Origin of the sequence: Mycobacterium sp. SMC-15, from assembly GCF_045310925.1 — a bacterium.
Lineage (GTDB): Bacteria > Actinomycetota > Actinomycetes > Mycobacteriales > Mycobacteriaceae > Mycobacterium.
This window is the reverse complement of record NZ_JBJIAJ010000004.1, coordinates 281,249-378,696: the sequence shown is the minus strand read 5'-3', so window position 1 is coordinate 378,696 and position 97,448 is coordinate 281,249. Positions and strand designations below refer to the sequence as shown.

The window sequence follows — 97,448 nt, the reverse complement described above, 5'->3', positions numbered from 1 at the left end:
CGCCAACGAATGCGGATACCCACTCGGCATGACAACCCCCAGATCAATGGATGTTGCACTGACCGTATGAATCTGCCGCCGATTGTTCGGTCTGACTACACGCTCGCCGAATGTGCCGCCGTCAGAACCGGTGTCGCAGCGTGTGCAGATCCACTTTCCCGTCGACGGCCAGCACTCCCTCGGCACGAAGGCGTTCCAACTGCTCGGTGCGCAAGTGTGCCGCCGGCCGTCCCGACGCCGGGACCACCCGGTGCCAGGGCAGGTCGGTGCCGTCGATCCGCAGAATCCATCCCACGATGCGAGGACTGGAAAGCCCTGCCGCGGAAGCGACGTCGCCATGGGTGGTGACCCGGCCGGCAGGCACGCTGATGATCAGCGCGCGCACCAGCTCGACCTGTTCGTCGGTGACGGCGGCCACGGACTGCGCTCCTAGCGCCGGGCCAGCTGCGCGCGGATCACGGCGGCAGCCTCGGCGGGACGGGCCTGGTCGACCATGTGATTGCAGTCGAAGTCGACCAGCTGGAAGTTCGCGCCCAGCCGGTCCCGCAGACCCTCGATGAGGGCCGCTTCCACATACGGTGGCGAGGTGCGGGTGGCCCGCACCACGGTGGTCGGCGTGGCTTGCGGCAGCACGACGGCGCGAGCCAACTCGCTCCAGTACGACATCACCGCGGGCACGCTGATCCGCCACCCGAAGCGGCCCGAGGGCAGCGCGATCAGATGCTCGTCGAGTTCGACGTCGAGCAGGCCGGGATCCACGTCGGACCACGCGCCGTTCTCCTTCTCGGCCCGCGCCTCCGCGGCATCGGGGTAGTCGGGGGAAGCCAGCATCGCGGCGGCGATCGTGGCCATCCACTCACCGTCCAGGCCGATCGCCGGGTCGAGCAGGATCAGTGCATCGACCAGGTCGGGCCGCGCCGCGGCCAGGTGCAGCGCTATCGCACCGCCGAAGGAATGCGCGACCACCGGGACCGGGCCGTGCGCGGTGCCCTCCAGCAACGCCGCCAGCGCCGCGACGTTGGCGTCGATGCTCCACGGGGCCGCCCACGACGAGTGTCCATGGCCGATCAGGTCCGGCGCGGCGACGGCGATGTCGGGCAGTTGCTCGGCCACGTAGCGCCAGCGTGCCCCGTGACCGGTCAGCCCGTGGACTGCCAGCAGATCCACTGGTCCGTCCGGGCCGTAGCGGTGCACATGCAGTCGATGATCGGGATTCACCCGTCGATGGTGCCAGCCGCGCCCGCACTTGTCGGAGGGCAGTGCTCTTATAGGCGGCATGCCACAGGATTGGGGATCGTCCACCGCGCAGGTCGCCGCGGTTCTCGATCCGGGTGCGCGTGGCGTTGTGCAGGTACGTGGGGGGCCGGGCACCGGCAAGTCCCGCCTGCTGGTGGAGGTGGCCACCGCCCACGTCGCCGCGGGCGTGGACGCGAATTCGGTGCTGCTGCTGACCGGGCGGGGCCGGCTTCCCGCGGCGGACCGTGGAGCGCTGACCGCGACGTTGCTGGCGGCCGGGGGGCCCGCGGCGGGTCAGGTGATCCGGGAACCGCTGGTGCGCACCGTGCACGGCTACGCCTTCGCGGTGCTCCAGCGCGCCGCCCGGCGGGCCGAGGCCACCCCGCCGCGGCTGGTCACCGGTGCCGAGCAGGACAGCGTGATCCGTGAACTGCTCGCCGGGGACGGTGCCGGCGCCTGGCCGCCGTCGTTGCACGCGGCACTGGCCACCGACGGCTTCGCCACCGAACTGCGCGACTTGATGGCACGCTGCGCCGAACGCGGTGTGGACCCAGCCGAGCTGACCAGGTTGGGTAAGCGCTGCCGCCGCCCGGAGTGGACAGCCGCGGGCCGGTTCGCCCAGCAGTACGAGCAGGTGATGCTGCTTCGTGCCGCGGTCGGTACCGCGGCGCCCCAGGCGACCACGCCGGCGCTGGGCGCCGCGGAATTGGTCGGGGCGGCGCTGGAGGCATTCGCGACCGACCCGGATCTGCTCATTGACGAACGCAGCCGGATCCGGTTGCTCTTGGTCGACGACGCGCAGCAACTCGACCCGCAGGCGGCCCGATTGGTGCGGGTGCTGGCCGCCGGCGTGCACCGGACGGTGATCGCGGGCGACCCCGATCAGGCGGTGTTCGGATTCCGCGGCGCTGAACCCACCGTCCTGCTGGCCGACGACGCGCAGCCCGACGGGGCCACGGTCCCCGTGCTGACGCTGACGACGTCGCATCGGTGCGCACCGGCGGTGGCCCGGACCATCAGCGCCGTCGCCGCGCGGCTGCCCGGCACCAGCGCCACCCGCCGGATCGAGGGCACCGGGACCGACGCCGGGGCGGTGAGCGTGCGCACGGCGGCCACCAGCCACGCCGAGGCCGCCCTGATCGCCGACACCCTGCGGCGCGCGCACCTGATCGACGGGGTGCCGTGGTCGCAGATGGCGGTGATCGTCCGGTCCGTGCCGCGGGCGGCCGCGCGGCTACCGCGCACCCTGGCCGCCGCCGGCATCCCGGTCACGCTGCCGGCCAGCGGTGGACTGTTGGCTGAACAGCCCGCGGTGGCCGCCCTTCTCACGGTGCTGGAGTGCACCGCCGACGCGGTGGACGGCGCTCGGGCGTTGGCCTTGCTCAGTGGGCCGATCGGGCGGGTGGACCCGATCTCGCTGCGGCAGCTGCAGCGCACCCTGCGCCGCGGTACGGCCGGCCTGCAATCGCCGCATGAACCCGGCGACCGCCTCGCGGCGGTGCTCACCGGTGCGCCTGTCGAGCTGCCGGCCGCGCATACCCGCGCGCTGCGCAGGGTTCGGGCGGTGCTGCAGGCCGCGGCCCGCAGCCACGCCGACGGACGCGATCCGCACCACACGTTGTGGCAGGCCTGGAATCGCTCAGGGCTGCAACAACGTTGGCTGTCGTCCGCCGAGCGCGGTGGTCCGTCCGGCGCCCAAGCCGGTCGGGATCTGGACGCGGTGACCGCACTGTTCGACCTCGCCGAGCGGTACGTGGCGCGCACCGCCGGCGCCACCCTGACCGGGCTGGTCGAGTACGTCACCGCAATGCAGTTGGCGGCGCCACGTCCCGATTCCATGACGGGCACCGAGGCGGTGGGTGTGCTCAGTGCGCACGCCGCGCTCGGGCGCGAATGGGATCTGGTGGTCATCGCCGGCGTGCAGGAAGGACTGTGGCCCAACACCGTTCCACGCGGCGGTGTGCTGGGAACCCAGCGGCTGCTGGACACCCTGCAGGGCTTCGGGGAAGAGGTCTCGGCCCGTGCTCCGCTGCTTGCCGAGGAGCGACGGCTGCTGGTTGCGGCGCTGGGTCGGGCCCGGCGCCGGCTGCTGATCACCGCTGTCGACGGCGACGGGGACAGCGGCGCCGAGGAGCAGATCCCGTCGGAGTTCTTCGCCGAACTCACGGCCTGCGCCACCGGCGAGGTGACAACGGCACCGGCTGCACCGGTGGTTTCCCCGCCGGTGCTGTCGGCAGCCGGATTGGTGGGCCGGCTGCGCGCCGTGGTCTGCGCACCGGAGGCAGCTGTGAGCGATTCCGAACGCGCCGACGCGGCAACGCAATTGGCGCGGCTCGCCCGGGCCGGGGTGCCCGGCGCCGACCCGCAGAGCTGGTACGGCGCGGCACCGCTGAGCACCGAGGAGCCGCTGTGGCACCCCGGAGGCGGCCCGGTCACCCTGTCGCCGTCGGCGTTGCAGAGCCTGTTGGACTGCCCGCTGCGCTGGTTGGCCGAACGCCACGGCGGGGCCGATGGCCGCGACCTGCGCTCGACGATCGGATCGGTGGTACACGCGCTGGTCGCCGAATCGGCGGGCAGCCCGCAGGAACTGCTCGCCGAGTTGGACCGCGCCTGGCAGCAGCTGCCGTTCGCATCGCAGTGGTACTCGGCCAACGAACACGACCGGCATCGCGCCATCATCGAGGCTTTCCTGGCATGGCGGGCGCAAACCCGTGGCGAGCTCACCGAAGTCGGCACGGAGATCGCCTTCGATGGAGTGATCGACGCCGGTGATGACGGGGTGCGGCTACGCGGCCGGATCGACCGGGTCGAACGCGACGCCGCCGGCCGGCTGGTAGTCGTCGACGTCAAGACCGCGAAGACCCCGGCCAGCAAGGACGACGCACAACAGCACGCACAGCTGGCCGTCTACCAATTGGCGGTCGAGGCCGGGCTCATCGGGCCCGACGAGCAACCCGGTGGCGCCCGCCTGGTCTATCCCGCCAAACCCGGACCGGTCGGCGCCACCGAACGCGAACAGGATCCCCTCACGCCCGACACCGGTGGGCAATGGCGGGAGCGGATCGGGCAGGCGGCCGCGGCCACCGCCGGGCCGCAGTTCACCGCCCGCGTCAACGACGGCTGCCGGCACTGCCCGGTCCGGCCGATCTGCCCCGCCCACAACGGCGGGTGCGGGGGATGAGAAACCGCTACGACCCCGCCGAACTGGCGGCCGCGCTCGGGTTGCACCAACCCACCGAGGAGCAGGCTGCGGTCATCGCCGCGCCGCCGGGTCCCCTGGTGGTGATCGCCGGCGCGGGCGCCGGCAAGACCGAGACGATGGCTGCCCGGGTGGTGTGGCTGGTTGCCAACGGCTATGCCCACCCCGGCCAGGTCCTGGGGCTGACGTTTACCCGCAAGGCGGCCGGCCAACTGCTGCGCCGGGTGCGATCCCGGCTGGCGCGGTTGGCCGGTGCGGGACTGGTGGCGGCCGAACCGAACCAACCCGGCGGTTCGGCGAGGCTCGATGGTGCCCCGGCGACAACACCTGTGGTGAGCACCTACCACGCCTTCGCCGGCGCGCTGCTGCGCGAGCACGGGCTGCTGCTCGGAATCGAGCCCGACACCCGGCTGCTCACCGAGACCGGGTTGTGGCAGTTGGCGTTCGACGTGGTCAGCGGCTATCCGGGGGAACTGCACACCGACCGGGATCCCGCCGCCGTCACCGCGATGGTGTTGCGGCTGGCCGGGCAACTGGCCGAACACCTGGTGGACACCGACGCCCTGCGCCACACCCACCTGGAATTGGAGCGGTTGGTGCACACCCTGCCGCCGGGCCCTCGCCAGCGCGCCGAACCCACCCAGTCGCTGCTCAAGATGCTCGACACCCAGACCGAACGTGCCGAGCTGGTGCCGCTGATCGACGCCTTGCACCAACGCATGCGGACGGAACGGGCCATGGACTTCGGGGCACAGATGGCCACGGCCGCTCGGCTTGCGCAATCCAACGAGGCCGTCGGCGCGCGGTTGCGCGCCACCTACCGGGTGGTGCTGCTCGACGAGTATCAGGACACCGGTCATGCCCAGCGCATCGCCTTGTCGTCGCTGTTCGGCGGCGGCGCCGACGATGGCCTGGCGTTGACCGCGGTGGGCGACCCGATCCAGTCGATCTACGGCTGGCGCGGCGCCTCGGCAACCAACCTGCCCCGATTCGCCACCGACTTCCCCCTGTCCGACGGCAGCCCGGCACCCACCCTGGAGTTGCGGACCAGCTGGCGCAACCCGCCGGAAGTGCTGCAACTGGCCAACGAGATCTCCGCTGAGGCACGTCAGCGCTCCGTCACGGTGCAATCGCTGCGGCCGCGCCCGGCCGCGCCCCCCGGTGACGTGCGGGTCGCGCTGCTGTCCGACGTAGTCGCCGAGGACGAGTGGGTCGCCGAGGCATTGCAGCGGTGCTACCGGCAAGCCGATACCGACGGCGTGCCCCCGCCCACGGCCGCTGTGCTGGTGCGGCGCAACGCCGATGCCGCGCCACTGGCCGAGGCGATCCGCGCCCGAGGTATCCCGGTGGAGGTGGTCGGGCTGGCCGGACTGCTGTCGGTGCCGGAGGTTGCCGATCTGGTGGCGATGCTGCGACTGATCCAGGAGCCGACCGCCGGCGCCGCGGCGATGCGGGTGCTGACCGGCCCACGATGGCGGCTCGGCGCCGCCGATCTGGCCGCGCTGTGGCGGCGCGCCGCCGAGCTGGCCCGGCCCGAACAGTCGACCGCGCCGGTCTCGGCTGCCGAGATCGCTGCATCGGCCGGGCCCGATTCCGATACCGCGTGTCTGGCCGACGCGCTCGCCGATCCCGGACCGGCAGAGCGCTATTCGGCCGTCGGGTACCGGCGCATCGTCACCCTTGCCGAGGAACTGACCCTGCTGCGCGGGCACCTGTGGCATCCGCTGCCCGACTTGGTCGCCGAGGTACGTCGGGTGCTCGGCCTGGACTGCGAGGTACTCGCCGCGCAGCCGGTGGCGGCAAGTGCGGCCGGCACCGAACAGCTGGACGCCTTCGCCGACGTGGTGGCAGGCTATGCGGACGGCGCCGGGGCGCCCGCCGCTCTGCCAGGTCTGCTGGGTTACCTGGACGCCGCCGCCGTGGTGGAGAACGGGCTGGCGCCGGCCGCACCGGCGGTCGCTTCCGACCGCGTCCAGATCCTCACCGTGCATGCCGCCAAGGGACTGGAATGGCAGGTGGTCGCGGTACCGCACCTGGTGGCGCGGGTTTTCCCGTCGACCGCGTCGCGACGCAGCTGGCTCTCCGATGCCGCCGAACTGCCGCCGCTGCTGCGCGGCGACCGGGCGCAGCCCGGCGGTTCAGCGAGGCTCGACGGAGGAGAGGCGAAGCTGGGACCGTCGCATGGGCCGGGCGGTTCAGCGAGGCTCGACGGAGGAGAGGCGAAGCTGGGACCGGGCGATCATGGCGTCCCGCTGCTCGACACCGGCGCGGTCACCAACCGAAAGCAGTTGTCCGACGCCATCTCCGAACACCAGCGCCGCCTGGATCAGCGGCGGGTCGACGAAGAGCGCCGGCTGCTCTACGTCGCCGTCACCCGCGCCGAGGACACCTTGCTGGTCTCTGGCCACCACTGGGGCCAGGGCGAGACAAAGCCGCGCGGCCCGTCGGACTTCCTCACCGAGATCAAGACGGTGATGGATCGCTCGGCCGAGGCCGGGACGCCCTGCGGATCGGTCGAGCACTGGGCGGAGGCGCCGGCCGATGGAGAGAAAAATCCGTTGTGCGACACCGTAAACGAAGGAACCTGGCCAGTCGACCCGCTGACCGGCCGGCGCGGTGATGTCGAACGCGGGGCCACACTGGTCGCCGCAGAATTGCAGGCCGGCGAGCTCCAGGACGGCGACCCCCAGGACGGCGCAGCGGTCAGTTCGTGGGCCGCCGATGTCGACGCGCTGTTGGCAGAGCGAGCCACGACCGCCACGCAGCAGGCGCGCACCCTGCCCACCCAGCTCTCGGTGAGCGGCCTGGTGGAGTTGAGCCGCGACCCCGCCGGCGCAGGCCAGCGCCTGAGTCGCCGGCTTCCGGCCCGGCCGGACCCGCATGCGTTGTTGGGCACTGCCTTTCACGACTGGGTCCAGCGACTCTATGGGGCCGAGCGGCTTTTCGAGCTCGAAGATCTGCCCGGCGCGGCCGACGCCGACACCGCCCGCGCCGATGCGCAGGAGCTGGCACGTCTGCAGGCGGCTTTCCTGGAATCGCCGTGGGCGGCCCGTACTCCCACCGCCGTTGAGGTGCCGTTCGAGATGGCTATCGGCAGCCGGGTGGTGCGCGGCCGGATCGACGCGGTGTTCGCCGATCGCGACGGTGGCGTCACCGTGGTGGACTGGAAGACCGGTGCGCCGCCCGATGGGCCCGAGGCACGCCGGCACGCCGCCGTACAGCTCGGCGTCTACCGATTGGCCTGGGCCGCGTTGACCGGCTGCCCGGAATCGCAGGTGCGAGCCGCCTTCCACTACGTGCGCACCGGGGCTACCGTCGTCGCCGAAGAACTGCCCGAACTGGCTGAGCTCGCCGCGCTGCTCAACAGCTGAGGACACGTGTGGTTACAGTGGGTCCGTGCGTCAGGTGCGACCGATGACCGCCCGTCGTGGCGGGAGCTAGCTGGCGGCGGTTGCGTCGTCTCGACGAGACGCTGACCGCCCAACCCAGCCACGCGCTTGTCGGGGTGCTGCGCATCCCTCATGGGCAATACAGCCCCGGTCGCATCGTCTACCGGCGCACCGCCATTGCACTGGCGGCGCTGCTGGTGTCCACGCTGCTGGTCTACGTCGACCGCGACGGCTACCAGGATGTACAAGGCGACCGGCTGAGCTTCCTGGACTGCCTGTATTACTCGGCGGTGACGCTGTCGACCACCGGGTACGGCGACATCACGCCGGTCACCGAGTTCGCCCGCATGATCAACGTCACGATCATCACTCCGCTGCGGATCGCCTTCCTGATCTTGCTGGTCGGAACGACCGTGGAGGCGTTTACCGAGACTTCCCAGCAGGCATTCCGCATTCAGCGTTGGAGGAAAAGAGTGCGCGACCACACCATCGTCATCGGGTACGGAACCAAGGGAAAGACCGCGATCGCCGCGATGCTCGGCGACGACGAGACCACCCCCAGCGACATCGTCGTGGTGGACAACGACCGTGCCGTGCTCGAGCGCGCCAAGAGCGCCGGGCTGGTGACGGTCGACGGCGACGCGACCCGATCGGACGTACTGCGGCTGGCCAGCGCCCAGCGTGCATCGGCGATCGTGGTGGCCACCGGCTCGGATGCCACCGCCGCCTTGGTCACCTTGACCGCCCGCGAGATCGCGCCACAGGCCACCATCGTGGCGGCCATTCGGGAGGCCGAGAACCAACATCTGCTGGAACAGTCCGGCGCCAACTCGGTGGTGGTGTCCTCCGAAACCGCCGGACGGCTGCTCGGCATCGCCACCACCACGCCCAACGTGGTCGAGATCATCGAGGACTTGCTCACCCCGGACGCCGGCTACGCCATCGCCGAACGCGAGGTGGAACAGCAGGAAGTCGGCGGATCGGCCAAACATCTCAACGAGATCGTCCTCGCCTTGGTCCGCGAGGGGCGGCTGCTGCGCCTGGATGCACCCGAGGTCGATGCCATCGAGGCCGGCGACCGGTTGCTCTACGTGCGTACGGTGACCAACCAGTGACGAGCGCAAGCGCGGCGACGCCGGACGCGGCGAGTCGACACGGGGTGCAATGATGGGCAACTTTCAGCTGCGCCAGGTGCCCCTGCTCTCGCGGGTTGGGGCGGATCGCGCCGACCAGTTGCGGACCGACACCGACGCGGCCGTCGCCGGGTGGTCGTCTGCCGCGCTGCTGCGGGTCGATCCCCGCAACCAGGTCTTGGTCGCCGCCGGCCGGGTGGTGCTGCAGGAGGCCCGGGAAGTGGGCGATACACCGCCATCGGATGCGGTGTTTCTGGGCCGTGTCGAGGACGGTCGACACGTCTGGGCCATCCGCGGCGCGCTGCAGGCCCCGGCCGGTGCCGACGTCTCGGTGCTGGACATCCGTGCCACGGGCGACATCTTCGACGACGTCAGCGCCCAATTGGTGTCGTCGGCCATCGCGCTGCTGAATTGGCATGACAGTGCCAGGTTTTCGGCCGTCGACGGCACGCCGACCAAGCCGGTGCGCAGCGGCTGGGCGCGAGCCAATCCGGTCAGCGGCGTCGAGGAGTTCCCGCGCATCGACCCGGCGGTGATCTGCCTGGTGCATGACGGCGACGACCGTGTGGTGCTGGCCCGCCAGCACAACTGGCCGGTCCGGATGTTCTCGCTGCTGGCGGGCTTCGTCGAGGCCGGCGAGTCGTTCGAGACCTGCGTGGTCCGTGAGGTGCACGAAGAGGTCGGGCTGACCGTGCGCGATGTGACCTATCTGGGCAGCCAGCCGTGGCCGTTCCCGCGGTCACTGATGGTCGGCTTCCACGCCGTTGCCGACCCGGGCCAGACCTTCGTGTTCAGCGACGGCGAGATCACCGAGGCGGCCTGGTTCACCCGTGACGAGGTGCGGGCCGCGCTGTCCGCCGGGGCGTGGAACAGCGGCGACCCGGATGCCAAACTGCTGCTGCCCGGGTCGATCTCGATCGCTCGGACCATCATCGAGTCGTGGGCCGAATCGACCTGACGGGTCTAGCCGCCCAGGCGCTCCAGCTTCGCCTTGACCTCACGTCCGGTCGGGTTCGTCAGCGTCGAGCCGTCGGCGAAGCGCAGCGTCGGCACCGTGCGGTTGCCGCCGTTGGCTGAGCTGACGAATTCCGCCGCCGTCGGGTCCAGCTCGATGTCGATCTCCTCGTAGTCGATCTCGAGCTTCTTCAACGACGCTTTGAGCTGCCGGCAGTAGCCACACCATTGGGTCGTGTACATGACGAGCTGGTTCATAACTCCCCAAACCTAATAGGTCACCCGATGATTCCCGAATCGGCGTCCGGGGCCGTCGGGGGTGCCTGCCAAGATGGACGCCATGGATGCGCTGATCGCCGGCCTGGACGAGGAGCAGCGTGCTGCGGTGCTGGCGCCGCGTGGCCCGGTCTGCGTTCTTGCCGGCGCCGGGACCGGCAAGACCCGCACCATCACCCACCGCATCGCCCAGCTGGTCGCCGGGGGGCACGTTGCGCCCGGACAGGTGCTGGCGGTGACGTTCACCCAGCGTGCCGCCGGCGAGATGCGGTCGCGGCTGCGTGCCCTGGGTTCGGCGGCCGGCGCGGGAGCGGCCGCCGGGGTGGGCGGAGTTCAGGCGCTGACGTTCCACGCGGCCGCCCGGCGGCAGTTGCGTTATTTCTGGCCGCGGGTGGTCGGCGCCACCGGTTGGGAACTGTTGGACCGCAAGTTCGGGGTGGTCGCCCGCGCCGCCGGCCACGCCGGCCTGCGGTTGAGCAATGACGACGTCCGCGACGTGGCCGGCGAGATCGAGTGGGCCAAGGCATCGCTGATCGGGCCGGAGCAGTATCCCGAGGCGGTGGCCGCGGCCGGCCGCGACACCCCGCTGGACGCCGCGAAGCTGGCCGACGTCTACGCCGGGTATGAGGCGCTGAAGGCCCGCGGCGAAGTGGCGATGCTCGACTTCGACGACCTGCTGCTGCACACCGCCGCCGCCATCGAGAATGACGCGGCGGTGGCCGCCGAATTCCGGGACCGCTACCGCTGCTTCGTCGTCGACGAATACCAGGACGTCACCCCGCTGCAGCAGCGGGTGCTGTCGGCTTGGCTGGGGGAGCGCGACGATTTGACCGTGGTCGGCGACGCCAACCAGACCATCTATTCGTTCACCGGTGCCTCGCCGCGCTATCTGCTGGACTTCACCCGCCGGTTCCCGGACGCCGCGCTGGTGCGCCTGGAGCGCGACTACCGGTCCACCCCCGAGGTGGTGTCGCTGGCCAACCGGGTGATCGCCGCCGCGCGTGGGCGGGTGTCCGGCAGCAAACTGAAGCTGATCGGTCAGCGCGAACCCGGCCCGGCGCCGGTCTTTCGGGAGCATCCCGACGAGGTCGCCGAGGCCGCGGCGGTAGCCAAATCCATCGCCCGGCTGATCCACGACGGCACCGCTGCGGCCGAGATCGCCGTGCTGTATCGGATCAACGCGCAGTCAGAGGTCTACGAGGAGGCACTGACCGAGGCCGGCATCGCGTATCAGGTGCGCGGCGGGGAGGGTTTCTTCACCCGCCAGGAGATCCGCCAGGCGCTGATCGCCTTGCAGCGGGCGGCGGAGCGCGGAGCGGACGGGCCGCTACCCGAGGGCGGCTATCGCCAGCGCGGCGAAGCCGGGCGCAGCGGGTCGCCGCTGTCGGAAATCGTGCGCGGTGTGCTGGAACCGCTCGGTCTGACCACCGAACCACCCAGCGGGGCCAAGGCGCGCGAACGCTGGGAGGCCCTCGGTGCACTGGCCGAACTTGTCGACGACGAGGTGGCGCAACGCCCCGACCTCGATCTGCCCGCACTGTTGACCGAACTGCGGATGCGCGCTGACTCTCGTCACCCGCCGACGGTGCAGGGCGTCACCTTGGCGTCACTGCACGCCGCCAAGGGGCTGGAGTGGGACGCGGTGTTTCTGGTCGGTCTCGCCGACGGCACCCTGCCCATCTCGCACGCCCTGGCGCACGGCGCGGACAGCGAGGCAGTCGAAGAGGAACGCCGACTGCTCTACGTCGGCGTCACCCGGGCCCGGATCCACCTCACGCTGAGTTGGGCGCTGGCCCGCGCCCCCGGCGGGCGGGCCGGCCGCAAGCCGTCGCGTTTCCTCAGCGGTATTGCCCCGCAGGCCGACGCCACTGCCACCCCCGGCAAGCGACGGGCTCGTGGTGCCCCGAAGTACTGCCGCGTCTGCAATAAGGCGCTGGCCACTCCGGCGGCCATCATGCTCAGCCGCTGCGAGACCTGCGCTGCCGACGTCGACACCGAGCTGCTGGTGGCGCTCAAGGACTGGCGCCTGCGCACCGCAACCGAGCTGAAAGTGCCGGCTTACATCGTCTTTTCCGACAACACCCTGACCGCGATCGCCGAGATGCTGCCCGGCGACGAGGCCGCCCTGGTGGCCATCCCGGGCATCGGCGCGCGCAAGCTGGAACAGTTCGGCCCCGACGTGCTGGAACTGGTCCGCAACCGGGGTTGAGCCGCCGCGGGCGGTAATTCGGTTGTGGATCGGTGGGCCGAGCGGCTAGCCTCGGAACCCATGACCACGATCAACGTCCTGCGGGTAGCCGGCGCGCGCCATGCCGCCGCTGCCGAGGCGGCGGCGCGCCATGCCGCCGCCGCCGTAGACGCGTCCGTGCATCGGGGTTCGCCCTAACAGCAGCCCCATCCCCGATGGCCACGGACCCGACCAGGATCCGTGGCCATTTTTTCGCTCGGCGGCCCGCCGACCGGCCCGGATCCGAACCCCACGAACCGACCGGAAAGCAGATACATCATGTCGAGAACCCTCAAGTTGCCGTGTAAGAGCGATCCCGATCTGTGGTTCGCCGACGACCCGGCCGATCTGGAGCGGGCCAAGGCGCGCTGCGCTCAGTGCCCGATCCGCCAGCGGTGCCTGGCAGCGGCGTTGCAGCGCGCCGAGCCGTGGGGTGTGTGGGGCGGCGAGATCCTCGACCGGGGCAGTGTCATCGGTCGCAAACGGCCTCGTGGCCGCCCCCGTAAGGAGCCGGTGGCCGCGTGAGCGGCCGCAGCATCAGGACGAGGGACTGGCCGCGGCGTCTTCGGGGTCGGTGAAGCCCGGCACCAGTTCCTCGGAAAGCCGCTTGATCGGCACGTGGGCATCGAGCTGGCACATGATCGCCGTGGTCGACCCGAGCACCCGCATCGGCATCGCGAGCTTGGGCGGCAGATCCAGCTGGCGGGCGGTCTTGAGCTGCTCGACCGGCCGCTCCAGTTGCTTGCCGGCCATCCGCATCAGCCACTTGCGGGTGTAGTGGAACACTTCGACTTCCACCGGCTCGACGTGCTGGCGCAGCATCTCGTCGATCTCGCGCACCGAGACGGTCTGGCCCTTCTGGATGAAGCCGCCCTGGCGCATGGTCTCGATGACCTTGTCGTAGTCCTTGTCCCGGGCGTAGCGCACCGCGGCGCCCAGTTCCGGCGGGAAACCGCCGGGCATCGGTGCCACCGCGCCGAAGTCGATCACGCCCATCCGGCCGTCCGGCATCAGCATGAAGTTGCCGGGGTGAGCGTCGCCATGGATCAGTTCCAGCCGGCGCGCCGCGTCCCAGGTGAATTCGGCCAGCCGGGTTCCCATCAGGTCACGCTGCTCGACGGTGCCGTTGCGGATGATCTCGGCCATTCCGACGCCGTCGATCCACTCCTGGATCACCGTTTTGGGGGCGCTGGCCACCACGTTCGGAATCTGGAAGTGCGGGTGGCCGGCGTAGGCCTTGGCGAAGATGCGCTGGTTGTCGGCTTCGAGCCGATAGTCCAGCTCCATCTCGGTGCGCTCGATGAGCTCGTCGACGACGCCCTTGACGTCGACGCCGGGTGCCAGCTGTTTGAAGACGCCGGTCAACCGCCGGATCGTCTTGAGGTCGGCCCGCAGCGCCTCGTCGGCGCCGGGGTACTGGATCTTGACTGCGACGGGACGGCCGTCGGCCCACACCGCCTTGTGCACCTGGCCGATGCTGGCCGAGGCGATGGGGGTGTCGTCGAAGTCGGTGAACCGTTCCCGCCACTTGGTGCCCAGCTGTGCGTCGAGCACCCGGTGCACCTTGTCCGCGGGCAGCGGCGGTGCGTCCTTCTGCAGCTTGGTCAGCGCCTCCCGGTAGGGCTCGCCGAATTGCTCGGGGATGGCCGCTTCCATCACCGACAGGGCCTGGCCCACCTTCATGGCGCCGCCCTTGAGCTCACCGAGGACGGTGAACAACTGGTCGGCCGCCTTCTCCATGAGTTCGGCGGTGACCTCGTCCTTGGACTTGCCGGTCAGCCGTTTCCCGAGCCCGAGTGCTGCCCGGCCGGCGAAGCCGACGGGCAGGCTGGCCAGCTTCGCATTGCGCGCTGCGCTTCCGCGTTTGATTTCTGACACCTGTCCATCATCCATGACGTCGTTGTGGTGCCGGTCACCGCGGTGACAATCTTCAGTGCCGATCCAGGCCTCGGCAATCGCATAGCGGGTGCCGGACCCAGCGCCTGGTCACGATCGATCCGGCGGCCAGGTCCAGCTCCAGGGTGGCGTTCAGCGTCGGGGGAGCGGCCAGGCCCGCGCCGGCTGCCGTCCCGCGCACTGCCGCGATCACCCGGTCGACTTGGCCCAGTGCCAAAGCCGCCGTTGCCAGCACGGTGGCCCGGTCGACGTGGGCGACGGTATGACGTAGTTGCGCGGCCACCGCGGGCCACGCGGCGTCCCGGTCCCGCCGGTGCAGGTCGGCGCACCCCAGGCAGCTGGTGACCCCCGGCAAGACCAGCGGGCCGACCACTCCGGTGCCGTCGCGCACCCGCACCGGCAGGTGCGGTACCCGCTCGGCGTGCAGTTCACGTATCAGCCTGGGGTCGGAGACCAGGTAGTCCGCCAGCACCACCAGATCGGTCCCGGCGGTGCTCACAACGGCGTGCGGATGACTGCTGTGCTGGACCACGGCGCTCGAGTAGCGCAGCGATTCGACCAGCAGATCCGACAAGGGGCCGCGGCCGTGCACCCGCAGCGAGACCGTGCGGCACTGACGGCGCGGCCCGGCGCCGCGGACTGCGACACCCGCCGTCACCAGCGCGGCTAACAGGGCGTCCAGCTCCGCGGTGTCCACCGCGCCGTGTTGGGCGGCTTCGTGGTGCAGCGCGGCGCCGGTGGTCGGGATCTGCATCACGCGCAGGACAGTGGCCAGCGCGGCCGTGCTCAGCCCCCGTGGCGGCTGCACCAGCACGGCGCGCCGCGGATCCCAGCCGACCTGCACAGCACCGTCGGGGCGCAGCAACACCGGCAGAGCCGGATCGAGGGTGTAGGTGGCGGTCTCGGAACCAACCCTTCTCACGCACGCGACCCTGCCATGCCGGGTGGCAACAACCCTCCCGTCATCCACAGGGGCGCGCAACGATGCGCCGGGCGGCCTCCACAGCCGCGCCGCGTTGGCGTGCGATGACGGTGCGGTCGGTGAGGGTTTCGTAGGGGTCGGGGGAGTGGGCCCAGGCCAGGCCGATCCCGAACAGCAGGGCCAGCAGATCGAGGGGTTCAAAGGAGCTGTCGACGTGCCCGTCGGCCTGGGCGGTTTCGATGGCGGTGATCGCGTGCTCGAAGATCGCCTGCCCGTCGGCGTGGGGCTCGTCGAGGGCCAGGCCTTCCAGGCGCGCCCAGGTGATCATGCGAAGGTGCTCGGGGCGGCCTCTGCCCAAATCGTAGACGTCGCCGGCGAATTCGGGCACCGCGTCGGGCCGAAGAGTGACCGACCGATAGAAGGCCGCCACGTCGGTGGCCACCACTTCTCGGAACAGTGCTTCCTTGTCGCCGAAGTGGGCGTAGAGACGTTCCTTGCTGGCGTGCGCCTCGCGGGCGATGCGGTCGATGCGCGAGCCGGCAAGCCCATGGCGAGCGAACTCGACGCGGGCGGCGTCCAATATCTGGTCACGCAGTTCGGTGGCGCTCCTCCTCACAGCAAGATCATAACCATACGAACTAGTTCGTTCTGTAATGTGAGGACATGCACGTGCTCCATGACACTGACGCGATCCTGAACCACCCGCCGCGAGTCGAGGCCATGCGGCGGGCGGTGGAGGCCGTTGCCGACGCGGTCACACCCGTCGTCGAGGCATACCGACCCTACGTCGAGGGGCTCGACAACCTACCCGCCGATGGCCGATTTCTCTTGGTAGGCAATCACACTCAGGTCAGTGTGGAAGCCCTGTTGATTCCGTTCCATGTTCGGCGGGCGATCGGCAAACGAGTCCGGCCACTGACCGACCGGCAGTTCGGGCGCATGCGGGGCCCGGCGCGGGATCTACTCGCCGCTGCGGGGGCGCTGGTAGGCGCGCCCGAACCCGTCCGCGAACTGATGCGCCGAGGCGAGCCCATTCTGGTGTTCCCCGGAGGCGGTCGCGAGATTCCCAAATTCAAGGGGGAGGAGTACACGCTGCGCTGGCAGGGCCGGGCCGGTTTCGCCCGCCTCGCAGTCGAACACGACTATCCGATCGTGCCCGTCGGATTGGTCGGTGGCGATGACGTCTATCGAAGTCTGAGTCGTCGCGGTGGCAGCTGGGAGCGCTTCAGCACGGCTGTTTCCCGCCGGCTTTCAGGCCCGCCGGACATGGCCATCCCCCTGCAGCACGGCATCGGCCCCACCCTTATCCCGCGCCCGCAGCGGATGTACTTGCGCTTCGGCGCCCCCATCGACACCAGCAAGCCCGACCGCGTCTCGAGCGAGAAATGGGTTGCCACCGTGCGGGAGTCGACTCAGCAGTCGCTCGAGCGGATCTTGGCCGAGCTGCTGGACGTCCGCGCCGAGGATCCCTACCGGCACCTCAATCCGTTAGCTTGGCGGCACGCAGTCTCACCACCAGTACCTAACTGATCTGGCGGCCGCGACTCAGTCGTCGGTGTCGTCGCCTTTGTTGCCGGCCTCGCGCTGGAACTCCGCAATCGCCTGGTCGATGGCCGAGTCGACGTCGCTGGAGCCACCGATGATCCGGTCGATGAACGCGGCCGGCTCGTCGAGATCGGAGGACTCGGGCAACAGGTCGGGGTGCTGCCACACCTTGTCGCGAGCGTCGGATCCGACCGCCGTGGTCAACCGCTCCCACAGCACGGCGGCCTCGCGCAGCTTGCGCGGTCGCAGTTCCAGACCAACCAGGGTGGCGAACGTCTGCTCGGCCGGGCCACCGGTGGCCCGTCGCCGGCGCAGCATCTCCGAGAGTGCGGCGGTGCCCGGGATGCGGTCGCCCAGCGCCGCATTGACCACGGTCTGCACCCAGCCCTCGATCAAGGCCAGCAGGGTCTCGAGGCGCTCCAGTGCGGCGAGTTGCTCCGGAGTCGACTTGGGCTCGAACACGCCTTGGTTGAGCAGCTCGTTCATGGCCGAGGGGTCGGTCATCGCCGCCGGATCGAAGCCCTGCGCCAGTTCCTCGATGCCCCGGATGTCGATCTTCATCCCCCGGGCGTAGGCCTCCACAGCGCTGAGCAACTGGTTGGACAGCCACGGCACGTGGGTGAACAACCGGTGGTGGGCGGCCTCGCGGGCGGCCAGGAAGGTGACGATCTCACTGCGCGGCTGTTCCAGCCCGCCGGCCAATTCCTCGATCGCACTGGGCAGCAGCGCGGCCACCCCGCTGGGGCCCAGCGGCAGGCCGATGTCGGTCGAGGTCAGCACCTCTCCGGACAGCCGTCCCAGCGCCTGGCCCAATTGGGAACCGAACGCCAACCCGCCCATCTGCGACATCACCGACAACAGTGGGCCGGCCATGCTCTTGGCCTCTTCCGGCAGTGCCGACGCCCACACCGACGAAACCTGTTCGGCCATCGGGTCGCACAGTCGCTGCCAGGTGGTCATGGTGTGCTCGACCCAGTCCACGGGCGTCCAGGCGACCCCGCTGGTGGTGCCGGCCGGTAGCGAGGTGGCGCCGTCGAGCCAGGTCTCGGCCAGGTGCACCGCGTCGCCGATGGCGGTCGCGGTCGACGCGGTGACGGGCGAGACCGAACCGATGGACTTGGTCGCGACCTGTCGTGCCAGGTCGTAGTTGACCGGCCCGGCTGGTCGGCCGTCGGCACTCACCCGGCCGGCGCCGCTGAACATCTGCCCGAGCTGGGTGAAAACCTGACCCAGATCGGCCATGTTGAAGCCAGCACCCATACCGAACGGGTCGGTGGGCCCGGAGCCTCGCTCGCGGTCGGGGTCGTCCCCGGAAGAGAAACCGAAGGGCAGATCAGCCATAGACACAACCGTACTCACCGGCAACCTCCGGCGGTACGACACGCCGCCACCGGCGGTCGGGCCGTTACCGCCTGGGCGGCGGCCGTTTACCATACCCGGGGTGAACAGGCGGATTCTGACGCTGTTGGCGGCTGTGCTGCCGGTGATCGCATTCGGCGTGCTGCTGACGGCGGTGACGGTGCCGTTCGTGTCCTTGGGGCCGGGACCCACGTTCGACACCCTCGGGATGATCGACGGCAAGCAGGTGGTCGACATCGAGGGGACCACCACGCACCCGACGACCGGTCACCTCAACATGACCACGGTGTCCCAGCGCGACGGTCTGACACTGGGGGAGGCGCTGGCTCTGTGGCTGTCCGGACGTGAGCAGCTCATGCCTCGTGACCTGGTATATCCGCCCGGCAAGTCCCGTCAGGAAGTCGACGAGAGCAACGACGCCGACTTCCGTGCGTCCGAGCAGAGCGCCGAGTATGCCGCGCTGGGCTACCTGCGCTACCCGTCAGCGGTCACCCTCGCCGACGTCCACGACCCGGGACCGTCGGCCGGCGCGCTGCAGCGCGGCGATGCCGTGGACGCCGTGGACGGCGAACCGGTCTACACCGTGCAGCAGTTCACCGCGCGGCTGGCCGACACCAAGCCGGGCCAGACGGTTGTCATCGACTACCGGCGCAAGAACGCCGCGCCCGGTACGGCGCGGATTACGCTCGGAGAGAACAAGGACCGCGCCAACGGATTCCTGGGCGTGTCCGTCCTCGATGCGCCGTGGGCGCCGTTCACCATCGACTTCAACCTCGCCAACATCGGCGGCCCGTCGGCGGGGCTGATGTTCTCGCTGGCCGTCGTCGACAAGCTGACCACCGGCACCCTGGCCGGGCCGAATTTCGTTGCCGGCACCGGGGTCATCAAGGCCAACGGCCAGGTCGACTCGATCGGCGGGATCGCGCACAAGATGATGGCGGCCCGCGAGGCCGGCGCGACGGTGTTTCTGGTCCCGGCCGACAACTGCTACGAAGCCAGAAACGACGACAAGGGTCTGCAACTGGTCAAGGTCGACAACCTCGCCCAGGCGGTTGGCGCGCTGCGAACCATCACCGACGGAGGTCAGCCGCCCTCTTGCTGAGACTTCGTTGGCTACAGTGGGGCCGTCAGGAACAACTGAGCTAGGGAGCGTGGCACGTGGGGATGCGGCCCACCGCGAGGATGCCGAAATTGACCGCGCGCAGCCGGATCATGGTCGGCAGCGCGTTCGTCGTGATCGCGCTGCTGCTGGTGGGGCCGCGGCTGATCGACGGCTATGTCGACTGGTTGTGGTTCGGCGAGCTGGGCTACCGCTCGGTGTTCGTCACCACGTTGCTGACCCGGCTGATCACGTTCGTCGTGGTGACGCTGTTGGTAGGCGGAATCGTGTTCGCCGCGATGGCCACGGCCTTCCGGGTCCGGCCGGTGTTCGTCCCCAGCAACGGGGTCAACGACCCGGTGGCGCGGTATCGGACCACCGTGCTGTCGCGGCTGCGGCTGTTCGGATTCGGGATTCCGGCCGGCATCGGTGTGCTGGCGGGCATCGTCGCGCAGAGTTACTGGGTGCGCATCCAGCTGTTCCTGCGTGGCGGTGACTTCGGGATCAACGATCCGCAGTTCGGCAAAGACCTGGGCTTCTACGCCTTCGACCTGCCGTTCTACCGGCTGGTGGTGGGGCTGCTGCTGGCGACGCTGTGCCTGGCCACCATCGCCAACCTGACCACGCACTACATCTTCGGCGGTATTCGGCTGTCCGGCCGGGCCGGCGCCCTGAGCCGCCCGGCGCGCATCCAGGTGGTCAGCCTGATCGGCACCCTGGTGCTGCTCAAGGCCGGGGCCTACTGGCTGGATCGCTATGAGCTGCTCAGCCACACCCGCACCGGCAAGCCCTTCACCGGAGCCGGCTACACCGACATCAATGCGGTGCTACCGGCCAAGATGATCCTGCTGGCGATCGCCCTGATCTGCGCGGTCGCGGTGTTCTCGGCGATCGTGCTGCGCGACTTGCAGATTCCGGCGATCGGTTTGGTGCTACTGCTGCTGTCGTCGGTCGTGGTCGGCGCGGGCTGGCCACTGATCGTCGAACAGTTCAGCGTCAAGCCGAACGCGGCGCAGAAGGAAAGCGAATACATCTCCCGCTCCATCACGGCGACCCGCGCGGCCTATGGGCTGACCGAAGATGTGGTCACCTACCGGGACTACCGCGGTGATGCGCGAGCGACGGCCGCGCAGGTGGGCGCCGATGCGGCTACCACCTCCAACATTCGGCTGCTGGACCCGACCATCGTCAGCCCGGCATTCACCCAGTTTCAGCAGGGCAAGAACTTCTACTACTTCCCCGACCAGCTCACCATCGACCGGTATCGCGACGACGAGGGCCAGCTGCGTGACTACGTGGTCGCCGCCCGCGAGCTGAACCCGGATCGACTGATCGACAACCAGCGTGACTGGATCAACCGGCACACGGTGTTCACCCACGGCAACGGGTTCATCGCCTCCCCGGCCAACACCGTGCGCGGTATCGCCAACGACCCCAACCAGAACGGTGGATACCCGGAGTTCTTGGCCAACGTCGTCGGTGCCAACGGCGGTGTCGTCTCCGACGGGCCGGCCCGCCTGGACCAGCCGCGTGTCTACTACGGTCCGGTGATCGCCGACACCGTCGCCGACTACGCGATCGTCGGACGCAATGGTGCCGACCGCGAGTACGACTATGAGACCAACACCGAGACCAAGAACTACACCTACACCGGCGCCGGCGGTGTGGGCGTAGGAAATTGGTTGGCCCGCAGCGTATTCGCCGCGAAGTTCGCCGAGCGCAACTTCTTGTTCTCCAATGTGATCGGCGCGGACAGCAAGATCTTGTTCAACCGCGACCCGGCGAGCCGGGTCCAGGCGGTGGCGCCCTGGCTGACCACCGATTCGACGGTGTACCCGGCGATCGTCAACAAACGACTGGTGTGGATCATCGACGGCTACACCACGCTGGACAACTACCCCTACTCGGAGCTGACGTCTCTGTCGTCGGCGACCGCGGACTCCAAAGACGTGGAGTTCAACCGGCTGTTGCCGGACCGGCGGGTGTCCTACATCCGCAACTCGGTGAAGGCCACCGTCGACGCCTACGACGGAACGGTGAGCCTGTACGCCCAAGACGAGCACGACCCGGTGCTGCGGGCATGGATGAAGGTGTTCCCCGGAACGGTCAAACCGAAGTCCGACATCTCGCCCGAGCTCGCCGAGCACCTGCGTTACCCCGAAGACCTGTTCAAGGTGCAGCGCATGTTGCTGGCCAAGTATCACGTCAACGACCCGGTGACCTTCTTCTCCACCTCGGACTTCTGGGACGTGCCGCTGGACCCCAACCCGACCGCCAGCAGCTTCCAGCCGCCGTACTACATCGTCGCGAAAAACCTTGCCAAGGGTGATAATTCGGCGTCCTACCAGCTGACCAGCGCGATGAACCGATTCAAGCGCGACTATCTGGCCGCCTACATCAGCGCCAGCTCGGACCCGGACACCTACGGCAAGATCACCGTGCTGACCATTCCCGGGCAGGTCAACGGGCCCAAACTGGCCAACAACGCGATCACCACCGACACCACGGTCAGCCAGGACCTCGGTGTGATCGGTCGCGACAACCAGAACCGCATCCGGTGGGGCAATCTGCTGACTCTGCCGGTGGCACAGGGCGGTCTGCTCTACGTCGAACCGGTCTATGCCTCACCGGGTTCCAGCGACGCCTCGTCGTCGTACCCGCGCTTGATCCGGGTGGCGATGATGTACAACGACAAGATTGGTTACGGGCCGACGGTCTCTGACGCGCTGACCGGTCTGTTCGGACCGGGCGCGAGCGCGGCGGCCACCGACATCGCCCCCACCGAGAGTGGCGCGGCTGCGCAGGGGACACCGCCCTCGGCCACCCCGCCGGTGGCCGCGGTGCCCACGCCGCCGTCCGCCGAGGCCGGGCTGTCGCCGGCTAAAGCTGCGGCGCTGCGCGAGATCGAGGCGGCGCTCACTGCGGTGCGAGACACCCAGCATCGCGGCGACTTCGCGGCCTACGGTGCGGCGCTGCAACGCCTCGACGACGCGATGGCCAAGTTCAACAGCGCCAAATAGCGCGCGGTGCGCTCAGGCGCCGAACAACGCGGAGTGCATCAGCGTGCGTACGCATGCCTGCTCATAGGCCAGGTGGGGTGTGTCGGAGTGCTCCGTGACCGGGGCGGGCCGGTCGTAGTGCACCAGCCGGCCGATATCGACCACCAAGCCCATCGCGGCGTGTACCAGGAATCGGGCGGCTGTGGCGGTGAGTTCGGGCCGCACCGAGCGCAACAGCCCGACCCATGAGTCGATGGTGGAGCGTTGCACATTGCGCAGCAGCTTCCGGTCGGATCCGGACAGGTGGATCTGTTCGCTGTAGTAGATCGCCGCAAGCTCCGGGTTGGCGAACGAGGTGGCCACGTAGATGTCGATCAGTTGCGTCAGCGCTTCTCGCGGGTCGGGACCGTTGGTGTTGACCACCGACAGCTCCGCGGAGAGCCGGTCGGACGAGCGTCGTAGCGCGGTACTGAGGATGTCGGCCTTGCCGGGAAAATAGCGGTAGATACTCGAGATTCGCAGCCCGGCGGCCTTGGCGATCTGGGCCACGCTGGTTTCGCCGTAGCCCTGACGGTGAAACAGCACCATCGAGGCGTGCAGCACCGCTTCGTACATCCCGGCATCCGCGGTGAAGATGCGTGCTCCGGTGGCCCCGGTCGTAAAGTCTTCCGGCGCAGGCAGTTCGGTGTGCAGCAATGCCCACGACGCCGCGGTCAGCAGGTCGGTGATGTCGGTGACCGTGGCACGTAGGTGGTGGTCGGTGATGCCTCCGGCGACACTGAGCAACGCTGCCGAGAGCATCTGTCGGTGTAACAGGGGCGCCGCCGGCTGTAATTCGGCCAGCGGTTGCTGCAGGCGTTGGTTGACCAGCCGTAGTTGATCCAACAGCGCCGTGGCGTCGGGTTCGCGCAGATAGCGGGCCTGCCATCGGTACAGGCCGCCGGATTCTCGGTTGCGCAGTGCGACGTCGATCAGGGCGTGTATCAGCTGATCGAGCGCTGCCGCAGGGCCGGCCGCGGGGTCGGCAACGATGTCGGTGACGTCGACAAGTTGTTGGCTCAACGCCAGCACCGCGACGCGGAACAGGTCGTACTTACTGGCGTAGTGCCGGTAGAGGGCGGGGGCTGAGACACCGACCTCGGTGGCGATGTTCTCCACGCTGACCGCGTGATAGCCCAGGGTGCTGAACGATTCGGCGGCAGCCCGAGCGATCTGGTCTTTGCGATCTTTGGGGCGCCGTCGGGTCGTCCGTACGGTGTCAGCCACGCGTGGCGCCCAACGAGGTTGTCGGCTGGTGCTGTGCCGCGGTGCGAAGTGCGGCGCGCGCCCTGGCGTTCCAGTGGTGCCTGGGGGTCAGCGACGAGAGCTGAGTCAACCGGACGAACTGGCGCAGCGACCATCGGTCGGCCGCAGTGACGTCGACCCCGGTGAGCTCGCGGGCGCGGGGATGCTGCAGGGCGCGGATCGCGGGGCGGGGGACCGTGCGCATCCACCAATCGGTGGGAGCGAAGATCTGCTCGCGGAACGGCTCGAAATGGGCACCGGCCTTCAGGTGCGTTTGGCAATAGTCCTCGAAATACTCGACGAATTCCGGCCAGGTCGCAGGCATCGGCCGGGTCGATACGCCGTATCGGCGATACCAGGCACAGCACTCGGCATAGAGCTGCTCGTGTTCGTCGGCGTCGAGGGGCCGGATGAAGGTATTGACCATGACGACGAGGGACTCTACGTAAGCGCTGTGCTGAAAATGGAACAGGTCGGGGTTCAGCGCGTGGTACTTGTCGCCGAATTCGTCGACGCCCTTGACATGCTCATGGGCGAAGCGCATCTGGGGCCGCATGTCGAGGTCGGCGTAGGCGTAGTTGACGGCTTGGGTGAAGGTGCGCTTCTTGTGCAACCAGATGCGCTTGCGCATCAGGGCATGCTGGCTGATGCCGGCGGCGATACCGGGATGCAGCAGTAGCAGACACACCGCTCGGGGCAACACGAACAGGTAGCGGCGGTCGGCCAGGAAGTGCCACAGCAGGCTGTCGGGACCTAAGCCGTCATCGTGGTGGGTCGCCATGGTCAGATCAGCGACTTGTGCCGGCGGATGCGGTGGCGAACATCGGCCATCAGCACGTGGTAGTTGGCGGTCCGGATGAACCGGGGAATGAAGCGGTTGACAAACGACACGAACAGGAAGAGGTTCTCGAACTGGCGTTGTTCGGTGGGCGACCATTGCACACCGAGCAGCTTACGAAAGACCGGTGGCAGAAACCCGATCGTCAAGAACCGCAGCAGCGGCCCGAGGAGCACCCGAAAGATCGGGTTGACCATCTTCAGGTCGACCAACCGCATGAGGTAGTCGCGGACAGCGTCGTCCATCTCCAGAGTTTGGCAGGTGGTGTTCCAGTAGGTATCGAAGTCGGCGCGGGTGGGCGGCCATTGGTCATCGGTGACCTGCAAGGTGGTGCCGAGCGGCCAGGCGTGGTGGTAGAACGTCTCCGCCTGTTCCTCGGTCATCTTGCCGCGCAGCAGTTGGTAGGTGTCCTCGTAGAAGACGAACAGGCATGCGGCGACCCACAGTTGCAGATCGCGGTCGAAGGCGTTGTATTTGACCGGGCTGTCCGCCGTGGAGCGAACCTGCCGATGCGCGACGTTGACCGCGTCACGGTAGGCGCCACGTTCCTCCTCGGTGCCCAGCACCGCGACGGCCATGTACTGGGCCGTAGTGCGCAACCGCTTCCACGGATGTTCCATCAGCGAGCCGGATTCCACCCGACTCTCCACGACGCCGTAGCCGACTCCGGGAAGGCTCAACTGCATGATGACGTTGGCGGCTGCCGCCGCGGCCGACCAAAAATCCAGCGCCTCAGTCAGATCGACGGGGTCGTCGTCCCAACGCGGGGTGTAGCAGTCGACGTGAACCCGGGTTTCGGCGTTGGTGAGCATGCGATGCCGGGCCGGGTCCTGGCCGTGTTGTTCATGGCAGGTCGACATTTGAGCGATCCTCTCGATGCAGCGACATGTGCGGGCTATGGCCCGGCCAGATAGTGCGGGAGTTGGGCGAGTCCCCAGATCAGCCCGGCTGCCCCGATCAGGACACCGAAGAACAGCACGACCAGCACACCGGCGCGCAGTAGCCGGGCTTCGGGGGTGGCCAGGTAGCGCAGCATGCTCACGACCAGATCGATGATCCGCACCAGAAGCATCATCTCCAGCGTCCTCCTATCAGGGCCGGCCTCACGTTCCACCGTATTCCGGTCGCAGGGTGGGTGACAGCGACGCCAGCGGCACCCTGGCCACCACCGCCCCGCCATCCATGGACCACACGAACCGGTCAGCGGGCTGCGGGCTCTCTCGCAGGATCGGGGCGTCGGGCAGGTACAGCACCAGTTGGTCGGGGGTCAGTGCAAACGCCCGGTAGTCGCCGGTATATCCGCTGCCCTGTGGGTTGGGCTGAAATTCCTCGACGGTGAACGGGTAGGTGTTGGGCGCATGCGGGGGTGCCGCGGCGTCCAGTGCCGCCGGCAGCACCGGTGCCGCCGCGCCTGCGATGACGGTCATCGGGTCGATACCCGGCTTGAACAGGTCGCCAAGGGTCAGGCGGCGCCCGGTCGCAAGGTCGAATACGAACGTGCGGTAGGCGTTGTTGGCCTGCATCCCAAACGGTTCCAGGCATTCATGCACTACCAGCGACTGCACCGCGCCAGGCCCGGAGAAGCTCTCGTAGTAGGCGACGGCACTACTGTCCCGCATCGCCTCGCTGCCCGAACTGCGCCAGCCGCTCATCAGCCGGCGGTAGAAGTCACGCACGATCGGGCCGGCGGTGGCGTTGTCCAGCATTGCCTCGGGAAGGTCAAAGGCGATGTATCGCTCGGCCTTTCGGGACGACACAATCAGCGTCGTGCACCGCTGCCCGTCCCAGCTCGCCTGCAGATCATCGCAGAAGCTCGGCGCGGAGCCGGCGGCGGCCGGGGCCAGCACCGTGCTCGCGGTGGCCACCAGCACCACCAGGCCGCCCAAGGCTGCGCCGCTGCCCATCATTGTTGCTGTCCTGCCACGACATCGCTGACCAGCCAGCGCCCGGCGTCCTTGTGCAGGGTGAGCGCCATGGCGGTGACGTCGGGTGGCGCTTGGGCGATCTGTCCTCCGGCGGCCTTCTTCAGTGCCGCGCTGCTGAAGGTCTGTTCGACGAACAGCAGCACCGTCGCGTCGGTGGCGTCGGCTGACTTCACCGCGGCGTCGATGACGGTGCCACGAGTGGTCACCTGGTTGGCGATCAACATCGCGCGAAGCTCGGAGCTCTGCTTGGCGTAGCGGTCGTGGAATGTGCCGGTCGATCGGTCCAACAGCTCGATGATCTGCCGATCGACCGTGCCAGGGCTCGCTGTCGTCAGCAACTCCGCGTATTGCGTTGCGGCCTCGGAAGCCTCACGGCCGGCGAGTTTCGATCGATGCTGCTGGTAGAGCAGCCAGCTTTGGTATCCGCTGCCTGCGAGAACCCCGGCCGCGCACAGTATTGCGGCCAGCCGCATCGCACGCCGAAGCCGGCAGCGGTGCGGCGAATCGGTGGGACCCACCTGTGGTGCCTCAACGCTGGGTGCCTCAACGATGGTCATCTCGATGCCTTCGCTGTCAGGTCAGGTCGACCTGGCTGGCAAGCCAGCGGTGGTCGACGAGTTCCATGGTCATCTGGATTCGGTTGCGATCGATCCGTGGTTCGGATCGCACCGCGTTGGTGATGGATTGGTCCACGAACAACAACACCTCCACGCGGGTGGTGGTCGCGGACTTGACGGCAGCGTCCAAAACGATGCCCCTGCCGGTGGCCTTGTTGTCGATCAGGATCTGGCGTAACTGCTTGGCGCCCAAGCTGTAGGCGTCCTTGAACTGGCCGGTCGCGCCGTCGAGCGCGCGGGCGTAGTTGCCGTCGATGTCGGCGGTGTCCAGGGTGGTCAGGGTGATCGCGTAGTCCTTGGCGGCCGCCAAGGCGACCTGCCCCGCGGCGGCGCGCGCATCGAGTTGATGCAGACGCCACCCGGCGTATCCCGAATAGGCCAGCGCCGCGATCAACACGGCGGACACCAGTGCCACCGTCGCTCGGTGCCGCCGCGTCGTCGGCTCCGAGGGTGGCGTGGGTTCGGGGTCGATATGGTCGGCAGCCTCGTCGTGTGCTGAATCCGTGTCGAGGTCCGTCTCGAGTTGTTCGTCGAGTTGGTCGAAGACGTCGGGGTCGGCTGTTTTTCCCATGGGGCTCGGCTTTCTCATCAATTGGGGATCCACGCGGGCAGCTGCGGACCGCCATCGGGAGTGGGCAAGGTGTAGGGCGGATAGACCGGAGGCGGCTCCAGGGTCGCCAGCGGGTCGTGGCCCGGGGGCGGCCCGGCGGTGTCATCACCGGGCGGGCGTGGCGCATTGCGGGCGCCGCGAACGAGCAGCGACGGGTCGTCGTCGGGGCAGTAGGTGTAGCGGTAGGGGGCAGGGAAATTCACCGCCGACGGCGGCTTGCGGGGCAGGTCGTAGTCGCAGCGATGCCTGGGGTAGATGTCGGCGATCACCCAGATGCCGCCGTCGTGCACGGTGCCGGCCAGGCGATCCACCAGCGAGCCGTGGTCGGGACGCCACAGGTCCTGTAGGGCGGGCACCCGCAGGAAGAAGATCTGCGACAGGGTGGTCAGATTGCCCAGCAGCGCGTAGACGTTCTCGCGGTTGTCGCCGATGAAGCTGTCGACCTGTCCCAGTTCGGTGCCGCCGAGTTCGACCAGGGTGCGGAATCCGCCGTCCATGGTGTTGACGCCGCCGAGGATCTGTTGCAGATCCATGCTGGTGCCGCTCAATCCCGGGGCGACGTCACTGAAGGTGGTGAACGTGATCCGGGTATTACGCAGCATGCTGACCGTCTCGGGCAGTACGCCGTCGAGGGTCGAGGCGAGTAGCACCGTGCCGTCCAACAGGGCGGACAGTTTCTTGCCGCCGTCCGGGCTGACCCGAAGCTCGTCGAAGACCGCCGTCAGCTTCTCGGCGTCGACCTGGCCCAGGGCCCCACGGCTGTCGTCGATGATCTGGGGCAGTGACACCGGCACGCTGGTCTGCTCCTGGCCGATGAGCGAGCCGTTGGTGAGGTAGGGGCCGTTCTCGTGCTCGGGGCGAAAGTCCAGGTATTGCTCACCGGCGACCGACAGTCCGGCCACCCGCACCCGGGTGTCCCGCGGGATGGACCGATCGGCCCGCAGCGCGACGACGGCCTCGGCTCCCGCCGCGGTCAGGTGCACATCGGTGACCCGGCCGATCGGGATGCCCCGCAACGTCACGTCTTGATTGACCAGCAGTCCGCCGGACTGCGGAAGTAGAACCCGGACCGAGATCGTCTTCTGCGCGGGGTTGATCCCGACCCCGAAGATCGTCACGTATGCCGCGGCCACCACCGTGGTCAGCGCCAATCCGATGCCGGACAACAGAATGCGCCGGCGGTGGCCGGCCTGTACCAGCCACACGCCCAGCCGGGCGAACAGGTCGAGCAGGTCGAGGAAGGGTCTCATCGCTGCGGTCCGTAGATCCGGGAGAGCAGCATGTTCCACTCGTAGCGGAGGTCGCCGATCATCAGATGCCAGTCGGTGCCGTCGGTCCAGTGGAATTCGGGATCGCCCGGGTAGTTCTTGTCGGGCCAGGGCACCAGGGTGATCTTGTCGATTTCTCCCTTGGTGTGCGCGGCGGTGCCGTTGAAGGTCTTCATCAAGATGCCCAGGAACCGGTTGAACGGCATCAGCGACAGCTCGGGGTCGACGGCGATCTCGTTGAACACTCCCGCCATTTTGTTCAGATCGGCGGTCAGGCTCCGGGTATCGGTGCCTTGCAGAGACGGGAAGCGGGACAGCTGACGGGTGATCCGCGCTCCGGTGTCGACCAGGTCGATCAGATCGGAGGTGTTGTCGGAGATGACGTTGAGGGCGGGCGCCAGGCGGGTGAGGGCATCGTCGAAGGTGTTCTGGCGCGCGGACATAGTCGCGGCCAGCTCCGAGGATCTCCGCAGCGTCAGATCCAACTGCTGCGACCGGGCGCTCATTCGGGACAACAGGGTCGCGGTCTGGTCCAGTAGCAGGCCGAGCTTCTCGCCTCGCCCGCCGACGGCCTTGCCCGCGCCGTTGAGCATGGACACCAGGTGGCGCACCGTGCCGCCGTTGACCAGCATCGCCATCGAGCTGATCAGTTCTTCGATGGTGGGAGCGTTGGCGGTTGATTCCAGGGGCAGTAGCGAGCCGTCGTGCAGCAGCGGGGCGTCCTCGGGCCGTTTCTTGTCGGGCCAGATCTGAACGAAGATGTCGCCGAGTGGGGTGGCCGAGCGTAGTTCGGCGGTGCTGCCGGCATACAGCGGTACGGCCGATTTGATCCGCATGGTGACGTAGGCGTTGAAGTCCTGCGCCCGAATGGATTCCACCTCACCGATCTGCGCCCCGTATAGCCGCACCTTGGCCTTCTCCGGAAGGTTCAGGGCGTCGGAGAAGACCGCGGTGATGGTGTAGTACGGCCCGCCGCCGCCGGGCGCGGGCAGGGCCACACTCTCCAGGTCCAGGCCGCATCCGACCGTCAGCAGTGCGGTCGCGATCGCCAGCGCCGCACGAGCCCCACGCACCCATCTCGTCGACCGCATCATGGCTGCGCACCGATCCCGTCCTGCATCAGATCGAGCATGCTGCCCAGCCCGAAGTCCGGCCCGTAGTCCTGCGCCGTTCCGGTCGCGCATGCGAGCTGCTTGAGGCCCATCAGGTTGCAGACCTCCTTGCCGAACTGACTGTTGAACAAGGTCTTGCCGAGCAGCAGGTGCGATCGCAGGCTGCCCGCGTTCTCGTCGATGACGTTGTAGAAGTTGTCGACGAACAGCGGTCCCACATCGAGGATCTCGCGCAGGTCGCGTTCGTTGTCGGCGAGCGTGGTGGCGACCGTGCGAACACCGGAGAAGGCCTCTCGCAGCCGGTCGGAGTTGCCCTCGAGAAGCCGCGAGGTCTCGGCGAGCAGCCGATTGATCTTGGCTCCGGTGCTTCCGGCGCCCAGGTTCTCGGCGGCCAGGATGTCGCTGAGCTGGTGGATGTAGGAGCCGAATTCACGCAATGCGGCGTCGTTTCTCGACGCCGACTCGCTGAGCTCGGCGACGCCTGTGATGATCGTCTGAATGGTCTTCTTGCTGCGCGCGCCCTTGTCCGACCCGACGCGCAGGGCGTCAGAGAGCCGGCCCAGGGTTGCCTTGATGTCTGGGCCGTTGCCGACGGTGATCTGCGAGCCGAGCGCGACGAACTCGCCCAGCGGGCCCTGGTTGTTGTCGTCGCCGCGCAACGCGCTACCCAACTTGTCCATCATCGCCAGGGTCCGTTCGAACTCGACGGGTGTGCGGGTGCGGTCCAGGCTCAGCACGTCGCCGTTGCGCAGCTTGGGTCCGCCGCGATAGGCCGGGGTGAGCTCGACATGCCGGTCGGTGAGCACCGAGGAAGAGACGGTGACGGCTTCGGCGTCGGCCGGAATATCGACGCCGGCGTCGATTGCGAGCTTTACCTCGACGTAGCTGCCCTTGGGGGTGATGCTGGTGACCTTGCCGACGTCCATGCCCAGCACCGACACCCCGTTGCCGGTGTAAAGCCCAACCGCGTCCTGGAATTGGGCGGTAACCCGGATCTTGTGTAGGGACAGCCGCGGCAGGTCGGGGATCAACTGCGGCGCCACCGCGGCGCCGGTCACGGCCAACACGAGGGCGGCCGCACCGGCGAGCACGTAGAGCTTCACAGCGCGACTCATTCGCAGTCCTTGAAGTACTCGACCAGATTGAACTGCCTGGCGCGTCCGCTCAGGGCACACATCCAGGAGTCCACGAAGATGCCGGCCGGCAAGAAGACGTCGGCCGCATTACCGCTGCCGGTGGCGTTGGCGAAGTTGCGTAGCGCGACCGGGGTCGACTGCAGGAAGCTGCGCAGCAATGCGTCGTGATCGGCGGTCATCTTCATGAACTCATCGAAGTCGCGGATCATCTGGTTGACGGCCGTCTCATCGCGCAGGATTCCGTGGGTGCGGTCGACCAGTAGTGTGGCGCTGGCGAACAGTTGCTGCACGGCCGCACGGCGGGTGGCGATCTCGCGCAGCACATCACGGCCCTGCAGGACCAGGGCGCCGAGGTTGGCCCGCTGGCCGCGCAGCATGGTGGTGAGCGTTTCGGTGTTGGTCAGCAGCGTGCCGAGCTGCTCGCGGCGATCAGCGAGGATGTCGGCCATCGCCTGCAGGTTGGTCAGCGCCTGCGGCAGTTCCTCGGCCACCCCACCGAGATTGGCGTTGAGCACGTTCAGCGAGTCGACGAACCGGTTGGCGTCCACCGGCCCCAGGGTGCGCGTCGCCCCGGCGAGGGTGCGTTGCAGATCGTAGGGAACCTGGGTGTGCGCCAGGGTGATCGTTCGATTCTGCAGCTGTCCGGTGCCGGCCGGTGACAGTTCGAGATAGCGCGACCCCAAGATGGTGGTCAGTTTGATCGCGGCGCGGGTGTCGGCGCCCAGCGGTACGCCGCGCTCGACGTTGAATCCGACCACCACGTGGTCGCCGGCGAGCTTGACGCGTTCAACGGTGCCGACCTTGACGCCGGCGATAGTCACCACGGCGCCGGAGCGGATCTGGGCTGCCTGGGCGAATTGTCCTTGGTAGCGGGTCTTTCCGATGCCCAGGCCCGAGTAGACGACGGTGGCCGTGAGCACGGCGACGATGATCACGATCGAGATGACGCCCATCCAGGGTCGGCTGAACGATTCGATGGGGCGTCTGAGCGCGGTGGGGATCAGGTTCATCGGCACGCCGCCGAATGCTGGTGGGCGAGGCCTTCGCTGGCGGTGGCCGCGCCGACGAAGGCCCGGAACCAGTGGAACAGGCCGCGCCACAGGCCGAAGTCCAGTTCGCAGGCGTAGACGTCGCTGTAGGTGCCGCTCTGGGTGATCCGGGCCAGCCCCTGCAGCACGTACGGGAGGTTGGCCGCCATGTAGGCGAAGCGTTCGCGGCCGTCGTTGACCCCGTAGTTGAGCAGGCCGGGCTGGCGCGCGATGAACTCTTCGAGATCCGGGGTGATGTTGTCGACGATGGTGGACAGTCGCGCCATGGTGGCGTTGATCGAGCCCACCGAGTCGACCAACGGTTCACGGTGATTCGCCAGCGTGACCATGGTGTCGCGCGACTGGCGGATCATGTTCTCCATGTTGGTGCTCTGTTTGGCCAGATCGGTCATCAGCTGATTGAGGGTTGTGATGAGTGTGCTGAGCACTTCGTCCGGGCCGGCAAAGGTTTCGGCCATCTGCGAGGCCTGGGTGATCAACGTCAGCATGGAGGCGTGATTGCCTTGCAGGGCCAGAACTGTCGCGTTGCTGATGTTGTCCACCTGTTCGGGGTCCAGCTCGGCGAACAGGGGCTCGAATCCGTTCAGCATGTAGGAGACGTCCAGTGATGGGTTGGTGCGTTCGATCGGTATTTGGCCGTGGTTGGGCAGGATCTCGTGATTGTCGCCGGGCCCTTGAGCCAGTCCGAGATAGCGCTGCCCGATGATGCTCTGGTAGGTCACCGAGGCAATCGTGTTCCGGTAGAGCTGCTGGCTGCGTTGCACGCGGAACTGCACTTGGGCCGCGGTGCCGTGCAGTTTCACCCGGTCGACCCGCCCGACCCGCACCCCGGCGACGCGCACATCGTCGCCCGGCGCCATGCCGGACGCGTCACTGAAGATCGCCGAGTAACTGTAAGTGGGCCCGGCGATGTCGCGGCGCAACGTGTTGTAAACCATCCAGGTGACCGTCAGGGCGAAGCTGGTGAAGATGGCCATGCCGATCACCGATTTAGAACGACTCCTCACCGGCCACCTTCTTTCACGATTTGGCTCAGGCGCACCGTGCTGCCCCGCAACAGCGGTGCCAGCAGCAGCACCGTGGGGGTGTCGGAACGCCCGGTGATCCGGCTGATCTGCAGCTTTTCCTGCGGACTGCCCACCACGCCGACGTTGCCGCCGATGACCGCGCCCGCCGGCGCGGCGGTGGGGACTTCCGCCGGCGGTGGTCCGGGCGGCGGGGGGATCGGTGGTCCCTGCGGATCGCCGGGCATCGAGTGCCGGGGTGGGGTGAGGTTCGGCCGGTTCTCGGTCATGCCCGGGGTAGGGGAGACGCCCTGGGAACCCAACGCGGGAAAAAGGTCCGGGGCGGTGGGCACTTCCGGTGCGGTGGCGCAGCTCGGTCCGGCCAGCTCGCCATAGCGGGGGCAGTCGGCGCGGACGTAGGTGCGGCTGGGCGTCAGGGCGATGGCCGCCTTGACCTGAAGGAGCTTCTCGTTGGGATCCCAGATGACGTCGTAGACCCGGTTGGCCAGGGTCTGCAATTTGGTTGACACACCGTGGAATTCGCCGGCGTGATCCGCGATCACCCCGAGAGCGGGGGTGAACTGGCTGGTGATGGTGATCATCCGCTCGGTTTGGTTCTCCAGGGCGTTCGCCACCGTGGTCGCGGTGTCGGTTCCGCCGGTGAGCAGGCTGGACAGCTGCGGCCCCTTCTCGGCGATGGTGGCCATCGGCTGAATCGATCGGTCCAGGGCGTCGAACAGTTCCGGGGAGACGCGCTGTAGGCCCTCGGCCGCCGCCGACAGTGCCGACAGCGTGGTCGGATCGGCGTCGTCGGTGGCGACGACGGAGTTGAGTTGCGCCATAATCTCGTTCAGGTTGTGGCCAGTGTCGGTCAGCTCCTGGCCGCGGCCGTGGGTCGCGGTGCCCAGGGCGGCGATCACGCCGACAGTGGTGTCGTCGGGCCTGCGGCCCAGGGGGCTGATCAATTGGCGCAGCTTGTTCAGCACGTTCTGGAACAGCACGGTGGGCAGCGACTGGTCTTCGAGGACCACCGAACCCGACCGCAGATGGTCGGGGGCGGCACCGTTGTCGACCAACTGGATCGCGGAGACGGCGAACAGGTTGGCTGGCACGACGCGTGCGGTGACGGTGCTGGGGATCTTGGCCGCGTGTTCGGGTTTGAGCACGACGTGGACTTCGTTGGGCAGTCCGTGGGTGGAGGGCGTGATGTCGGCGACCGAACCGACCAGAAGTTCGTGGTATTTCACGTCGGAGCGCGGCGGCAGCCCATCGCCGATGTTGGACAGCCGCACATCGATGCGGACCAGGTTGTCCAGCTTGCCCTGGGATTTGGCGACCATCAGCGTCGCGGTCACGACGGCGATGACGATGAAGACGACGCCCAGCACGAATACCCGAAGGTTGGAGGGCCCGCGCGGATCGCTGTCGAACGAGTTCGGCATCGCCTAACCTCCGAACCTGGCGCCGGATTCGACACCCCACAGCGCCATGGTCAGGAACATGTTCACCACGACCACGGCGGTGACGCTGGTGCGCATCGCGCGTCCGGCGGCGACACCGACGCCTGCCGGTCCGCCCGAGGCGATAAAGCCGTAGTAGCTCTGGATGGTCGAGGACACGAACACGAAGACGGTGGCCTTGAACGTCGCGTACAGCACGTCGCGGCCGTTGACGAACAGCGAAAAGTAGTGCAGGTAGGACCCGTTGGATTGCCCGGAGATCAGGATGACCGAGAACTGACAGGACAGGTAGGCGATACCCAACGCCACCAGGAACAGCGGCACCACCGCGATCACCGAGGCGACGGCCCGGGTGGTGACCAGGAACGGGATCGGGTTGATCGCCATCGCTTCCAGCGAATCGATCTCCTCGTTGATCCGCATCGCTCCGAGTTGGGCAGTGAACCGGCAACCGGCCTGGGCGATGAACGCCATTCCCACCATGATCGGGGCGAGTTCGCGAGTGGTGGCGAATGACGAGATCAGGCCGGTGGCCGGCCCCAAACCCAGCAGGTCCAGTACGTTGTAGCCCTCGACGGCAACCAGTGCGCCGGCGATCGCCCCGAGTGCCAGGGCGACCGCGATGGTGCCACCGCCGACGACGATCGACCCGTTGCCCCAGGCGATATCGGATAGCAGTCGCAGCATCTCGCGCCGGTAGTGCCGGAGCATGGTCGGGATGGATGCGAGCGTGCGCCCGAAGAAATGCACCAAGTGACCGGCGCGGGCCACGGCCACGAAGACCCCGCTGAACAGGCCGGTGATCGGTCGCAGCCCGGGGATCTCAAAGACGCTGGGAATGACCATGGTTACAGCGCCTGCCTGGGGAACAGGATCACGTAAAGCTGGCTCATCACGACGTTGACGAACATCAACAGCAGGATGGACTCCACCACTGCGGCGTTCACCGAGTTGGCGACTCCAGCCGGCCCACCGTGGCTGTCGAGGCCCTTCTGGCAGCTCACGATCGCGACGATCATCCCGAAGACGATGGATTTGGCGAATGCCAGCCACATGTCGCCGACGTCGGAGAACGAGGAGAACGTCGCGATGAACGAGCCCGCGGTCCCGTTCTGCAGGAACACGTTGAAGATGTAGCCGGCGACGTAGCCGACGAAAAACGTGATGCTGGTGAGTAGTACGCCGACGGTCATCAGCGCGGCCAGCCGGGGAACCACCAGGCGCCGTACCGGGGAGACCCCCATGACCTCCATGGCCTGGATCTCTTCGCGCATGGTCCGCGATCCCAGGTCGGCGCAGACCGCGGAGCCCACAGCCACCGCCAGCAGCATCGCGGCGACCAGGGGCGCGGCCTGACGGATGATCACCAATCCGGTGGCCGCACCGGCGAGTGAGGAGGCGCCGACTTGGCCGGCCAGCACGCTGAACTGGATCGAGAGCGTCACGCCCACCGGGATGGTGACGAAAACCGTTGGCAGAAACGCGGCATTGGCTACGAACGCCGTCTGGTCGATGAAGTCGCCGACCAGGAAGCGTCCGCGGAACAGGTCGACGAACAGGTACTGGATGGCCCGGACCCCGAGCACCACCTGGCTGCCGCCGGTGCCCAGTGACTGGACCGGGTGGTTCTTCAGGTACTGCAGGAGCCAATCGACCACGGCCCGTAGGCCCGGCCGGCCGGCCATCTGTTGATCAGCGAGGTGAATCAGGCGACGGGTGGATTCCGATACAGACATCGGGTCACTGCATGCAGACGTTGGCGACCAACAGCACCGGCCACGACACGATCGATCCGAGGAAGGACACCACCAGGTCCGCGCCCTGCATGTCGTGCAGGTGCGCGGTGTGGGTCAACGACCAGATCAGCCCGATGATCAGGTAGGGCGTACCGAGGATCAGGCCCAGCCCGATCAGTTCTCCGACGCTCATCCGATAGCTCAGTAGACGACCTATGCCGTCGACGATTCCAGGCATCCGTAGTCTCTCCCGACTCTGTGGTCCCGCCGGGGGCGGCGGGGGATGTGATGCAGGACTCAATTGGCGCTGTGCGAGCAGCATGCCACGGAGGGGTCGGGCCTGCAAGAGAAAAGTTAATTTTGCTTTCCCGTTTTGCCGGATCCCCGGGACCCGAGGGATTGGCTACCGCGGCAGGCGGAGCGGCTTTCCGCGCGCGATTCGGCACAGGTAAACCGGCCTTGAACTGGGTGCATAGCGCCAGGATTGGGCCGAGGCGGGTGGTGCGACGGGTTTGCGGAGCGGCGACGCCGATCCGGCAGGAGGGGGATTTTGTTAATTTACGTTACCCCCTGATTCTGGGCAGCCGATCCTGGTTCCGGCGCCGGCAACAGGTGATTTGGTGCCCAGGCCATCGTTCGGTAATCTCATAGATACCGACGCGGGGTGGAGCAGCTCGGTAGCTCGCTGGGCTCATAACCCAGAGGTCGCAGGTTCGAATCCTGTCCCCGCTACTAATGTGATGTCGTAGGACATCGGAATGGCCGCGGACCTACTCTGGGTCTGCGGTTTTTTCTTTTGGGGCCTTGGGGCGCCGGTGGGTTGGTAGCCCCTGGTGGGTTCGAGGGCGAAGTCGCGTAGGACTTTGCCGGTGGCGGCGTTGATGACTCGGGCGCGGTGTCACTGATCCGGCCTTGTCGACGATGTCAGCTCGCATCCGGTCGTGGGGTGGTGGCGTCGGTGGGCGGTCCCCGGCGTTGCGATGGGCGTCGTGTCGCAGAGCGTCGCCGAGGTGGCCCCTTTCGGCAGGTATCGGTGCCGCTCTGAACTGCCGGGGCAGGTTTTCTGTTGCGGCGCCGTGGTCATGACCGAGATTCTTGGCGCCATCCGTCGTGCACGCGTGTCACGGACGGAAGCCCAGCGCATAGACAACAAAAAAGGCTGTCGCAGCTTGCGCTGCGACAGCCTTTTGAAGTCTGCGTGTTCGATTAGATTACCGAAACGCCCACAGCCTGTGGACCTTTCGCACCCTGCTGTACCTCAAACTGAACCCGAGCGTTCTCTTCGAGCGTGCGGAATCCGCCGCCACCGATCTCAGAGTAGTGAACGAAGACGTCAGGCGCTCCGCCATCGGGGGCGATGAAGCCGAAGCCCTTTTCGCCGTTGAACCATTTCACAGTGCCCTGTGCCATTACTTAACTTCTCTCATTTTTCCAAGCGCATCAAGAAAGATGTGCGTAACTGACGGTAGCACGGACTTCCGGGGGGGCGCGGTCCACTGATAAACAACGAGCAGGGCGTGAATTCCCTTGCTTCGACATTCTGTTCACCGCCCACCATGGTGAACCGAAAGGGCAGACGCTCGCGACGGCCACCGTCGCCCATGCCGGTTTCGGAGCGCGGTTCGACTCTTAGCGCAGTGAACTCGGCCATATCGGCCAGGGTCGGCTGCTGCCGGGTCTTGTTCCGGCGCAATGATGATCATTGGCGCCTAGGGTTCATCTGACGCGCATTGCCCGCGTTCGAGATCGGTGAAGGTAATCACCTCTCCGCGGTCGATCGACACCCAGTCCCGCGCTTCCAAATACGGTCGGAACGTCTCGGCAATGCGCTGTTCGTCGGCGGGCGTCTTCGGCCGTTGGAGTTCGTAGAGATGCGGAAACTCGGTCCAGCCGACAAGGACGTCCCATAGTCGCAGGGCAGCGTCGCCGGTGGGCGGATCGATGAGCACCGGCCCGAAAAGGCATTGCCCGTCGGGAAAGAACAGCGTGGGCACGCCGTAGCCGCCGGCGGCAACCACCCGCTCATGGTCGGCCAGTACCTCGTCGCTGGTCGTCGGGTCGGCGATCGCCCGGTCGACGAGTCCGGGGTCGAATCCGAGTTCTGCCAGCAGATGGTGGGCGACCGCCTTCTCGTGCGGCTTGCGGCCCTCAACGTGCAAGGCGCGGCCGGCGCGCTCGTACCAGGCATCGACGTCGGCCATCGATTGGCGACGCAGCAGTGCCCCGATGCGCATCATCGACCAGCCGTAGGACCACTCGCGTTCCCAGGGATGCTTCTTGCCGTCTTGGCGATTGATCTCCTCCAGGCTGAAGAAGCGCCAGTTCACCGTCAGGCCCGTCAGGTCGCGGACCTCCCGGATCCACCGCGAAGTCTGGTAGGCGTACGGGCACATAACATCGAAGTGGAAGTCCACCGAATCCGGGCGACTGGTCACATCGTGAACCTCAGATTGCGGGCGGCGCGGTCGCCGAGTTCGCTATCGCCCGTCCAGGTGACGGCGCCGGAGTCGATCTGGGCCTGCGGGTCGACGCGCCCGCACGCCAGTTGGATGAAGGTCGTGGAATCGGTGGCCACCGTTACATCCGGATTATCTAGGTGGTCAACAGCTTTGGCTCGGCCATCCACAGCGACATGCAACTGGCGCGTGATGGGTCCGGTGAGGTCGAAGGTGATGCTCTTTGCGTCGGGAAGACCCACCTTCTTGCCCACGATGTAGCCCAAGGAGCCGGCTACCTCGGCTAGTGCGATTTCGGCTCCCAGGCCGGTGTCGTCGGTTGTGCGCCCCAGCGGGGTGGTGATGTCTCGTTCGTGTACCCAGAAGTCGAAGACCCGGATCTCCAGAAACCGCCCGTAGGTGGCGGGGCCGACCGGAGTCCACGACGGCCGCATCAGATCCGCGTCGGACAACGCGGCCAGGTCGCGTCGGCGACGGTCATAGATCCCGCGCACCAGTTCGCGGTACGCCGCGCGGTCGGTGTCGGTGTCGGCGTCGCGCAGAAAATCGGCGGCCTTCTCGAACGGCGGCGGGGTGCGATCGTCGTCGGGCAGCCACCCCACCAGCACCGCTTCGATACTGGTGACGTGGTTGATCACGTCCTGGACCGTCCAGTCCGGGCACAGTGACTGAGCCGCCCACTCGGCGTCGCTGAGATCGGCGCACAGGGCTTCGATCGCGTCGTAGCAAGACCGCAGCGCGGTGGCGATCCTGTCCACCCTGTCGGGTTCCGGTGTCTTCAATGCCGTCTACTCCTTCGCGGCCAGGACTCCCTACGAGCATCGGACACGCACGAGCAGATATCAAGGAAATGGCGAGGCCCGCCGTCAAATTACCCACGGCGCAACCAGCGTCATCGCCCCCAGCACCGCCAACCCGACGAAGAACGCCACGATGGTAAAGCCCATCACCTGGCGGACATTGAGCTTCGCGATCGCCAGCAGGGGCAGCAGCCAGAACGGCTGAATCATGTTCGCAACCCCCTCGCCGACGGCCACGGCCATGGACACCAACCCGAGATAGGCAGGTGACTGCTGGCCGATCGCCAGGGCGGAGTCGACGGCTATCGGGCCCTGCACCGCCCAGTGTCCGCCGCCGGACGGCACGAACAGGCTGATGATCACCGAGCCGATGAATGTCAGGAACGGCAAGGTGTATTCCGTGGCGCCATTGACCAGCATCTGGGCCAACAGCGTCTGCAGCGGCTTGGACCCCTCGGCGCCGGTGTACGCCAGTAGCCCCACCAGTCCGCCGTAGAGCGGATACTGCAGCAGCAGGGGGCCCGATACATTGGCCGCACCGGTGAACGCGCGGATGAAGCGGATCGGCGTGCGGTGCAACAGGGCGGCGGTGATGGTGAACAGCATGATCATCGAGGAGATGTTCAGCGCGAAGCCACTGGCCACGAAATACGTGATGCCCGCCGCGAACAGCAGCACATTGAGGATCCACTGGTTCTCCAGCCATTCGGCGAACGTCGTGCTGCGCTGGTCGGCGATCTCCGGCTCTTCCTCGAACACCGCGGGATCCGGCGCAAGAGCATCAGCCGGCTCCATGCGCCACACCGCGAGCGCGAGCACCCCCAGCACGATGATCGCCGACAGCCAGCTGTACGGCTGAAAGATGGTCTGACTCAACGGCACCGTGAATCCGGCGATCTTATGGATTACGTTGATGGGGCTGCCGGCATCGGTGTTGGCCAGCGCGATCGAGGACGAGAGCCCCTGCGTCCAGACGATGAAACCCATGAACGCCGCGGCGATCAGATAGCCGAAATGCGAGTCGGGGAAACGCCGCGCCACCTGCCGGGCGACCAGTGCGCCGGCCACCAGCCCCAGGCCCCAGTTCAGCAGGGACGCAGCGGCACTGACGGTAAAGCAGAGCAGCGCCCCCTGCACCTGGCTGCGCGGCAGCGCCGCGATGCGGACGATGGCCCGCTTCAGCACGGGCGCCTCGGCCAGCGTGTAGCCGGTCACCAGAATCAGCACCATCTGGAAGGCGAAGGTGAAGATGTTCTGCTGGCCCCACACCCCGGCGTACCACGCGTGCAGCATGCCGCCGGCCGACGCTCCGCGCACCAATGCAGCGACCAGCCCGGCGACGATCAACGTGAGGATCACCGCGAACAGATACGGGTCGGGCATCAGGCGCTCGACGTAGCGGACACTGAGCCCGGTGAGCGACTGCATGACGCCTCGGCGTGGTGTCGGTCGCTCGGTGATCACGCCATCTGCCCGCAGCTCGGTCATCGGGCCAGCCTCTCGTCTGAAAAACCGCTCGCACCGCGATCGCTCGTGCGTTGTGCCACGATAAATGGCGCGGCCGCTCGAGCCGGCGTTTTCAGCGCATGGTGGCGTGCAACGCGTCGGTCATCGCATCGATGGCGGCCTCGCGCTCCAGCGGCCAGCCGTCGACCAGCCACAGGTGCATGAACGAGTCGACCATGGTGTACATCATCGCGATGGCCAGCCGCAGTTGGTCCTCGGTGGCACCGGGCATGGCGTCGGCTTCGATCCACTCGGTGACGTTGGCCTCCATGGTCGCTCGGTGCGCCGCGGCGAACTCCGGATCGGCCGCCCGCGCCTGATGCAGTGCCATGTAGAGCTGGGGCGCGGAGGTGTAGAAGTCGACCACCTTCTCGAAGAAGGCCTTGATCGACGGCCGTCCCGCTCTGCCGCCGCGCGGGGCGTCCTGTTGGGACCAGACGGTCATCCGGGTATTGCGCAGTTCGCGCAGCACCGCTGCCTTGGAGTCGAAGTGCAGATAGAACGTCGCCCGCCCGATCCCGGCCCGGCGCACGATGTCGTCGATGGTCACCGCGACATAGCCGCGTTCGGCGAACGCCTCCAGCGCGGCGGCCATGATGTGGTCGCGGGTCATGGCGCGGTGCCGGTCGCGCATCGTGAGTCGCGGGGCGGTGGAGGTCATTTCAGGATCACCCCCTCCAACCGACCGGTAGAGCGCCACGCGCTCAGCATCTCGAAGAAATCGACCGGCTTGCCCCCGAAATTGGTCGACAGCATGCCGTGCGGATTCTCCCGATCGCCCTCGGAACTCAGGTAACTCGGCGTGCACTCGGCGTAGAAGGCCTTGGGCTTCTCCGACGCTTCGTCCATCGCGGCCAGCCACTGGTCCTCAGCGGTCTTGGTGGCCTCGATGGTGTCCGCGCCCCGCTGCACGAACGTGCCGACCAGGTAGGCGAAATGGCGGGCCCGCTCCTCGGCGGTGTGGGTGTAGTTGGGGGAGACCCCGGATTGGGTGTAGCCCAGGAAGAAGCAGTTGGGGAAACCGTGGGTCTGCAGGCCATGCAACGTCCGCATGCCTTTGGCCCACTTGTCGCTCAGGCGCACTTCGTCGCGGCCGACGATCTCGAAGCCGAGCCGACGGGTGAATTCGGTGCCCACCTCGAAACCGGTCGCGAAGACCAGCGCATCGAGTTCGTATTCGACCCCGTCGACCACGACGGCGGTCTCGGTGAACCGATCCACCCCGCGCCCGTCGGTGTCCACCAACTCGACGTTGTCCCGGTTGAACGTATCGAGGTACTGGTCGTGGTAGCCGGGGCGCTTGCAGTTCAGCCGATACCACGGCTTGAGCGATTCGGCGGTCTCGCGGTCGCGCACGGTGTCATCGATCCGCGCGCGCAACCGTTGCATCGCCACATAATCGGCGTGGAACAGGAAGTCGGCGATCTCCGCGGGAGTCATCTGGCGACCGAGGCGTTGAGTCTCGCGCAGCACCGCGGGCTCGCTCAGTTCCAGGGCCTTCTGCGTCCAGCCGTCATTGGTGAGGTCGAGGTCCATCTCCACCCCGCAGGTGACCCGGGTGAAGTTCTCCATGCGTTCGCGTTGCCAACCCGGCTGCAGGCTCGCCGCCCACGCCGGGTCGGTGGGCCGGTTGCCCCGCACCGCGACGGTGCTCGGGGTGCGCTGGAAGACGTAGAGCTGGCGTGCCCATTCCCCGAGGTGCGGGATGCACTGCAGCCCCGTCGAACCGGTGCCGATGACGCCGACGCGCTTGTCGGACAACTTGGTCAGCCCACCGGATTCGTCGCCGCCGGTGTAGCCGAAGTCCCAGCGGCTGGTGTGGAAGGTGTGCCCGCGGAACTCGTTGATGCCCGCGATACCCGGCAGTTTCGGTCGGGTGAGCGATCCGGGGGAGACGGCGACCAGCGTGGCGGTGAATGCGTCGCCGCGATCGGTGGTGATGTGCCACCGATTGGCCACGTCGTCCCAGCGCAGGCCGGTGACCGTGGTGCCCAGCAAGGCGTTGTCGTACAGGCGGTAGTGCTTGGCGATGTTCTGCAGGTGCTCTCGGATCTCCGGGCCGTGTGCGTAGCGCTCGGTGGGCACGTAGTTCAGCTCTTCGAGCAGCGGCAGATAGATGTAGGACTCGACATCGCACTGCACCCCGGGGTAGCGGTTCCAGTACCAGGTGCCGCCGAAGTCGCCGGCGGTGTCGATCATCCGGATGTCGCCGATCCCGGCTTCCTGCAGCCGCGCGGCGGCGATCAGGCTGCCCAGACCCGCGCCGATGATCGCCACCTGGACGTGGTCGTGCACCGGAAGGCGATCGATGCGCTGCGTCCACGGATCGTCGGCGTAGTGCGAGAAATCGGCGGTGACCTCGATGAACTGGCCCACGGCGTCGGGGCGCATCCGTTTGTCGCGTTCCAGCGCGTACTTCGCACGCACCCACTGCGGGTCGTACTTCGCCGGCTGCGGTCCCAGGGAGCTGGCCGTGGGTGGCATCGCCTCGTGCTCCTCGCGTCATCACATCTCACTGGACATAGTGTCCAGTGAACAGACTAGGCGATAGCTGGCCAGACGCAACGTATATTGTCTCGGCCCCCGTTCGACGGGCCTCAGCGCGGAGCCACGGGCGCGGTTCGGAGTCCGGCGGCGATGTCGTCGAGCGCCCGGGCGGCGTCGTCGAACGGCCAGCGGATGAACTCGTGGATCATGCCGGCATAGCGATTGACGGTGGTGGGAACTCCCGCTTGCTGGAGTCGGGCGCCGTACTGTTCGCCCTCGTCGCGCAGGGCGTCGTATTCAGCGGTGACGATGAGCGCCGGTGGAAGCTGTTCAAGAGCGGGGGCCAAAAGCGGTGAGACGTGAGCATCGAGTTTCTCGTGGCCGCCGTTGAGGTAGTGGTTCATGAACCATTGCTGGGTCGCCCGGCTGATGTTCCCGTACTTTCCCGCGAACTCTTGGATGGACACGTTCGATCGCCGAAAGTCCAAGTCCGGGTAGATCAATACCTGGTGTGCGATGGCCGGACCGCCGGCATCGCGTGCCATCAGCGCGACCACCGCGGCGAGGTTGCCGCCGGCGCTGTCACCGGCGACGGCAATGTTTGTGCCGTCGCCTCCGAATTCGGCGGCATTGACAGCTACCCACTGCGTCGCGGCGAAACCGGCATTGATCGCTGCCGGGTACTTGTGCTCCGGGGCCAGGGGATAGTCCACCGAGACGACGACACGACCGGAGCGATTGGCCAGCGCCCGGGCCAATCCGTCGTGGGTGTCCAGATCGCCGAGCACGAAGCCACCGCCATGGAAGAAGACGATCACGGGGCGCGGTTCGTCCGGCTGTGGATGGTAGATCCGAACCGGTAGCTCGCCGGCCGGCGTGGAAATGATTCGGTCGCGAACGCCTGCGACGGCTTCGCCGCTGCCGGCGGCTTGGGTCATCAGCCGCATGGCCTGGCGGACCTGCTCGGGGGTGAAGGTGTGCAGGTCGGCAAAGTTGCTGCCGGCCAGGCGTTCCAGATGGGCTTGGACCTGCGGATGTAGTGGCACGGCGCTCGGTGTCCTTTCCTCGGGGGCGGTTCGTCGCTAGTCTCTGACTTGAACCACGCTTCAAGTCAAGGGGATGGCGATGCTGGACATTGCGGAGGTGGCGAGTCGATCGGGCCTGGCGTCCTCGGCGCTGCGGTTCTACGAGCGGCGCGGGCTGATCAATTCGGGTGCACGCAACGGCCTTCGCCGCACCTACGAACCGGCGGTGCTCGACCGGCTCGCCCTCATCGGCTGTGCCAAAGCGGCCGGATTCACGCTGGCTCAGATCGAGCGGTTCTTGCGGGCCACACCCAGCGACACCGAGTTACGTGCGCGAATGGCCGAGAAAGCCCGCCAAGTCGATGACGAGATCGCCCGCCTCACCCGGATGCGGGACAGCCTCACGCACGCCGTGACCTGCACCCATACGCCTTTGGTGGAGTGCCCGGAGTTCAAGGCGCGCATCAGCGACACCTAGCAACTCGTCGTCTTCGCGGGGTGCCTCCCGCCGGTGCGCACTAGAGTCGGCTCCGTCGACAGGGGAGGTCACATGCCGTTCGAAGCGCATCCGGACCGACGCAAGATCGCCTCGCTGCTCGCTATCGCGGGGGCGTTCGTCCTGAGCGGGGTGTGGCTGGCCGGGGGATTCGGGCCGGTGGGGCCCATCCGTGGCTGGTCGCCGCAGGCCCTGCACGTCTTCGGGTGGATCGCGATCGGCTTTTTCGGGTTCGGTCTGGCGGTTCTCGTAGCGCGGTTGTTCTCTTCCGGGGCCGAGGTCCGCGTCGACGCCGAAGGGGTCTACGGGCGGCGCAGCGGCAACCGGGTGATTCCGTGGAGCGCCATCGAGCGCATCGCCACCGTGGACTCCGGCCGGGTGCAGCTGGCGTACCTGTTCCTCAACGACGCGTCCGAGTTCGCCGGCCGCAAGAGGCTGGGGGCCAAATCCTTTGGTCACGTAGTGCTGTCGTTGCAGGGCACCGACGGCAAACTCAGCGACATGCGTGCCGCGTTCGACTACTTCGCGCCGGGCAGGCGGGACGATTCCGGGGGCTAGTTGCGCATCCGCAGCACGACCGCGCCGGCCGTATGTGCTACTACTGCCTAGCATCCTGGATGAAAGGTTCCGTCATGGCCGGTCTGTACCACGCCGCTATCGTCTTCCTGATCGTCCTGACGATCGTCACCTTCGCCAGCAGCTTTTGGTTCACCAACCCCTATGGCCGCTTCGCCAGTCCGGATGACCGCTTCACGCTGCCAGGAAAGATCAGCTGGCTGATGTTCGAATGCCCGCAGTGGTGGGCCTTTACCGTGACGTTCTGGCTGGTGGCGCACTCGCATGGGGCGCCGGCGATCGTGTTGTATGCACTGTGGCAGTGCCACTATCTCTACCGCGGGTTGATCTATCCGTTGAGCCGCAAGGGCGATGACAAACGCTTCCCGATCTCAGGTATCGCATTCGGCTTCATCTTCAACGCCGTCAACGGTTTCGCCAACGGTTATGCCGTGGCGCTGGCCCCGCACTTGCAACAGGAGCATTGGTTCGTCGACCCCCGCTTCATCCTGGGTCTCGCCGTGGCTGTGATCGGATGGGGGATCAATTTCCAGGCCGACCGCATCCTGATCGGCCTGCGGGCCGATGGCAGCAGCGGGTACAGCATCCCCTACGGCGGGGTGTATCGCTGGGTGTCGTCGGGCAACTATTTCGGTGAGCTGATCTTGTGGACGGGCTGGGCGATCATGGCCTGGACGCTGCCGGGCCTGATCTTCGTGTTTTTCTCCATCGCCAACTTGGGGCCCAGGGCGATGGCCACCCACAAGTGGTATCAGCAGAAGTTTCCCGACTACCCGCCCAATCGCAAGGCGATCATTCCCGGCGTGCTGTAGCTGTCCGCCTCAGATATAGAGGCGGACAGCGGAAATGGCGCCCCGGTCGGCGGCGTCAGTGGAGAACTCGAACAATCCCACCCCGCGCTTGCCGTCCAGGTGCACGGTCGCAGTAACGGTATGCCCGGCGGCCAGGAGCTTCTCAACCGAGAGATGCCGCACTGTTGAGACAAATTCGGCAACTGACGTCTCAGAGACGCCGTCCAGGCTCAAGGTGGGATTCCGAGTCAGAAGCGCCGAAACCGCGGCGGCATCACCCTGCCCCAGCGCCGCGACGAGTTTCTCGACCTGACGCTTTCCGCGCTTTCGTACCCCGGAAAGGCCGCGCAGGAAGCCGGCGCAGCCCGAAAGCCCTTGGTGACGAATCAGCTGAGGTCCCAGGATCACCGAGGCCAGCAGACCGCGGCCTCCTGAGGTCAGCAGCTGCCCGACCATCTTCTGCAGCTCCCAGTGCGCGAACAGCCGTTGGATCTTCAACGAGCCGTCCGGTCCCTGCGAAACCAGGTCATAGCGCAGGTGCATCGGGATATGCATGGTGACACCGGTCGACATCGTGGTGTGCACCGTGAGGTCTCGCAGCACCGACATGCCGGCGACCACGTCGTGCTGCACATCAAAGGCGATGGTGTTCGGTGCGATGAAGGTGTCGAAGAAGCGCCCGATGGCGGCCGTGCCGACATGGGGGGTCGAACCGACCGGGTCGTTCACCTGCCCGTCGGCGGCGAAGATTCCGACCCAGGCCGACTTATCGTGTACTGCCACAGCTTTCGGAGATTGCTCGACGGCGTCGAGCAGTGCACTGGCACTGTGCGAAGAACGCTGGTCCGGCATCGGAATTCCTCTCGTCGAAGACCGCTAAGACCTCAGGGCCCCTCAGTCGCGCATCCGCAGCACGACCTTGCCCGCCGCGGTGCGATTCTCCAGTGCGGACAGCGCATCTGCGGCCCGGTCGAGGCCAAAAACATCCGGCTGCGGCGCGGCCACTTCTCCGGAGGCCAGCAGCGGCTCCAACACCTCCCATTGGTGCTCCAGTTCGCCGGGATGCGACATCACCCACGCACCCCAACCGACACCCACCACGTCGATGTTGTTGAGCAGCAGCCGGTTCACCTTAACCGTCGGAATGTCGCCGCCGGTGAAGCCCACCACCAGCAGCTTTCCGCCGGGGGCCAGCGAGCGCAGCGAGTCGGTGAACCGGTCACCGCCGACCGGGTCGAGCACCAGGTCCACGCCGCGTCCACCGGTCAGCTCGGCAACCGCCTCGCGGAACCCGTCGGCGAGCACCGTGTCGGTGGCGCCGGCGGCTCGAGCCGTCTCGGCCTTGGCTTCGGTGGAGACCACGGCGATCACCCGAGATGCCCCCAGTGGCCCGGCCAGTCGGAGCGTGGAGGTGCCGATCCCGCCGGCGGCGCCGTGCACCAGAACAGTGGCGCCTTCGGTCAGCTGGCCGCGCGTGGTCAGCGCGAACAGCACCGTCAGGTCGTTGAACAGCAGACCGGCACCGGCCTCGAACGACACCGTGTCCGGCAGTTTGAACACCTGGGCGGCGGGCACCGCGATCACCTGCGCCATTCCGCCGTTGAGCATGGTCAATACCGCCACCCGGTCACCGGGGCGTACGTGCGCGCCGGCCGGGGCGCTGCGCACCACACCGGCCGCCTCGCCGCCCGGCACGAACGGCAGCTCCGGCTTGTGTTGATAGAGCCCGCGGGACTGCAGCACATCGGGAAACGCCACTCCGGCGGCGTGGATGTCGATGACCACCAGGCCCTCACCGGCCGGCTCATCGAGGTCGACCACCTGGGCAGCCGCCGGTCCGTCGAGTTGTGAAATCTGTACCGCGCGCATGGGCGAACCCTTCGTCAGTAGTCCTTTCGGTGAAAACCTAGTCCACGCAGGCGTATGCTCGCGATGCGGCAGCGTTGCCGCATTTCCGATGAGGTGGCGATGAGTGCTCAACGGTCCAGTCGGCGGCGAATTGTCGGCACATTCCCGGCGGAGCTGCCGCCAGCCCGCACCATGGCGGTCCGGGCGGCTGACGGAACAAAGCTGCACACCCAGGTCTTCGGGCCGGCCGACGGTTACCCGATCGTGCTGGCGCACGGAATCACCTGCGCCATCCGGGTGTGGGGACATCAGATTGCCGACCTGAGCGCCGATCACCGGGTGATCGCCTACGACCACCGCGGCCACGGACGCAGCGGGGTGCCCAAGCGCGGTGGATACAGCCTGACGCACCTGGCATCCGACCTGGACGCGGTGCTGGAGGCCACCCTGGCGCCGGGAGAACGTGCCGTCATCGCCGGACATTCGATGGGCGGCATGGCGATCAGTGCGTGGTCGGACCGCTACCGGCACCGCGTGCACGAACGTGCCGATGCGGTAGCGCTGATCAACACCACCATCGGCAACCTGCTGGCCGAGGTCGAACTGTTCCAGGTGCCACCGCCCCTGCAGCGTGCCCGGGTGGAGGCTGCTCGTCGCGGGTTGCTGGCGTTCGGCAACGTGCCGATCGTCGGCCCGGCGAACCTGGCGGTTCGGCGATTCGTGCACATGCTTGCGGTAGGCGGTGAGGCCGACCCCTGGGTCACCTCGTTGATCTGCGACCTGTTCGCCAAAACACCGGCCGCAAGCCGCGGCCACTGGGTGCGGGCGCTCATCGACGCGCTCGGTCCGGCGTCCTTCATCAACCTCGACGGCCTGACCGTGCCCACCCTGGTCATCGGCAGCACCCGGGACCGGCTGTTGCCGCTCGCGGCCTCACAGCGGATCGCCGACGCCGCACCCAATCTCGCCCGGTTCGTCGAGGTCAGCGGGGGACACTGCTCGATCCTCGAACATCCCGCTGCGGTGAATCGGGAGCTGCGTGACCTGGTGGATCTGGCCACTGGTTCCGCGGGCGGCTTGGCGGTCGGCTCCGAGATCAGTTCATAAGGGCCCGGCGAATCGCGTTGAAAGTTCTCACTGCCCTCAGCGGGCTGACCGGTGTGGTCGATCAGGCGCGCGAGCTGCGTGACGCGGGCGTCAGCGGGGTCTTCACCTTCGAAGGCCCGCACGACGTGTTCGCGCCGCTGACCCTGGCCGCCGGAGTGGGTGGCCTGGACCTGATGACCAATGTTGCGATTGCGTTCCCACGCAACCCGATCCATTTGGCGCACCAGGCCAATGATCACCAGCTGCTCAGTGGCGGGCGATTCGTCCTGGGGCTGGGCACGCAGGTGCGTGCGCAGATCGAGAAGCGTTTCGGCGCCGCCTTCGACCGGCCGGTGGACCGCATGGTCGAACTCGTTGCGGCGCTGCGGGCGATCTTCGATTCCTGGAACACCGGCGCCCGCTTGGATTTTCGCGGCGACTACTACCGGCACACGCTGATGACGCCGACGTTCAGCCCCGGGCCGAACCCGTACGGGCCACCACCGATCTATGTCGGCGCGCTGGGGCCGCGGCTGACTCGTGCTGCTGCCGCGCACGCCGATGGACTGCTGGTGATGCCGTTCTCCACCAAGCGATTCCTGCATGAGAGCACCATGTCCGCGGTGCATGCGGGGCTTACCCAAGCGGGAAGGCGTGCCGAGGATTTCGCGGTGGTGCCCGAAGTCATCGTGGCCACCGGTGCCACCGATGCCGAGCGGGAGGCTGCCGAAGCCGCCACCCGGATGTTGCTCGGCTTCTACGCGTCGACTCCGGCGTACGCCCCGGTGCTGGCCGCACACGGCTGGCAGGATTTGCAGCCCGAACTCAACGCACTGTCCAAGCAGGGGCAATGGGCGCAGATGGGTGCACGGATCACCGACGAGATCCTGCACACCATCGCCGCGTGCGGTACGCCGGCGCAGGTGGCCGCGCACATCCGTGACAGGGTTGACGGAATCGCCGACACCGTCTGCATCTACCAGGCGGCTCCGATCGCCCCGGCGGTTATCGGGGCGATCGTCAGCGAATTGTCTTAAGGGCTAGGCGCTAGGGAGCCATGGTGACCCAGTCGGGGAATCCCGTCGGGTCATGCCGTCCCAGCACACCGTGCTCGTAGAGTCCCCAACCCTCGACCGGGGCGGCGTCGCCCTCGCGGCACACCGCGCGCCCCACGTGGTCGATCATCCCGAAGCTGGTGCGCCCGAGGATGCCCGGGTCGGTCATGTCATAGGTCAGGCGCTCGGTGAACTTCTCGCCCTTCCACTCGCCGTGCAGCCAATCGATGTCGCCGCCGTAGCCGCCGCCGACGTGAATGGGCACCGGCAGTTTGGATTCCACCTCGAACACGACCGGAGTCCCGTCCGGGCGGGTGGCCTCGATGGTGGCTCCGGTGGCGATGCGAGTGCCGGCGCGGTAGCGAGTGGAGATCCGCGGCCAACCCAGTTGTTCGACGCGGCCGTCGCGCCAGACTCGGCTGCAGTCGTTGAGCGAGCGGAAGCCGTTCGGCTCCTCCTGGATGATCATCACCACCGCGAAGTCCTCGAAGGCCATCGGCAGATACAGCCACCACATGCCGTCGAACGGCGGATCGGCGGGACGGCCGGCCGGTTCGCGTTCTCCGACCGGTCGGATGCCCCAGGAGCGGTCGCGTGAGCCGATCCAGACCGCGGGGTCGACGGCGATCTCCTCGCCATCGACCACGATCTGCCCACTCCACGAGCCCAATTGAGCGAAGCGCTGCGCATCCAGGGTCACCCTGTTGCCGGTCCGCAGGATGTGCCGCTGCTCCTGCACCGGGTCGAACAGGCCCTCCCAGCGCAGATCGAGTGCGATGCCCTCGGTCTCGTCCATGACCACCCGCAGGGAGCGCAGTGGATCGGTGACCTCGATGCGGTAGGCGCCGATGCGCTGGTTGAGCCGGTCTTGGTCGATGGCGTCGGACAGGTGCACTGCGGTCTGGGTGTCGCCGCGGCGGACCAGCACGTAGGCGTCCTTGACACCGAGGTTGGGGTAGTAGCCGCACCCGGTGATCAAGAAGATGTCCCCGGTGCGGTCGTGGGCATTCAGATAGCACCGGTCGTAAAAATTGCGATCCGAGGATCCCGGCCAGGCGATCGGTTGTGGCAGTTGGTGAACCGGGAATTCGTCGAGTGGCCCCAGCATCAGTTCTGTTCTCCGATCAACTTCTTCAGCAATCCGGCATGGTAGAACAAGGATTCGGGGTCTTCCGGTTTTTCCATCTCCCCGAAATGCACCCGACGGGCCCCGGTGCGCATGAACACGATTGCCCACATCACCCCGGCGTAGACGTAGAACCAGTGCAGGTCACCGAGTTCGACACCGGTGAGCTTCTGGTAGGTGGCCCGCACGTCGCCCTCGCGGAGCACCTGCGGAAGCCCGGGCAGCCCCGCCAGCCCGGAGAGTTCCTCGAACACCATGTGCGCGAAGATGACCCACGACACGTCCAGTTCGCGGGGCCCCAGCGCCACCATCTCCCAGTCCAACACGGCAACCGGCTGGAAGTCGCGGTAGAGCACGTTGCCGATCCGGGAGTCGCCCCAGCACAACACCGTTTCGCCACCGGCCACGTCAGTGGGCCAGTTGTCCTCCAGCCAGGCCAGGGCGCGGTCCAGCAGCGGCGAGCGCCCCATGTCGGGCACCGCGAACTCGTACCACTGCCGTACCCCCTCGAAGTGGCGGCGCAGTGCGGTGTCCCCGTGCGACCCCTCGTCGAGGAAGGCGAAGGTCTGCTCCGCATCACCGATGGCGTGCAGCTTGGCGAGCACTTCGACGGTGGACTCCTGCAGGGTCCGCTGCTGCTCGGCTGTCGCATCGGCGAACCAGTTGCCGCCGAAGGTATAGGGCATGACGTCGGGTGGCACCTCGCCGTCGACCCGGTCCATCAGGAAGAACGGCCGGTCCAGCACGTCTCCGGTCGGTTCGAGCCAGCGCACCTTCGGCACCGGGACGTCGGTGAGCTCACCCACCCGCCGCATCACCTCGAACTGATGATCCAGCCGGTATGTCGGAAACACCGGGACGTCTTCGGCGGCGGGCCCCACCCGCATCACCCAGCGCTGTTCGACCGGGGCACCGTCTTCCGTCCAGCGGGCGGTGAGCATGATTGTTTCCGACGACATGCCGTTCGTGTCGACGCCGCTTTCCACGGTGATCTCCGGCGTGGCCGCGCCCGGCAACTGGGTGGCAAGCCAGCGAGACATTACCGTGGGCAGTGTGGTGACATCGCGGCTAGAACGTTGGATCCGGCCGACGTCCTTTTCCACAGTCGGTTGCTCGACCACGGTTGTATCCTCCGTTAGGGTAATTACGATACGACAGGTAGCGTTATGAAAGCAGAACCTTCAGCGGTTGACAAGGGGTCCGGCGCCGGACGACCTCGTGACCCCCGCATCGACGCTGCCATATTGCAGGCTGCCGTGGAACTGGTTGTCGAAGTCGGATATACGAATCTGAGCCTGGCGGCCGTCGCGGAGCGTGCCGGGACGACCAAGACAGCGCTGTACCGCCGGTGGCCCAGCAAGGCCGAGCTGGTGCACGAGGCCGTGTTCTCGGTGCCGCCGAGTGCGGTGTCCGCGGCGCCCGGCGATGCGGCCGGCGACCTGCGAGCCATGATGGCCGGTGCGCGCGACGCGTTCACCAACCCGGTGGTGCGGGCGGCGCTGCCCGGCCTGATCGCCGACATGGCGACCAACGCCGAGTTGACCGCGCGCATCCTGGAACGCTTCCAGGGACTCTTCGAGGTAATGCGCCACTGGGTGGCCGATTCGGTGAGCCGCGGTGACGCGCGACCAAGCGTGGACCCCGACCGGCTGGTCGAAATCATCGGCGGCGCGGCGCTGCTGGCCATGATGCTGCGCCCCGACGACGACCTCGGCGATGACTGGGTGCAGCGGATCGCTGACATCATCGCCCACGGTGTGATGGCATAGACCCATGTCCCAACCTGTGGGGCCCACCGAGCCGCTGCCCTTCCCGCAAGACTGGGCGTCGCTGCTGGTGTTGGTGCCGCACCCGGACGATCCCGAATACGGTGTCGCCGCCGCGGTGGCGAAATGGACCGCCGCCGGCAAGACCGTCCGCTACGCCCTGGCCAGCAGTGGGGAAGCGGGCATCGCCGGCATGGAGCCGGGGCAGGCGGGACCGCTGCGCGAGGATGAGCAACGGCGGGCGGCGGCCATCGTCGGGGTTTCTCACGTTGACTTCTGGGGCTTCCCGGACAGCAACATCCGCAACACGCCAGAGTTGCGCGCCAAGATCGCAGCGGTGATCGGCGAGTTGCGACCCGACGTGGTGGTGGCGATCTACGGCGGCGCGGAGTTCGGGCCGGGTATGCCCAACCAGCGCGACCACATCGAATTCGCCGCCGCGGTCACCGATGCGTGGGACACCCTGGCAGACAAGCCGCGCTGGCTGTTCCAAGGCGGCCCGGGGCCCACCCATGTCGAGGATGTGGAGGCCTACCTCGATGTCGCGACGGAGTCCTTGGCCGCCCACGACGTGTACCTGTCGGTGCTCGATCCGGCCACACCGGTGCGCGAGCAGGCGCGCCGGGTGGTCGACATGACGACCTCGGCCCAACCCGGTCGCCGGGTGGCCGGGTTCCGCCTGCAGCGCAGCACCATCTCATGACCGACACCACGACGGCGCTGCGGATCGGCGTGCTCGGGGCGGCCCGGATCACCCCGGATGCACTGCTCAAACCTGCCGCCGCCAACCCAGAAGTCGTGGTGAGCGCAGTGGCTGCGCGCGACATCGGCCGCGCCCGTTCCTTCGCCGCCAAACACGGCATCGGCCGGGTGCACGACAGCTACAACGCACTGATCGCCGACCCCGAGGTCGATGCCATCTACAACCCGCTGCCGAACCACCTGCACGGCAAGTGGACCCGCGCCGCACTGGACGCCGGCAAGCACGTGCTGTGCGAGAAGCCGTTCACCGCCAACGCCGAGGAAGCCCGCGAGATCGCCGCGGTCGCCGCGGGCTCCGACCGGGTGGCGATGGAGGCATTCCACTACCGCTACCACCCGATGACCGAGCGCATCGAAGAGATCATCGCCTCTGGCGAACTGGGGGAGCTGCGGCAGGTCCACACCGCACTGAGCTTTCCGCTGCCCCGCTTCTCCGATATCCGCTATCACTATGCGCTGGCCGGCGGGGCATTGATGGACGCCGGCTGCTATGCCGTGCATATGGCCCGTACCTTCGGTGGAGCTACCCCGGAAGTCGTTTCCGCGCAAGCGAAGCTGCGTGACCCACTCGTTGACCGAGCCATGCGTGCGCAGCTTCGGTTTCCCGCCGGGCACACCGGGAGCATCCGCTGCTCGCTGTGGTCATCGAACCTGTTGCAGATCAGCGCCCGGGTGATCGGCGAACACGGTGAGCTGCGGGCGCTCAACCCGCTGATGCCGCAGTACTTCCACCGGTTGCGGGTCAGCTCGCCCAAGGGCAAGCGCGTCGAGCGTTTCACCCATCGGGCGTCCTACGCCTACCAACTCGATGCGTTCGCCGACGCCGTGCTGCGTGGCGTGCCGGTACGCACCACCCCCGACGACGCGATCGAGAACATGACCGTCATCGACGCGATCTACACCGCCGCAGGTCTACCCCTGCGCGAGCCGGGCTGATCTGCTGGGCCGTCTCGGTCACGCCCTGTGGCCCGGTTCGAGATCGTCGATGTCGGAGAGCAACAGCAGGTCCTGGTCGCCTTGGGCGGCATACCCGGCCACGGGTTCCAACAGGTAGCCCATGTGGTCGCCGAGGTCGATCCGACGCAGCGTCTTGCCGACGAACCATGCCGGCGCATCGTCGAGGATCGGCATTCCCGCCGGACCGCTGTGCCAGGAGCAGCGCGCGAACTTGTCGATCTCGTCGCCGGTCTGACCGCCGAACAGCCGGGCCAACTCGATATCGCGGCGCGCCAGGACGTGAACGGCCAAGTGCTCGGCCTCGGCTGCCACCTCGAAGGTGTGGTTGCGCTTGGACATTCCCACCAGAAACCGTGGCGGCTCGATGCTGGTCTGGGTGGCGAACCCAACCAGACAGCCCGAGGCGCGCTCATCGGTCGCCGTGGTCACCACGAACATGGTGTAGTCCAGCATGGTGACCAGCTGCTGAATCGGCTCGTCGTGCATCTGTCCATGATGTACCCGTCGCGCGACGGGCGGGCTGGATTACTGCGCGAATTGCGTTGCCGCGTCCACCAGGTCGAGCAGTGGCTGCGGCAGTACCCCCAACAGCACCGTGATCGCGGCGCACAGCGCGATTGCCGCCTTGCTCCATACGCTGGGCAGCACCAGGTGCGGTGGGTCGGCGGGGGAGTCGGTGAAGAACATCAACACGATGACCCGGACGTAGAAGTAGGCGGCGACGCCGCTGGCGATCACGCCGACCACCACCAGTGGTGCCGCGCCACCCTCGGCGGCAGCCTTGAACACCGCGAACTTGCTGATGAACCCACTGGTCAGCGGGATGCCTGCGAACGCCAGCAGGAACATCGAAAACAGCAGGCCCACAACGGGGTAACGCCGTCCCAACCCGGCCCACCGGGACATGTCGAGTTCCTCTTCGCCGCTGGCGCTGCGGATCAGGTTCACCACCGCGAAGGCACCCACCGTGGAGAAGCTGTAGGCGACCAGATAGAACAGCGTCGCGGAGATACCCGCCGGAATGGCGGACAGCACACCGGTCAGCACAAAGCCCGCGTGGGCTATCGAGGAGTAGGCCAGCATCCGCTTGATCTCAGTCTGGGTGATCGCGGCGATGGTGGCGACCACCATGGTCAGTACCGCGATCAGCCACAGCAGCGGCCGCCAGTGGTCATGCAGCGCCGGCAGTGCGACGTAGAGGATCCGCAGCATCGCGCCGAATGCGGCGACCTTGGTGGCGGCCGCCATGAAGCCGGTGATCGGCGTCGGCGCACCGACGTAGACGTCGGGAACCCACGAATGGAACGGCACCGCGCCGACTTTGAAGAACAAGCCCACCAGGAGCAGGCCGGCGCCGATCAGCGCCAGCGGGTCGTTGCTGTGGGCGAACAACTGCTCACCGATATCCGTCAGCGTCAGCGTCCCGGTGGCGCCGTAGAGCAGTGCAGCGCCGAACAGGAACAGCGCCGAGGAGAATGCGCCCAGCAGAAAGTATTTCAGCGCCGCTTCCTGCGAGAGCAGACGGCGGTAGCGGGCCAGCCCGCACAGCAGATACAGCGGCAGGGAGAGTACTTCCAGGGCCACGAACATGGTGACCAGGTCATTGGCTGCGGGGAACACCATCATGCCGCCGATCGCCAGCACGGTCAGCGGGAACACCTCGGTCTGGGTCACCCCGGCGCGCGCCGCGTCGAGTTCGGCGACGCTGTCCGGGACCGCCGACGCCTGCGGAGTGAACGCGTCTAGACCTGGGTGTACGGGGCTTGCGGGCGCCGCCGCCGCGCCCGGACCTTCGGGAACGCCCGCGCCGATGTTGCGCTCGGAGATGAACAGCACGGCCATGATCCCGACCAGCACGATGGTGCCCTGCAGCACCAGCGCCGGCCCGTCGACGGCCACCGCGCCCAGCACCGCGATGCGACCGCCGGTCGGCAGGTCGCGGCCCACCTCGACGATGGCGGCGAACGCGGCGGCCAGGCCGCCGACCGCGAGCAGGACCTGCATCACGTAACGCGCCCGGCGCCCAATGAACGCCTCGAAGAGCACGCCGGTCACCGCGGTGCCGAAAACGATCAGCAGCGGCAGCAGAAGGCTGTATTCGACGGATGGAACTGGCATGCCCGCCATGGTCAGTGCGCCCCCTCAGCGGTCAGCGGTGCCGGATCGGTCTGACCGATCGTGGTCAGGGTGTGCTCGACGCCCGGATTGATGATGTCCAGCGCGGGTTTGGGGTAGAAGCCGAGGAACAGCAGTAGCGCGATCAACGGGGTGACGACCAGCAACTCCCGTGGCACCAGGTCGCGGATGCGTTCATTGCCTGGGGTGACCGGGCCGGTCATCACCCGCTGATACAGCCAGAGCATGTAGATCGACGACAACACCAGCGCCGTGGAGCCGACCGCCGCCGCCACCCAATACCGGTTGAACGTGCCGATCAACACCAGGAACTCACTGATGAACGGAGCCAACCCGGGCAGCGACAGGGTGGCCATGGCGGCGACCATGAAGGTGCCTGCCATCACCGGTGCCACCTTCTGCACGCCGCCGTAATCCGAGATCGCCCGCGCGCCGTCGCGCCGGGCGACCAGGAATCCGGCGATCAGGAACAGCGCCGCCGTCGACAACCCGTGGTTGAGCATGTACAGCGTCGAGCCGCTCTGCCCCTGGCTGGTCATCACGAAGATGCCCAGAATGATGAACCCGAAGTGCGAGATCGAGGTGTAGGCGATCAACCGCATCATGTCGCGCTGGCCGATCGCCACCATCGCGCCGTAGACCACCCCGATGACCGCCAGCACGATGATGGCCGGACGGAAATACGTTGAGGCGTCGGGGAACAGCTGCAGGCAGTACCGCAGCATCCCGAACGTCCCCACCTTGTCCATCACCGCCATCATCAGCACCGCGGTCGCCGGGGTGGATTCCACCGCCGCGTCGGGCAGCCACCGGTGCAGCGGCCACAGCGGGGCCTTGACCGCGAAGGCGAACATGAAGCCGGCGAACAGCAGCTTGAGGACACCCGGATCCACGGTGGTGGTTGCCGGGGAGAACATCGAGACCAGTTCGCGGAAGTCGAAGGTGCCGCCGGAGGCGCCGTCGCCGGAGCTCACCACGTACACCCCGATGACCGCGGCCAGCATGATCAGGCCACCGAAAAGGTTGTACAGCAGGAACTTCAGGGCCGCTTGAGAGCGCTTCGCCCCGTTCCCGAAACCGCCGATCATGAAGTACATCGGGATCAGCATCGCCTCGAAGAACACGTAGAACAGCAGCACGTCCAGCGAGACCAGTGAGATCAGCACCATCGCCTCAACGGTCAGTGTCAGCGCCGCAAATGCGTGCGGGCCGCGGCTGCGCATCACACTGCGCGCACCGTCACCGTCGTTCCAGCCGGCCAGCATCAGCAGCGGCACCAGCCCGGCGGTCAACAACGCCAGGATCACCGCGATACCGTCCACCCCGAGCGTGTAGCTCGCGCCGAATGCCGGTATCCAGGCGTGCGATTCGACGAATTGGTAGGGCGCGGCAACCGGAGTCGTGTCGAACCCGACGGTGACCACGATCGCCACCGCCAGCGTCGCAAGGCTCACCACCAGGCCGGTCCACTTCGCCAGCCCAGCTTGGCGGGCCGGCAACACGATGACCAAGCCGGCGCCGACCAGCGGTATCAGCCACAGCAGGCTAAGCCAGGGCACGCTGGTGTTCGCGTTCACAGCTGCACCGCCATCACGAGTGCGATGACCAGGACCGTGCCGGCCAGCATTGTCAGCGCGTAGGAGCGCACGAACCCGGTCTGCAGACGCCGTACCAGGTATGACGCGACCGCCACCAGCCCGGCCGTCATGTTGACCGAGCCGTCCACCACCCGGTCGTCGACGCCGACCAGGCCTTGTGCCAGTCGGTTACCCGGACGCATGAGCACCTCCTCGTTGAAGGCATCGCCGTAGAGATACTTGCGGGCCGCCACCGTCAGCGCCGACACGTCGGTGGGCGCGGTGATCGGTATCGGCTTGCGGCCGTACATATTGAAGGCCACCGCGACACCGAGCAGGACGATTCCCAGGGTGATCGCGCCGGTGAGCCAGGCCGGGATGACATGAGCAGCTTCGTGGTCGGCAACCGCAGTCACCGAGCTGACCACCGGCTCCAGCCAGTGCTCCAGGCGTCCGCCGATGGCCAGTGCGGCGCCGGCGAACACGGCGCCCAGAGCCAGCACGATCATCGGCCAGGTCATCACCCGCGGGGACTCGTGCGGGTGCTGCAGCGCGCGCTCGGCGCTTACCTCGGAATCGTCGGCGGCCCAGCGGCGCTCGCCACCGAACGTCATCAGCATCACCCGGGTCATGTAGAAGGCGGTGATGCCGGCACCCAGGATGGTGACGGCGCCCAGCACCCAACTGCGCGTGCCGCCGGAGGCCAGCGCGGCCTCGATGATGGCGTCCTTGGACCAGTAGCCGGCGAACGGCGGCACCCCGATGATCGCCAGGTAACACAGCCCGAACGTCACGAACGTCACCGGCATGAAGCTGCGTAGGGCGCCGTAGCGGCGCATGTCCTGTTCGTCGTTCATCCCGTGCATCACCGAACCCGAGCCCAGGAAGAGGCCGGCCTTGAAGAAGCCGTGGGTGAGCAGGTGCATGATCGCCACCGCGTAGCCGGCCGGACCCAGGCCCGCGGCCAGCACCATGTAGCCGATCTGGCTCACCGTGGAGGCGGCCAGGGCGCGCTTGATGTCGTCGTTGGCGCAGCCGATGATCGCGCCGAACAGCAGCGTGACCGCACCGACCACGACCACCGCCAACCGGGCGTCGGGGGACAGGTCGAACACCGGTCCGGAGCGCACGATCAGATACACCCCGGCGGTCACCATGGTGGCGGCGTGGATCAGCGCCGACACCGGGGTAGGGCCCTCCATCGCGTCGAACAACCAGGCCTGCAACGGAACCTGCGCGGACTTGGCGCAGGCACCCACCAGCAGCAGCAGACCGATGGCGGTGGTCAGCCCGCTGGGGCCGGCATCGCCGACCGCGCCGAACAGTCCGTCGTAGGACAGCGTGCCGAATCCGGCGAACATCACGAACATGGCCAGTGACAGCCCGATGTCGCCGACTCGATTGGACACAAACGCCTTCTTGCCGGCGGCTGCCGCCACCGGCTTGGCGTACCAGAAACCGATCAGCAGGTAGGACGCCAGACCGACACCTTCCCAGCCCACGTAGAGGCCCAGGTAGTTGTCGGCGACGACCAGCAGCAGCATCGCCGCGACGAACAGGTTCAGGTAGGCGAAAAAGCGCCGGCGGTCGGGGTCGTGCTTCATGTAGCCGGTCGAATAGATGTGGATCAACGCGCCGACGCCACTGATCAGCAACACGAAGCAGATCGACAGCTGATCGATCAGCACCCCGAAGTCGACGCGCAGGGCACCCACCGGCACCCAGCTGAACAGGTGCGTGTGAATCGCCCGGTCCTCGCCGTCGCGGCCGAGCATGTCGGCCAGCAGTACCAGCCCGATCCCGAACGAGCCGAGCACGGTGGCGCACGCCAGCAGGTGTCCCCACCGGTCGGTTCGGCGTCCGCCGAGCAACAGGATCAGCGCACCGGCCGTCGGCAGGGCCACCAGCAGCCAGCTCAGCTGACTCAGATTCGTCATAGAGCTCCCCAACTCCTAGCCGCGCAGTAAGTTCGCGTCGTCGACCGAGGCGGATCGCCGGGCCCGGAAGATCGTCATGATGATGGCCAGGCCGATCACCACCTCACAGGCGGCGACCACCATGGTGAAGAACGCGACCATCTGGCCGTCGAGCTGGGAGTGCAGGCGCGAGAAGGTGACGAACGCCAGGTTGGCGGCGTTGAGCATCAGCTCGACGCACATGAACATCACCAGCGCGTTGCGCCGCAACAGCACTCCGGTGGCGCCGATGGTGAACAACATCGCCGACAGGTACAGGTAGTTCTCCGGATTCACTGGTCCGACTCCTCGGTGTTCGCATGCGCGGCGTTGCCGGTGGCGCCGACCCAGCGGTGCGTCAAGGTGTCCGACACCGACAGCTCGGAGTAGGTCCCGTCGGGCAGGCGCGCGGCGATGTCGACGGCGTTGTGCCGGGCGTAGACGCCGGGGGTGGGCAGCGGCGTCGCCCGCCGGCCGGATTGGAAGCGCTGGATGGACAGCTCCCGCTGGGTCATTCGCGGCCGCAACCGCTCGCGGTGCGTCAGCACCATCGCGGCGAGTACCGCGGTGATCAGCAACGCACTGGTGAGCTCGAACGCCCACAGGTAGCGGGTGAAGATCAGTGCCGCCAGTCCCTCGACGTTGTGCTGGCTCAGGTCCGCCGAGCCGGTACCGGTCGCCGTCGGCGTGCCGATGCTGCTCAGGTGCATTGTCGCGCTGCCGATCCCGGCGATCAGCAGCATCCCGAAGCCGATCCCGGCAAGCGTGGCGGCGACCCGCTGGCCGCGCAAGGTCTCCACCAGGGACTCGGCGGAGTCGACGCCGATGAGCATCATCACGAACAGGAACAGCATCATCACCGCGCCGGTGTAGACGACGATCTGCACCACGCCGAGGAACATCGCGTCCTGGACGAAGTAGAACACCGCCAGGATCAGCATGGTCATCGCCAGAAACAGTGCCGAATACACCGCCTTCGCGGCGCTGACGACGCCGATGGCACCGACGACGGCGATGACGCCCAGAATCCAGAACGCCACCGCCTCCCCGGTGGAGGTGCGGACGACGATGTCGGTGGCGAGCAGGGTGGTGCCCATCAGGCTTTGCCCTGCTTCACCCGGTCGAGCATCACGAACAGATCCGGGTCCGCGTCGAGCCCGGCCGGGCTGACTCTGCCCAAGTAGTAGTCCTTTTCGGTGGCGCCGGGCGGCATCGCGTGCGGCGGGGCGATCATGTCGGGTTCCAGCGGCGCCAGCAACTGGTCACGTTCCAAGATCAGCTCGGCACGGTTGTCGGCGGCCATTTCGTACTGGTTGGTCATGGTCAGCGCGCGGGTGGGGCAGGCCTCGATGCACAGGCCGCAGCCGATGCAGCGCAGGTAGTTGATCTGGTAGACGCGGCCGTAGCGCTCACCGGGGGAGAAGCGCTCCTCGTCGGTGTTGTCCGCGGCCTCAACATAGATGGCGTCGGCCGGGCAGGCCCAGGCGCACAACTCGCAGCCGATGCACTTCTCCAGCCCATCCGGATGCCGGTTGAGTTGGTGGCGGCCGTGGTAGCGCGGCGCCGTCGGCTTCTTTTGTTCGGGATAGCCGTCGTTGATCGGCCGTTTGAACATCGTCTTCCAGGTGACGCCGAACCCGGCCAGGGCGTCTCGCAGACTAGCCATTGACGTCCTCCTTGACCCGCGATGGACTGCGTTGTGGCAGCGGTGGTGTCGGGAATGAGCCTTCGGATGTGACGGCCGGAGCCGCCGGCGCTGGTTCGTCGAGGCGACTGTTCAGCGCACTGAACTTGCGATGCAGCGCCAGCAGCAGCACCACCGCGGTCAGCGTGCTCATCCCGGCCAGGGCCAGCTGCCAGTGCTCGTAGCCGTCGTTGCGCAGGCTGCGCAGCACCGCGGCGATCATCACCCAGGCCAGCGCCACGGGGATCAGGATCTTCCAGCCCAGCGCCATGAACTGGTCGTAACGCAGCCGGGGCAGGGTGCCCCGCAACCAGATGTAGACGAAGATGAAGCCCCATAGTTTGACGGTGAACCACAGCAGCGGCCACCAGCCGGTGTTTGCGGCCGGCCACATGTTGAACGGGAACGGAGCGTGCCAGCCACCGAGGAACAACGTGACGGCGACGGCCGAAACCGTGGTCATGTTGATGTATTCGGCGAGGAAGAACAGTGCGAACTTCAGCGACGAGTATTCGGTGTGGAAGCCGCCGACCAGCTCGCCTTCGGCCTCGGGCAGATCGAACGGTGCCCGGTTGGTCTCACCGACCATCGCGGTCAGATACACCATGAACGACGGCATCAGCAGGAACGCGAACCACACCCGGTCCTGGGCCGCCACGATGCCTGAGGTCGCCATCGTGCCGGCGTAGAGGAACACGGACGCGAATGCCAGACCCATCGCGACCTCGTAGGAGATCACCTGGGCGGTGGAGCGGATTCCGCCGATCAGTGGATAAGCGGATCCGGACGACCAGCCGGCCAGGACGATCCCGTAGACCCCGATTGAGGACATCGCCAGGACGAACAACACCGCGATCGGCAGGTCCGCCAGCTGCAAAGCGGTGCGGTGACCGAAAATGCTGACCTCCGGCCCGAGCGGGATCACCGCGAATGCGGTGATCGCCGGCACCGTCGAGATGATCGGCGCCAGCGTGTAGATCGCCCGGTCGACGTTGAAGGGGGTGATGTCCTCCTTGAGCGCCAGCTTGATCGCATCGGCCAGGCTCTGCAGCCAACCTTTGGGTCCGACCCGGTTTGGGCCGGGGCGCATCTGCATGCGGCCCACGACTTTTCGTTCGATGACGATCGCCAGGACCACCGTCAGAATCAGAAACACGAAGACGCCCAGCGCCTTGGCCAGCATCAGCCACCAGGGATCGGTCATGATCTGCGTCCAATCTGTACCGTCGCGCCGGGGGTGACCCCCAGATCCCGGTGCACTGCCGAGTCATGCGAATTCATCGGCAGCCACACCACGTTGTCCGGCATCTCGGTGGTGACCAGCGGCAGGGTGATACTGCCGTGCTCGGTGCTGACGGTGACCGGCTCGCCTTCGGCCACACTGATGTCGGCAGCCGTGGCCGCCGACATGCGTGCCACCGGAGTGCGTGCGGTGCCGGCCAGGTTCGGCTCACCGTCCTGCATCCGGCCCTCGTCCAGCAGCATTCGCCAGCCGGCCAGCACGGCTTCGCCGGCGCCGGGCCGCGGCGGTGAGCCCGCGGCGACCTCGGGTCCGGTGACTCGCTCGCCGGACCAGCCGCCCAGCCCCGCCAGCTCGTCGCGCGCCGCTTCCAGCGTGGACAGCCCCAACGCGACGCCCATCTCGTCGGCGATCACATCGAGTATCCGCCGGTCGGGCAGGGCGCCGGTGTCACCCAGTGCGACACCGAACCGCCGGTGGCGGCCCTCCCAGTTGACGTACGTGCCGGACTTCTCGGCCGCGGCAGCGACCGGGAGCACCACATCGGCGCGCTCGGTGACTTCGCTGTGCCGCAACTCGAGGCTGACCAGGAACTCGACCTCGTCCAGGGCCGCCAACGCCGCCGCCGGGTCGGCCAGATCGGTCGGCTCCACCCCGCCGACCACCAGTGCTCCCAGCTTCCCCTCGGCCGCGGCGACCAGGATGGCGTCGGTGTCGCGGCCGGTCTGCGACGGCAGGTCGTCGGGGCCGCCGAGACCCCAGCTCTGCGCGACCTCGGCCCGCGCCGCCGGGTCACCAAGCGGACGTCCACCGGGGAGCAGGCCGGCCAGCGCACCGGCATCCAGTGCGCCGCGTTCCCCGGCTCGGCGGGGCACCCAGGCCAGCTTCGCGCCGGTGGCATCGGCCAGCCGAATCGCCGCCGACAGTGCTCCCGGCGAGGCGGCCAGCCGTTCGCCGACCAGCAGCACTGCGCCGGGTTGGCGAAGCGCCTGTCCGATATCACCGGTGTGCAGTCCGTCCAGCGCGGCGGCCTCGCCACCGGGAACGACTGCCAGCAGGGTGCCGAACATCTTGGTCAACCCGCGATCGGCGAACGGCGCCAGGCTGAACACCTTGGTGGCGTTCTTGCGGGCCGCCTTGCGCAGCCGCAGGAAGACCATCGGTGCCTCTTCCTCGGGCTCCAGACCGGCCAGCAACACCACCGGCGCGGCCTGCAGATCGGCGTAGCTGACCTCGATCCCGTGGCCCGCCACCCGGGCCGCCAGGAACGCGGCTTCCTCGGCGGACTGCGCGCGAGCCCGGAAGTCGATGTCATCGCTGTGCAGCGCCACCCGGGCGAACTTGGCGTAGCCGTAGGCGTCCTCGGCCGACACCCGCCCGCCGACCAGCACGCCGGTGCGTCCACGTGCCGCGGCCAGGCCGCGCGCCGCCACCGCCGCCGCGTGCGGCCAGGAGGTGGGGACCAGGTTCCCGCTGTCGTCGCGGACCATCGGTGTGGTGATCCGGTCGCCCTGGGTGGCGTAGGTGAAGGCCCAGCGGCCCTTGTCGCAGTTCCACTCCTCGTTGACGTCCGGGTCTTCGCCGGCCATCCGCCGCATCACCTTGCCGCGACGGTGGTCGGTGCGTTCGGCGCAGCCGCCGGCGCAGTGCTCGCAGACGGTCGGTGTGGAGACCAGGTCGAACGGGCGGGCCCGGAACCGGTAGGAGGCACCGGTCAGGGCGCCCACCGGGCAGATCTGCACGGTGTTGCCCGAGAAGTAGGAGTCGAACGGCGTGTCGGTGTAGATGCCGACCTGCTGCAGTGCGCCGCGATCCATCATCTCGATGAATTTGTCCCCGGCGATCTCGTTGGCGAACCGGGTGCAGCGGGCGCACAAGATGCAGCGGTCTCGGTCCAGCAGCACCTGCGAGGAGATGTTGATCGGCTTGGGGTAGTGGCGCTTGGTCTCTTCGAAACGAGTCTCGGTGCGGCCGTGCGACATCGCCTGGTTCTGCAGCGGGCATTCACCGCCCTTGTCGCAGGTCGGGCAGTCCAGCGGGTGGTTGATCAGCAGCAGTTCCATCACCAGGTGCTGGGCCCGATCGGCCTCGGCGGAGGTGTGCTGGGTGCGCACCACCATGCCGTCGGTGGCGGCCACCGCGCATGACGGCTGCGGCTTGCGTTGGCCCTCCACCTCCACCATGCACTGCCGGCACCAGGCCACCGGGTCCAGCAGCGGGTGGTCGCAGAATCGCGGGACCTCGATGCCCAACTGCTCCGCGGCCCGGATGATCAAGGTGCCCTTGGGAACGGTGATCTGTTGGTCGTCGATGGTGAGGGTCACCGACTCCTGACCGTCCGGTTGAGAAGTTTGAGTCACGCCACACCGCCTGCTGCTCCACCTGGCACGAACATGCTCGCTTTCGGGTCGAACGGGCAGCCGCCCTCGAGGTGGGCGATGTATTCGTCACGGAAGTACTGGATCGACGACTTCACCGGCATTGCCGCGCCATCACCCAAGGCGCAGAAGGATTTTCCGAACAGGACGTCGGCGATGTCGAGCAGGGTGTCGAGGTCTTCCGGTGTTCCGCGGCCGGTTTCCAGCCGCTGGTAGATCGGCACCAGCCAGTAGGTGCCCTCACGGCACGGAGTGCACTTGCCGCAGGACTCGTGTTTGTAGAACTCCGACCAGCGCCCCGCCGCGCGCACTACGCAGGTGGTCTCGTCGAAGATCTGCAATGCCTTGGTGCCCAGCATGGACCCCACCGACGCCATGCCCTCGTAGTCCAGCGGGATGTCGAGGTGTTCCTCGGTCAGGATCGGGGTGGACGAGCCGCCCGGCGTCCAGAACTTCAGCCGATGCCCGTCGCGTATCCCGCCGGCGTAGCCGAGCAGTTCGCGCAGCGTGATACCCAGCGGCGCCTCGTACTGCCCGGGACGGTTGACGTGCCCGGACAGCGAATACAGGGTGAATCCACGGGATTTCTCGGTGCCCATCGACCGGAACCACTCCGGCCCGTTGCGCAGGATCGACGGCACACTGGCGATCGATTCGACGTTGTTGACCACCGTCGGCGAGGCATACAGCCCGGCCACCGCGGGGAACGGTGGGCGCAGCCGGGGCTGGCCCCGATAGCCCTCCAGCGATTCGATCAGCGCCGTCTCCTCGCCGCAGATGTAGGCGCCCGCCCCGGCGTGCACGGTGATATCCAGGTCGAAGCCGCTGCCACCGATGTCGTTGCCCAGCAGCCCCGCCGCATACGCCTCGGCGACCGCCGCCTGCAAGCGGCGCACCACCGGCAGCACCTCGCCGCGGATGTAGATGAAGGCGTGGCGGGCACGGATCGCGTAACAGCACACGATCATGCCCTCGATGAGCACATGCGGTGTCGCCATCAGCAGCGGCATGTCCTTGCAGGTGCCGGGCTCGGACTCGTCGGCATTGACCAGCAGGTAGTGCGGCTTTGCCGCTGCCCCCTCGTCGCCTTGGGGGACAAAGGACCACTTGGTCCCGGTGGAGAACCCGGCGCCGCCTCGGCCACGCAACCCGGAGTCCTTGACCAGTTCGATGACCTCGTCGGGTGTCATCGCCAGCGCACGCTTCATCCCGGCGTAGCCGTCGTGGCGGCGGTAGGTCTCGAGCGTCCAGGACTCGGGTTCGTCCCAGTAGCTGCTCAGCACCGGCGTCAGCGGTGTGCCCTCGGCAAGTGTCATTTCTCGCCCCCACTGGTGTTGCGGCCGGGCTCCGGTGCCGTCATCTTGTGCTCGCGCGCCACCTGCAGGCCGGCGAGCGTCGCCGCGCCGGCGCCGCCTTGGCCGTCGTCGGCGCGTTCGTCGGGGAAGCCGGCGAGAATTCGCTCGGTGGCGGCGAAACTGCACAGCGGCATCCCGCGGGTGGGTCGCACCTCGGCGTCGTCGCGCAATTTGTCGACGAGCTCGCGTGCCGATTCCGGTGTCTGGTTGTCGAAGAACTCCCAGTTGACCATCACCACCGGCGCGTAGTCGCAGGCCGCGTTGCACTCGATGTGCTGCAGCGTGACCGATCCGTCGGCGGTGGTCTGATCGTTACCGACGCCCAAGTGCTCCTTGAGGCCGTCGTAGATGGCGTCGCCGCCCATCACCGCACACAGCGTGTTGGTGCAGACGCCGACCAGGTACTTGCCGGTGGGGTCACGCCGGTACATCGAATAGAACGATGCGACCCCGGCGACGTCGGCGCTGGTCAGCCCAAGCAGCTCCGCGACGAACGACAGCCCTGCCGGCGTGACGTAGGTGTCCTGTGCCTGTACGAGGTGCAGCAGCGGCAGGATCGCCGAACGCGGCTGTGGGTAGCGGCCGATGATCTCCTTGGCGTCGGCTTCCAGCTGGGCTCGCACGTCGGGGGAGTAGCTGGTCGGAGCGCCGGGATGGTTGAACTGATTGGGTTCTTCTGGCTGCCGGCCTAACTGCAGGAAGACCCGCTTGCCGTCGGTCCCGGCAGTCGGCGGCATCAACCGGCCGCGCCCGGTCTTGTTGACGCCGGCCTGGTCGATCTCGCCGCCCGACGCGCTCACCGGTCTACCCCGCCCATGACCGGGTCGATGCTGGCGACGGCGGCGATCACGTCGGCGATCAGCCCGCCCTCGCTCATGGCGGCCACCGCCTGCAGGTTGGTGAACGACGGATCCCGGTAGTGCACCCGGTAGGGGCGGGTACCGCCGTCGCTGACCATGTGTACCCCCAGTTCGCCGCGGGGCGACTCGACCGAGACGAACACCTGGCCCGGCGGCACCCACAGGTCCTCGGTGACTCGCTTGAAGTGGTGGATCAGCCCTTCCATCGAGTGGCCCATGATCCAGCCGATGTGCTCCCGGGAGTTGCCCTGCCCGTCCGGGCCGATGGTCAGGTCGCCCGGCCAGGCGATCTTGCGGTCGGAGACCATCACCGGCCCGGGCCGCAGCTTGTCCAGACACTGTTCGACGATTTTCAGGGACTCCTTGATCTCTGCGATGCGGATCAGGTAGCGGCCGTAGGCATCACAGCCGTCATCGGTGACTACCTCGAACTCGTAGTCCTGGTAGCCGCAGTAGGGTTCCGCACGTCGCACGTCATAGGGCAGGCCCGTCGAGCGCAGCACCGGGCCGGTGATGCCCAGCGCCATGCATCCGGTCAGGTCCAGGTAGCCCACGCCCTTGGTCCGGGCCTTCCAGATGTAGTTTTCGGTCAGCAGGTCCTCGATGTCCTTGAGTCGCTTGGGCATCAGCTTGAGGAAGTCGCGGATCTGCGGGACTGCGTCATCGGGCAGATCCACCGACACGCCGCCGGGGCGGACGTACTGGTGGTTCATCCGTAGCCCGGTGATGGCCTCGAAGATGTCGAGCACCAGCTCACGTTCCCGGAAGCCGAACAGCATCACGGTCAGTGCGCCGAGCTCCATACCGCCGGTGGCAAGCGCGACCAGGTGCGAGGACATCCGATTGAGTTCCATCATCAAAACCCGGATGACACTGGCGCGTTCGGGGATGTCATCGGTAATACCGAGCAGTTTCTCCACACCGAGGCAGTAGGCGGTCTCGTTGAAGAACGGCGACAGGTAGTCCATTCGGGTCACGAACGTGACGCCCTGGGTCCAGTAGCGGCTTTCCAGGTTCTTCTCGATACCGGTGTGCAGATAGCCGATGCCGCACCGGGCTTCGGTCACGGTCTCGCCTTCGAGTTCCAGAATCAGCCGCAACACGCCGTGCGTCGACGGGTGCTGGGGTCCCATGTTGACGACGATGCGTTCTCCGGGGTCGGCGGCCTTGGCCGCCTCCACTACCTGATCCCATTCCTGCCCACCGACGTTCAGGACGGTGTGCGGTGTGTCGGTGCTCATTATTTGTAAGCCCTCCGCTGGTCCGGCGGCGGTATCTGCGCGCCCTTGTATTCGACCGGGATGCCGCCCAACGGGTAGTCCTTGCGCTGCGGGTGGCCGTGCCAGTCGTCGGGCATCTCGATCCGGGTCAGCGAGGGGTGGCCGTCGAAGATGATCCCGAAGAAGTCATAGGTCTCGCGTTCATGCCAGTCGGTGGTGGGGTAGATCGCGAACAGTGAAGGAATATGCGGATCTGCATCGGGGGCAGCGACTTCCAGACGGACGCGGCGGTTGTGGGTAATGGACCGCAGCGGGTAGACCGCATGCAACTCGCGGTCGGTGTCACCGGGGTAGTGCACACCGGAGACCCCGAGGCTCAGCTCGAAGCGCAGCGCCGGCTCGTCGCGCAGCAGCTGAGCCACCGCCGGCAGCTGCGCGCGAGGGACATACAGCGTCAGCTCGTCGCGATACACCACGACCTTCTCGACAGCGTCGGCGAACTCGATTCCGTTGCGCTGCAGGGCAGCGGTGAGCGTGTCGACGAGTTCGTCGAAGTACCCGCCATAGGGCCGAGGGGTCTCGCCGGGGAGTGCTGCCTCGGTCACCAGGCGTCCGTATCCGGACGTGTCGCCGGTGCCCGTCGCGCCGAACAGGCCGTGGCGGACCTTGATCACGTCTTCGGGGCCGGTTCGGCCCTCTCCGCTCGCCTCGCTCACCGCAGCAACCCCCTCATCTGCCAGGTAGACGGGGCCGACAGCGCCGCCTCCTCCGTAGCGGTGATCACCTGCTCCCGGTTGGCGCCCAAGGGCATCGAGCGAATCTTCTCGTGCAGCTTGAGGATTGCGTACATCAGCATTTCCGGCCGGGGCGGACAACCGGGCAGGTAGATGTCGACCGGGACGACATGGTCCACGCCTTGAACGATCGCGTAGTTGTTGAACATTCCGCCCGACGACGCGCATACGCCCATCGACAGCACCCACTTGGGCTCCACCATCTGGTCGTAGATCTGGCGCAGCACCGGTGCCATCTTCTGGCTGACCCGGCCGGCGACGATCATCAGATCGGCTTGGCGCGGCGAGGCCCGGAAGACTTCCATCCCGAACCGGGACAGGTCGTAGTCGGGCGCCATCGTCGACATCATCTCGATCGCGCAACAGGCCAGGCCGAAGGTCGCCGGCCACAGTGACCCGGTGCGGAAGTACCCGGCCAGGTCTTCCACGGTGGACAGCAGGAGTCCGCTCGGCAGCTGCTCTTCTAATCCCATGTCTAAGCCCGCCTACTCCCACTCAATCCCAATTCAGGCCGCCGCGCCGCCAGACGTAGGCGTAGGCGACGAACACGATGACGGCGAACAGCACCATTTCGATGAGGGCGAATACTCCGAGCCCGTCGAAGGCAACTGCCCAGGGGTAGAGAAATACGATCTCGATGTCGAAGACGATGAACAGCATCGCGGTCAGGTAGTACTTCACCGGGAATCGCTGTCCGGGCGGGGCGTGCGGCCCGCTGACCGGCTGGTCTGTGGGTTCGATGCCGCACTCGTAGGCTTCTAGTTTCGACCGGTTGTAGCGGGAGGGGCCGACCAGTGCGGTGGCGACCACGGAAAACACGGCGAAACCGGCGGCTAGCGCGGCGAGGACCAGGATCGGCAGGTAGAGGTTCATGCTCAGTGACGTAGTTCCCTTCCGGGCGCCGATGTGACTTCAGGCACAGCCTAGTCCGCCGTCACGGGGCGGTTGGGAAGAATCCGAAATTGCCGACAACTGTGACGGGCATCACCTGTAGCGGTAACGGCGACAGGGGAATTCGTCTCTGAGGCTGCCCTAACTAAGGCGCCGGCGTGCGCAGCAGACCCAGCACCGCACGGCTCAATTCCATCGGGTCCAGCGGGTGGGCTACCGCGGCGTCGGCGTGTGACCACTTCGCCAGCCAGACGTCGTCGGCGCGGCCGGTCAGCACCACGATGGGCGGGCACGGGGTGATCTCGTCTTTGAGCTGTTTGCAGATACCCATTCCGCCGGCCGGAGCGGCCTCCCCGTCCAGGATGGCCAGGTCGATTCCACCGGCATCCATTTGCCGGATCACCACCGGCTCGGTTGCGACCTCGACATAACTCAGCTCCGGTAGGTCCGGGTGTAGCTGCTTGCCCAACGCGGTCGTAACCCGTGCACGGGTTGCGGCGTCGTCACTGTAGACAAGGATTCGCAGCGCGGCATTGGAGTCGGACACGGACCAGATGCTACTGCGCGGGTACTGCCGATACATTGGGTTTGGAACAGCACCGTCGAAGTGATTGTCGCGCAGGAAATCTAGCGGCTACTGGGTGTATCCGGGATGGTCGATCGCCAACCGATGCTCGACCAGGGTGTACAGGCAGGCGGTGAGCGCCTCGGGCCGGTCGTCGAGGTCACCGGCCCGGATGGCGGCGGCCAGCTCTGCCTCGTCGGCGAAACCCAGCCCGGCCAAGGCCTCGGTGACGACGTCCCCGGTGGTGTCGCGCAACTCGCGTTCGACGATACGCAGTGCGTTGGCCGCCACCCGGGCGTGGAACCTGACCTGGCCGTCGGTGGCGGCCTGTCCGTCGCGATGCACCAGCGCGGTGTCCAGGAATTCGGTGACCGCGGCGACGAGTTCGGCCGCGGTGGGGCGGCGGCCTCCGGCGCTCATGGCCGGACTCCATCGAGCAGGCGCAGTACGTCCCATTCGGATTCGGAGACCCGCCGGCCGATGGTCGCCAGTTCCACCGAACGGGTTTGGCCGCTCAGGTGACGTTGCGCCTGGTAGCGGCAGATGATGCCCCATCGCAGCGTGCCCAGCAGTAGCCACCAGTCGAACCGGTCCGGATCGACGCGGTGCCCGCTGGCTTGCTCATATGCGGCCAGCAGGGCGTCGATATCGCCGAGTCCACCGGCGGCGCGCTCGCGTGGCGCACCGAAGCGCCAGGCTCGCAGGCAGAACCAGGCCAGGTCCTCGATGCCGTCGCCGAGGTGCACCAGCTCCCAGTCCAGCACGGCCGCCAGGTCGCCCTCGGCGGAGACCATAAGGTTGCCCATCCGGAAATCGCCGTGGACCAGCTGCGTCGGCACCGGCGGTGGACGATCGGCGGCCAGCCGCCGAAACGCCCACTCGAAGGCGGCGGTGGTATCGGGCATGGCATCGAGCTGGGCGCGGCATGCGGACAGCTGGTCTTCGGTGCTCAGCGCGATGCCGCCCGGGTCGGCCCGGTGGATGGCGCTCAGCGCCTGCGCGCACTGGCCCAGCAGTTGTTCGCGTCCTGCGTCATCGAGTTGGCGTTCGATGCGGCGAACGACCGTCTCGCCGTGGATCAGGTCGCAGATCAAATACGGATTCCCCAGTGCTGCAGGGGAATTATCGGCCACCAGCACGTTCGGAACCGGAGCGCCGGCCTGGCCTGCGGCGCGCTGCGCCTGCGCTTCGAGTTCCATGCTGGCGTAGAGCTCCTCGAGTGGCCCGGTGCGCAGAATCAGCGACCGGCGCTCGCGTGTGCCCGTCACGGCATCGAAAGCCCAGGTGATCCGGCTGGCGCCGCCGGTCAGCGCGCGCAGGTCCTCTACCGCGACGGGGCCCAACACCGGCGCCAGCACATCGGCCAGCCGGTCGGGGAGCTGGTCGGCGGTCATCGCCGACGGTCGAACCCGAACAGGCGCTGCGCGACCCGGCGGATCTGGATCTCCTCGGCGCCCTCGGTGATCCGGTAGCGGCGGTGATGGCGGTAGATGTGCTCGAATTGCTCGTGGCGGGTATAGCCGATTCCGCCGTGGATCTGGATGGCGCGGTCGGCGGCTTCGCACACCAGTCGGTTGGCGCGGTAGTTGGCCATCGACACCTTGTCGGACACCTCCAGATGGTGGTCGCGGTCCAGGTGCCAGGCCGCATAGTTCACCAACAGTCGCACCATCTGGGCTTCGGTCTGCAATTCGGCCAGCGGCCACTGCACCGCCTGGTTGACCGACAGCGGCTTGCCGAACACGATGCGTTGCTGGGCGTACTCGGCGGCGCGGTCGATGCAGTACTGCGCGGCGCCCAGGCTGGATGCGGCCTGGCGGATCCGGTTTTCGTGCAGGAAGGTCTGCGCCACGTCCAACCCGCCGTCGACCTCGCCGAGCACCGCCTCGGCGGGCACCCGCACGTTGCGGAGCTCGACCTCGCCGTGGTCGGTGGGCATGTTGAAGGTCCACCAGTAGAACGGGATGGTGAATCCTGGGGTATCGGTGGGCACCAGGAACGCGGTGATGCCGCGCGCCGAGCCCGCCTCGCCGGACGTGCGGGCGAACACCAGGTCGTGGGTAGCCCGATGCACTCCGGTGTTGAACCGCTTGGCGCCGTTGATCACCCAGGTGTCGCCATCGAGTTCGGCGCGGGTTTCCAGCCACGTCGCATCCGAACCGTGCTCGGGTTCGGTCAAGCCGAAGGCCATCGACCGCTCGCCGGTGATCATGGCCTGGGAGAACTCGCGGCGCTGGGAGTCGGTGCCGAACCGCTCCATCATGATCACCTGGGGGAAGTTCCCGACGATCGACGACTCGTCCTGCAGATCGTTGTGCAGGCCGAGGCCCTTGTGCGCCAGGTGCTCCCGGATCACCGCCATGTCGACGTTGGTTCCGTCCCGGCCGCCCAGGGAGGCGGGCAACCCGTAGCGCAGCCAGCCGGCGGCATCAGCGCGGCGGCGCATCTCATCGAGCAGGTCCTCCCACTCGCGTCGCGGAATGCCACCGCGTTCCACGTCGGTGCGGGCGAACTCGCGCCGGTGGTCGAAATACTGCATGTGCTCGGCCTGCAGCGGTGCGATCTCGCGCTCGATGAAGTCGTCCATCTTGGCGAGAACCCCGGGAAGGTGTTCGGGCAGTGTGAAATCCATGGCGGTTCCTTCAGCTAGCAGGGGTCAACGGCCGTACAGGGTCTTTCTCCAGATCGTCGACAGCGTCTCGATGGCATCGCTGTCACTGATCCGCCATCCCGGCCCCGACGGGCCGACGAACACGACGGTGAAATTCTCGAACAGCAGCGCGATGGCCGCCGCGATGTGGTCGGGGTCGAGCTCGCGGCCATAGCCCTGCTGTTGTGCGCGCCGCACCGAGGCGGCGACGATCTCCATACCGAACCGGCGGAACTCGTTCTGCAGCGCGGCGAATCGTTCGCTGGTGGCGGCTAGCTGTGCCACCGCGATCATGACACCGATGTTTGGTGTGAACATGGCCCAATAGGCACTGACCACCGACGAGAAGAACTCGGTGTCCTCCGGGGACTCCGGTAGCCGCATCTTGAGTCCGGATGGCTCGACCACTTCGGTGAGAAACGATTCGGCCAAGGCGGCCAGCAGATCTTCCTTGTCGCGGAAATACCGGTACAGCACTGCCGTGGATCTTCCGGCCGCCGATGTGATGTCGGCCAGCGTGGTGCCATGAAATCCACGCTCGGCAAACAGTTCTCGGGCAGCCTGCTCGATCGCCCCGCGGGTCAGACGTCCCTTTGAACTGAGCTCACGCTGGGTGGACATCGAGGCGCTCAGACCCGCTTCCGATCTCCGGCGGCCAGCAGGGCGCTGGGCAGCCCGTGGCCGACCACCGTGCTGGCCACGCCGGCCGCGACGATGGCCGCATCCAGATCGATACCGGTGTCGATGCCGCAGTCACCGAGCAGGTAGACCAGGTCCTCGGTAGCGATGTTGCCGGTGGCGCCGGGGGCGAACGGACAGCCACCCAATCCGCCGGCCGAGGCGTCGAGCCGGGTGATGCCCGCCTGAACCGCCGCGTAGGCGCAGGCCAGGCCGGAGCCGCGAGTGTTGTGGAAATGCGCTCCCAGCGGAATATCGCCGATGATCGGCTGCACCGCTGCGATCAGATCGGTGACTCGCCGGGGAGTGGCCGTGCCGATGGTATCGGCGATGGCCAGGCGGTCGACCCCGAAAGCGCTTGCCGAGGCGGCGATGTCGGTGACGCGCCCGGGTTCGGTCGGGCCGTCGAACGGGCAGTCCCACGCGGTGGCGATGATGACCTCGAGTGATGCACCGGCGTCATGGGCGATGCCGGCGATGTCGGTGATCGCTGCGACCGCCGGCGCAGTGGGGCGGCCGACGTTGGCGGTGCTGAAGGCATCCGAGGCACACACCACGTACTCGATGGATTTCAGCCCGGCGGCCACCGCCCGGGTGGCTCCGCCGGGGCTGGCGACCAGAGCGGAGAACTCCAGTTCGGGGTAGCGCCACAGCTCGGCAGCGAGTTCGGCCGCGTCGGCGAGGGCCGGGACCTTGGTCGGGGAGACGAACGAGGTCACCTCGACCTCGCGGACTCCGGTGGCGGCGATCGCTGCCAACAGTTCGAGCTTGGCGCTCAACGGGATCGGCGCTTCGATCTGCAGGCCGTCGCGCAGCGCGACCTCGCGGATCGTGACCTGGCCGGGCAATGTGCTCACAGCACCCCCTCGGTGCGTAGGGTGGCCAACTCCGCGCCGGTCTTGCCGAGCAGGCCGGCGTAGATCTCGTCGTTGTGCTGGCCGGGCCGGGCCGATCCGGCGTTGCGGATGGTGCCCGGGCTCTCCGAGAGCACCGGGATCACCCCGGGCCCCAGCACGGTGCGCTCGGCGCCCTCGTCCCAGTGCTCGGCGAGCATGCCGCGCGCCCGCAGTTGCGGGTCCTTGACGACCTCGGCCACGGTGTTGATGGGACCGGAGATCACCCCGGCATCGCTGAGCGTCGCGATGATGGCATCCGGCGCCCGCTGTGCGGCCCATTCGCCGATGATCGCGTCCAGCTCGTCCTGATTGCGACCGCGCGCGCCGTGATCGGCGAACCGGGTATCGGTTGTCAGCTCTGGTCTGCCCATGGCCTGGCACAGCCGGGAGAACACGCTGTCCTGGTTGGCGGCGATCACCACCCAACTGCCGTCGGCCGACTGGTAGATGTTCGATGGGGCGATGCCTTCGAGCCGGGTGCCCGAGGGCCCGCGCACCACACCGCCGACGTCGTAGTCGGGGATGGTGGATTCTTGGATCGCCAAGCAGGATTCGGTGAGGGCGACATCGACCACCTGGCCTTCACCGGTGACCGTGCGACGGTAGAGGGCGGCCAGGGCGCCTTGGGCGGCAAACATGCCCGCGAGGCTGTCACCCAGCGAGAGGGCCAGCCGTGGCGGCGGGCCGCCGGGAAAACCGTTCATGTGCCGCAGCCCGCTGGCCGCCTCGGCGACTGAGGCGTAGCCGGCCTTGTGGGCGTCCGGTCCGGTCTGCCCGTAGCCGGACACTCGCACCAGGATGATTCCCTGATTGCGTTGACGCAGGACGTCAAAGCCCAGCCCCCAGCGCTCCAGTGTGCCAGGGCGGAAGTTCTCCACGACGATGTCGGTCTTGTCGATGAGCTCGAGGAACAGCTCGCGACCGCGCTCGGTACGCAGGTCGAGGGTGACAGCCTTCTTGTTACGGGCATGCACGGTCCAGAAGAAGTGGTGCCCGTCGAGTTCGGCCTGTCCCCAGGTGCGCAGCGGGTCGGGTTTGCCGGGCAGCTCGATCTTGATGACCTCGGCGCCCATGTCGCCGAGCAGTCGCCCGGCGAACGGCCCGGAGATCAGCGTGCCGAGCTCCAGAACCCGGATGCCGTCGAGTGCGCCGGTAGGTGTCATGCCGACGAGCCTACGAAATCATGCTGGGCCAGCCAATCACTGATAATCGCTACGGCCTGTCGCAGTGCATCGCGCTGATCCGGCCCGGCGTAATAGTGGTTGGCTCCGGGGATTTCGTGCATCTGCTTGTCGCCGGTGCCGATCGCCTCGAAGAGCCGGCGGGTGTGGCTGGGTGTGCATGCATCGTCGGCCATGTTGCCGATCACCAGGGTGGGCACCGTGACGTCGCTGCCACAGTCCACCCCGTCGCCGTGGGCGTCGTCGTAGCTCCACTGGGACAGCCAGCTGCGCAGCGTGCAGAACCGCGCCAGCCCGACCGGGCTCATATTCACCACCTCCGGCTCGCCCAGATAGCAGCTGCCCGGGGTGCGCTCGTTGGGATCGACCGTCGGGTCCAGCCAGCGCGGGTCGGCCATGGTGCCGTGCACGACGAACCCGAACTCCCGATCGGGTAGGCCGGCCGCGGTGAACTCGGCCAGCTTCGCCTTGACCCAGGCGGTGATACGGCGATTCCGCTCGATCTGGGCGGCCCGGTAGCGGTCCAGGAACTCCGCGCTGTAGGGCGGCTGGTTCGGGTTGTCCGGGTTGTAGAGGTCCAGCTCCGGATCGCGTTTGGTCGGGTCGGACTCGTCGAGGATCGAGGCGTCCAGCCACTCGGTGAGCGTGCCGTGGCGGCTGATGTGGGCGGCCAGCAGCATCACGCCGTCGGCCGGGATCAGGTTCAGCTTGGTCAGGTCGGGACCGTCGCCGGACGGGCTTGCGGTCACCGTCGGATGTTGCGCCTGCTGTTGGTAGAACAGCGACAGCGAGCCGCCGCCGCTCCATCCGGCCAGCACCACCTTGGCGTAGCCGAGCCGGTTCTTGGCGTCGGCGATGCACTGGCCGAGGTCTTCGACCACCTTCTCCATCAGCAGCGCCGAGTCGGTGCCGCGGAATCGGCTGTTGCAGTAGATGACGTGGTGCCCGGCGCGGGCCAGGGCATTGACCATCGGCAGGTACGCGCCGCCGCCGATCGGGTGCATGAACACCAGCACGGTGTCGCTCGGCGTGGCCTTGGGCCGCAGCAGGTAACTCTCCAGCACCACCAGCTCGGCGACCCCGCCGTAGACGTCGCGGACACCCGAATTGTTCTGGTAGGCAATCAGGTAGGGGATTCGATCGTAGTCGTGTTTGGTGGTCATGCGTGCTGTCCTAGGTCGGCGGCGAGAACTTCGGGGGAGGGGGTGAGACGGCGTCGGGTGTCGATGGCGGTGACCTGCCAGTCCACCCGCGCATAGTCGTCGAATTTGCGGCGCGCCCGCTCGCGGGCCTTTTCCGGCGCGCCGTGATGTACGCCTTGCGGGGCGTGGCTGATCAGGCCGGGCGGCATTGGAATGCCGTAGAGGGAACCGCCGTGGAAGAAGGCGATCTCGTCGTAGTCGACGTTGCGGTGATACCACGGAGTCCGTTCGGTTCCGGCCACCCCTTCGGCGGGCTTGGGCAGGAAATTCATCACATACACCCCGGTGGCCTGCATGAACAGATGCACCGTCGGCGGCAGGTGCACGCTGTCAGACGTCACCACGTTGTAGTCGGCGATGTTGAATGAAAAGGCGAAGTTGTCGCCGCGCCAGCCCTCGACGTCGATCGGATTGTTTTGGTAGTGAAGCGTTGTCGGTCCGCCGTCATGGATCAGCCGGACCTCGTAGCTCTCGCGCCCGTCCCCGAACGGATCTGGGTCGAAGGGGGCCGGGTCCGGGATGACGATCAGGGAAGGGTCGAACGGGAAGTGCCGGCCCAGCGGTCCGGGCGGGGGAACCCGGAACTCGTCGGTGGCCTCGATGATCAGCAGCGTCGTCTCGGCCGCGGGGAGCTGGCGCCAGGTGGTCGCCTTGGGCAGATACAGCCAGTCGCCCTGGCGGTAGTCCAGCGGGCCGAATTCGGTCTCCAGTCGGCCGGATCCGGCATGTACGAAGCAGAGCAGGTCGCCGTCGACGTAGCGGACGTGAAACGGCATCTCCGCGTTGCGTCGGGACAGCCGGATGCGGCAGTCGGCGTTGCTGAACAGCAGCAGCGGCTCGCCGGCGGCGTCGGTGGCGTCGCTCGGCTGTAGGAGTGCGGCCAGCACGTCGACGGGCCGCAGCGGACCTTCGGCGCGGTAAGCGGTGGGGTCGTTGCGCCGGTACAGGTTCGCGGTGCGACCGGTGAAGCCGCCGCGGCCCAGTTCGTCGTCCTTGAGGCCGTCGAGATCGGCGTGCAGGCGGCGCGGTGTGGTGCCTTTGCGCAGGTGGACGAAGGATTCCATCGGCGACTCCCGGGGAGCTCATGCGAATATCGGACCAAAACTAAAAGTGACGTTACTTTTTGTTTCAGTCGTGGGCAAGAGCCTCCGCGAACTCAGCGGCCGACGAATTCCGCGGTGTTGCGGCTCAGGAACGCCTGTACCCCGATGGCGGCGTCCTCACTGGCGAACAGTTTCTGCACGGTGGGCACCAGGTCGGCCTCGGACGCGGTGTCGCCATCACGCACCGCCTGACGGGCGCTGCGCAGGGTGGCCTGCACGCCCAGCGGCGCCTGCCGCGCGATGGTCTGGGCGATCTCGATGGCGCGGGCCAGCTGCTCGCCGTCGGGCACCACCTCTTGCACGATCCCGATGCGATGGGCTTCGTGGGCGTCGAAGGTGTCGGCCGTCAGGATCCACCGCATGGCGTTGCCCCAGCCGGCCGCCCGCGGGAATCGGATGGTTGCGCCGCCGAAGGGGTAAATGCCGCGGGCGATTTCCAGTTGCGCGAAGGTGGCCGACTCGGCGGCGATGGCGATGTCGCCGGCGAGCATCAGCTCGATGCCCAGCGTCAGCACCTTGCCGTGTACGGCGGTGACGACCGGTTTGGACAGCTGCCTGCCGTCGACCTGCCACGGATTGATACCGCCATCGGGAACGTGCGAGACGTTGTTGGCGATGTCGCCGGCCACACTGGCGAGATCCAGCCCGGCGGTGAACATCGGCCCTTCGCCGTAGAGCACGGCGGCGCGCAGGCTGTCGTCGGCGTCGAAATCCCCGTAGGCGGCGGCTAGTTCGCGCAGCATGGCGGAGTGGAACGCGTTGCGTTTGTCGGGCCGATTGAGGCCGATGATCTGCACATGGCCGTCGCGGCGGACGGTCAGATGTTCGTAGCTCACTGGTGTCCTCCCTGGAAGCCGGGCGTATCGGCTAGACTAAATCGTCTAGACCAGATCGTCAAGAATGGAGGATCGATGGCAGCTCCGGCAAAAGCGCTGACCCACAAGGAGCGACTGCTTCGCCAGGGCATGAGGTCGTTTTATGCGTCCGGGTTTCACGGCACCACTGTCGACGCCATCTTGGCCGCATCCGGGGTGCCGAAGGGCTCGTTCTACCACCACTTCGGGTCCAAGGATGCGTTCGGCCTGGCCGTGCTGGACCGCTATATGCACATGCAGCTGGACGCCCTGGCCAAGTGGTCCGACGACGAAACCCTCAGTACCACTGACAAACTCACCGCCTACTTCGCCGAACTCACTCAGGCGTTCGTGCGGTCGGACTTCCAGCGGGCTTGTCTGGCCGGGAAATTCTCCACCGAACTGGCGGCTGACTCCGAACCGTTTCGCGACTGCCTCGATGCCGCGCTGGCCGGCTGGCATCGCGCTCTGGCCGAGTTGATGCGGGCCGGCCAGCAATGTGGGGATGTGCGTGACGACCGTTCCGCCGACGAGCTGTCGCACAGCGTGCTGGCACTCATCCAGGGCGCGTTCGTCATCGCGCTGTCTGCACGCGACACCCGGGCGCTTGAGGCCGTCAGCGCCAGCTTCGGTCCGCTGATCCAACCGCCGGCGTAGGGCGCTACTTCAGCTCGGCCGACGACAGGCCCAGCAGCCGGCGGGCTACCACCAGCAGCTGGATCTGCTGGGTGCCCTCGAAGATGTCGAGGATCTTCGAGTCGCGGCTCCACTTCTCCAGCAGCATCTGCTCGGAGTAGCCCAAGGTGCCGGCCATTTCGACGGCCTTGAGGGTGATGTCGCTGGCGACTCGGCCGGCCTTGGCCTTGCCCATCGACGCCTCTTTGGAGTTGGGGATGCTGTTGTCGGCCTGCCACGCCGAACGCAGGGTCAGCAGGTTCGCCGACTCCCAGTCAGCCTCCATCCGCAGGAATTCCGCGGCCGGTGCGCTCTGGGCGTGTGCCGGCTTGTCATAGGAGATCTCGATGCCGGCAGCGGTGAGCATCTTGCGCAGCTCTTCGAGTGCGGCGCGCGCGACTCCGACCGCCATGGCGGCCACGATCGGCCGGGTGTTGTCGAAGGTCTCCATGACTCCGGAGAAGCTCTTCTCGGTGTTGATCTCCGGGCTGCCCAGCAGGTTGTCCTTGGGGATGCGGGCATTGTCGAACCGGATCACCGCGGTGTCGGAGGCCTTGATGCCGAGCTTGTGCTCCAGGCGCTCGACGATGACGCCGGGGTGCTCGCGCGGCACCACGAACGACTTGATCGCCGCCCGCCCCAGAGCCTTGTCCAGCGTCGCCCACACCACGATGTGGGTGCATCGCGAACCGGCGGTGACGAAGATCTTCTCGCCGTTGATCACGTACTCGTCGCCGTCGAGGGTGGCCGTCGTCGTCACCGCCGCCGAGTCGGAGCCGAAGCTCGGCTCGGTGATGGCCATTGCGGCCCACACCTTGCCCAGCCGAGCGAGCTGTTCGTCGGTGGCCACGCCGGAGATGGCCGCATTGCCAAGGCCCTGGTAGGGCACCGACAGCATCAAAGCCACATCGCCCCAGCTCATCTCGAGCACCTGCAGCATTGCCGCCATGTTGGACGCGTTGCGGTTGCCGGTCTGCTCGCCGGCATCGCGGAAGGCCTCGGCGCCGGCCATCGCGCTACCGCCGGCCCCGGAGACCCCGTCGAACAGGGTTTCCAGGGTGTCCAGCTCGACCGGGTAGGCGTGCTCGCGTGCGTCGTACTTGCGCGAGATGGGGCGCAGCAGTTCGGCGGCCCCGGCATGGGTCATCTCGATGACCTCGTGGAGCTTACGGGGCAGTTCCAGATTGATTGCCATGATCAGACTTTCGTGTTCGCAGCGGAGTTGGCTTGGTAGCTCGGATGACTAGATGACGAGGACGCCTTCGGCGACGCCGAGTGCCCGCAGATCGCGGTACCAGCGCTCGACCGGGTGTTCCTTGGTGTAGCCGTGGCCGCCGAGCAGCTGCACCCCGTCCAGACCGATCTGCATGCCCTTGTCGGTCGCGATCCGCTTGGCGAGGGCGGCCTCCCGGATGAAAGGCAGTCCCTGCTCGCAACGCGACGCGCCGCGCCAGGTCAGCAGCCGCAGCCCGTCGAGCTCGATGGCGATGTTCGCGCACATGAACGCCACCGACTGGCGGTTGGCGATCGGCTCTCCGAACGCCTCGCGCTCCTTGATGTAGGGCATCACGTGGTCGAGCACCGCGTGGCTGGTGCCGACCGCCAGCGCGGCCCAGCCCAGCCGGGACAGCGCGATGGCCTGCGAGTAGTCGGAATCGGTCGCGGCTTCCTCGCCGAGGCGGGCGCTCAGGGGCACCGACACCTGGTTCAGCTCGAGCTGGCCCAGGCCGGCGGCGCGCAGACCCATGCTGGGGTCGGCCTTCACCGTCAGGCCCGGCGTCGAAGACTCGACGATGAACAGCGCGGGCTTGCCGTTGAGCTGGGCGGCCACGATGAACAGCTCAGCGTCGGCGGCGGCCACCACCAACGACTTCACGCCGTCGAGCCGGTAGCCGCTGGGGGTGCGCACCGCGGTCGTCTTGAGGTTGGTCGGGTCGAACAACGGCTGCGGCTCGACGATCGCGACGCAGGCCTGGGGGACCTTCTCGCCGGCGAACTCGGGCAGGTAGGTGGCCTGCTGGTCGGCGCTGCCCCAGTGGGTCAACGCCGAAGCCACCCCGCCGGGGGCCAGGATCGGCAGCGCCAGGCCCATGTCGCCGTAGCCCAGCGCCTCGGCGACCAGCACGTTGGTGACCGCGGAACGGTGTGCGGCGATCCCGTCGTAGTCCTCCGGGATGTTGATCGCGGTGATGCCCAACTCGGCGGCCTTGCCGAGCAGCTCGCGCGGGTAGTCGAGGGCTTCGTCGGCGTCGTGGGCGGCCGGGCGCAGCAGCTCGGCCGCGAACTCCTCGACCGTGTCGATGATCATCTGCTGGTCATCATCGGGGGTCAGGTCGAAGTAGTCGCTACCTTTGCTGCGGGCGGGGGCGCTGAGCCGCGCCGGGGCCTTGCCCAGGCCCTGGACCTTCTTGAACTGGCGGGTGGAGGCTCCGGCGACGGAGAACACCGTCTTGACGCCGTAGTTCAGCCCCTTGTTGAGCGGCTGCCGCAGGCGGTAGCGGTCCAGAAAGTCCTGGCTGACCAGTGGCGTGACCAGCGACAGTGCGGCCGCCATCGGGCTGCGCTTGTGCGGAGTCGACCCGACGCCGCTGGCGCGGCTGTTCAACCGGGCCTTCGAGCCGTTGGTGGCGGGGGCGATATCAGTCATGTCAGAGCCTCACTCGATGGAAGGTATCGATGAGGTCACCTTACTCCGAAGTAAGTTAACTCAGAAGTAAGGTGTGACGAAGTCCTCAACCGGCCGCTGCCGGATGCCCGCCTACTCCGGGGTCAAAGCGGCCAGCACCTGCTGGTGCAGGGCGGGGTTGGCGGCCACGGCGCAGTTGCCGTGCGGGCCCGGGTTGCCGGACAGGTCGGTGAACACCCCGCCCGCTTCGCGCACGAGGATGTCGACGGCGGCCAGATCCCATACCGACACGGCCGGCTCGATGGCTGCATCCACTGCGCCCTCGGCCACCAAGCAGTACGCCCAGAAATCGCCGTAGGAGCGTGCCCGCCACACCGCCTCGGTCAGCCCCAGGAATTGCTCCCGCAGCCCGCGCGCCGCCCAGTAGTTCAGCCCGGCGAACGTCAGGCTGGAGGAGCCCACCTCGGCCACCGAGGACACCGACAGCGGTCGGGCCGGCGCGCCGGCGACCGACCCGAACGCGCCCTGGCCGCGGGTCGCCCACCAGCGTCGGTGCAACGCCGGGGCACTGACCACGCCGAGGATCGGCACGCCGTCCTCGAGCAACGCGATCAGGGTGGCCCACACCGGCACCCCGCGCACGAAGTTCTTGGTGCCGTCGATCGGGTCGATGATCCACTGGCGCCCAGTGAAGGTGGCGGTGCCACCGAACTCCTCGCCGAGGATCTGGTCGTCGGCACGCTCGGCGACCAGCACCTCGCGCAGTGCGGTTTCGACCGCCTGGTCGGCGTCGGTCACCGGGGTCAGGTCGGGCTTGGTGTCCACCCGCAGGTCGAGCGCACCGAACCGCGCCAGCGTGATTTCGTCCGCCCGGTCGGCCAGAGCCAGGGCCAGCGTGCGGTCTTCGTCGAGATTGTTGTTGATCTGCGCCATGGCGAAAGTCCTACCATGACCGCATGTGGGAGTTCGGGGCACTGCTGTTGCTACTGGCCATTCTCGCGGTGTTCCTGGCGCCGCGGTTCCTCCGGCCGGGGCCGGGCGGGGGAGCCCAAGAGGGCACCGTCCTGGTCACCGGCGTCAGTCCGCGGCCCGAGGCGACCGGCGCGCAATACGTCACCATCACCGGCGTCCTGCATGGTCCGACCGTGGATGAGCACGAGGTCTATCAGCGGTTCGCGGTCGACGTCAGCAACTGGCCGAGCGTGGGTGACCTGCTACCGGTGCGGTATTCACCGCGCAATCCGGACAATTGGAGTCGGACCGCTGCACCGGGGACTGACGGTCCCGCTTAGTGCGACTGCGATTCCGGTAACGGCACGGGGTAGGACGTCAGGCCCGCGTCATCACAGTCGGGGCAGGACTCGTTCGCGCCCGGCCCATGCGCGATTCGCAACATCTCGGCGACATTGGCCAGCTTGACCCGGGGTCGGCCATGCGGCTCACCGGTGGACCGCTCGTGGGCGTCGATCAGCTGCCAGTGCTCGGCGGTGATCAGGTCCGGTTGGCGAGACAGCAGCCACCGGTGCAGTTGGGCTTCGTAGTCGGCGTCCACGTCGGGAAGACCGGTTTGCGCTGCCCGGGCGGCCAGATCCGCGGCGAGCGTGTCGACGGTGGCCTGCGAGTCGCTCTTGTTGGAACCGATCACCCCCGACGGGCCACGCTTGATCCACCCGACCACGTACTGATTGCTGGTGCCTTCGATGCGCCCGTCGGTGTGCGGAATGGTGCAGCTGCGTTCGTCGAACGGCAGTCCGGGCATCGGTACGCCGCGATAACCGACCGAGCGCACCACCAGCTGAGCCGGCAGCACCTCGCGTTCACCGGTGTCGTGCGCGCTGACCCAGCCCTGCTCGTCGGTCGTCAGCTCGTTGCGCCCCAGCACGATTTCCTCGACCCGGCCGTCGCCGCGAATTTCGATCGGAGAGGTGCAGAACCGGAACACGATTCGGCGATGGCCCGGGCGCAGTTCGCGTCCGACATAGGTGCGCAGCACCTTGACGTTCTGCTTGGGATGTTTGGCGGCCGCCTCGATGTCGTCGTCGGTGATGCCGGCGAACTCAGCGGCGTCGATCACCACGTCGACATCGTCGAGGCCCTTGAGATCGCCGAGTTCGCGGAGCTCCGGGCTGGTGAACGTGGCCTGTAGCGGGCCGCGCCGACCGACGATCACCACCTCTTCGATGCCGCGCGGACCCAGCAGGTCCAGGGCGTGGTCGGCGATGTCGGTGCGGCGCAGTTCGTCGGGCTGGCTGACCAGGATGCGGGCCACATCCAGGGCCACGTTGCCGTTACCGACCACGATGGCGCGCTTGCAGGTCAGGTCGGGTGCGTGGTCGACGAAGTGCGGATGGGCGTTGTACCAGCCGACGAAGTCCACCGCGGCCACGCTGCCGGCTAGGTCCTCCCCGGGAATGCCCAGTTGCCGATTCGACTGCGCGCCGATCGCGTAGATCACCGCGTCGTAGCGCTCGGCCAGTTCCTCGGGCGTCACGTGCTCGCCGACGGTGACGTTGCCGTAGAACCGGAATCGAGGATCGGCCGCGGTCTTCTCGAACTGTGCACTGATCGACTTGATCTTCGGATGATCCGGCGCCACTCCCGAGCGCACCAGGCCCCACGGCGTCGGCAGCATCTCCAGCATGTCGACGCGCACGTCGACCTCGCCGCCGGCAGCCAGCTTGAGCAGCGATGCCGCAGCAAAGTAGCCGGAGGGACCGGAGCCGACGATCGCGACGTGGTAGGGCCGCATCCTCGAACCTTCTTTCCTGTCGGAAGTCGTTCATGCACCCGCGTAACCCCGATGCTAGAGGTCGCACGCCAGTGGCCGCCGGTAACCTCGATAAACGTGGAACCAGACCGCCAGCCTGACATCGACGCCCTCGACACCACCTTGACCACGGTGGAGCGGGTGGTTGACGTCGACGGACTGCGCAGCCGTATCGACAAACTCGAGCACGAGGCGTCCGACCCGAATCTGTGGGACGACCAGGCCCGGGCCCAACGCGTCACCAGTGAGTTGTCGCACGCGCAGGGGGAGTTGCGCCGCGTGGAGGAACTGCGGCGCCGCCTCGATGACCTGCCGGTGCTCTACGAGATGGCGGCCGAGGAAGAGGGCGCGGCCGCTGCCGATGCCCTGGCCGAAGCCGACGCCGAACTCGCGTCGCTGCGAACCGACGTCGAGACCATGGAAGTGCGCACCCTGCTCTCGGGTGAGTACGACGAGCGCGAAGCGCTGGTCACGATCCGCTCCGGTGCGGGCGGCGTGGACGCTGCGGACTGGGCCGAGATGCTGATGCGGATGTACATCCGCTGGGCCGAGCAGCACAAGTACGGCGTCGAGGTGTTCGACACCTCCTACGCCGAAGAGGCCGGGATCAAGAGCGCCACCTTCGCGGTGCACGCGCCCTTCGCCTACGGCACCCTTTCGGTGGAGCAGGGCACCCACCGGCTGGTACGGATCAGCCCGTTCGACAACCAGGGGCGCCGGCAGACGTCGTTCGCCGAGGTCGAGGTGCTGCCGGTGGTGGAGACCACCGACCACATCGACATCCCCGAGGGCGACGTCCGAGTCGACGTCTACCGCTCCAGCGGGCCCGGCGGACAGTCGGTCAACACCACCGACTCGGCGGTGCGGCTCACCCACATCCCCACCGGGATCGTCGTCACCTGTCAGAACGAAAAATCGCAGTTGCAGAACAAGGTTTCGGCGATGCGCGTGCTGCAGGCGAAGCTGATGGAACGCAAGCGATCTGAGGAGCGCGCCGAAATGGACGCGCTCAAGGGCGACGGCGGCAGCTCGTGGGGCAACCAGATGCGCTCCTATGTGCTGCACCCGTACCAGATGGTCAAGGACCTGCGGACCGAGTTCGAGGTCGGCAACCCGGCCGCGGTGCTCGACGGTGACATCGACGGATTCCTGGAGGCCGGAATCCGCTGGCGCAACAGGCCTGAAGGCGACTGAGCGCATGGTCTTGGCCTTCGCCCCGGGACAACGCTGGCATGAGCTGTGGCGCGGTCAGATCGGCGAGTGGGTCATCACCAAAGGCTTGCGGATCGTCCTGCTGCTGATCGGGGCGGTGCTGGCGTCGCGGTTCATCACCTGGGCGGCGCGCCGCGTCACCCGCCGGCTGGAACGCGGCTTTGCAGCCAGCGACGCGCTGGTGCGTTCGGAGGCCTCCAAGCACCGCCAGGCGGTCGCCTCGGTGATCTCCTGGGTGTCGGTGGTGCTGTTGTGCGTGATGGTCGCCGTCCAGATCACCAGCATCCTCGATATTCCGGTCGGCTCTCTGGTGGGGCCGGCTGCGGTGTTGGGTGGCGCGATCGGTTTCGGCGCCCAGAAGCTGGTGCAGGACCTGCTGAGCGGCTTCTTCATCATCACCGAAAAGCAGTACGGCTTCGGCGATCTGGTGCAGCTGTCCATGGCGGGAGCGCCGACCGAAGCGCTCGGGACCGTCGAAGAGGTCACGCTGCGGGTGACGAAGCTGCGCACCCCCAACGGCGAGGTCTACAACGTCCCGAACGGCAACATCGTGCGGTCGCTGAACCTGTCCAAGGACTGGGCGCGCGCCGTTGTCGACATCCCGGTACCCACCAGTGCCGACCTGACTCGGGTCAACGAGGTGCTGCATCAGGTCTGTGAGAACGCCCGCGAGGCCGACGCCCCGCTGCGGGATCTGCTGCTGGACCAGCCGTCGATCATGGGGGTGGAGAGCATCGAACTCGGCGTCGTCAACCTGCGGATGGTGGCCCGTACCCTCCCCGGGAAGCAATTCGAGGTGGGACGGCGGCTGCGCATCCAAGTGGTGCGGGCCCTGGCGTCGGCCGGCGTCGTCACCGCCGGTGATGTGAAGCCGGTGGAGACACTGTGAGGCTCAGCATCAGAAAGCCCGCCGACACCCCGGAGCAGCCGGAGGCGGCAGACGGCAAGCGATGGAAGTGGCCGGAGCATCTGTTCGGCGGCCGGGTCCGCACCTCCACGGTGGCGCTGATCATCGCCTTCGCCGCGGTGTGGTGGGTCTATGACACCTACCGGGAAGAGCCGACGCCGCCACCCGCCCCGCAGGTGGTACCGCCGGGCTTCATCCCCGACCCGGCCTATACCTGGGTGCCGCGCACCAAGCTGCAACAACCGCCGGTGACCATCACCGAGACCGTCACACCCACACCCACCACGACCGAGCCCCCCGCCCCGACCGAGCCGCCGCCCGGCGAACCGCCGGCGCCGACACCGGTGCCGGGATTCCCGTTCTGTCCGCCGCTGTGCCCACCGCCGGCCCCGGCTCCGCCGGAGGAACCCGGACCGATCCCACCAGCGCCCGAGGCGCCCGCTGCGGCGCCGCCGGATGCCCGCCAGCCCGTACCGGGGCCGCCTACACCCGCGTCCCCGCCCGGTCCGGGCGTCTCGCACGGCTAAACTGCGTGCCGTGATGATCACGCTCGACCATGTCACCAAGCAGTACAAATCGTCGGCCCGCCCGGCGCTCGACAATGTCAACGTCAAGATCGACAAGGGCGAGTTCGTCTTCCTGATCGGCCCGTCGGGCTCGGGCAAATCGACCTTCATGCGGCTGCTGCTGGCCGAGGAGACACCCACCTCGGGCGACATTCAGGTGTCGAAGTTCCACGTCAACAAGCTGGCCGGCCGCCACATCCCCAGCCTGCGGCAGGTGCTGGGCTGCGTGTTCCAGGACTTCCGGCTGCTGCAGCAGAAGACCGTGTTCGAAAACGTCGCGTTCGCCCTCGAGGTCATCGGCAAGAAGCCGGAGATGATCAATCGGGTTGTCCCCGAGGTTCTGGAGATGGTCGGGTTGTCCGGCAAAGCCAACCGGCTGCCCGGCGAGCTGTCCGGAGGTGAGCAACAGCGGGTGGCGATCGCCCGGGCCTTCGTCAACCGGCCCCTGGTGCTGCTGGCCGACGAGCCGACCGGAAACCTCGACCCGGAGACAAGTGAGGACATCATGGACCTGCTGGAGCGGATCAACCGCACGGGAACCACGGTGCTGATGGCGACCCACGACCACCACATCGTCGACTCGATGCGCCAGCGCGTCGTCGAGCTGTCACTGGGACGGTTGGTGCGCGACGAACAGCGCGGCGTTTACGGAATGGATCGCTGACGTGCGCTTTGGATTCCTGTTCAACGAGGTCCTGACCGGCCTGCGTCGCAACGTCACCATGACGGTGGCGATGATCCTCACCACGGCCATCTCGATCGGTCTGTTCGGCGGTGGCCTGCTGGTGGTGCGCCTGGCCGACCAGTCCCGCAGCATCTACCTGGACCGGGTGGAATCGCAGGTGTTCTTGGACCCCGACGTCGCCGCCGATGACCCGAACTGCGAGGGGCAGGGATGCAAGGCGCTGCGGGAGCAGATCGAAACACGCAACGACGTGAAGTCGGTGCGCTACCTCAACTCCGACGACGCGTATGCCGACGCCATCCGCAAGTTCCCGGAATTCAAGGATGTGGCGAGTAAGGACTCGTTCCCGGCCTCGTTCATCGTCAAGCTGGAGAATCCGGAGCAGAGCAAGGATTTCGACGCCGCGATGCAGAGCCAGCCGGGCGTGCTCAGCGTGCTCAACCAGAAGAAGCTCATCGACCGGCTGTTCGCCGTGCTCGACGGACTGAGCAGTGCTGCGTTCGCGGTCGCCCTCGTGCAGGCGGTGGGGGCGGTGCTGTTGATCGCCAACATGGTTCAGGTCGCCGCCTACACGCGCCGCACCGAGGTCTCCATCATGCGTCTGGTGGGCGCCAGTCGCTGGTATACCCAGCTGCCGTTCCTGGTGGAGGCGGTGCTGGCCGCGACGGTGGGGGTGATCATCGCGATCATCGGGCTTTTGGTGGTGCGGGCGCTGTTCCTCGACAACGCGCTCAGCCAGTTCTATCAAGCACATCTGATCGCGCGGATCGACTATGCCGACATCCTCTACATCTCGCCGATCCTGCTGCTGCTGGGCGCGGCGATGGCCGGAGCCACCGCATACGTGACGCTTCGGCTGTATGTGCGGCGGTAGCGATGGCTAAGAAAGCGGCGGACAAGGGCAGCAAGAAGAAGCCGGACAAACAGATCGTTGCGTCGAATCGCAAAGCACGCCACAACTACTCGATTCTGGACGTGTACGAGGCGGGGGTGTCGCTGGTCGGCACCGAGGTGAAAAGCCTGCGAGCCGGGCAGGCCTCACTGGTCGATGCGTTCGCCACCGTCGACGACGGCGAAGTGTGGCTGCGCAACATGCACATTCCGGAGTACCACCACGGCACCTGGACCAACCACGAACCGCGACGCACCCGCAAGCTGCTGTTGCATCGACGCCAGATCGACATGCTGATCGGCAAGATCCGCGACGGCAATCTCACCCTGGTGCCGCTGTCGGTGTACTTCACCGAGGGCAAGGTGAAGGTCGAATTGGCGCTGGCGCGCGGTAAGCAGGCCCACGACAAGCGTCAGGACCTCGCCAAGCGCGACGCACAACGCGAAGTCACCCGGGCGCTGGGTCGGCGCGCCAAGGGCATGTGACCGGCGCCGTCCTGGCGCTGCTGTCAGCGGCCGGGTTCGGGGTCAGCGATTTCGCCGGTGGCCTCGCCGCGCGCCGCGTACCCGCACTGCGGGTGGTGCTGGTCTCCTACCCGGTGGCGCTGGTGTTGCTGGGCACGTTCGCCATTGCGGTGGGTGGACCGATTCCCCTGGGCGCGATCGGCTGGGGCCTGGCCTCCGGTGTCGCGCTGGGGTTGGGCGGCTGGTGGTTCTACGCCGCGTTGGGTGCCGGGCCCATCTCGGTGGTGTCTCCGATTTCGGCGGTGCTGACGGCCGGGGTTCCGGTGGGGGCCGGCTTAATCCAGGGGGAGCGGCCCGGGCTGGTAGCCGACGGCGGGATCGTGCTGGCGCTGTTGGCGGTGGTCCTGGTGAGCCGGCAGGCCACCGACGAAGACATCCGGCCGCACCGCTTCACCCGCAAGGTGGCCTGGCTGACCGTGGGAGCCGGCGTGGCGTTCGGATTGGACTTCGTGTTCATTCACGAGGCGCCGGCGGACTCCGGGCTGTGGCCGTTGGCGTTCGCGCGGGTGGCCGCCGCGCTGCTGGTGTTCACCGCGGCGACCGGGGCGCGTGAATTGCACCTGCCCACCGGCCGGCCGTTGAAGCTGGCGCTGGTGGCGGGGCTGTCGGATACCGCGGCCAATGTCGCGATGCTGCTCGCGCTGCGCGGCTCGGACCTGTCGCTGGCCAGCGTGCTGATCTCGCTGTTCCCGGCGGTGACGGTGGTGCTGGCCATTGTGGTGTTACGCGAGCGGGTGCACCGCGGACAGGTGCTCGGCATGGTGCTGGCGGCGGTGGCGGTGGCGATGATCACCGCCCGGTGACGGTGCGGCGCCGATGGAATGAACGGGCATCGGTTCGTCGTTGTAAACCGCGTACCATGAAGTGTCCGCCGACGGTCGGTGGGCAAATACCCAAGACAGGGGGCTGAAAGGTTTCGACTGCGTGTGTCGAATCAAGGGAAGCGTGCCGGTGCAGGCAGGAGACCACCGTAAGCGTCGCTGTAAACAAGTAAGCGCCAAGGCACTTACGCCGGCTAAGGTCGCTCTTCAGAGCGACTTCGCCCTCGCTGCCTAAGCGAGGCGGGCCTGTCAGACCGGGAGATCCCTCGGCCCGGACCCTGGCATCGACTAGAGGGATCCACCGATACGTCCGGTCGCGGGATGTATCGGGACACCAACAGCGACTGGGATCGTCATCTCGGCTTGTTCGCGTGACTGGGAGATCCAAGTAGAGACATAGCGAACTGCGCACGGAGAAGTCTTGAGGGAATGCCGTAGGACCCGGGTTCGATTCCCGGCAGCTCCACCGAACGGGAACGGGCCAGGACGAAAAGTCCTGGCCCGACTCCGTTTCGGCTCACCTCAACCGGGGTCCTGGCCCTCGCTTCCTCCATCACAGTGGCCATTGCACCGGGAGATCATCCGCTCGGACTTATCCTGTTCGCGTCCCGCCCTGTGGCGGGGCCTCGATCGCGATGTGACCCAGCGCTCCACATCTCCCTGCGCTCACGCGAAGTCGAGTGGCTACCTGTCGCGTTGAAAAGCGCGGCGCACAAGGAATTAGGGACAGTGTTGACCGAGATGATGCGCAGATGACGGACGGCGTAACCGAAGGACGAGGACGCCTCCTGGGAAAGTCGGCTGTAATCACCGGGGCGGCCTTTGGCATCGGTCGGGCCACTGCCGTGCTCTTCGCACGTGAAGGTGCGCGTCTGGTCGTGACTGACATTCAAGGCGAGCCGTTGCTGGAGCTCGCCCAGGAACTGCGGCAAGCCGGGGTGCAGGTCGAGACAGTCGTCGGCGACGTCTCGGTCCAGAATGACGCGCAGCGAATGATCGGCGCGGCGGTCGACCGCTTCGGACGGCTCGATGTGTTGGTCGCCAACGCCGGCATCATCCCGCTCGGCGATGCGCAAGAGGTGACCGCCACCGATTGGGACAACGTGATGGCCATCGATGGCCGCGGCATGTTCCTCACGTGCAAATTCGCAATCGAGGCAATGCTGCCGACCGGAGGTGGCGCGATCGTGTGCCTCTCGTCGATCTCGGGACTGGCCGGGCAGAAGCGGCAGGCGGCCTACGGGCCCGCCAAGTTCATCGCCAGCGGTTTGACCAAGCACTTGGCGGTCGAGTGGGCCGACCGGGGAATCAGAGTCAACGCCGTTGCCCCCGGGACGATTCGCACCGAACGGGTCAAGCGGTTCCCGGAGGAGCCGGGTGGCTCAGCGTATTTGGCGGCGGTCGAACGCATGCACCCGATGGGCCGCATCGGCGAACCGGCCGAAGTCGCCAGCGCCATCGTCTTCCTCGCTTCCGACGATGCCTCCTTCATCACCGGCGCCGTGTTGCCCGTCGACGGGGGATACCTCGCCCAATAGCGCCCTCCCCGCTGGTTCCACCGATAGAACACGGAGCATCCACATGAGCGGAGACCGGCGGTCCAACCGGCGGCGTCCGTTGCCCTGGATGGTGAACCCCTAGTGCGGCGTCAGCCCCGCCACGTAGTAGCAGGGCCAGACCTTCTCCCCGGGAAGCCCCGGCCTGGGCATGGCACCGGGCGCGAACCATTCGGGGCCGGTGCTGTACATCCAGCAGTTCTTGTCCGCCAGGTCGCCCTTTTTGGAGGCGTCGTTGTTGGTGGGGTTATTGGGCGGGTTGTTCGGCGGGTTGTTGTTCGGCGGGTTGTTGTCGGGGGCATCCGGGCGCGGCGGCGAGAACCCCTTTTGCTGCTGTTCGTCCTGCTGTTCCTGGTTCTCGGCCGGCTCCTGCTGGGTTGAGGGCTCCGGGTCGGCCCAGGACATCGGTGCACAGGCGAGGACGATGCCCGCGGCGGCCCCGGCCGAGACGGCTTTGGCAGCGGTGACGCCGAAGCGCCCAGCCCTTCGGCGAGAACGCGTCCCTACCCAATCAGTCATCGGCCTCTCCAGTCCCTGCATGACCATCCGCTGATTTCGGACAGTAGGCGACTTCGCACCGATCGGATACAGGGATTTCCCTGTACTCCGGGCGCCTCGGGCAAAGTTCCCGCGATGGTTGACCTTGACAAATTCGCAGGCAGCAACTGACGATCAGGTACGGCGAGGTCACAGCCTTTCCGCAGGGTCTAGATCGGGAGCGCAACATGACTGCAGTGCAATCCAGGGCCGAGTCGATGATCACCGTGCACAACCCTGCTACCGGGGCCGTGTCGGGCACCGTGCCGATCGACGACCCCCAGACGGTGGCCGCCAAGGCCGCCCAACTCATTGCAGCCCAACCGGAATGGGAGGCGCTCGGGCCGACGGGCCGCAAGCGCTGGCTGTTGGCCTGGCAGGACTGGATCCTGGACAACGCCGACCGCATCACCGAGGTGTTGATCTCCGAGACCGGGAAATCGCACGTCGACGCCAGCCTGGAGGCCGTCGCCACCGCGGACGCCATCGGCTACTGGGCCAACCAGGCCAAGGAGTTTCTCGCCGACCGTCATCCCAAGGCGCACAGCCCGATCTATCGGGTGAAGCGGTTCACCACCGCCTATCGTCCGTACCCGCTGGTCGGGGTCATCACGCCGTGGAACTTCCCGTTCGCGATGCCCGGCCTCGACGTGCCGCCGGCCTTGGCGGCCGGTGCGGCCGTGCTGCTCAAGCCCTCCGAAGTGACGCCGCTGTCGGCGGTCGAGTTTGTGCGCGGCTGGGCCGAGATCGGTGCCCCGCCAGTGCTCGACCTGACCACCGGCTACGGCGACACCGGCCAGGCGCTGATCGAGCATGCCGACTTCCTGCAGTTCACCGGGTCGACGGCCACCGGGCGCAAGGTCGCGGTGGCCTGCGCGCAGCGGCTGATTCCCTACGGTCTGGAGCTCGGTGGAAAGGACCCGGCGATCGTGTTGGCCGACGCCGACCTCGACCGCGCCGCCAACGGCATTGCGTGGGGCGGAATGTTCAACTCCGGACAGGTATGTGTGTCGGTGGAGCGCGTGTACGTCGAAGCCCCGGTCTATGACGAGTTCGTCGCGAAGCTGGCTGCCCGGGTGGGTGAGGTGCAGCAGGGCCAGGACGGTGACACCGGTGCCATGGCCACCGAAGCGCAACGCGACATCGTGGCGCGCCATGTCGAGGAGGCCACGGCCGCCGGGGCGCGGGTGGTCACCGGCGGCAAGGCAACCGGCGTGGGGACGTACTTCGCTCCGACCGTGATCGCCGACGTCGACTCGTCCATGACATGCATGACCGAAGAGACCTTCGGACCGACCCTGCCGGTGATCAAGGTCGCCGACGAGAACGAGGCCATCCGGCTGGCCAACGACTCGCCGTACGGGTTGTCGGCCACGGTGTGGACCGGCGATAAGCGCCGCGGCGAGCGGCTGGCCCGTCGGCTGGAAGTGGGCGCGGTGAATGTCAACGATGCCTTGGTCAATGTCTTCTGTCCGGGGTTGCCGATGGGCGGCTGGAAGGAATCCGGGATCGGCTATCGTGCCGGCGGAGCATCCGGAATCATCAAATACTGTCGACAGCAGGCCATTACGTCGCCGCGGCTGCCCACCCAGAAATCCGAATTGCTGTGGTACCCGTCTTCGAAACGCCGGATGGCGATGGCCCTGGGGGTCATGCGTGCGTTCGCGGCGCGCGGACGGCGCCGGTTCGGTTCGGGGCCGCGCAACGGCTAGGCCGGCTATTGCTCGTCGGGGTCGTGATCCCAGGTCTCGGGCAGTAGCGGCACCGCCGGGCCCGCGCCGAATACGTTGCCGCGCAACCGGGCCAGTCCTGTCGCCCCCGCGTCGCTGCGCTGCGCTGTCCCGGTGAATCCCAGCGCTCCGGCGCCGGAATCCGAGCCGGCGGGTCTGGTCGTTTCGTCGGGTGATCCGGAGTCGTCAACATCCAGGGTCATGGTGGCGTCGGCGTATTCCTTCATCTGGGCGCGACGCCGCCGGCGGGACCGCAGCGGTGCGCGCGCCGCCGGGGCACGAGCCGAGACCGCCGCGCAGGCGCCGGCGGCCGGCGCTGGGGATCGGTCGCGATCGGTCAAGGTAGGGCCGAAGCCTTCGGCGTGGCCGCCGGTCACCAGATAGGCCAGCGATTCGGCGCCGCTTACCGGTAGCGCCGGCCCGGTGGTCGTTGCGCCGGCCGGGCCCGAGGATGTTCCCGCCGAACCGGCGATAGCGCTCGCGACACCGACGGCAACGGCGACCGGCTCGTGAGCCGGTCGGGCCGCGATCGGGTGCCGTACCGCGACGGGCGGTGGCGCGGGCTGTTCGATGACCGGCTCCGGTGGTGGCACCTGCATCGATGCGATGAAGTCGTTGATGGCGTTGATCAGCAACGGCAGCACGATCGGGATCCGAACCGGAATCGTCACGATGAACAGGAACGTCGACCAGAACACGATGTTCCAGAAGATGAACCAGAACCAGCGGTTGGCCTCCTCGATCGGATCCGTCGGCTCGTCGTCGCCACCGGTCCCGGTGTCTGCGGCCAGGATCGGTGGCGGCGAGTCGGTGCCGGGTAGCGACGTCACGGCAGCGCCGGCGATCGCGTCGTACGTCGCCATGACGGTGGCGGCCTGCACCCACATGCGGGCGTAGTCGGCCTCGTTGAGGGCGATCGGGATGGTGTTGATGCCAAAGAAGTTCGTGGCGGTCAACACCCCATGGACGGTGTGGTTGAGCGCCAGCTCCGCCAGGGTGGGCATGGCGGCCAGGGCGGTGCTGTAGGCGGCCGCGGCGACTTCGTGCTGGGTGCCCGCGCGGGCGCTGTCGCTGCTGGCGCGGATCAGCCACTGCAGGTACGGCGCGTGCGCCGCGGTGTAGCTCTCCGCGCTGGGGCCCTGCCAGACCGCTGCCCCGACGGTGCTCAGCACGCTGATGAGTTCGGTGGCCGCGGTCGAGTATTCGGTGCTCAGCGCCGACCAGGCGCCGGCGGCAGCCAGCAGGGCACCGGGACCGGGCCCGGCGCTCAGCAGCGCGGAATGCACCTCCGGGGGAGATGCGATCCAACCACCGTTCACGCCGGCCACCAATTTCTACGAGCGGAACTGATAAATATCGACAAGATAGCATTGCCTAAGCTAACTTCGATGGCGTGGCGATGCGGTAGGACCGACGGCTGACATGCGTCGCGGGCCGGCGATAGCCTGGGGTATGAGTCCCCAAACCACGTTCCGAGTCGCCCGTGTCTACGACGAACCCGGTGCCGAGGACGGTGAACGAATCCTCGTCGATCGGCTGTGGCCGCGGGGCTTCCGCAAGGACGACCCCCGGGTGGGGCACTGGTACAAGGACGCGGCGCCGTCGAACGAACTGCGCCATTGGTACAACCATCAGCCCGAGCGTTTCGACGAGTTCCTCAGCCGCTACGAAGACGAACTGCAGACCGCGAAGGGGGCCTCCGGGTTCGCCGGTCTGCGCGC

Annotated in this window: 93 protein-coding genes, 1 tRNA gene, 1 other RNA gene and 1 pseudogene (1 of these 96 cut by a window edge); 31 read left to right on the top strand and 65 right to left on the bottom strand. The window is 67.4% G+C overall.

Annotation, left to right across the window (positions count from 1 at the left end):
• Nucleotides 1-121: 121 nt before the first annotated feature.
• Nucleotides 122-418, bottom strand: coding sequence for an MGMT family protein (locus ACJH71_RS08735; RefSeq protein WP_406757609.1), 297 nt, complete (start codon nucleotides 416-418; stop codon nucleotides 122-124).
• 11 nt (nucleotides 419-429) lie between these two features.
• Nucleotides 430-1,218: an alpha/beta fold hydrolase gene (locus tag ACJH71_RS08730; protein ID WP_406757608.1), complete on the bottom strand. Its 789-nt coding sequence runs from the start codon at nucleotides 1,216-1,218 to the stop codon at nucleotides 430-432.
• Nucleotides 1,219-1,276: 58 nt separating this feature from the next.
• On the opposite strand from ACJH71_RS08730, the gene ACJH71_RS08725 reads away from it, so the two are divergent.
• Genes ACJH71_RS08725 through nudC form a run of 4 tightly spaced genes read left to right on the top strand, consistent with a single transcriptional unit; the run spans nucleotide 1,277 to nucleotide 9,915 of the window.
• On the top strand, nucleotides 1,277-4,417 hold the full coding sequence (locus ACJH71_RS08725) for an ATP-dependent helicase (protein WP_406757607.1): 3,141 nt from the start codon (nucleotides 1,277-1,279) through the stop codon (nucleotides 4,415-4,417).
• Nucleotides 4,414-7,806 carry an ATP-dependent helicase gene (locus ACJH71_RS08720; protein WP_406757606.1) on the top strand — a complete coding sequence of 1,131 codons (3,393 nt, stop codon included), beginning with the start codon at nucleotides 4,414-4,416 and terminating at the stop codon, nucleotides 7,804-7,806. Before ACJH71_RS08725 ends, ACJH71_RS08720 begins: the two co-directional genes overlap by 4 nt.
• Nucleotides 7,807-7,862: 56 nt before the next feature.
• Nucleotides 7,863-8,939, top strand: coding sequence for a potassium channel family protein (locus ACJH71_RS08715; protein WP_406757605.1), 1,077 nt, complete (start codon nucleotides 7,863-7,865; stop codon nucleotides 8,937-8,939).
• 49 nt (nucleotides 8,940-8,988) lie between these two features.
• Nucleotides 8,989-9,915: an NAD(+) diphosphatase gene (nudC, locus tag ACJH71_RS08710; protein ID WP_406757604.1), complete on the top strand. Its 927-nt coding sequence runs from the start codon at nucleotides 8,989-8,991 to the stop codon at nucleotides 9,913-9,915.
• Nucleotides 9,916-9,920: 5 nt separating this feature from the next.
• Here the strand turns inward: nudC and ACJH71_RS08705 are convergent, their stop codons facing one another.
• Nucleotides 9,921-10,169: a mycoredoxin gene (locus ACJH71_RS08705; RefSeq protein ID WP_024443678.1), complete on the bottom strand. Its 249-nt coding sequence runs from the start codon at nucleotides 10,167-10,169 to the stop codon at nucleotides 9,921-9,923.
• Between the two features lie 73 nt (nucleotides 10,170-10,242).
• On the opposite strand from ACJH71_RS08705, the gene ACJH71_RS08700 reads away from it, so the two are divergent.
• Together ACJH71_RS08700 and ACJH71_RS08695 are read left to right on the top strand one after the other, a co-directional pair.
• Nucleotides 10,243-12,396, top strand: a complete 2,154-nt coding sequence (locus ACJH71_RS08700; RefSeq protein WP_406757603.1) for an ATP-dependent DNA helicase UvrD2 — start codon at nucleotides 10,243-10,245, stop codon at nucleotides 12,394-12,396.
• A gap of 297 nt (nucleotides 12,397-12,693) precedes the next feature.
• Nucleotides 12,694-12,939, top strand: coding sequence for a WhiB family transcriptional regulator (locus tag ACJH71_RS08695; protein ID WP_406757602.1), 246 nt, complete (start codon nucleotides 12,694-12,696; stop codon nucleotides 12,937-12,939).
• 12 nt (nucleotides 12,940-12,951) lie between these two features.
• On the opposite strand, the gene ACJH71_RS08690 is transcribed toward ACJH71_RS08695, so the two are convergent.
• From ACJH71_RS08690 to ACJH71_RS08680, 3 genes are read right to left on the bottom strand one after another with little or no spacing between them, the layout of a single operon-like run.
• Nucleotides 12,952-14,307: an ABC1 kinase family protein gene (locus ACJH71_RS08690; RefSeq protein ID WP_406757601.1), complete on the bottom strand. Its 1,356-nt coding sequence runs from the start codon at nucleotides 14,305-14,307 to the stop codon at nucleotides 12,952-12,954.
• Nucleotides 14,308-14,344: 37 nt separating this feature from the next.
• Entirely contained in the window at nucleotides 14,345-15,232 is an 888-nt protein-coding gene (locus ACJH71_RS08685) for a TOMM precursor leader peptide-binding protein (RefSeq protein ID WP_406757600.1), read from the bottom strand.
• 40 nt (nucleotides 15,233-15,272) lie between these two features.
• The gene (locus tag ACJH71_RS08680; protein ID WP_406757599.1) at nucleotides 15,273-15,848 is read right to left on the bottom strand and encodes a TetR family transcriptional regulator; all 576 of its coding nucleotides are present in this window, start codon (nucleotides 15,846-15,848) and stop codon (nucleotides 15,273-15,275) included.
• Nucleotides 15,849-15,895: 47 nt separating this feature from the next.
• On the opposite strand from ACJH71_RS08680, the gene ACJH71_RS08675 reads away from it, so the two are divergent.
• Nucleotides 15,896-16,762, top strand: a complete 867-nt coding sequence (locus tag ACJH71_RS08675) for a lysophospholipid acyltransferase family protein (protein WP_406757598.1) — start codon at nucleotides 15,896-15,898, stop codon at nucleotides 16,760-16,762.
• Nucleotides 16,763-16,777: 15 nt separating this feature from the next.
• Here the strand turns inward: ACJH71_RS08675 and ACJH71_RS08670 are convergent, their stop codons facing one another.
• Entirely contained in the window at nucleotides 16,778-18,118 is a 1,341-nt protein-coding gene (locus ACJH71_RS08670; protein WP_406757597.1) for a zinc-dependent metalloprotease, read from the bottom strand.
• A 100-nt stretch (nucleotides 18,119-18,218) separates the two neighbouring features.
• On the opposite strand from ACJH71_RS08670, the gene ACJH71_RS08665 reads away from it, so the two are divergent.
• Both ACJH71_RS08665 and ACJH71_RS08660 read left to right on the top strand, forming a co-directional pair.
• Complete coding sequence (locus tag ACJH71_RS08665; RefSeq protein WP_406757596.1) at nucleotides 18,219-19,238, top strand: PDZ domain-containing protein; 1,020 nt, start codon at nucleotides 18,219-18,221, stop codon at nucleotides 19,236-19,238.
• A gap of 56 nt (nucleotides 19,239-19,294) precedes the next feature.
• Nucleotides 19,295-22,255 carry a UPF0182 family protein gene (locus tag ACJH71_RS08660; RefSeq protein ID WP_406757595.1) on the top strand — a complete coding sequence of 987 codons (2,961 nt, stop codon included), beginning with the start codon at nucleotides 19,295-19,297 and terminating at the stop codon, nucleotides 22,253-22,255.
• A 12-nt stretch (nucleotides 22,256-22,267) separates the two neighbouring features.
• Here ACJH71_RS08660 and ACJH71_RS08655 read toward each other — a convergent pair whose 3' ends face one another.
• Genes ACJH71_RS08655 through ACJH71_RS08580 form a run of 16 tightly spaced genes read right to left on the bottom strand, consistent with a single transcriptional unit; the run spans nucleotide 22,268 to nucleotide 36,511 of the window.
• Nucleotides 22,268-23,500 carry a TetR/AcrR family transcriptional regulator gene (locus ACJH71_RS08655; RefSeq protein WP_406757594.1) on the bottom strand — a complete coding sequence of 411 codons (1,233 nt, stop codon included), beginning with the start codon at nucleotides 23,498-23,500 and terminating at the stop codon, nucleotides 22,268-22,270.
• On the bottom strand, nucleotides 23,493-24,299 hold the full coding sequence (locus ACJH71_RS08650) for an oxygenase MpaB family protein (protein ID WP_406757593.1): 807 nt from the start codon (nucleotides 24,297-24,299) through the stop codon (nucleotides 23,493-23,495). Before ACJH71_RS08650 ends, ACJH71_RS08655 begins: the two co-directional genes overlap by 8 nt.
• Nucleotides 24,300-24,301: 2 nt before the next feature.
• Entirely contained in the window at nucleotides 24,302-25,216 is a 915-nt protein-coding gene (locus ACJH71_RS08645) for an oxygenase MpaB family protein (protein ID WP_406757592.1), read from the bottom strand.
• 35 nt (nucleotides 25,217-25,251) lie between these two features.
• Nucleotides 25,252-25,431, bottom strand: coding sequence for a hypothetical protein (locus ACJH71_RS08640; protein ID WP_406757591.1), 180 nt, complete (start codon nucleotides 25,429-25,431; stop codon nucleotides 25,252-25,254).
• Nucleotides 25,432-25,459: 28 nt separating this feature from the next.
• Complete coding sequence (locus tag ACJH71_RS08635; RefSeq protein WP_406757590.1) at nucleotides 25,460-26,263, bottom strand: mannan-binding protein; 804 nt, start codon at nucleotides 26,261-26,263, stop codon at nucleotides 25,460-25,462.
• On the bottom strand, nucleotides 26,260-26,838 hold the full coding sequence (locus tag ACJH71_RS08630; RefSeq protein ID WP_406757589.1) for an Mce protein: 579 nt from the start codon (nucleotides 26,836-26,838) through the stop codon (nucleotides 26,260-26,262). Before ACJH71_RS08630 ends, ACJH71_RS08635 begins: the two co-directional genes overlap by 4 nt.
• 16 nt (nucleotides 26,839-26,854) lie before the next feature.
• The gene (locus ACJH71_RS08625; protein WP_406757588.1) at nucleotides 26,855-27,469 is read right to left on the bottom strand and encodes an Mce protein; all 615 of its coding nucleotides are present in this window, start codon (nucleotides 27,467-27,469) and stop codon (nucleotides 26,855-26,857) included.
• 17 nt (nucleotides 27,470-27,486) lie between these two features.
• A complete protein-coding gene (locus ACJH71_RS08620; RefSeq protein ID WP_406757587.1) occupies nucleotides 27,487-28,758 on the bottom strand; it encodes an MlaD family protein in 1,272 nt (423 codons plus the stop codon).
• Complete coding sequence (locus ACJH71_RS08615; protein ID WP_406757586.1) at nucleotides 28,755-29,870, bottom strand: MlaD family protein; 1,116 nt, start codon at nucleotides 29,868-29,870, stop codon at nucleotides 28,755-28,757. The genes ACJH71_RS08620 and ACJH71_RS08615 overlap by 4 nt, the downstream gene beginning before the upstream one ends.
• A complete protein-coding gene (locus tag ACJH71_RS08610) occupies nucleotides 29,867-31,003 on the bottom strand; it encodes an MCE family protein (RefSeq protein ID WP_406757585.1) in 1,137 nt (378 codons plus the stop codon). The genes ACJH71_RS08615 and ACJH71_RS08610 overlap by 4 nt, the downstream gene beginning before the upstream one ends.
• A complete protein-coding gene (locus tag ACJH71_RS08605) occupies nucleotides 31,000-32,034 on the bottom strand; it encodes an MCE family protein (RefSeq protein WP_406757637.1) in 1,035 nt (344 codons plus the stop codon). The genes ACJH71_RS08610 and ACJH71_RS08605 overlap by 4 nt, the downstream gene beginning before the upstream one ends.
• The gene (locus ACJH71_RS08600; RefSeq protein WP_406757584.1) at nucleotides 32,031-33,080 is read right to left on the bottom strand and encodes an MlaD family protein; all 1,050 of its coding nucleotides are present in this window, start codon (nucleotides 33,078-33,080) and stop codon (nucleotides 32,031-32,033) included. Before ACJH71_RS08600 ends, ACJH71_RS08605 begins: the two co-directional genes overlap by 4 nt.
• Nucleotides 33,077-34,519, bottom strand: coding sequence for an MlaD family protein (locus ACJH71_RS08595; protein WP_406757583.1), 1,443 nt, complete (start codon nucleotides 34,517-34,519; stop codon nucleotides 33,077-33,079). The genes ACJH71_RS08600 and ACJH71_RS08595 overlap by 4 nt, the downstream gene beginning before the upstream one ends.
• Nucleotides 34,520-34,522: 3 nt before the next feature.
• Complete coding sequence (locus ACJH71_RS08590) at nucleotides 34,523-35,383, bottom strand: ABC transporter permease (protein ID WP_406757582.1); 861 nt, start codon at nucleotides 35,381-35,383, stop codon at nucleotides 34,523-34,525.
• Between the two features lie 2 nt (nucleotides 35,384-35,385).
• Nucleotides 35,386-36,222 carry an MlaE family ABC transporter permease gene (locus ACJH71_RS08585; protein WP_406757636.1) on the bottom strand — a complete coding sequence of 279 codons (837 nt, stop codon included), beginning with the start codon at nucleotides 36,220-36,222 and terminating at the stop codon, nucleotides 35,386-35,388.
• A 55-nt stretch (nucleotides 36,223-36,277) separates the two neighbouring features.
• The gene (locus ACJH71_RS08580; RefSeq protein ID WP_406757581.1) at nucleotides 36,278-36,511 is read right to left on the bottom strand and encodes a hypothetical protein; all 234 of its coding nucleotides are present in this window, start codon (nucleotides 36,509-36,511) and stop codon (nucleotides 36,278-36,280) included.
• Nucleotides 36,512-36,931: 420 nt separating this feature from the next.
• On the opposite strand from ACJH71_RS08580, the gene ACJH71_RS08575 reads away from it, so the two are divergent.
• Nucleotides 36,932-37,005 (top strand) — tRNA-Met (locus tag ACJH71_RS08575).
• Between the two features lie 474 nt (nucleotides 37,006-37,479).
• On the opposite strand, the gene ACJH71_RS08570 is transcribed toward ACJH71_RS08575, so the two are convergent.
• The 7 genes from ACJH71_RS08570 to ACJH71_RS08540 all read right to left on the bottom strand — a co-directional run bounded on the left by ACJH71_RS08570 (nucleotide 37,480) and on the right by ACJH71_RS08540 (nucleotide 44,568).
• Nucleotides 37,480-37,683, bottom strand: coding sequence for a cold-shock protein (locus ACJH71_RS08570; protein ID WP_406757580.1), 204 nt, complete (start codon nucleotides 37,681-37,683; stop codon nucleotides 37,480-37,482).
• A 299-nt stretch (nucleotides 37,684-37,982) separates the two neighbouring features.
• Nucleotides 37,983-38,708, bottom strand: coding sequence for a DsbA family protein (locus tag ACJH71_RS08565; protein ID WP_406757579.1), 726 nt, complete (start codon nucleotides 38,706-38,708; stop codon nucleotides 37,983-37,985).
• Entirely contained in the window at nucleotides 38,705-39,511 is an 807-nt protein-coding gene (locus ACJH71_RS08560) for a maleylpyruvate isomerase family mycothiol-dependent enzyme (protein WP_406757578.1), read from the bottom strand. The genes ACJH71_RS08565 and ACJH71_RS08560 overlap by 4 nt, the downstream gene beginning before the upstream one ends.
• An 84-nt stretch (nucleotides 39,512-39,595) precedes the next feature.
• The gene (locus ACJH71_RS08555; protein WP_406757577.1) at nucleotides 39,596-41,017 is read right to left on the bottom strand and encodes a TIGR00366 family protein; all 1,422 of its coding nucleotides are present in this window, start codon (nucleotides 41,015-41,017) and stop codon (nucleotides 39,596-39,598) included.
• 91 nt (nucleotides 41,018-41,108) lie between these two features.
• Nucleotides 41,109-41,696: a TetR/AcrR family transcriptional regulator gene (locus ACJH71_RS08550; RefSeq protein ID WP_406757576.1), complete on the bottom strand. Its 588-nt coding sequence runs from the start codon at nucleotides 41,694-41,696 to the stop codon at nucleotides 41,109-41,111.
• Nucleotides 41,693-43,519 carry a flavin-containing monooxygenase gene (locus ACJH71_RS08545; RefSeq protein ID WP_406757575.1) on the bottom strand — a complete coding sequence of 609 codons (1,827 nt, stop codon included), beginning with the start codon at nucleotides 43,517-43,519 and terminating at the stop codon, nucleotides 41,693-41,695. Before ACJH71_RS08545 ends, ACJH71_RS08550 begins: the two co-directional genes overlap by 4 nt.
• 113 nt (nucleotides 43,520-43,632) lie before the next feature.
• The gene (locus ACJH71_RS08540; protein WP_406757574.1) at nucleotides 43,633-44,568 is read right to left on the bottom strand and encodes an alpha/beta hydrolase; all 936 of its coding nucleotides are present in this window, start codon (nucleotides 44,566-44,568) and stop codon (nucleotides 43,633-43,635) included.
• A gap of 79 nt (nucleotides 44,569-44,647) precedes the next feature.
• Here ACJH71_RS08540 and ACJH71_RS08535 point away from each other — a divergent pair, with 79 nt between their 5' ends.
• The 3 genes from ACJH71_RS08535 (at nucleotide 44,648) to ACJH71_RS08525 (ending at nucleotide 46,431) form a co-directional block, all read left to right on the top strand.
• Nucleotides 44,648-45,025 (top strand): MerR family transcriptional regulator, encoded by a 378-nt coding sequence (locus ACJH71_RS08535; protein ID WP_406757573.1) that lies wholly within the window; start codon nucleotides 44,648-44,650, stop codon nucleotides 45,023-45,025.
• 72 nt (nucleotides 45,026-45,097) lie between these two features.
• A complete protein-coding gene (locus tag ACJH71_RS08530; RefSeq protein WP_406757572.1) occupies nucleotides 45,098-45,601 on the top strand; it encodes an STM3941 family protein in 504 nt (167 codons plus the stop codon).
• A gap of 74 nt (nucleotides 45,602-45,675) precedes the next feature.
• Nucleotides 45,676-46,431: a DUF1295 domain-containing protein gene (locus ACJH71_RS08525; protein WP_406757571.1), complete on the top strand. Its 756-nt coding sequence runs from the start codon at nucleotides 45,676-45,678 to the stop codon at nucleotides 46,429-46,431.
• Nucleotides 46,432-46,440: 9 nt separating this feature from the next.
• Here the strand turns inward: ACJH71_RS08525 and ACJH71_RS08520 are convergent, their stop codons facing one another.
• Together ACJH71_RS08520 and ACJH71_RS08515 are read right to left on the bottom strand one after the other, a co-directional pair.
• Nucleotides 46,441-47,262 (bottom strand): nuclear transport factor 2 family protein, encoded by an 822-nt coding sequence (locus tag ACJH71_RS08520; protein WP_406757570.1) that lies wholly within the window; start codon nucleotides 47,260-47,262, stop codon nucleotides 46,441-46,443.
• 42 nt (nucleotides 47,263-47,304) lie between these two features.
• Nucleotides 47,305-48,279 carry an NADPH:quinone oxidoreductase family protein gene (locus ACJH71_RS08515; protein ID WP_406757569.1) on the bottom strand — a complete coding sequence of 325 codons (975 nt, stop codon included), beginning with the start codon at nucleotides 48,277-48,279 and terminating at the stop codon, nucleotides 47,305-47,307.
• A gap of 99 nt (nucleotides 48,280-48,378) precedes the next feature.
• Between ACJH71_RS08515 and ACJH71_RS08510 the strand changes: the two genes are divergently transcribed.
• Complete coding sequence (locus ACJH71_RS08510) at nucleotides 48,379-49,365, top strand: alpha/beta fold hydrolase (RefSeq protein WP_406757568.1); 987 nt, start codon at nucleotides 48,379-48,381, stop codon at nucleotides 49,363-49,365.
• Nucleotides 49,366-49,382: 17 nt separating this feature from the next.
• Complete coding sequence (locus ACJH71_RS08505) at nucleotides 49,383-50,381, top strand: TIGR03617 family F420-dependent LLM class oxidoreductase (protein ID WP_406757567.1); 999 nt, start codon at nucleotides 49,383-49,385, stop codon at nucleotides 50,379-50,381.
• 10 nt (nucleotides 50,382-50,391) lie between these two features.
• Here the strand turns inward: ACJH71_RS08505 and ACJH71_RS08500 are convergent, their stop codons facing one another.
• Entirely contained in the window at nucleotides 50,392-51,507 is a 1,116-nt protein-coding gene (locus ACJH71_RS08500) for a hypothetical protein (RefSeq protein ID WP_406757566.1), read from the bottom strand.
• A complete protein-coding gene (locus tag ACJH71_RS08495) occupies nucleotides 51,507-52,646 on the bottom strand; it encodes a phosphotransferase family protein (RefSeq protein ID WP_406757565.1) in 1,140 nt (379 codons plus the stop codon). Before ACJH71_RS08495 ends, ACJH71_RS08500 begins: the two co-directional genes overlap by 1 nt.
• Before the next feature lie 45 nt (nucleotides 52,647-52,691).
• On the opposite strand from ACJH71_RS08495, the gene ACJH71_RS08490 reads away from it, so the two are divergent.
• The 3 genes from ACJH71_RS08490 to ACJH71_RS08480 are packed head-to-tail and all read left to right on the top strand — an operon-like array spanning nucleotide 52,692 to nucleotide 54,989.
• Entirely contained in the window at nucleotides 52,692-53,294 is a 603-nt protein-coding gene (locus tag ACJH71_RS08490) for a TetR/AcrR family transcriptional regulator (protein WP_406757564.1), read from the top strand.
• A 4-nt stretch (nucleotides 53,295-53,298) separates the two neighbouring features.
• Nucleotides 53,299-53,994 (top strand): PIG-L deacetylase family protein, encoded by a 696-nt coding sequence (locus ACJH71_RS08485; RefSeq protein WP_406757563.1) that lies wholly within the window; start codon nucleotides 53,299-53,301, stop codon nucleotides 53,992-53,994.
• Nucleotides 53,991-54,989, top strand: a complete 999-nt coding sequence (locus tag ACJH71_RS08480) for a Gfo/Idh/MocA family protein (RefSeq protein WP_406757562.1) — start codon at nucleotides 53,991-53,993, stop codon at nucleotides 54,987-54,989. The genes ACJH71_RS08485 and ACJH71_RS08480 overlap by 4 nt, the downstream gene beginning before the upstream one ends.
• Before the next feature lie 18 nt (nucleotides 54,990-55,007).
• Here the strand turns inward: ACJH71_RS08480 and ACJH71_RS08475 are convergent, their stop codons facing one another.
• The 25 genes from ACJH71_RS08475 to ACJH71_RS08355 form a co-directional block, all read right to left on the bottom strand.
• Nucleotides 55,008-55,496 carry a flavin reductase family protein gene (locus ACJH71_RS08475; RefSeq protein WP_406757561.1) on the bottom strand — a complete coding sequence of 163 codons (489 nt, stop codon included), beginning with the start codon at nucleotides 55,494-55,496 and terminating at the stop codon, nucleotides 55,008-55,010.
• 39 nt (nucleotides 55,497-55,535) lie between these two features.
• Nucleotides 55,536-57,137 (bottom strand): NADH-quinone oxidoreductase subunit NuoN, encoded by a 1,602-nt coding sequence (gene nuoN, locus ACJH71_RS08470; protein ID WP_406757560.1) that lies wholly within the window; start codon nucleotides 57,135-57,137, stop codon nucleotides 55,536-55,538.
• 2 nt (nucleotides 57,138-57,139) lie between these two features.
• Complete coding sequence (locus tag ACJH71_RS08465; RefSeq protein ID WP_406757559.1) at nucleotides 57,140-58,723, bottom strand: NADH-quinone oxidoreductase subunit M; 1,584 nt, start codon at nucleotides 58,721-58,723, stop codon at nucleotides 57,140-57,142.
• Nucleotides 58,720-60,660 (bottom strand): NADH-quinone oxidoreductase subunit L, encoded by a 1,941-nt coding sequence (gene nuoL, locus ACJH71_RS08460; protein ID WP_406757558.1) that lies wholly within the window; start codon nucleotides 60,658-60,660, stop codon nucleotides 58,720-58,722. Before nuoL ends, ACJH71_RS08465 begins: the two co-directional genes overlap by 4 nt.
• Nucleotides 60,661-60,675: 15 nt before the next feature.
• Complete coding sequence (nuoK, locus tag ACJH71_RS08455; protein WP_308483848.1) at nucleotides 60,676-60,975, bottom strand: NADH-quinone oxidoreductase subunit NuoK; 300 nt, start codon at nucleotides 60,973-60,975, stop codon at nucleotides 60,676-60,678.
• On the bottom strand, nucleotides 60,972-61,775 hold the full coding sequence (locus ACJH71_RS08450; RefSeq protein ID WP_406757557.1) for an NADH-quinone oxidoreductase subunit J: 804 nt from the start codon (nucleotides 61,773-61,775) through the stop codon (nucleotides 60,972-60,974). Before ACJH71_RS08450 ends, nuoK begins: the two co-directional genes overlap by 4 nt.
• Nucleotides 61,775-62,344, bottom strand: a complete 570-nt coding sequence (gene nuoI, locus ACJH71_RS08445; protein WP_406757556.1) for an NADH-quinone oxidoreductase subunit NuoI — start codon at nucleotides 62,342-62,344, stop codon at nucleotides 61,775-61,777. Before nuoI ends, ACJH71_RS08450 begins: the two co-directional genes overlap by 1 nt.
• Nucleotides 62,337-63,566: an NADH-quinone oxidoreductase subunit NuoH gene (gene nuoH, locus ACJH71_RS08440; RefSeq protein ID WP_406757555.1), complete on the bottom strand. Its 1,230-nt coding sequence runs from the start codon at nucleotides 63,564-63,566 to the stop codon at nucleotides 62,337-62,339. Before nuoH ends, nuoI begins: the two co-directional genes overlap by 8 nt.
• On the bottom strand, nucleotides 63,563-65,962 hold the full coding sequence (locus tag ACJH71_RS08435) for an NADH-quinone oxidoreductase subunit G (RefSeq protein ID WP_406757554.1): 2,400 nt from the start codon (nucleotides 65,960-65,962) through the stop codon (nucleotides 63,563-63,565). The genes nuoH and ACJH71_RS08435 overlap by 4 nt, the downstream gene beginning before the upstream one ends.
• Complete coding sequence (gene nuoF / locus ACJH71_RS08430) at nucleotides 65,959-67,296, bottom strand: NADH-quinone oxidoreductase subunit NuoF (protein ID WP_406757553.1); 1,338 nt, start codon at nucleotides 67,294-67,296, stop codon at nucleotides 65,959-65,961. Before nuoF ends, ACJH71_RS08435 begins: the two co-directional genes overlap by 4 nt.
• Nucleotides 67,293-68,072 carry an NADH-quinone oxidoreductase subunit NuoE gene (gene nuoE / locus ACJH71_RS08425; protein ID WP_406757635.1) on the bottom strand — a complete coding sequence of 260 codons (780 nt, stop codon included), beginning with the start codon at nucleotides 68,070-68,072 and terminating at the stop codon, nucleotides 67,293-67,295. The genes nuoF and nuoE overlap by 4 nt, the downstream gene beginning before the upstream one ends.
• Before the next feature lie 59 nt (nucleotides 68,073-68,131).
• A complete protein-coding gene (gene nuoD, locus ACJH71_RS08420) occupies nucleotides 68,132-69,436 on the bottom strand; it encodes an NADH dehydrogenase (quinone) subunit D (protein WP_406757552.1) in 1,305 nt (434 codons plus the stop codon).
• Nucleotides 69,436-70,131 carry an NADH-quinone oxidoreductase subunit C gene (locus ACJH71_RS08415; RefSeq protein WP_406757551.1) on the bottom strand — a complete coding sequence of 232 codons (696 nt, stop codon included), beginning with the start codon at nucleotides 70,129-70,131 and terminating at the stop codon, nucleotides 69,436-69,438. The genes nuoD and ACJH71_RS08415 overlap by 1 nt, the downstream gene beginning before the upstream one ends.
• The gene (locus ACJH71_RS08410) at nucleotides 70,128-70,682 is read right to left on the bottom strand and encodes an NADH-quinone oxidoreductase subunit B family protein (RefSeq protein ID WP_024442466.1); all 555 of its coding nucleotides are present in this window, start codon (nucleotides 70,680-70,682) and stop codon (nucleotides 70,128-70,130) included. Before ACJH71_RS08410 ends, ACJH71_RS08415 begins: the two co-directional genes overlap by 4 nt.
• 22 nt (nucleotides 70,683-70,704) lie before the next feature.
• A complete protein-coding gene (locus ACJH71_RS08405) occupies nucleotides 70,705-71,082 on the bottom strand; it encodes an NADH-quinone oxidoreductase subunit A (RefSeq protein WP_406757550.1) in 378 nt (125 codons plus the stop codon).
• A gap of 163 nt (nucleotides 71,083-71,245) precedes the next feature.
• Nucleotides 71,246-71,647 carry a hypothetical protein gene (locus ACJH71_RS08400; protein ID WP_406757549.1) on the bottom strand — a complete coding sequence of 134 codons (402 nt, stop codon included), beginning with the start codon at nucleotides 71,645-71,647 and terminating at the stop codon, nucleotides 71,246-71,248.
• 87 nt (nucleotides 71,648-71,734) lie between these two features.
• Nucleotides 71,735-72,085, bottom strand: a complete 351-nt coding sequence (locus ACJH71_RS08395; protein WP_406757548.1) for a DUF6285 domain-containing protein — start codon at nucleotides 72,083-72,085, stop codon at nucleotides 71,735-71,737.
• The gene (locus tag ACJH71_RS08390) at nucleotides 72,082-73,059 is read right to left on the bottom strand and encodes a phosphotransferase family protein (RefSeq protein WP_406757547.1); all 978 of its coding nucleotides are present in this window, start codon (nucleotides 73,057-73,059) and stop codon (nucleotides 72,082-72,084) included. The genes ACJH71_RS08395 and ACJH71_RS08390 overlap by 4 nt, the downstream gene beginning before the upstream one ends.
• A complete protein-coding gene (locus tag ACJH71_RS08385; protein ID WP_406757546.1) occupies nucleotides 73,056-74,297 on the bottom strand; it encodes an acyl-CoA dehydrogenase family protein in 1,242 nt (413 codons plus the stop codon). Before ACJH71_RS08385 ends, ACJH71_RS08390 begins: the two co-directional genes overlap by 4 nt.
• A 24-nt stretch (nucleotides 74,298-74,321) precedes the next feature.
• Entirely contained in the window at nucleotides 74,322-74,936 is a 615-nt protein-coding gene (locus ACJH71_RS08380) for a TetR/AcrR family transcriptional regulator (protein WP_406757545.1), read from the bottom strand.
• Nucleotides 74,937-74,944: 8 nt separating this feature from the next.
• Nucleotides 74,945-75,850 carry a hydroxymethylglutaryl-CoA lyase gene (locus ACJH71_RS08375; protein ID WP_406757544.1) on the bottom strand — a complete coding sequence of 302 codons (906 nt, stop codon included), beginning with the start codon at nucleotides 75,848-75,850 and terminating at the stop codon, nucleotides 74,945-74,947.
• The gene (locus tag ACJH71_RS08370) at nucleotides 75,847-77,052 is read right to left on the bottom strand and encodes a CaiB/BaiF CoA transferase family protein (protein WP_406757543.1); all 1,206 of its coding nucleotides are present in this window, start codon (nucleotides 77,050-77,052) and stop codon (nucleotides 75,847-75,849) included. The genes ACJH71_RS08375 and ACJH71_RS08370 overlap by 4 nt, the downstream gene beginning before the upstream one ends.
• On the bottom strand, nucleotides 77,049-78,233 hold the full coding sequence (locus ACJH71_RS08365; RefSeq protein ID WP_406757542.1) for an alpha/beta hydrolase family protein: 1,185 nt from the start codon (nucleotides 78,231-78,233) through the stop codon (nucleotides 77,049-77,051). The genes ACJH71_RS08370 and ACJH71_RS08365 overlap by 4 nt, the downstream gene beginning before the upstream one ends.
• The gene (locus ACJH71_RS08360) at nucleotides 78,230-79,336 is read right to left on the bottom strand and encodes a homogentisate 1,2-dioxygenase (RefSeq protein ID WP_406757541.1); all 1,107 of its coding nucleotides are present in this window, start codon (nucleotides 79,334-79,336) and stop codon (nucleotides 78,230-78,232) included. The genes ACJH71_RS08365 and ACJH71_RS08360 overlap by 4 nt, the downstream gene beginning before the upstream one ends.
• A gap of 92 nt (nucleotides 79,337-79,428) precedes the next feature.
• Nucleotides 79,429-80,211, bottom strand: coding sequence for a crotonase/enoyl-CoA hydratase family protein (locus tag ACJH71_RS08355; RefSeq protein WP_406757540.1), 783 nt, complete (start codon nucleotides 80,209-80,211; stop codon nucleotides 79,429-79,431).
• A 75-nt stretch (nucleotides 80,212-80,286) separates the two neighbouring features.
• Here ACJH71_RS08355 and ACJH71_RS08350 point away from each other — a divergent pair, with 75 nt between their 5' ends.
• Complete coding sequence (locus ACJH71_RS08350; protein WP_406757539.1) at nucleotides 80,287-80,886, top strand: TetR/AcrR family transcriptional regulator; 600 nt, start codon at nucleotides 80,287-80,289, stop codon at nucleotides 80,884-80,886.
• Nucleotides 80,887-80,890: 4 nt separating this feature from the next.
• On the opposite strand, the gene ACJH71_RS08345 is transcribed toward ACJH71_RS08350, so the two are convergent.
• The 3 genes from ACJH71_RS08345 to hisN all read right to left on the bottom strand — a co-directional run bounded on the left by ACJH71_RS08345 (nucleotide 80,891) and on the right by hisN (nucleotide 84,463).
• Nucleotides 80,891-82,099: an acyl-CoA dehydrogenase family protein gene (locus ACJH71_RS08345; RefSeq protein ID WP_406757538.1), complete on the bottom strand. Its 1,209-nt coding sequence runs from the start codon at nucleotides 82,097-82,099 to the stop codon at nucleotides 80,891-80,893.
• Nucleotides 82,100-82,147: 48 nt separating this feature from the next.
• Nucleotides 82,148-83,551, bottom strand: a complete 1,404-nt coding sequence (locus ACJH71_RS08340; RefSeq protein ID WP_406757537.1) for an acyl-CoA dehydrogenase family protein — start codon at nucleotides 83,549-83,551, stop codon at nucleotides 82,148-82,150.
• Between the two features lie 111 nt (nucleotides 83,552-83,662).
• The gene (hisN, locus tag ACJH71_RS08335) at nucleotides 83,663-84,463 is read right to left on the bottom strand and encodes a histidinol-phosphatase (protein ID WP_406757536.1); all 801 of its coding nucleotides are present in this window, start codon (nucleotides 84,461-84,463) and stop codon (nucleotides 83,663-83,665) included.
• Nucleotides 84,464-84,486: 23 nt separating this feature from the next.
• Between hisN and ACJH71_RS08330 the strand changes: the two genes are divergently transcribed.
• Nucleotides 84,487-84,822, top strand: coding sequence for a hypothetical protein (locus tag ACJH71_RS08330; protein ID WP_406757535.1), 336 nt, complete (start codon nucleotides 84,487-84,489; stop codon nucleotides 84,820-84,822).
• 86 nt (nucleotides 84,823-84,908) lie between these two features.
• On the opposite strand, the pseudogene ACJH71_RS08325 reads toward ACJH71_RS08330, so the two are convergent.
• Nucleotides 84,909-86,279 (bottom strand): annotated as a pseudogene (locus tag ACJH71_RS08325) (FAD-dependent oxidoreductase); the annotation flags it as partial.
• Nucleotides 86,280-86,375: 96 nt separating this feature from the next.
• Between ACJH71_RS08325 and prfB the strand changes: the two are divergent.
• The 9 genes from prfB to ACJH71_RS08280 all read left to right on the top strand — a co-directional run bounded on the left by prfB (nucleotide 86,376) and on the right by ACJH71_RS08280 (nucleotide 93,442).
• Nucleotides 86,376-87,491, top strand: coding sequence for a peptide chain release factor 2 (gene prfB, locus ACJH71_RS08320; RefSeq protein ID WP_406757534.1), 1,116 nt, complete (start codon nucleotides 86,376-86,378; stop codon nucleotides 87,489-87,491).
• A 4-nt stretch (nucleotides 87,492-87,495) separates the two neighbouring features.
• Nucleotides 87,496-88,398: a mechanosensitive ion channel family protein gene (locus ACJH71_RS08315; protein WP_406757533.1), complete on the top strand. Its 903-nt coding sequence runs from the start codon at nucleotides 87,496-87,498 to the stop codon at nucleotides 88,396-88,398.
• Between the two features lie 8 nt (nucleotides 88,399-88,406).
• On the top strand, nucleotides 88,407-88,943 hold the full coding sequence (locus ACJH71_RS08310) for a hypothetical protein (protein ID WP_406757634.1): 537 nt from the start codon (nucleotides 88,407-88,409) through the stop codon (nucleotides 88,941-88,943).
• Between the two features lie 13 nt (nucleotides 88,944-88,956).
• Nucleotides 88,957-89,646 (top strand): cell division ATP-binding protein FtsE, encoded by a 690-nt coding sequence (ftsE, locus tag ACJH71_RS08305; protein ID WP_046284564.1) that lies wholly within the window; start codon nucleotides 88,957-88,959, stop codon nucleotides 89,644-89,646.
• A gap of 1 nt (nucleotide 89,647) precedes the next feature.
• A complete protein-coding gene (ftsX, locus tag ACJH71_RS08300; protein WP_406757532.1) occupies nucleotides 89,648-90,541 on the top strand; it encodes a permease-like cell division protein FtsX in 894 nt (297 codons plus the stop codon).
• 2 nt (nucleotides 90,542-90,543) lie between these two features.
• On the top strand, nucleotides 90,544-91,044 hold the full coding sequence (gene smpB, locus ACJH71_RS08295; RefSeq protein WP_024442487.1) for an SsrA-binding protein SmpB: 501 nt from the start codon (nucleotides 90,544-90,546) through the stop codon (nucleotides 91,042-91,044).
• On the top strand, nucleotides 91,041-91,886 hold the full coding sequence (locus ACJH71_RS08290; protein ID WP_406757531.1) for an EamA family transporter: 846 nt from the start codon (nucleotides 91,041-91,043) through the stop codon (nucleotides 91,884-91,886). Before smpB ends, ACJH71_RS08290 begins: the two co-directional genes overlap by 4 nt.
• Before the next feature lie 99 nt (nucleotides 91,887-91,985).
• Nucleotides 91,986-92,373, top strand: a transfer-messenger RNA (tmRNA) gene (gene ssrA / locus ACJH71_RS08285).
• 283 nt (nucleotides 92,374-92,656) lie between these two features.
• The gene (locus tag ACJH71_RS08280; RefSeq protein WP_406757633.1) at nucleotides 92,657-93,442 is read left to right on the top strand and encodes an SDR family NAD(P)-dependent oxidoreductase; all 786 of its coding nucleotides are present in this window, start codon (nucleotides 92,657-92,659) and stop codon (nucleotides 93,440-93,442) included.
• 99 nt (nucleotides 93,443-93,541) lie between these two features.
• On the opposite strand, the gene ACJH71_RS08275 is transcribed toward ACJH71_RS08280, so the two are convergent.
• Nucleotides 93,542-93,979, bottom strand: a complete 438-nt coding sequence (locus ACJH71_RS08275; RefSeq protein WP_406757530.1) for a hypothetical protein — start codon at nucleotides 93,977-93,979, stop codon at nucleotides 93,542-93,544.
• A gap of 206 nt (nucleotides 93,980-94,185) precedes the next feature.
• Here ACJH71_RS08275 and ACJH71_RS08270 point away from each other — a divergent pair, with 206 nt between their 5' ends.
• Nucleotides 94,186-95,709 carry an aldehyde dehydrogenase family protein gene (locus ACJH71_RS08270; RefSeq protein WP_406757529.1) on the top strand — a complete coding sequence of 508 codons (1,524 nt, stop codon included), beginning with the start codon at nucleotides 94,186-94,188 and terminating at the stop codon, nucleotides 95,707-95,709.
• A gap of 5 nt (nucleotides 95,710-95,714) precedes the next feature.
• On the opposite strand, the gene ACJH71_RS08265 is transcribed toward ACJH71_RS08270, so the two are convergent.
• Nucleotides 95,715-97,046 (bottom strand): PPE family protein, encoded by a 1,332-nt coding sequence (locus ACJH71_RS08265; protein WP_406757528.1) that lies wholly within the window; start codon nucleotides 97,044-97,046, stop codon nucleotides 95,715-95,717.
• Nucleotides 97,047-97,179: 133 nt separating this feature from the next.
• Between ACJH71_RS08265 and ACJH71_RS08260 the strand changes: the two genes are divergently transcribed.
• Nucleotides 97,180-97,448, top strand: partial view of a DUF488 domain-containing protein gene (locus ACJH71_RS08260; protein WP_406757527.1) — the 5' portion only. Its footprint extends 100 nt past the window's final position; only the first 269 of its 369 coding nucleotides appear in the window; it begins with the start codon at nucleotides 97,180-97,182; its stop codon lies beyond the right edge, outside the window.

Bases quoted from the DNA above. Each gene is read 5' to 3' on its own strand.
- ACJH71_RS08725 (WP_406757607.1), top strand. From the start codon at position 1,277: ATGCCACAGGATTGGGGATCGTCCACCGCGCAGGTCGCCGCGGTTCTC.
- ACJH71_RS08720 (WP_406757606.1), top strand. From the start codon at position 4,414: ATGAGAAACCGCTACGACCCCGCCGAACTGGCGGCCGCGCTCGGGTTG.
- nudC (WP_406757604.1), top strand. From the start codon at position 8,989: ATGATGGGCAACTTTCAGCTGCGCCAGGTGCCCCTGCTCTCGCGGGTT.
- ACJH71_RS08705 (WP_024443678.1), bottom strand. From the start codon at position 10,169: ATGAACCAGCTCGTCATGTACACGACCCAATGGTGTGGCTACTGCCGG.
- ACJH71_RS08700 (WP_406757603.1), top strand. From the start codon at position 10,243: ATGGACGCCATGGATGCGCTGATCGCCGGCCTGGACGAGGAGCAGCGT.
- ACJH71_RS08695 (WP_406757602.1), top strand. From the start codon at position 12,694: ATGTCGAGAACCCTCAAGTTGCCGTGTAAGAGCGATCCCGATCTGTGG.
- ACJH71_RS08690 (WP_406757601.1), bottom strand. From the start codon at position 14,307: ATGGATGATGGACAGGTGTCAGAAATCAAACGCGGAAGCGCAGCGCGC.
- ACJH71_RS08675 (WP_406757598.1), top strand. From the start codon at position 15,896: ATGCACGTGCTCCATGACACTGACGCGATCCTGAACCACCCGCCGCGA.
- ACJH71_RS08670 (WP_406757597.1), bottom strand. From the start codon at position 18,118: ATGGCTGATCTGCCCTTCGGTTTCTCTTCCGGGGACGACCCCGACCGC.
- ACJH71_RS08650 (WP_406757593.1), bottom strand. From the start codon at position 24,299: ATGGCGACCCACCACGATGACGGCTTAGGTCCCGACAGCCTGCTGTGG.
- ACJH71_RS08645 (WP_406757592.1), bottom strand. From the start codon at position 25,216: ATGTCGACCTGCCATGAACAACACGGCCAGGACCCGGCCCGGCATCGC.
- ACJH71_RS08640 (WP_406757591.1), bottom strand. From the start codon at position 25,431: ATGATGCTTCTGGTGCGGATCATCGATCTGGTCGTGAGCATGCTGCGC.
- ACJH71_RS08635 (WP_406757590.1), bottom strand. From the start codon at position 26,263: ATGATGGGCAGCGGCGCAGCCTTGGGCGGCCTGGTGGTGCTGGTGGCC.
- ACJH71_RS08630 (WP_406757589.1), bottom strand. From the start codon at position 26,838: ATGACCATCGTTGAGGCACCCAGCGTTGAGGCACCACAGGTGGGTCCC.
- ACJH71_RS08625 (WP_406757588.1), bottom strand. From the start codon at position 27,469: ATGGGAAAAACAGCCGACCCCGACGTCTTCGACCAACTCGACGAACAA.
- ACJH71_RS08620 (WP_406757587.1), bottom strand. From the start codon at position 28,758: ATGAGACCCTTCCTCGACCTGCTCGACCTGTTCGCCCGGCTGGGCGTG.
- ACJH71_RS08615 (WP_406757586.1), bottom strand. From the start codon at position 29,870: ATGATGCGGTCGACGAGATGGGTGCGTGGGGCTCGTGCGGCGCTGGCG.
- ACJH71_RS08610 (WP_406757585.1), bottom strand. From the start codon at position 31,003: ATGAGTCGCGCTGTGAAGCTCTACGTGCTCGCCGGTGCGGCCGCCCTC.
- ACJH71_RS08605 (WP_406757637.1), bottom strand. From the start codon at position 32,034: ATGAACCTGATCCCCACCGCGCTCAGACGCCCCATCGAATCGTTCAGC.
- ACJH71_RS08595 (WP_406757583.1), bottom strand. From the start codon at position 34,519: ATGCCGAACTCGTTCGACAGCGATCCGCGCGGGCCCTCCAACCTTCGG.
- ACJH71_RS08590 (WP_406757582.1), bottom strand. From the start codon at position 35,383: ATGGTCATTCCCAGCGTCTTTGAGATCCCCGGGCTGCGACCGATCACC.
- ACJH71_RS08585 (WP_406757636.1), bottom strand. From the start codon at position 36,222: ATGGCCGGCCGGCCGGGCCTACGGGCCGTGGTCGATTGGCTCCTGCAG.
- ACJH71_RS08580 (WP_406757581.1), bottom strand. From the start codon at position 36,511: ATGCCTGGAATCGTCGACGGCATAGGTCGTCTACTGAGCTATCGGATG.
- ACJH71_RS08570 (WP_406757580.1), bottom strand. From the start codon at position 37,683: ATGGCACAGGGCACTGTGAAATGGTTCAACGGCGAAAAGGGCTTCGGC.
- ACJH71_RS08555 (WP_406757577.1), bottom strand. From the start codon at position 41,017: ATGACCGAGCTGCGGGCAGATGGCGTGATCACCGAGCGACCGACACCA.
- ACJH71_RS08550 (WP_406757576.1), bottom strand. From the start codon at position 41,696: ATGACCTCCACCGCCCCGCGACTCACGATGCGCGACCGGCACCGCGCC.
- ACJH71_RS08545 (WP_406757575.1), bottom strand. From the start codon at position 43,519: ATGCCACCCACGGCCAGCTCCCTGGGACCGCAGCCGGCGAAGTACGAC.
- ACJH71_RS08535 (WP_406757573.1), top strand. From the start codon at position 44,648: ATGCTGGACATTGCGGAGGTGGCGAGTCGATCGGGCCTGGCGTCCTCG.
- ACJH71_RS08530 (WP_406757572.1), top strand. From the start codon at position 45,098: ATGCCGTTCGAAGCGCATCCGGACCGACGCAAGATCGCCTCGCTGCTC.
- ACJH71_RS08525 (WP_406757571.1), top strand. From the start codon at position 45,676: ATGGCCGGTCTGTACCACGCCGCTATCGTCTTCCTGATCGTCCTGACG.
- ACJH71_RS08520 (WP_406757570.1), bottom strand. From the start codon at position 47,262: ATGCCGGACCAGCGTTCTTCGCACAGTGCCAGTGCACTGCTCGACGCC.
- ACJH71_RS08515 (WP_406757569.1), bottom strand. From the start codon at position 48,279: ATGCGCGCGGTACAGATTTCACAACTCGACGGACCGGCGGCTGCCCAG.
- ACJH71_RS08510 (WP_406757568.1), top strand. From the start codon at position 48,379: ATGAGTGCTCAACGGTCCAGTCGGCGGCGAATTGTCGGCACATTCCCG.
- ACJH71_RS08500 (WP_406757566.1), bottom strand. From the start codon at position 51,507: ATGCTGGGGCCACTCGACGAATTCCCGGTTCACCAACTGCCACAACCG.
- ACJH71_RS08490 (WP_406757564.1), top strand. From the start codon at position 52,692: ATGAAAGCAGAACCTTCAGCGGTTGACAAGGGGTCCGGCGCCGGACGA.
- ACJH71_RS08485 (WP_406757563.1), top strand. From the start codon at position 53,299: ATGTCCCAACCTGTGGGGCCCACCGAGCCGCTGCCCTTCCCGCAAGAC.
- ACJH71_RS08480 (WP_406757562.1), top strand. From the start codon at position 53,991: ATGACCGACACCACGACGGCGCTGCGGATCGGCGTGCTCGGGGCGGCC.
- ACJH71_RS08475 (WP_406757561.1), bottom strand. From the start codon at position 55,496: ATGCACGACGAGCCGATTCAGCAGCTGGTCACCATGCTGGACTACACC.
- nuoN (WP_406757560.1), bottom strand. From the start codon at position 57,137: ATGGCGGGCATGCCAGTTCCATCCGTCGAATACAGCCTTCTGCTGCCG.
- nuoL (WP_406757558.1), bottom strand. From the start codon at position 60,660: ATGACGAATCTGAGTCAGCTGAGCTGGCTGCTGGTGGCCCTGCCGACG.
- ACJH71_RS08450 (WP_406757557.1), bottom strand. From the start codon at position 61,775: ATGGGCACCACCCTGCTCGCCACCGACATCGTCGTCCGCACCTCCACC.
- nuoI (WP_406757556.1), bottom strand. From the start codon at position 62,344: ATGGCTAGTCTGCGAGACGCCCTGGCCGGGTTCGGCGTCACCTGGAAG.
- nuoH (WP_406757555.1), bottom strand. From the start codon at position 63,566: ATGACCGATCCCTGGTGGCTGATGCTGGCCAAGGCGCTGGGCGTCTTC.
- nuoF (WP_406757553.1), bottom strand. From the start codon at position 67,296: ATGACACTTGCCGAGGGCACACCGCTGACGCCGGTGCTGAGCAGCTAC.
- nuoE (WP_406757635.1), bottom strand. From the start codon at position 68,072: ATGCCGCCGACTGCCGGGACCGACGGCAAGCGGGTCTTCCTGCAGTTA.
- nuoD (WP_406757552.1), bottom strand. From the start codon at position 69,436: ATGAGCACCGACACACCGCACACCGTCCTGAACGTCGGTGGGCAGGAA.
- ACJH71_RS08410 (WP_024442466.1), bottom strand. From the start codon at position 70,682: ATGGGATTAGAAGAGCAGCTGCCGAGCGGACTCCTGCTGTCCACCGTG.
- ACJH71_RS08405 (WP_406757550.1), bottom strand. From the start codon at position 71,082: ATGAACCTCTACCTGCCGATCCTGGTCCTCGCCGCGCTAGCCGCCGGT.
- ACJH71_RS08395 (WP_406757548.1), bottom strand. From the start codon at position 72,085: ATGAGCGCCGGAGGCCGCCGCCCCACCGCGGCCGAACTCGTCGCCGCG.
- ACJH71_RS08390 (WP_406757547.1), bottom strand. From the start codon at position 73,059: ATGACCGCCGACCAGCTCCCCGACCGGCTGGCCGATGTGCTGGCGCCG.
- ACJH71_RS08385 (WP_406757546.1), bottom strand. From the start codon at position 74,297: ATGGATTTCACACTGCCCGAACACCTTCCCGGGGTTCTCGCCAAGATG.
- ACJH71_RS08380 (WP_406757545.1), bottom strand. From the start codon at position 74,936: ATGTCCACCCAGCGTGAGCTCAGTTCAAAGGGACGTCTGACCCGCGGG.
- ACJH71_RS08370 (WP_406757543.1), bottom strand. From the start codon at position 77,052: ATGACACCTACCGGCGCACTCGACGGCATCCGGGTTCTGGAGCTCGGC.
- ACJH71_RS08365 (WP_406757542.1), bottom strand. From the start codon at position 78,233: ATGACCACCAAACACGACTACGATCGAATCCCCTACCTGATTGCCTAC.
- ACJH71_RS08360 (WP_406757541.1), bottom strand. From the start codon at position 79,336: ATGGAATCCTTCGTCCACCTGCGCAAAGGCACCACACCGCGCCGCCTG.
- ACJH71_RS08350 (WP_406757539.1), top strand. From the start codon at position 80,287: ATGGCAGCTCCGGCAAAAGCGCTGACCCACAAGGAGCGACTGCTTCGC.
- ACJH71_RS08345 (WP_406757538.1), bottom strand. From the start codon at position 82,099: ATGGCAATCAATCTGGAACTGCCCCGTAAGCTCCACGAGGTCATCGAG.
- ACJH71_RS08340 (WP_406757537.1), bottom strand. From the start codon at position 83,551: ATGACTGATATCGCCCCCGCCACCAACGGCTCGAAGGCCCGGTTGAAC.
- hisN (WP_406757536.1), bottom strand. From the start codon at position 84,463: ATGGCGCAGATCAACAACAATCTCGACGAAGACCGCACGCTGGCCCTG.
- ACJH71_RS08330 (WP_406757535.1), top strand. From the start codon at position 84,487: ATGTGGGAGTTCGGGGCACTGCTGTTGCTACTGGCCATTCTCGCGGTG.
- ACJH71_RS08315 (WP_406757533.1), top strand. From the start codon at position 87,496: ATGGTCTTGGCCTTCGCCCCGGGACAACGCTGGCATGAGCTGTGGCGC.
- ftsE (WP_046284564.1), top strand. From the start codon at position 88,957: ATGATCACGCTCGACCATGTCACCAAGCAGTACAAATCGTCGGCCCGC.
- smpB (WP_024442487.1), top strand. From the start codon at position 90,544: ATGGCTAAGAAAGCGGCGGACAAGGGCAGCAAGAAGAAGCCGGACAAA.
- ACJH71_RS08280 (WP_406757633.1), top strand. From the start codon at position 92,657: ATGACGGACGGCGTAACCGAAGGACGAGGACGCCTCCTGGGAAAGTCG.
- ACJH71_RS08275 (WP_406757530.1), bottom strand. From the start codon at position 93,979: ATGACTGATTGGGTAGGGACGCGTTCTCGCCGAAGGGCTGGGCGCTTC.
- ACJH71_RS08270 (WP_406757529.1), top strand. From the start codon at position 94,186: ATGACTGCAGTGCAATCCAGGGCCGAGTCGATGATCACCGTGCACAAC.